The sequence below is a fragment of the Paraglaciecola polaris LMG 21857 genome (assembly GCF_000315055.1).
GTDB classification, from domain to species: domain Bacteria; phylum Pseudomonadota; class Gammaproteobacteria; order Enterobacterales; family Alteromonadaceae; genus Paraglaciecola; species Paraglaciecola polaris.
Genome location: NZ_BAER01000044.1, coordinates 115,343 through 230,685, shown reverse-complemented (window position 1 = coordinate 230,685; position 115,343 = coordinate 115,343). Strand labels below are relative to the sequence as shown.

The window sequence follows — 115,343 nt, the reverse complement described above, 5'->3', positions numbered from 1 at the left end:
CCAAAGTCATGTTTTGAGTCCAACGCATCAGCATCTTTTTGTAATTCATTAATTAGAAAATCCGTATTGAACACGTATATGCCCATTGAAGCGAGTGCCATTGATGGATCGCCTGGCAGTGTGCTTGGTACTGCGGGCTTTTCACGAAAGGTTATCACGCGTCCATTTTCATTCACTTGCATCACCCCAAACGCATTCGCCGCTTCGTTGACGGGTACTTCTATCCCGCCAATTGTTAAATCAGCGCCACTTTGTACGTGTTGCGCCAACATATCGGCATAATCCATTTTATAAATATGATCACCTGCCAATACCAAAACATATTTGGGTTTTTGTTCTTTGATAAAAGCGATGTTTTGAAATAACGCATCGGCGGTGCCTTGATACCAATTAGATGAACATTGTTGCGTTGCAGGTAATAATTCCACAAATTCACCCATGTCACGATTTAAGTGGCTCCAGCCTTGAGATAAGTGGCGCAACAGAGAATGTGCCTTATATTGGGTAACAATACCGATTTGCTTGATACCTGAATTAACACAATTGGAAAGCGAGAAGTCGATAACGCGAAATTTACCACCAAAATGTAAGGCTGGCTTGGATTGATCCTCTGTCAATTCACATAAGCGAGTGCCTTTCCCCCCTGCGAGCACCAGTGCCAATGTATCTTTAGTTAACTGACTGACATACCGAGATGTTGCGATGACCATGCATTAACCTCCATTCAATTAGGTAAAACAAACCTTCTATCGGGCAATGAAGTCAATCTTCATATGCCAATGCCCGCTCGTGGTTATTTACTGCAGTTGAACTTAAATTTGCGATAAAAAATCGCTTTTGAGAATAAAATATCTCTCTGAGAAAATAATATTAAAGTCAGTATATAGAAGATAAATTTATTTACCCGAGTTCAATCACTATTCAGCGCCATTTTTTAGCAACGACAATCCCCAATATAGCGCTATGTTATTGCTGTCACTTAATAATTTTTTAGCCTAAAGTAGCAGAGATTAATTATAAAAAAGGATTAGACTCAATTAAAGTTTGGCGTTGTAGTAAGGGCGTAATCATGAAAAAGGCAATAACCTGTTTTAGCATATTAGCGGTGTTAAGTTGTTCAACTTTCGCTGGACAGCATAATAAACATCGCGTGTCAGTTAAACAAATTAGCCATCAACTCAATCAACAATTTCCGTTCACTTTGGACTTTAAAGGTATAAAAGCGGCATTTGCCGAACCAAAACTTATTTTGGATGTGCTGGAACAAAATGTTTCTGTTGAAGTATCTATGCTCACGCAAAGTGATGGCAGTTGGGTAAAAGTACCCTGTAAGTTGACCGGACAGATAGTATTCGACCCCGTCGACAAACATCTGGTGTTAGACAACTTATTATTTGACGATCCCACTAATGCTCATCAGCTTTTCGGTGATTCAGCACCTTTGATATCGGCAATTAAGCGCACAATTGTTAATCATTTACCCGACTTAACATTGGTCGACTTCACTTTATCTAACACGCCTTTTAGTACTGCATCCACCCGTGGTTTATTGATCCAGTCTCGTCATGTGCAGCTTAGTTACTGATTAGCCTGTTTACTGGCAAATAGGTTGCGATTGTTACATTTGATATACCGAGAGAGTCAATATTTTGAACATTGAACGGATCATTAGACATAAAATTAGGCGCTGCTATCTCGTCTATTTCGTGATGACTCTAAGTTTACTGGCGATACCTTGGCTGTATACCTACTCAAGCGCTGAAAAGCGTGCGGCGGCACAACAATTCATACAAATTGCCAATCAACAATCTACCTTAGTGCGCAGCATTGCATTAAACCTTTACCGTTCTGGGAATCCAATAGCCGAGATTAAAACACAAACATTAAAACGCCAAACAATCGTTTTAATGAATCAATTTAATGATAATCACACCTACCTCGTTCACAGTGATTTACCGCGTACGGTTTATCAAGGCGGCAATAACTCCTTACATGACTTGTTTAGCGGGGATAAAACCAATATTGATACACTCACATCTACATTTTTTGCCTTTGCAAAACAGACTTTAGAATCGACCCAAGAGAGAAATGCACAGCAAGAGTCAGTGTTGCCTACTACCTATTTCGCGCTGACTGATCGCCTAGAAAAAGCCGAAGTGCAATTTCAGCAAAACTTAGCGCAAAGCAATCGTCATATGGTCAATGTGAGTATTTTTGCCAGCATCTTCAGCCTCATTGTCTTTATTATGACGATCATCGCCCTTATTTACCCGATTGAAAAATTGCTCCTTAGGATCATTGCTAAATTCGCTGACAACAGTAAACGAACGTACCAAGTGAACCGTGAAGCGCATTTGGCGATCAAAGCCAAATCACAGTTTTTATCGAATATGAGCCACGAGCTTCGTTCCCCTATTAGCGGTATGTTTGGCATGTTAGAACTTGCTCAACAAGAGCCTGATAGTGCAAAACAAAATGTCTATTTACAAAAAGCCCAGAGTGCGGGTCATCAATTATTGTCTTTAGTCGATGAAATTCTTGATATTTCGCGCATTGAGGCGAAAGTGCTGACGTTTGAAAACATAGACTTCGAACTGATTAAAGTATTGGATACGGTAATTGCCCCCATTACAGCCAGCGCAGAGAAAAAAGGCTTAGAGTTTTCGTTTTGCACGTCCACGTCGCTACCAGACTTTGTTAAGGGCGACCCTCTTCGACTATCTCAAGCGTTGCAAAATGTAGTCAATAACGCGATTAAATTTACCGAAAAAGGCGGGGTTTCGATCAATGTCAAACTGGACATAGTAAACCGAAAATATCAATTAAATATATTTGTCAGTGACACGGGTATCGGGATCGCTACAGAGGATCACAGTCGAGTTTTCGAGAAGTTTACTCAAGTAACTAAAGGGGAAAACAACAACGTCAGTGGAACGGGCTTAGGATTAACAATTGCTAAAGAATTTGCCGAAGGTCTGGGCGGAACACTTACGCTAAACAGTGCAATTGGCAAAGGCAGTACCTTTAAATTGTCTGTTCCCCTTGGAAAAAGTACCCAAAAAGCGCAGTTGACCTATGACGACGCCGCACATATCGCACAAGCCAAATTTGCGGTCATCGACGATTTAGAAACCAGCCGTTTGTATATCGCTAACATTCTACAAAATGACGGTTTCGAGGTTGACGTATTTGAATCTGCCTCCAAATTTCTATTGAAAAAAGATGCGGTACTGGATTACGCAGGACTAATTATCGACATTCATATGCCAGGTTTTAATGGTTATGAATTGGCTGAGACGATTCACGCTATGTTTGATAACAGTGCCCCACCCTTTATCTTTATCTCTGCGTCACCAGAGTCCATTAACCATACTCAGCTTAAATTTGTCGACATGTGGCAGGGATTTGCTAAACCCATGGACAAAAACCGCTTTATTGATTCGATTCGCATTCTGGCCCGCAAAAACATCTTAAAAACTGAAGCCTTTGTACCCGCTAGAGTTTTACTGGTTGAGGATGAGCCAATTAACGCAGAAGTAGTGAAAACCATGCTGGAACGTAATGGCCATACTGTAGAACTCGCCGATACAGGCACAATGGCGCTGCATCTTGCAACGACTAAAGAATTTAATCTTATTCTGATGGATATCAATTTACCGGATATGAGTGGTATCGAAACCACCCGTAGTATTAAGGCTCGAGGTGTGGAAACGGAAATAGTCGCACTGACGGGCAATGCGTACGAAGAGGATAAATTAAGGACCAAAGAAGCAGGAATGGCATATCACTTAGTCAAGCCTGTGATGTTTCACGAATTAAATAACGTCATCAAGTTAGCTCTGCGAGCGCCATCGTAAGCTAACAACAATGTAGATTAACGATTGTTTTATAGCCAGTTGGTTAGTTTAACCCCAATGCCTAATCGCTCGGTATGCTGGTTATAATAAATTAAGCTCTCTCCATAACCATTAAAATACTCTACGTAGCCCCGCAAGTGGCGCGTAATAGGGAAGGTCCAGCCGAGCTGAATGGCACCGCGGTTATCACTTCTAAAGTTATTACGCAGCAGTAGTTCCAAGCTGTGGTTGTCAGAAAAGCTCCAGAGTGCGCCAAGTTCTCCATACCCCATATAACGTTCAATAAAGGGATTATCGTCTCCCTCTGGATCGTCTAGGCTAACCTTGTCATCTTCAGGTATCCGCCACCAAGTACGTAACCCCCAGGTCACATTCGCATTTTGAGCAAAAACCACGCCTCCAATGATGCGATTCCAGCTGCGTGACAGCTCTCCAGTCTGGCCGTTGGACTGATGATTGAGTGAAATGTAAGTTTGGTCTATTGGTAGTCCGAGTATTGTCCAAGGGCGGCTATAATTAAAAATGATCTCAGGCTCGTAATTTGTTTCCCTAAAGGGGGCTGATATTTCACCGTTATAGGCTTGCCAATAACTCGCCACCGTAAATGCAACTTGTACATCTAAGCCGTCCCACATTAAATCCTCAACCGCTAGGTACTTTAACGAAATCTGAAATTTAGCTTCTGTATCTTGGTACTTCTCAGCTTTGGGATCACTGCCGTATGGCCGTTTACTGATGTTGGCAAATGTAACAGGTAATAAATAGTTGGGTTTGTGGGGCAATAATGCAAAGGGATTAAGTGACGCCCTATGTTCCAGTCGATCACGTTTACGTAATCGGTTATCGTTGTCTTGTGCGCAAATTAACCGTAACTCGCCCAGCGTAACGTCATCAGACGACAATTCCATTTGTTTGAGCAAACACTGCTCGATGGTTTTCTCTCCTGAACCTAATTGCTGCGCGGCACCTGCCGCCGTCGTAAACGCAAGTGCACAAGATAACGAATAATTTATGAGTGATTGCACATGAAATACCTGTGGTAAATTGAACGAATTAACAACATTTTTCATACGACCGCCGTCATGTCTTCTCGGCAAGAGATATACACTGATGGTTATTGTGCCATAAAAAAGGCACTCATATGAGTGCCTTAGCTGAAGAAATGTTACTGATCTTAAGGTTTAAAATACCGTAAAAACTCTTTGATCGCTTACTTGGTCACAGCAATTTTAACCGTGGCGGTAACGTGGGCTTCAATACGACGGTTTTTCTTATTCGCTTCACGGGTATTGGCTTTATCCAACAGTTTAGTTTCACCATAACCTACGGCTTCTAAACGCTCCCCGTTGATACCGTGCTGGTCAATCAAATATTGGCGCACTGCTTTAGCACGTTCAACTGACAACTGCATATTGTATTCGTCCGTACCCGGCGCCGAGGCATAACCTTCTATAACAGCATTTGTGGTACCGTAGCGGCGCATAAACGCGACGAATTCATCTACGCTTTCCACATCAATGTTGGTTAACAAACTTGAGTTGTTATCAAACAAAATCTTCAATGACATAGTCAATGACTCGTCAGTAAAAACACTACAACCTTTAACATCAACTTTATCGTTGATTGGTGTGTTAGCACATTGATCTTGACCATCAACCACGCCGTCATTGTCGCTGTCCATGGCTTTTAGTGTACAGCCGTCTACATCCACTGCTGTGCCGTAAGGCGTGTTTGGGCATAAATCACGTTGGTCAATGACACCATCATTATCTGAGTCTTTCGTTACACCTTTTGAAGCAGTTTTCCCAAAACTATAGGCTAAACCTAATTTAGCGCTGTACTCAGGGTTACCTTGCCCGAAGTCATAATATCCTGCTAGCTCAGTGACGACTTTCCATTTGTCGTTTATGTGCCAATGCGCACCCAAACCTAAATCCGCCATGCGATAGCTTTCATCTAAGCGTTGATTCTTCAAACCAGCAAAAATATAGTAGTTACTTTGTTCAATAAAATATAAAGCATCCACACCGATACGCTCACCTGTGATGTTGCCACTGCCACGTTCCGCGTCTAGGTCTAATTTGGCAAATTCAAATCGGAAACCCCAACTAGGATTCAGTTTCATGCCAATTTCTGCACCCCAGCCTAAACCACTATCATATGCGGTATTTGGCTCAAATTTTTCAGGGTACACAGAATAATGCTCAGCAAAAATAGCACCCCATATTTCTTTTTCATTTGCTTCTTGTGCATTGGCGTAAGCGCCAATAAACGCAAACGATATCGCAAGAGCTAGTGTGTGTGTTTTCATTTTTATATTCCTTTAAATCATTCTAATGTTTATGTTGTTTGCCCACGCTGAACGCTGAACGCAGAAAACAATAAAGTGAGCAATTTAATCAATAGACGATGCGTGTTTTAAAATAGTCACAGCGTCGCAATCTATTTTTTACCGGGTATAAATTTTTTAAATGGAACCAATACGCCAATCGCAATCCCGATTAATAGTGTGCTGAGGATAAGAAGCAAACGTGGCATCGCAAAATCCCAGAATAAGAAGCTGACGTGATCTAGCTGCATATTTTGCAGTACAAATATCCCGAACAAAACACCCAAGGTTAGGTAGATATATCGCTTTAAGTTCATAGATTAACTCCTATTATAAAATGCGCATTTCCACGCACGACCAGTGTATTTACATAACGTTGCTTTAATGAATAGACGTAAGGCGTATTGAAAAAGTCACAATTGATTTTGGACTAATGGAAAGTTTGATGTGGGGTGTTGCAGGCTAAATAACGGCGTCGGACTTTACTTTATCAAGGGCACGATAATACCGCATTTTAGTTGCACTTAGCGCTAAGCCCAATTGCAAACTTATTTCTTCAAATGAACATTCTAATACCGCTTTCATTACAACAATCTCTCGATCAACGGGGTCAAGATTGGCTAACATTTGCTCTGTCGCCCCAAGATCTAGCTCTTCTCCAGTTTCGGGTTCGTCTTGATTCAATAAGTGGCTAATGTCGTCCACGCGCTTCTTTTCTCGTAATACATCCATGGCGGTATTACGAGCAATAGTGACGACCCAAGGAAAGAATTTATCGTGTTCTTTTAGTTGCTCTAATTTATGCCAAGCGGTCATAAACGTGTCTTGTAAAACATCATCCACTAAAGACGGGTTGTATAAGACTTTCGCTGCAATATATGCTGCGATTTTAGCTTGGTATCGGCCATACAATTTAGCAAACGCCAACGATGCATCACCCCGGCGTTGCAAGGTACGTTTGACTAATTGAATATCCGTTAAATGCTGCAAATGATTCGGCCCATGCATTATTGCTAATGTATGGTTAGGCCATCTAGAAAGGATTTATTATCAATCACTTTAAGGCTCTCATCTTGGGTTCGAATAATCGTTACTACCGCAGTAATTTCCACCACATCCCCTTTAATGCCATCCTTGGTGGTCACGGTATCGCCGACCTTTACCGTGTCGGATATGTATAAGGAATAAATAATATTTTTCGAGGCTTCTCGGCTGCCTAAACCTAAAGAAATAGCCGTAGCAACACCCAGCGTGCCCAACGCTATCGCGATAATGGTATCCAGCAATACTGTGTTGATATCCAATTGATTGATGGTCAATGACAAGGTCAGAATCGCCACCAAGCCATAAGATGCTTTAGACAGGGGCCGGGCAAAATCGAAATCGGCCGCTTTGGCTGCATTGAAAATAGCATTTTTGATTAAGTTTGCAGCCGCGAGGCCAAAAAGTAGAATAAGAGTAGCGGCAATGATTTTAGGAATAAAACGCAGAAACTGATCCATTGTTTCGCCTAACTGAGATAAACCAAGAGAGTCCGCAGCGGTCACAATAAAAACCAGAAAGGTGATCCAAAACACTAACATAGCTAAGGTACTCGATACTGATACCTGGCTACCGAATTTGGATAACTGCTGATCGATCCCAGTTGCTTGGGCTAACTTATCTAAGCCAACTTTTTTAAGCACAGCGAAAACGGCAAACCTTAACACCCGCGATATAAAGTAACCGACCAACAATATGATAAATGCGGCAAATAAAGATGGCAGGAACGCGGCAATTTCCGCTAATAACGTGGTAAGCGAACTGGAAACCGCTTCAAACCAAATACTGATATTTTCTTTCATTGGGATTTAACCTTTTTCTTTAATAATTTTTTACTGTGACTCATCATCAAGGGTGCAAATAAGGTCAGTAGCATAGAAAACACGCCATGCACGCCATGCACGCCAAGGCGGACTATTTCTTTCGATTTATCTTGTTTAGTCACTTTTGCTGCCAGTGCTTCAGGCTCAGGAAGCACCTGATTGGCTAAGATATCCTCAGCAAGTTTTCGTTCAAGTTCTTGATAATATTCATTATTCACGTATTTACTCCTACTGGAAATAACCTGTTGGTGCTGGTATTCATCTAAGTGGGTATAATCTTGAGCTTATGTCCTTAGTTACTGGACGAACAAAACGTCTGAAAAGTCACATTACACCACTAATTTTTATCGGCGTTATCGGCACCGCGAATAGCAATAAAGAAAAACACATATTGTGTGACTTTATGGCCTGCAGACTCGTCAACCTTATGCACTGCTGGTCATATCTAAAACATGCCGGTGCTTGAATATATAATAATATTAGGAGCTTAGCTCTTAACACACGAGAAATAACATGACTGTAGATATATTGATTTGGTTGGGTATCGCGTTTTGTGTCACCCAGTCGGCTATTTTTTCTGGCTTAAATTTAGCGTTTTTCAGCTTGAGCCGCTTGCAATTAGATGTTGAAGCCAAACAAGGCAACACGAACGCATCGGTGATCCTGTCCATGCGAGAAGACTCTAATTTTTTGTTATCAACGATATTATGGGGCAACGTATCCATAAACGTTTTACTCACTTTACTGTCCGATTCTGTCCTAGCAGGCATGTATTCGTTTATGTTTTCCACTATCGTTATCACTTTTTTGGGTGAAATTTTTCCCCAAGCTTATTTTTCACGCAATGCATTACAAGTGGCATCTAAGCTCACGCCTATCATTCGATTCTACCAAGTACTGTTATTCATAGTCGCCAAACCAACGGCGTTGATTTTAGATGGCTGGTTAGGCCGTGAAGGTATCACCTATTTTCGTGAAAAAGAGTTAACCGCCATTATAAACGCGCACATAGATGCCGACGAAACCGATGTTGAGCACGTACAAGGTGTCGGTGCACTTAACTTTTTGCAGATCGATAACATCACAGTAAACGAAGAAGGCGAAGTGATTGATCCAAAAAGCATGCTGACCATGCCTTGTAAACTTGATTTACCCCTATTGCCGGAACAAGGAAGTGAAGGGTTTGCTGATTTTGTTAATGCGGTCAACGCATCAGGTCATAAATGGGTTTTGTTATTAGACGAGCAGCGTAACCCATTACTGATGTTGGACGCCGATGGGTTTATTCGCGCCACCTTAGTGGATAACATTCCTTGTGATGCTTATAAATTTTGTCATCGACCGCTTATCATTGAAGATAAAAACTGCACCTTGGGTGATGCGATGCAACGGCTGAAAATCACTCAAGATATTGATGTCAGTTCTGATGAAGTGCTGCATGCTGATGTCATAGTGGTGTGGTCTTCTGAATTACCCCGCCTTATTACCGGAGCTGATATTTTGGGTCGATTACTAAAAGGCATTGGCCGTCCGTCTACTGGGATAGTATTGGATACCGCCATGACACTAGAAACGAACACAGCGGTGTAATCGTTCTATCTCATAGTAAATGATGTTTGTTTGCACCAGGGTTAGGTTGAATTTTCCTAATCTAATCACTGGTTTAACTAACCGGCTGTTCCTCTCACCTTTTTAGCAACTAGGAATCAAGATACAATCGTCAACTATTCTCATTTTCATTCTCTATCTATATGAAATAAAAAGGTTTTTTGATTTATCTGTATTTATAAACTATACTCGCGGCATTCGGTGAAAGATAAGCCAAGTTTGCGCTTTATCGCGTTTATAAATAGGTGAAATTATGTTGCGCAGTAAAAAAGTCGTCTCTGCTTTAAATGAGGTATTAACGGGTGAGTTAACGTCAATTAACCAGTATTTTTTGCATGCTAGAATGTATAAAAATTGGGGATTGAATGCGCTGGACAAAAAGTGCTACAAAAAATCCATTAAGGACATGAAACAAGCTGATGCCATTATTGAGCGTGTCTTGTTTTTGCAAGGTTTACCGAACCTGCAAATGCTCGGTAAATTGCTTATCGGTGAAGAAACGGAAGAAATGTTGCAATGTGACATGACATTTCAACAACATCAGATCCCAGTATTAAAAAATGCCATCAGCTTATGTGAACAAGAACAGGATTACGTTTCCCGTGAGTTATTAGAAGACATTCTTGAATACGAAGAAGAGCATTTGGATTGGCTGGAAACTCAGCAATATCAAATTAAACATATGGGTTTACAAAATTATCTACAAGCCCAAGTTATTGAAGGGGAAGACTAATGCAAGGTAAAAGTAACGTTATATCAGGCTTGAATGCTCTACTCGCTTATGAATTAGCAGCGATGGATCAATACTTTGTGCATTCTCAAATGTATTTAGACTGGGGATTAAACAAACTTTACGAACGCATTAATCATGAATTCGATGATGAAAAAGGTCATGCCACTAAGCTTATCGAACGTATTTTGTTCCTCGAGGGCACACCTAATATGGTTGATCGCGATGGTTTGCTTATAGGTACAGATGTGCCTTCTATGCTAGAGAGTGACTTGCGGGTTGAATACGCAGTGGGTGATAAACTTAAAGAAGTTATTGCTGTTGCCGAATCTGAACAAGATTATGTGACCCGTGACATGCTTATGGTGTTATTAGATGATACTGAAATGGATCATGCTCATTGGTTAGAGCAGCAACTAGGGTTAATTAAGCGTATTGGGCTTTCTAACTACTTGCAGTCTCAAATGTAAACCCATGTTTGGTCATCACGATTATGAAACGCCTAGCCAGTTACTACCTAGGCGTTTTTTATGTGCGCTGTATTCATGCCAAACGGCCGGTGCTTAAGCGCCGGTTAAAAATGGGTTTGAAAATTAAAAAATAACCGTTTTTCGTCCAAGGTCGCTGGATTTACAAAAAGTAATACCAGTTGCCAACGCATATTTCGTTCACTGCATGCGCCTAAGAAAAACATATATTGGGCAAGGTTTATCTCCCCATCGTCCCTTGAGGTAGTTTTAATTAAAGCGGTTTGGCCCATGTACATATTGATGCCCTGAATGTAGCTTTGCTGCAGTTCGTATTGACTAGGGTAAGCCAATTCTATGTACAACTCTTCTTCCACTTCAGCGGCTTGCAGCAGGCGCGCGCTGAATTGCCGGTCTTGCAAAACCGCCACACAAGTTTGGGTGCCAACTAACTGACATTGTGCGCCCTGTTGAATTTTCACCTCTGGTGATGAATAAACGTAAGCAAAGGCGATCAAAATGGCCACCGCCACGACGGGCCATAAACGGGTAATAAGTAGACGATTCACAGATGGCTATTTTAATAACTTGATTTGCATCAAGTTTGCAACATAGAAACACGGCTTACAAGTGCGTTTGAGCCTATCTTTTTAGCCCTGTTTTGATTATTATACGCGGGTTTTTAGTATGCTAATTTTGTGTATGGGCATAGATGACACCTGTCAATGTACGCATACACAAAACAAACATGCGCTAAGACACACACGAGATACACATACATCCTTATTGAAGTGGAAGATTCATTAAAATGAGTGAAGCGATTCAAGTACACCCTGACTACAACTATAAAGTAGTACGTCAGTTTGCAGTTATGACGGTCGTCTGGGGCATAATTGGCATGTCATTAGGCGTGTTTATTGCGGCCCAATTATATTGGCCAGCCCTTAATTTCGACACACCTTGGTTAACGTTTTCACGTTTACGACCTTTACATACTAACGCGGTTATTTTTGCGTTTGGCGGGTGTGCATTGATGGCAACCTCATTTTATGTGGTTCAGCGTACCTCTCAGGTCCGTTTATTCAGTGACAAATTGGCATCATTTACCTTTTGGGGGTGGCAAGCTGTCATCCTGTCTGCGGTTATTACCCTACCAATGGGATTAACTTCGACAAAAGAGTATGCAGAATTAGAATGGCCAATCGATATCCTGCTTGCGCTGGTTTGGACCGCCTATATGATTAACTTTTTCGGCACTATGATTATCCGCAAGGTTTCTCATATTTATGTTGCCAACTGGTTCTTCGGGGCATTTATCTTGACCGTATTAGTCCTGCATATCGGTAACAGTATGGCTATTCCCGTCTCGTTATTTAAATCGTATTCGATTTATGCCGGTGCAGTAGATGCCATTATGCAATGGTGGTACGGGCATAATGCAGTAGGTTTCTTCCTCACCGCTGGTTTCTTGGGCATGATGTACTACTTCGTGCCTAAACAAGCGGGTCGCCCAGTTTATTCATACCGCTTATCGGTTGTTCATTTTTGGGCACTGATTTCGCTGTACATATGGGCAGGCCCTCACCATCTGCATTACACTGCACTGCCTGATTGGACTCAATCTGTTGGTATGGTGATGTCGATCATTTTGTTCGTTCCTTCATGGGGCGGCATGATAAACGGTATTATGACACTTTCCGGTGCTTGGCATAAATTACGCACCGACCCCGTTTTGCGCTTTCTTGTGGTGTCGTTGTCGTTCTATGGCATGTCGACCTTTGAAGGTCCGATGATGGCAATTAAAACCGTTAACGCCCTATCCCATTACACTGACTGGACAATTGGTCACGTGCACTCTGGTGCGTTAGGTTGGGTTGCTATGGTTTCCATTGGTTCGATTTATCACCTTATCCCGGTGTTGTTCAATAAACCTAAAATGCACAGTATTTATCTGATCAACGTTCACTTCTGGTTAGCGACAATCGGTGTGGTGTTATACATAGTTGCCATGTGGATGTCGGGTGTTTTACAAGGCCTAATGTGGCGCGCAGTCAATTCTGACGGCACCTTGACCTATAGTTTTGTTGAAGCTCTTGAAGCATCTAAACCTTTCTACTTTGTGCGCTTTGTTGGCGGTCTATTTGTGGTAGTTGGTATGTTTATCATGGCATATAACTGTTACATGACCATCCGTTCTAAGTCTGAAGACGAGCCTGCTCGTTCAGACGCCGAAGTACAGCCAGCGTAGGAGCAGATTAGATGAGAAATGCACACGAGTTAGTAGAAAAAAACGTTGGTTTATTAACTATTTTAATCTTGGTGGCCATCAGTTTGGGCGCCATGGTTGAGATCACACCGTTAATGTTTCAACAGCAAACAATGAAACCAGTTGATGGTCTTGAACCCTACACTGCCCTAGAAATGGAAGGGCGCGATATTTATATTCGTGAAGGTTGTGTGGGCTGCCATAGTCAAATGATCCGTCCATTTCGTGCCGAGACAGAGCGTTATGGCCATTATTCAGTTGCCGGTGAGTCTGTTTGGGAGCATCCATTCCTGTGGGGTTCAAAACGTACCGGTCCTGATTTGGCCCGCGTAGGTGGTCGTTATAGTGATGAATGGCACCGTGTTCATTTGAGAAATCCGCGTGACGTTGTACCTGAGTCCAACATGCCTGGTTTTCCTTGGTTGTTTGAAAACCAGTTGACAGGTGATCTCACCGCTAAAAAGCTAACCGTATTTCGTGGTTTTGGTGTGCCTTACACCGATGAAGATATAGCAGGTGCAAAAGCAGCGGTTGAAGGGAAATATGAGATTGATGCATTAGTTGCATATTTGCAGTCTCTTGGGACAGCGTTGAAATAATATGGATTACGCAATCACTGGAACCATATTTACCCTAATCGTATTTGCTGTATTTATAGGTATTGTTATTTGGGCCTACAGTAAAAAATCTAAGGTAGGCTTCGACGAAGCCGCCAATCTGATTTTTGCTGATGAGGACAAAAAAGAGAAGCGGGAGTCAGGCACACATGAGTAGCTTTTGGAGCATTTGGATCACAGTTATCACGCTGGGAACAATTATTGGTTGTTTTTTATTATTGCGTTGGTGCTTAAGCAACAAAACAGGTGTTGCTGAAGGCGATGATATGCATCATGAATTTGATGGTATTCTTGAAATAAACAATCAGCTACCACGTTGGTGGACGATTATGTTTTATGCCACCATTATTTGGGGCTTCTTGTATTTCTTACTTTACCCTGGATTAGGCAGTTTCGAAGGCTTGCTTGGATGGAAAAGTTCAAACCAAGACATTCGTTCACTGGCTGAGTCAGAAGCGGCGCGCATTGCGGCAAAAGAAAATGGCGATATCGTTCAGTACGACCGTGAATTAGACTTTGCTGAAGAACGCTTTGCCCCTATTTTTGCTGCTTATGCTAAACAACCGATTGAAACATTAGCCCAAGACCCAGAAGCGTTAAAAGTGGGTCAACGCTTGTTTAGTCAGAATTGTTCTCAGTGTCATGGTTCTGATGCCCGCGGTCAACGTGGCTTCCCTAACCTAACAGATAATGATTGGTTATACGGCGGCACGCCAGCCAAAATCACTGAAACCTTAACGCTTGGACGTCAAGCCGCTATGCCTGCACAACTCGATTCGTTTGGTGAGAAAGGTATTGAAGAAGTAGTAGCTTATGCCCTAAGCCTTAGCGGTCGTCAGGTTGACCCCGACTTAGCGGAAAAAGGTAAAGTCCGCTTTGCCATTTGTTCTGCTTGTCATGGCCCTGACGGAAAAGGTAATCAAGCGATAGGTGCGCCGAATTTAACCGATAATATTTGGTTATACGGCGGCAGTCATAAAGCCGTTACTGAAACCCTAACGTATGGCCGTAACGGTGTGATGCCCTCGTTCAAGAAAACCTTGGGGGATGAAAAAATCCACTTGGTTGCAGCATATGTTTACAGTTTATCGCAAGGTAAATAAAACCGTTTTCGGTTAGAATAGGCCTCGCTTGTGCGAGGCTTTTTTATATTCATCATTTATTTAAGGTTGTTATGTCCCCTATTTCAGAGCCATCAATTACTGAAAACAAAAAATGGTATAAGCAGTTTTGGCCGTGGTTTCTTATTACCATTCCAGTATGCTCTATGATCTTGAGTTTCAATATGCTGCGCTTTGCATTCGACGGGCAAGACGCCATGGTGGTTGATGATTATTATAAACAGGGCAAAGCGATTAATATTAGCCTTGAAAAAGTACAAAAAGCAAAAGATCTCATGATTGAAACTCAACTGACTGTGGACCAACAGCAGGTTAGTTTACGTTTTATCAGTGGTGCACCACAAAGTGGCGCAGCCCTGCGGTTAGCGTTTTATCATGTCACTCAAGCACCCAAAGATCAGGTCATAGATTTGTTCAGAGATGCCCAAGGCGTATATCGCGGTATAGCTGAACACGATTTGACGGGTAAGTGGCAGGTCGCCCTGACGCCCCATGATCAAACATGGAAGGTGCAACAAACCCTGTCCTTACCACAAACAGATAGCATAACCTTTAAGCCCTAATGACACAGATAGTTAACTGCTACCATTGCGGCTTGCCCGCGGTGAATGGCGATAAATATTGCACCATAATTTTAGATCACAATCGCATTATGTGTTGCCCTGGTTGCCAAGCGGTTGCCCAAGCAATCGTTGAAAATGGCTTAGATGATTATTACCGTTTTCGGACAGAGCCTAGTGTTAAGGCAGACGATAATCTTCAAGAGACCTTAGATCAATTAGCCATATTCGATGAACAGAGTATTCAGCAAGACTTTGTTATTCATCAGGGGGATGTCAGTGAAATACAATTAAGCTTGAGCGGTATTAGCTGCGCGGCCTGTGGTTGGCTGATCGAAAAGCAATTAAGCAAAGTAAAAGGCATTAAACAGGTATCAGTGAATGTTACCGCAAATCGCGCATTAGTTAGCTGGTACTCCGATGTCGTGACTCTCAGCCAAATCATGGCATCCATTGAGCGTATCGGTTATCACCCAAGTCCCTTTCAACAAGAACAACACGAAGCCTTGTTTCAACAGTCTCACAAAACACAACTTAAACGTATTGGGCTTGCCGGCTTGATGACCATGCAAGTTATGATGTTAGCGGTTGGTGTATATTTTGATTTGTTTGGTGATTTGGAGCGGGAAACCAGTTCATTTTTTAGTTGGGTGAGCCTGATATTAAGTACGCCTGTAGTGTTCTATTCTGGCGCCGGCTTTTACCATAGCGCCTATAAAGCATTAAAAGGCCGTACAGTGAATATGGATGTGCCCGTCTCTATCGCCCTGCTCGCCACCTACTTCTCTGGTGTATGGGCCACTGTATTCGAGCAAGGTCAGGTGTACTTTGAGTCCGTCTGTATGTTTATATTTTTACTTTTGGTCAGCCGATTCATCGAACATCAGGCGCGGCATAAAGCGGCACAAATTTCAGCAAACATGTTGCAATACATTCCCTTAACCGCAAATTTGCTGATTGAAGAACAACTGCAACCGACCTTAGCAAAATCTCTGCAACTCGATGATGTTATCTTGGTAAAAGCTGGGGAAACCGTTCCTATTGATGGCGTCGTTTTAAGCGGTAGCGCGCAAATCGATGAATCATTGTTAACTGGGGAGTTTTATCCCGTCGATAAAAACCCAGATGATTCCGTATACGGCGGTACCATAAATAAAAGCGGTACCCTGACGATACGGGTCACATCCGCATTTAAATATGCTTTGGTCAATCAAATCGCCCGTTTGCAAGAGCAAGCAATGGCTAACAAACCAAAGATTGCCACCATGGCCGACCAATTTTCTCAGTACTTTGTGATGGCTGTTTTATTCTTTTCGCTGGGTAGTTTTATCTTTTGGTGGTGGCAAGGTAATCCTGAGGCATTCTGGATTGCCATATCCGTACTTATCGCGACCTGCCCTTGTGCGCTTGGGCTGGCGACGCCATCAGCCTTGTCCTTTGCTATGGCAAATCTGAATAAACAAGGAGTGTTGCTCAAGCGCTCTGATGTACTCGAGCAATTGACTCAAATCGATCACGTCGTACTGGATAAAACCGGCACCCTGACACAGGGTAAAATATCTATCGCCGCCATGAATAACATTTCAGACTTAAGTGACGAAACGTTGCTGCGCTATGCCCATAGTGTTGAACAATTTTCAGAGCACCCCATTGCACGTGCGTTTAATAACAGTTTGGCTTTCCCCGATGTCACAGAATTCAGTTTTACTTTAGGCGAAGGCGTCAGTGGCAAGGTCAATCAAAAATGGGTTGAGCTTCTTGGTACTCACACGCTATCAAGCACAACGAATGCGGTACCAAGGGCGTTAACTGGTAGCAGTATAGTGATGCGCATTGGCGGGCAGTTTGTGTGTGGATTTACTCTAAGTGATACCTTGCGCCCTGATGCCAGTGACATGCTGCGCCGTTTGAGTCGCAAAGACATCAGTTTGCTCAGTGGTGATAACAAAACCAACGTACAGCAAATTGCTGATAGTTTGGGTATTTCAAATTGGTTAGCCGAGCAATCCCCCCGAGATAAATTGGCGTTTGTGCAAAATTTACAGTCGGAGCAGCACAGCGTGTTAATGATAGGCGACGGCATCAATGATGCACCCGTCTTAGCGCAAGCCGATGTTGCTGTTACATTAGGCGCTGGTGCTGACCTAGCCAAGTCTTCAGCAGATATTATCTTACTCAAAAACGCGCTGGGTAAATTGCCCAATTTATTCACCATCGCCCATCGATGTAAGCAAAAAATAAGGCAAAATATGGCGTGGGCCTTAGGCTACAATATATTGGTATTACCTTTGGCAGTAAGCGGCGTACTGACCCCGTGGATGGCCGTTATTGGCATGTCACTTAGCTCTATCATAGTGGTCATTAACTCGGTTCGATTACTTAAGTAAAACAGGCAAGGCATTTTTATGAGCATTATTTATATCTTGATCCCCTTAGCCATCATTATTGTTGCGCTCGCCATCGGAATTTTCTTTTGGGCGGTAAAAAGCAATCAGTTTGACGATCTTGAACGCCACGGCTACAGCATTTTATTCGATGACGACATAAAACCTAAAGCGCAAACTGACGAGTCTGACTCGGCAAAAAACAAACAAGCTATCATTGATGACAAGCCTTAGTATCGCGTCTGCTTTTTTGATTGGTTTAGCGGGCAGTGTGCATTGCTTTGGCATGTGTGGTGGTGTCGTCAGTGCCTTTAGCTTTGCTGTGCCCAAAGGCGCCAAGCAATGGCCTTACGTAGTGACCTACAATATTGGACGCATTTTTAGCTACACCCTGCTAGGGGCGTTCACGGGTTATCTTGGTAGCATGGTTGCGCGCAACGACTTACTGGCTAATTTGCCCATTTTACAAACCATTAGTGCTTTATTTTTAGTTGCAATGGCCTGTTATGTGGGCAATTGGTGGCGCGGTTTACACTATTTAGAGCGTGCAGGTGCCAAATTGTGGCGATTCATACGGCCTTTATCTAAATCATTATTACCCTTTAAAAATCCACTATATGCGCTACCTTACGGCGTAATTTGGGGTTGGCTGCCATGTGGCTTAGTGTATTCTACGCTGACTTGGAGTCTGGCCAGCGGCAGCGCGGCTAACGGTGCAATGATCATGTTGTTTTTTGGGCTAGGCACCCTGCCCGCGTTAATTGTAATGGCAGCGGGCGTCGAATCGCTTAAGACGTTATTGGCCAACCCTAAAACACGTCAAGTTGTCGCCTTATGTTTACTTGGATTCGCGTTTCACATGCTCTGGCGCGCATATAATTAACACACAGCACCATCTTGTCTTCCTTGGGGCGATACAAATCCCATACCTAGCCTGTTTTTCAGTCAATGTATGAAAATAACTTGCGTTAAATCAGTAAAATAGTAACTTGGATGGCAAATTTAACGTTAGTCTCATACACTCAAAGTGTCACATCAGCGACGGAGAATAATGATGAAATATCAAAAAATACTCGCAGTTATCGATCCTGAAGATGACCAGCAAAAATCGCTTTTGCGCGCCATTGAAATCGCCCATATTACCCAAGCAAAAATCACTGCCTTTTTGCCTATTTATGACCTTTCCTATGAAATGACCACTATGTTATCTACTGATGAGCGTGAAAATATGCGCTTCGCCGTGATTGAAGACAAAAGTGCGTGGTTAGCGGATTTGGTTGCCCCGATAGAAAAAGCAAGCGGCTTAAAGATCGATTTAAACGTGGAGTGGCATAATCGCGCCTGGGAAAGCATTATTTGTCGGGTGATCAAACATGATTACGATCTTATTGTTAAAGGTACGCAATTAAACGACACCTTAAAAGCAGTCATTTTTACCCCCACAGATTGGCATATTATGCGTAAAAGTCCTGTCCCGGTATTGTTAGTTAAAGATCATGACTGGCCCACTCAGGGTAAGGTACTTGCCGCTGTCAGCGTTGGGGTCGAAGATGATGATCACACTGCCTTAAACGACTGCGTCACCCGCACGGCTAAGGCTTTTGCTAAATTGCTGTCATCAGAAGTACATTTGGTCAATGCTTACCCCGGTACACCGGTTAACATTGCCATAGAGATCCCTGAATTTGATCCTCAGGTTTACAGCGATTCAGTTAAAGACCATCATAAACATGCCATGTCACGTCATGCCCAGAAGCATGATATTCCTGAGCGATGCAGCCACATTGAACAAGGGTTACCAGAGGACGTCATCCCCGCTTTAGCAGATAAGATAGATGCCGAACTGGTTATCCTAGGCACGGTGGGACGTCAGGGGATTTCAGGGGTGTTAATCGGTAATACTGCTGAGCATGTCATCGATAAATTAAACTGTGATGTGCTAGCCATTAAACCGGATGGCTACGAATCACCAGTGAGCTGTGCATAGCAGGTACTCTATTGATCAGAGGCGGACTGATAACAATTCGCCTCTGATTAAAATAGATACATTAGGGGGCGGTCAAACCACGATTGAGTGCTCCACGATAAGCACTCAATGCCGGCCCTAATGCCAACAACCCTGCTAGCCCTAAAGCCAATATAGTGTAATGAATTAATGCATCTGAATACCCCAGTGGGCTAATCAATAAGCCAAATTTCGTCTGCACAAAGTCTGTTAGTAACCATATCGCACCGTTTGTCATCAAATAACCCAAAATACACCCTGTTAATGCCAAACATAACGCCTCGCATTCAATCAACAATACGATTAAAAATGCATTCGCGCCAAGCGCTCTAAGCACCGCGATTTCCCTTTGCCTTTCGTGCATGGAGGCAAGCAGCATAGTTAACATACCTAACATAGCGGCCAGTAATATTAAACTTGAAACCAGGCTCAAACTACTCTCAATACCTTTCATTAGATTCCACAGTTCGGCTAAGGCCACCCCAGGTAAAATCGCTGACATAGGCGCCTGTCGGTCTGTATTGATACTGCGCTGTACTTGCAAGGTTGAAATCTTGCTAGTTAATCCTAGGTAGATGGCACTGAGCTGTATATTGTTATGAGCATCTTGATGACTAGCATGCTCGTCATGGGGTGAATGAGCATTATCTTCTGCATGCCCGTCAGCCTTCCCCGCCGTTTGGGTCGTAGCGTTTGATTTCTTGCTTGCGTGCTTATTAATAATCTGACGTTTAAAATTTGAGAAACCTTGCTTGTGCATAACATCAATTGATTCGATTGGCACAAACACACTTTGATCAATCGGTGTTCCGGTGACGTCCAAAATGCCCTGCACGGCAAATGGAAATTGACTGTGCTTGGTAAAACTGACCTTACCCGTGCCATGAGCCAACACCACGGCTTGTTCTGGTTGATACATCAGTTGCTGAGCGACTTTTGCGCCAAGTACCATGCCCTTAGGATTGTCGAATGCTTCCCCAGCGACAAAACGTAACGCTTGTTTATCAGCATAACGATAGTGCAAAAAATATGCTGGCGTTGTGCCAACCACAGGAAAGCCCTGATGAGAGTCGCCTAAGGAGATAGGGACCGCCCACTTAACCTGTTTCATATCTGCCAACTTCTGATATTCATGCCAGGTAATGTTGCTACTTGGACTACCAATGTGGAACACAGAATACAGCAGCAAATTCAACTGACTGGTGCGTGCACCCACGATGAGATCGACCCCAGAAACGGCCCGCTCAAAATTAGCGCGTACCTCAGTACGCAAGTGTTCAACACTGAATAACACGAACATACTGACAGCAATAGAAAAGACGGTTAATCCAACCATTAATTTTCGCGCTTTTAGACTGGCAAGGGTCAGTTTAGCTAACATGACTTACCTCTTGTTCGATGTGCCCACGATTCAACTCCTGCATATTAATCTGTGAATGAAAGGCACCAGCCAGTGATCGGTCATGACTAACGAATATAACAGACGCCTTGTGAGCTCGACTTTGTGTCAGTAGTAAATCAATAAAACGATCTCGATGCTCAGTATCAAGTGCCGAAGTGGGTTCATCGGCAATGATCAGCTGGGGTTGACAGATGAGTGCTCTGGCTACCGCTACGCGTTGCTGCTGCCCCACACTTAGCGTTGAAGCTTGCTTGTTGAGTAGTTGCTGATTTAATCCTAATGATGTGGTTAATTGCTCAAAATGCTCACTGGCATCGGTGTGGGGTTTTATGGCATTTGCACGATCGGTAAACCATTGACCCAGTTGAATATTTTCCTTCGCCGTTAAATAAGGTAGCAGATTGAATTGCTGAAATATAACACCTAACTTGCGAGCTCGAAATCGATCACGCTGACGTGACGACAATTGATTAAGTTCATGGTCGAGCACCGATAACCGACCATTATTGGCCACTAACACACCACACAGTAAATTGAGTAACGTTGATTTGCCGCTACCAGAATGACCTTGCAAAAATACATGCTCACCCTGTGCAACCTGCCAACGGGGTATTGTTAAGGTGGGTGTGTCTTGTTTTGGCCAGGTAAAACTGAGGTTTTCAATGTCAACGGCAAACGACATAACATTCCTGATAAATGAACTGAGACTATAGGGTAATCATTTTTGTGTTATCGGCAAGCGAATGTAGCTTAAATAAACCTAATAACTTCGCTATAATCCGCCGGTATTTTCTTTTCATTATCCACTAGTTGCCCTATTCATGAATCATGCTCTTAGTAATAAATCTGATACCACACTTAATACTGCATCGCCGACAGCGATAAATATCAAAAAGCTCACCAATAAATTGCGCCGTAAAACTGGCCAAGCGATAGCTGATTTCAATATGATCGAAGAAGGTGACAAGGTGATGGTTTGTTTATCCGGAGGGAAAGACAGCTATACCATGCTCGATATTTTGCTCCATATGCAAAAATCAGCGCCTATCCATTTTTCGATTATCGCGGTTAATTTAGACCAAAAACAACCTGGTTTTCCTGAACACGTGTTGCCTAACTATCTCAACGAGTTAGGCGTTGATTACACAATTATCGAGGAAGATACCTACTCGATTGTCATAGATAAAGTACCTGAGGGAAAAACGACCTGTTCATTATGCTCACGCCTTCGCCGGGGCATTTTATACACTAATGCGATTAAATTGGGTGTGACTAAGATAGCGCTTGGCCACCACAGAGACGATATGCTGGAAACCTTGTTTTTGAACATGTTTCATAATGGCCGTTTGAAATCGATGCCGCCTAAGTTAACCAGCGATGATGGCAAAAATGTGGTGATACGGCCCCTTGCCTATTGCCGTGAACAAGATATTGCCGACTATGCCCAGCACAAAGGGTTTCCAATTATTCCGTGCAATTTATGTGGGTCACAGGAAAACTTGCAACGTAAACACGTCAAGCAGATGTTGAATCAGTGGAATACACAGTTCCCAGGGCGCATCGAAACTATGTTTAAAGCGTTGCAAAATGTCGTTCCCTCTCACCTTGCCGATCCAAGCGCTTTCAATTTTACTGATCTGAGTCAACATCCGCTAGGTGAAAACGAGGGCGATATGGCATTTGATCCTTTGGAACTAGCCCCCGTAAAGCAAGATAACACCCAGTTCGTGGCCATTACCCAACTCGATTAGGAGTACACAGTGAAGATAGGAATAGCCCTTGGTAGCGGCGCAGCCCGCGGTTGGGCACATATCGGCGTCATACAAGCCCTTGAAGAACTCGGGATTAAGATTGATGTGGTCGCCGGTTGCTCTATTGGTGCTTACGTAGGTGCTGCCTATTCATCTAATAAGCTTGCACCATTAGAAGAATGGGTACGCAGTTTAACGGAGTGGCAAGTTTTCGCTTTAATGGGAGTGGGCTTATATCGAGGTGGTTTAGTTAGCGGTTTGAAAGTATTCAAAGCGCTACAAGATAATTTCAGTGAGGAAACCTTTGAAGAACTATGTAAACCCTTTGCTTGTGTCGCGACGGATTTATACAGTGGCCGAGAAATTAACTTTCTAACCGGTTCAGTGGTGGACGCGGTGCGCGCCTCGTGTGCCATACCTGGTTTATTCCCCCCAACGACGTTTAACGACCGTTGGCTGGTCGACGGTGGCGTGGTCAATCCCGTTCCCGTCAACTTGTGTCGCCATTTAGGTGCCGATATTGTATTTGCGGTAAACCTCAGTGCTGATTTTCGTCCCCAAGCGATGGACAACAATGAAAAAGAGCGGGAACGTAACCAACAGAAAATATCGGACGTATTCAGTAAAAGTCAAAGCCACTTATCAAAATGGTTTAAAGGTGATCGCAAAGAGAAAGACGATGATAAACCCGATGCTCAGGACGACGTTGACTTACACAGTGAAGTGGCTAAACCTCGTACAAGTAAGAGTCATCCACCGAGCATGATTGGTGTCATGGCCGGTTCGTTGGACATACTTCAAGCCCGCGTGACACGTTCGCGTTTAGCGGGTAATCCGCCCGATATTTTAATCGAACCACAACTACGAGATTTTGGCATGATGGAGTTTTATCGTGCTGGCGAACTCATTGAGGAAGGGCGCAATAGTGTTAAGCGGATCGCTGACCAAATTCGTTATCAACTCAGGCTCGACTGACATTATTCGCAGCCGTTTAAGCAGTGAGTTTTCGCTAGAATAACCATATACAATAAAAGTCAAAATAAGCGCATTGTTATTTTGACTAACCTTTTGTCAGTAGCCTATTAAACTACACATCCTATTACCTGGTGGTTTTAGCGGTTATGCGTAACGGTACGTAAGGTAACGACAAAGGCATTTCCTCACCTAACCAGCGCTTATCTAGCAGCAAACGGCCATTATCAATTTGTAAGCCGTTCTCTAGTTTGCGTGTCAATTTATGGTCAGAAAAGTGGATAACTAGTCCGTCTACCGATGGCATTAAAAACGCCAAAAAGCTGCCCATATCATCGAAAAATGTCTGATACTGACCAAACAGCAGAGCAAGCTCCTCAGAGCTGTATTCAGACTTTAACCACTGTGGTGTGGTTTCAAGCTGCACTGACATATCACACTGATTAGCGGGCTCTATGATTGTTAGAGCAACCTTGGCATTCGCAAGCTTCAGGGCTTTTTCACTGGGAACGGTAAAACGTTGCTCGGCAGAAATCGTTAATGGAATATCTTGCTTTTGAGTATGTATATACCCTGAGGTTATATGACACAGAGCTCCAGTACGCACATGTTTAAAACCAAACGCAAACTGCAGGGCGTTTGTGTCCTCAGCGCTTAACTTACGAACATGACTGTAAAAATTACTGTAATCCACATTTACCGATGGCTGAGTGGATTTAGAGACGGTATTCGGTTCTTCTTGTGCTACTGCTAAGCAGCTTTGCATAATACAAGCTGCTAATAACCACTTTTTCATAAATTCATGTGCTCTTTATTAACTCTCATCATACTCAGCAATTCGTCGATATAGTCTTGACCACGTTCAGAGTAGCTTTGTAACCCATGGACTAACGCTTTGGCAGTGATAGGTTTATCCTGTGCTCGAAGGTTCGCTCTGATATCGCGTAATTCTTGATACGCATAATGCCGGTTAAGGTTTCTGATGTAGGTTTTTACTGCGTGGGATAAATCTTTAAATTTAGCCACTTCATGCACTGTGCCTTCATTTCTGCGCTTAGGGACAAAACCACAGCCTTGCTTGAAACACCATAAACCAAAAAAATTGTACCCTTGACGGGCAAAACGAGACGTCCCCCACCCGGATTCATTTGCTGCTTGAATCAATACCAACTCAGCTGGGATCATATCAATACGCTTTAGTAATACGGGCATAGCTTGCTTATTCGACAAGTTTTTTTCGATTTTGTATTCACGACGTAGATTTTTTAAAAGCTTAACACTAAACGGACTCAGGTTAGTCTTATTTGCTAATTGCTCGGTCATACTGACAACCGCTTTGCGTTTAATCAGGGTAATATTGTTTTGGTGACGTATTTCAGGCAAAAGATAGGCAAAGAATGCCTGTTTTTTCTCGGTAACGTCATCATAATCATTGAAGTTAGGCACTTTTTTACTCGACGCATAATGAGGCGAAGCTTGAGGTTTACGCTCTAAGTCGTCGATTAGAATACGCAATTCTATTTCATTCAGCTGCAAGTTTGTGTCGGGCAACTGGGCATCAAAATAGTTATCCGCAACATACATGATGGCGAATAGCGTCAGTGCAGCGGCAAAATAGCGTAATGTTTGAAATTGATTATTTGAGTTAGGCATAGAAAACCGAATCTTTATTATCTGTGGTGCTAGTGGGTTGGCCAATTACTTCAACACCAAATAAAGTTCGGTACAACACGCCTTTAGTATGAAGGTACCAAGGTACTAGCCAAATTAGCGCAATCCCAAACGTAAATAACCCAGCTATGAATAATATAAACGACACGATATAAAATTGACTCAAAGGCAACCAATAACGATTGAACACACGCATGGATGTCAGTATAGCCTGACTAGGACGATATTTTTTTTCAACCAAAAGTAACAGTGTGAAACCGGTAGACATGGCTAAATAAATGCCCGGCAATATATACAACGCCAAGCCTAAATTAACCAAAGCCCCTAACATTAGAGCACAAAAAATAAGCATCGCCGAAGCAACCAAACGTTTCACTAAACCTAAAAATGTTGTTTGCAATCCGACACTATGACTGATACCCATCATCATTAATGCGGTGATAAGCGGCGTCGTGACCAAGGTAAATAACAAATTCAAACCGAAGCTCAGGGAAACAGAAGGACTTTGCAAGTCATCCGTGCTGACATAGTTACCAATTAACATCAGCAGCAATAAAATAACACCCAAGGTAAACAAGCCACCTTGTAGGATACTGTAAAAGTGACGTTTTGATAGCGCCCATCCTTCTTTTACGCAGCTACCTAAATTAAGCTGAGTTTCACCCATAAGTGACTTATTGATATCGCCGCCCTGTGTATATTTATTCTGTTGTTCCACACGTTACCCTTTATTAATAGCTAGATTAGCAACAAGATCTATCTTGATAATACCAGCGTAAAGTCAATTGTTCGCCGGCAGATTATTATGCTAGAACCAGTTTGGCAGCCAAAAGTAATAGTACTGCTCCCATCACTCTGTCGAACCAATGACTGTATTGGCTAATGAAGGTGCGCACTTTACGCGTACTGAGTAAATAAGACAAAAAGCAGAACCAAACACCGGTGGCAAAGGCCAGATATAAACCGTAAATAAGCTTGATGCTATTCGGTGTATCAGCAGAGACCGCAACGGCAAATACCGAAAGGAAAAATAATGTCGCTTTTGGATTCAAACCATTTGTTAAAAAGCCGACAGTAAAGGCCTTTTTATCACTGATCTGATTTACGTTACTGCCGTGTTGTGTTCTGTCTTTGTTATCAGGAGCAGAGCTACGTAGCGCGCCAATTGCGATGTAAATTAAATATGCAGCAGCAACATAACTAAAAATTTTAAATAACAGAGGATTAGTTTTGAGTAACAAGCCAATCCCTAACAGTGAGTAAGTAACGTGCAGCAATATTGCCGCACCCACTCCAATACTGGTGATCATGGCGCATCGACGACCATAATTAATACTGTGTTTTAACACAATCGCAAAGTCGGGGCCGGGACTGGCTACCGCTAACAGATGTACTGCCGCTATGGTCAAAAACTCCCCCCAGTAAAGGCTTAAATCCACGTCATGCTTCCTTTTGATATTGTGCTAAATATTGCGCTACGACAGAACTTGCCAAACCATAATGCGTTTCTAAAAAATAACTATGGCCATCACTTGGCGCGAGATTAAGCTCCACCGTGTGAGCACCATAACGATCCGCTATTTGCACCAATCCAGCAGCCGGATAGACGTTACCCGACGTACCAATGGAGATAAACACATCGGCTTCACGTACGGCTAGTTCAATTTCATCCATAAAAAAGGGCATTTCACCAAACCAAACGATATCAGGACGAATGGCTTGGCTAGGCTGGCAACATACACACCTAGAGGCGCCATTAAAGTTTTCGCGCATATTAAAACTGCGTTGACTATGACAGCAGCGAGCCTTAAGCAATTCACCATGCATATGTAGCACATTTTGACTACCCGCACGTTCATGTAAATCATCCACATTTTGAGTCACTATCAATACGTTTCCATGATGGGATTGCTCAAACTCAGCCAAGGCATCATGCGCTGCGTTTGGCTTGACTGCTGGGCTTTGCAGCTGTTCACGACGCAGATTATAAAAACGATAAACTAATTCAGGATCCCGCGTGAAAGCTTCAGGCGTTGCTACGTCCTGTACTGAATGATCTTCCCACAAGCCGTTATTGTCGCGAAAGGTACGCAGTCCAGATTCAGCTGATATACCGGCCCCTGTCAGGACAACTACATTTTGATACGATCTAGCTAAACTCAGCACAAATTCCTCATCATTTCACTCAATCGACCCACAGCAAGTAATACTGCATAACCGGGTAATATACCTAACGGCCAATGCTAGCACTGTCTTTAGGGATATAATAGTTTGAGATGATTGCAAATTACTTAACGCTTGCGCTATTGACCAGCAATTAACAAAGCATTGATGCTAGCTGATGATTACACGGCAATACCCACTTCGCCCATTAAAGTCGTCTATCAGTGATGACTTCTAAGATACTTTCTAGCCCAGAGTTCCTTTATCTAAGGTAATTGGTATAAGCTATATGCCTATTTTGATTCAGCGATATCTCTATTTTGGCAAAAATTCCGTTTATTAAACGCATAGAACAGCAATATCAAGGACTCTCCCCTAACGCCCGTTTAATTGCTGATCATCTGCAACACACGCCGCTTGACGTCTTAAGTTGTTCTGTGGCGGAAATCGCTCAAAAAACCCATACCTCAAAAGCCACCGTCAGTCGGTTTTTCCGACAGTTAGGCTACGACTCCCATCACGATGCAAAACAGGAGTTAAATGCCTTTCGCGCTAATGGATATCCTATGTATATGGAGTCGAATCAAGGTGGGGCATTAAATCGGGAAATTCAGCGTATTGAGCAAACCTGGAGCAATATAGACCAAGACCAATTGAATGGACTGATCACATCGATTTGCGAATCGTCACGGATTACGATAATTGGTTTTCGTAATAGCTACCCTGTCGCCCTGCACTTTCGCCAGCAATTATTACAAATTCGCAGCAAAGTACGCCTTTTGCCGCAACCTGGGCAAACCTTAAGTGAAGAATTGCGTGACATCAGTGATGATGAGTTAGTCATTTTGATTGGTTTTAGACGCAGACCAAAGATATTCAAACCCCTGCTGGACAAACTTCAGCATCATAATGTGGCCTTATTCGCCGATCCTTCTGGCCAGATTTATGCTGAACAAGTGAAACAACTTATCATCTGTCAATTGGGTCAAGAACAAGCACTAGACAGTTATGCAGCCCCTATGAGTGTTATTTCGATTATCTGCAATCAGGTATTTACCTTGTTAGACAAATCAGCAGATCAACGTATTAGCGAGATTTCATCCCTTTATGAGCAACTAGACGAGCTCGAATAACAAGCGCATTTGCGCTGTTCTCGGTTTCTACCCTTGTCATTCTCCGTACCCTAAATTTTACAATCCAATGAGCAATATCCGGTTAGATATTTGGCCGTTTACCTTGAAAAAATAGTTATCACACCAAGTACTATTGTTCAGCTGCAATTTTTCTCTGTTTCTTTCACTCATCTAGTGCAAATAGGAAAGCGGGAACAGGGTTAATGCATACCTAAAAACGGTATATTTTTAGCAAATATTCAATGAGCCTAATCACCTTAAAAAGGAACACTGTATGTTGCCACGATCTCAATCAAAATCGACTCGCGCCGCTAACACGGCTTCAACCTCCTCCTCGGCAAAAAAGTGGGTATTGATAGCCAATGGTGCACAAGCCACTGTATGTGAATATCAACATATATTTGAATCTCTGCAGGTTGTCGAACAGCTTAGTCACACCCATGAAGCTTCAAGAGATTTAGTCACCACAGAACGTGGACGTGCTGTGAACTCAGCCAGCGGCGGCCGTAGCGCTTTCGAACGTCCAACGGATCCACATGATCACGAAAAGCACATTTTTGCTACTGAGATAGTGAGTTTTTTGCAAAAAAACACTGATAATTTCCTTAGCCTTATCATCATTGCATCCCCTAAAACCCTTGGGGAGTTACGTCATTTACTACCTAAAACCTTAATCCATAAAGTAATAGCTGAAGTAGATAAAGATCTGACCAATGTTCGAACCCATGCGTTACCAAATACGTTACGTAAACTCTTGGTTGATGAACTCTATCCTGGCACATCTCACTAAGGAAACCCCATGCAAACTTCTCAACCCGCTCACAAAGATTTGTTATACAAAGAGCAAACCTCTCTGGCCCTTGAAAACTTTCAGATCAGTGGCCTACCCATGCCAAGTACGTTTATTCATGCCTTGGCACTACTAAAAGCTTGTGCTGCTAAGGCAAATGCCGAACACGCTGGGCTCGACAGTGAAATAGCGATCGATATACAACGCGCAGCCATGGAAGTGGCAGAAGGTCAGCACGATAATGCGTTTATGGTCGATGTGTTTCAAACGGGATCCGGTACCAGTACGAATATGAACGCCAATGAAGTAATTGCCACCCTGGCCGGTCATAAATTAGGCCGACCGGTTCATCCTAACGACCATGTGAATATGGGACAAAGCTCTAACGACGTTATTCCCAGTGCGATTCACGTCAGTGCAACTATCGCTATAAGCCAAGAACTCGTTCCCGCGCTACAAAGTTTAATGTCGGCGATTGATGCCAAAAGCTTGGTATACCGTGATACCGTGAAAACGGGGCGCACCCATCTTATGGACGCCATGCCCATTACCCTTGGTCAAGAATTAAGCGGCTGGAGCAAGCAAATCCAACAGGCTATCAGTCGACTAGTCGAAGTATTGCCACGTATATCTACATTAGCATTAGGTGGCACTGCGGTAGGCACGGGCATTAATACTCATCCCGATTTTGCTGCGGCGGCGTGTCAAAACCTCAGTCAGTTAACTGGGCTACGATTTGTACCCGCTGATAACTACTTTGCTGCGATAAGCAGCCAAGATACAGCGGTAGAGGTCAGTGGTCATCTAAATACATTGGCGGTCAGTCTTATGAAGATATGCAATGATTTACGCTGGATGAACAGCGGACCGCTAACGGGCCTTGGAGAAATATCACTGCAGAAATTGCAAGCCGGTAGCAGCATAATGCCGGGTAAAGTCAATCCTGTGATCCCTGAAGCTGTCGCCATGGTTTGCGCACAGGTGATGGGCTATCATCAAAGTATTACCATCGCAGGTCAATCTGGTAATTTTCAGCTTAATACCATGTTGCCACTCATAGGGTATAACCTACTCAGTAGTTTGACTCTGTTAACCAATGGCATTAACGCTCTTACCCACAAAGCTATTGTCACTATGCAGGCTAATTCCCAAAAGATGGCTAAATCGTTAAGTATGAATCCAATATTAGTCACAGCCCTTAACAATAGAGTCGGTTACGAGAAAGGTGCACTCATCGCTAAAGCCGCTTATGAGCAAGAACGTCCTGTGGTTGATGTGGCTGCAGAAATGACCGATATTCCACTGGATGAATTACGCGACTTGCTCGATCCAAAGTCAATGACATAGCATCAGTGATAATACAGACGGGAATCGATATTAGTTACATTGAAACAAGATCAAGGTTTTGATCAGGGAGTTATCCTGATCTTGTTTCATTAAAAATAAAATAAAACGTACCCGACGTTATAACCTTTATCGCTGATTATAAAACGATATTTATTAAATACTTGTTAAATCCGAATATATACTGAACATAATCAATGTTTCTCTTGACTAAACACTGAAACATTTGTTTCATGTAAGACCATCTGGTCAACTTTATAAGAAACATGAGTCACACCGCTAAACATTTTACCAGTCACACACCTTACGTATGGCAAGTAGACAATAAAACAGCAGACGACGTTACATCAAGCAACTTACCGTTGTCAGGAATGACACTGGCGGTAAAGGATTTGTTTCATATAAAGGGGCTGCCCACCACAGCGGGTAATCCCGATTGGTTGGCCAGCCATCCGATTGCTGAGCATACGTCTCCTGTCGTTGATAAACTGTTACAACAAGGTGCAGCATTAGTCGGTAAAACCATTACCGATGAGCTGGCATATAGTTTAAATGGGCAAAATATTCATTACGGCACGCCTTTCAATGTTTCCAGCCCGGAGCGTCTACCCGGTGGCTCATCGAGTGGTTCTGCCGTGGCAGTGCGAGAAGGCAGCGCTGTGATAGGTCTTGGCACAGATACTGGCGGCTCAATACGTGTTCCGGCTAGTTACAATGGTTTATTCGGCTTGCGCCCGACTCATGGGCGGATTAGCTGTGAGCACATGGTCGGTTTGGCTCCCAGTTTTGATACCGTCGGCTGGATGACTCGAGACTTAGACAGTCTATGTGCGGTAGCGGATGTGCTTTTTACGGATAGTTTCAGTAACGGTTTACCTAATATACAGCTTAAGAAACCACGCATTAGTTTGTCGCCTGAATTAATGGCTCAATGCGAGTATTCGCAAGTCCTTGACGCGGCCTATCACGCGATGGTGAATGAGCCATGTCCCTTAACATCGGGCTTATCAGACACACTATTAAGTCAAGCAAGTGAAACGTTTCGCATATTGCAAGGGTACGAAATTTGGCAAACTCACGGTCAATGGATCACCGAGCATCAACCTAAATTCGCGGTGGATATACAACAACGATTCACTTGGTGCGCCACTATTAACCTACGTCAGTATCAGCAGGCACTCGTTCAGCAACAAATTTTTATTGCACATATTAATGATCTGTTTACCCAGTGCGATATGATATTTTTACCCACAACACCTGGTCCTGCTCCATTTTTGAACACCCCAGGTGACGAATTAACAACTTATCGGAATACCCTGATGAGGCTGACCTGTATCGCAGGTTTATGTGGCCTGCCTCAGTTACATGTTCCCTTAGCAATTAACCCCCATGCACCTATGGGATTTTCATTAATTGGCCAAAAAAATCATGACAAACAATTAATTGGAATCGCCCGCATGTTATTAGAGAAATCCTTATGAGCAATTCACCACGACCGGTTGGCTTTACCGCCCCTCATTATGCGGCTAGCCAAGTAGGTCAAAATGTATTACAGCATGGCGGAACCGCCATCGAAGCAATGGTCGCGGCAGCCGCATCAATTTCTGTGGTATACCCACATATGAACAGCTTAGGAGGCGACGGCTTTTGGTTGATTAGTGAGCCAGGTAAAGCCCCAGTGGCAATTGATGCTAGCGGCACCGCATGCGCTAAAGCCGACCTTGCTTATTACGCACAACATTCTGCGATCCCTTCTCGTGGCCCAAAAGCCGCATTAACCATGGCTGGTGCTGTGGCAGGTTGGCAAAAAGCATTAGAGGTAAGCCATACATGGCAAAGCGGAATCCCCTTAAGTGAACTGCTCGCCCCGGCGATTGGTCAAGCACAATGGGGTATTGAGGTCACGCAAAGCCTACAAGATGCCAGTGAAAAAACATTTGATGATTTGTCTACGATTCCACATTTCGAGCAATTTCTAATAAAAGGTAAAAGCCTCCAAAAAGGCAAAATACTCAAACTGCCAGCTATTGCTAAAACGCTCACTACGCTCGCCGAAAATGGGCTTAACGATTTTTATAACGGCGAAATAGCGCAAGCGTTAGCTGAAGATTTACAAGCCGCAGGCTCTCCCATTACCCTTGAAGACATCAAAGCGTATGAAGCTAAGATGGTGACGCCGCTTTCAGTCAACACCTCAGTGGGTAAACTGTATAATCTACCCGCGCCGACCCAAGGTATTGCCTCACTATTGATACTGGCGTTATTTGACAAAGTGCAGCACCTAGCCACAAACGAAGCCGAGTTTGTACATTTATTGGTTGAATGCACTAAACAAGCCTTCATTAAACGCAATCAGTATGTGGCGGATCAAAGCCGGTTGAGTATCGAGTTGCAAAGCTTACTCTCTGTCGAATCAATTGATGCCATGCTAACCAATATTAGTTTAGAGCAAGCTCTGCCGTGGCCACATCAGGCTAAACCGGGGGACACCATCTGGATGGGTGCCTGTGACAGCGAAGGCAGAATGGTCAGTTACATTCAAAGCATTTACTGGGAATTTGGTAGTGGCGTGGTATCTCCACAAACCGGTATCGTGTGGAATAACCGTGGTACGTCTTTCTCATTGCAAGCCGGCCATCAACAGCAACTTGCACCTGGCATGAAGCCATTTCACACTTTGAATCCAGCGTTTGCCGAGCTAAAAGATGGTCGTCGTTTAAGCTATGGCACTATGGGCGGAGAAGGCCAACCACAAACGCAAGCGGCACTATTTGCACGCTACATTTACCAACAAAAATCATTGCCAGAATCAATTCGCTTGGGTCGTTGGTTATTAGGCCGAACGTGGGGCGATGAAAGTCACAACCTCAAAATTGAGCGAGACCTAGCCGAGGACATTCAACACGATCTCGCCAGCAAAGGGCACGACATTGCACTTGTCGATTCGTGTAATGAGTTAATGGGGCATGCCGGTGCAGTGGTAATGCGCGCCGATGATACCGTTTCAGCAGCGACGGATCCTCGCAGCGACGGTAACGCCTTTGCGGCTCACACCTTCAAGTAAACGACATAAATATTGATTACCAGTACACAAGCCAAATGGTTAAATAACGAAAGCAAATGAGAAAATTATGGAATTAGTGTTAAACAATCTGCCGACTATCGCCGCGTTAATCGGCACCGGCGTTTTCGCCGGCCTTCTGGCAGGTTTATTAGGTGTGGGAGGCGGTATTGTCATCGTACCCGTGTTGTTTTTTTTGTTTCAATCTTTCGGTGTTAGCCCACAGAGCGCTATGTATATCGCCACTGGCACGTCATTAGCGACCATTATTCCGACCTCGATCAGCTCCATTCGCTCCCATCGCAAAAAGGGCAATGTAGATGCAGAGTTGCTCAAGCAATGGGGTTTGTTGATTCTGATAGGTGTACTAATTGGTAGCTGGTTAGTAACAAAAGTGGATGGTCGTTACCTGACGACTTTATTTGGTATTGTGGCGACGTTATCCGCCCTCAACATGTTGTTTAGAAGCGGTAAATCTGCATTAGCTGAGAGTTTGCCTGGCCGGGTTGGCCAGTCCATGATCGCTGGATGCATTGGCTTTTTCAGTTCCATGGTCGGTATTGGCGGCGGTACTTTATCTGTGCCAATTTTAACAGCATTTAACTACCCTGCCCATAAAGCTGTGGGTACTGCCGCAGCAATTGGCTTGATCATTTCCTTACCAGCGGCCTTGTATTTGTTGATATTTGGTCAAACCCCGGTCGACGCGCCGCTAGGCACCTATGGGTACATTAATCTTGTTGGTTTTGTCTGCATTGTGCCACTTACCGTTTTCTTTGCCCCTATTGGTGCTGGTATTGCCGCAAAGCTTGATGCCAATATGTTGAAAAAGATTTTCGCTGTCGTTTTATTAATAACCGGTACACGTATGTTAGCCCAGTTGTTTATCTGACAGCATTTTTCAATACAGATTTAGTCTATTCCCTTTAATTTTTACCTTGGAGCACAACTCATAGTGAAACACCTTACGCCTCCTCCCCGTCTACTTATGGGTCCCGGACCCATTAACTGTTATCCTCGGGTGTTAAGCGCCATGTCTACCCAATTGATAGGTCAATATGATCCCGTTATGACGGGTTATATGAATGAAGTAATGAGCTTGTATCGCGATGTTTTTCGCACTAACAACAAAGCCACGTTACTCATCGACGGTACGTCCAGAGCTGGCATAGAAGCCGTTTTAGTATCCTGTATTGAACCTGGTGATAAAGTATTAGTGCCTGTATTTGGTCGTTTTGGTCATCTACTCAAAGAAATTGCTGAGCGCGCAGGCGCTGATGTGCATTGTATTGAAGCGACTTGGGGGGAAGTGTTCGAACCTCAACAAATTGAAGATGCGATCAAACAGGTCCAACCCAAAGTCCTTGCCCTAGTACAAGGAGACACATCCACGACTATGTTGCAGCCATTGGATCAGATTGGCGATATCTGTCGTCGCCATGATGTCATTTTCTATTCTGATGCCACTGCATCTATCGGCGGTAATCCGTTTGAAACGGATAAATGGCAACTTGATGCCGTGTCGGTAGGTTTACAGAAATGTTTAGGCGGACCCAGCGGCAGTGCGCCTATTACGCTCAGTGAGCGTTATGTGGATTTAGTGCGTTCTCGCCAACATGTGGAAGCCGGCATAAAAGCTGACCATCATAGCGCGGGCAGTGGTAGCCGGATCCGCTCTAATTACTTCGATATTCCTATGATCCTTGATTATTGGGGAGAAGAGCGGCTAAATCATCACACTGAAGCCACCTCTATGCTCTATTGCGCTCGGGAGTGTGCCATCAATCTACTTGAAGAAGGGGTAACTGAATCTATTGCTCGCCATGAGTTACATGGCAAAGCAATGTTAGCCGGTATTCAAGGGATGAACCTTCAACCATTCGGTGATTTAACCCACAAAATGAATAATGTTGTGGGTGTACACATACCGAGTGGCGTAGACGGCGAACACATACGTCATCAATTACTTCATGATTTCAATATTGAAATTGGCACCAGTTTCGGTCCCCTGCACGGTAAAATTTGGCGTATTGGCACTATGGGCTACAACGCCCGTCAAGACACGGTATTACATACCTTACAATCGCTAGAAACCTTACTTCGTCGAGGGGGGCACAAGCTGCATCCTGGGCAAGCAATCGACTGTGCATTCAATGTTTATAGCGGGAAAGGTTAATGACCACATTTGCGCCTTACGCGATTCAAACCTATGAGCGTTGCGATGTGTTAGCGCACATTAGCCAAGATACCGACTGTATTGATCGACGATACTTAACCCCCGAGCACTTGCAGGTTAACCGCCAGGTTGCCCTATGGATGCAACAAGCTGGTATGCACACTTGGCAGGACGCTGCAGCCAATCAATGGGGACGTTATGCGAGTGCAAATCCGGATGCAAAAACATTGGTTATCGGCAGTCATTTGGATACGGTTCCCAATAGTGGAAAGTACGACGGGATCCTGGGTGTGCTAGCGCCGCTAAGTTTGATTCAATATATACATGACCATCATATTGCTCTGCCATTTCATTTGGAACTGGTTGGTTTTGGTGATGAAGAAGGCACTCGCTTTGGCGCAACATTACTCGGAAGTTGCGCCGTTGCTGGAACGTGGAACGAAAAATGGAACACATTAACAGATGAAAACGGCGTCTCATTAACTCAAGCATTCCTCGATGCAGGCCTTGATATTGACGCAATACATAGCGCAGGGCGTAACAATAAAAACGTCGATGATTTTTTCGAATTTCATATCGAACAAGGCCCTGTGCTTGAAGAACACGATTTATCGGTAGGCGTGGTAAATGGTATTGCCGGCGCGAAACGCTTCGCCATTACATTAAAAGGTTTAGCTGGTCATGCTGGTACGGTGCCTATGCCTATGCGTCAAGATGCCTTAGCTGCCGCCAGTGAAATGATCCTCGTCATCGAGCGACTCGCCATAGAAAAAGGCATTGTTGCCACTGTGGGTCAACTTAAATGTCTCTCTGGTGCGGTCAATGTCATTTCTGGTGCCACGACCTTTAGCCTTGATATTCGCAGTATCGACGATACCTTACGCGATGAAACTCTCAGCCTTATTATGGAGCAATTGCACAGTATCGCGGCTAAGAGACGTATCCATATGGATATCGCGGCGACCCATCAAGCGCTGGCAGTAAAATGCGACGATGAATTACAACGCCAACTATTAACCGCCTGTGAAAAAAACAAAATGCCGCCTTTTACACTCAGTTCTGGTGCTGGACACGATACCATGGCGTTGGCAAAAATATGCCCAGTCGCTATGTTGTTTATGCGCTGTGAAAAAGGTTTGAGCCATCACCCAGGTGAGGCCGTCGATGTAAATGACATTGAAGCTGCGCTCAAGGTGATGTTTGCCTTTATCGAGGATTACGCCGAATAGTAGTAAAGCGGTCATTTAGCTAAAAGTAATGACCGCTCGTTTTTGCTCGCACTATTTCAGCTGATTTCGAGGATAATGATAAGGGTAAATACAACGCGCTAGTTGCTAAATGCTGCCTTCTTTTTCGATCACTAGAATACGCGCTTCACCAATGGGACTGGCGACATGCTCAGTGCCTTCTGTGGCATAGAAAATATCGCCCTGATTGAGCAAGTCCGTATACACTACACTATTGATTTTATATTGTATTTCTACCATACCGTCGAGTACAACAAAGACTTCCTCACCTTCATTCTCGTGCCATCTGTACGGCTCATTTGTCCAATGTAACTTAGTAGTAATACCATTCATATTCGCTATTTTCATAGCCCCCCAAGGAAGGGAGGAGGTAAATTTTTTACTTCTTATAATTTCCATATATTCCTCTATATAATACTGCTCTGGCGCTTTACTGTGGTCTATTTATGGTAAATTTCTGTGCTGCAGTGATACTAAAATAGTCACCTGCCCCCCCACCGCGCAAAACGGGCTCTGCAGCAGCTGTGTTATAAACGCCATCGTCAATAAAAGCTGTATCAATATGTACACCCACAACTTCACCCAATACCATCCATGTATCGACCAATTCTCCGTTCGCGCCAGTCAATTGGATAATTTGACTTTTGCGGCACTCAAATACAGCAGGACTCAAGGCAACGTGGGGTACATCAATTACTTTGGATTGACCGAGTGTTAATCCCGCGGATTCAAACTCGCTTTCATTACGTGGCAGTGCAGCACTGGTTAAATTCATCTTATCGACTAAAGATGCGCTAACTAGGTTCCAGCAAAACTCACCAGTTTGTTGAATATTTTCCACCGTGTCTTTGTAACCGATACTGGCAAAGCCAATAATCGGTGGATGATAGTTAAAGGCATTAAAAAAGCTGTAAGGCGCTAGATTCAACACCCCCTCTGAACTTTTGCTGGAGATCCAACCAATAGGACGCGGAGCAATCAGTGCGTTGAATGGATCATGCTTGAGGCCGTGCCCTTGGTTGGGCTGGTAAAAGTGACTCTGATTTGGCATTGAACTTCCCTAAAACAGCTAAAAACCGACTTCAATAGGATAAAGCCATATCACGGAATAAATCCATATCTTATTATTTTATATGGTATTTTTAAAAAAGTAAGGGTTTAATTCCCGAAAATTGACCAACCTGTGCGCTGCACAAGCATTTCCAATGCCTCTGTACCTAATTTGCTATTACCTATTTTATCCAAACCCGGAGACCAGACAGCTATCGATGCTTTACCCGGTGCAATCGCTAAAATACCACCACCGACACCGCTTTTACCCGGTAAGCCCACACGATAGGCAAACTCACCTGAGCCGTCATAATGTCCGCACATCAACATCAGTGAGTTGATACGCCTGGCTCTATGCTCCGGCACAACACGCACACCCGTGCAATGGTTGGTGCCGTTGGAGACTAGAAACATCCCCGCCTTGGCCAATTGTTCTGTTGACATGGATATTGAGCAGTGATGAAAGTACGTGCCAAGAACGCTATCGACCGGGTTGTCTAAGCGTTTAAAGGATGCCATGAAATGGGCCAGTGAGGCATTTCTACTACCTGTCTTCATCTCTGACTGGGCAACTTTTTCATCGATTGAAATACTGTCGTCGTTGGCGACAAAACGCACAAAATGCAGGATTTCCGCAAGCGTTTCTTTTGGTGCATTGTGACCCATAACGGCATCTGCAACTGCGATTGCACCGGCATTGATAAAGGGGTTTCGGGGGATCCCACCTTCGTGTTCCAGTTGTACGATTGAATTAAAAGGATCACCCGATGGCTCCCGCCCCACCCTTGTCCACAAAGTATCCCCCATTTTGCCAAGGGCAATTGTTAAGGTGAAAACTTTGGAAATACTTTGGATAGAAAATAGGGTTTCAGCACAACCGGCATTAAACACTTGCCCATCTTGTGTGACGACGGTAAGAGCGAATTGGTTAGGATCAACACAGGCCAATTGAGGAATGTAATTTGCGACCTTACCACGCTCTGTTCGGGCTCGCATTTCATGGTAAATACTATCAACTATTTCTTGCACAATCAGCCCTTAATAAATGTCAATTCTTTCCCGAACACGTGCGCTTTATCTTGCATAACAAGCCAAAGGTGCGTGTTTCACAGGACTCGCGACCGGTTTAGCTTAGAATTACGCTAAGGTACGGCACTGCATAGATACTTTTTTGTGCGTGCTTCTATCTAGGGTTTCAGATAAATCCTGTACACGATAATTCTCGCTGACGCTGTTATCCATTGGTTGAACTATTCCTTCGTTAGCTGAAAACTTATTCAAGGGTAGCCACTGACTTCCCACCTCGCTAAAACCTAAGCGCTGATGGAATTTTGCGGAGGGTAAATTAGGCGGTTCAACATTATATTCGCATACCACCTGTTCTATCCCTTGTTGTTTAGAAAACGCAAAAAGGTCGTAATATAACCCTTGTCCAAGCTGCTTACCTTGATACTCGTGACTGAGCACAATTCGGTCGATATACATAAAGTTAGCGTGATGTTTTTTAAACCAGTCATAATTATCATTGATGTACTGACTATCAGGCCCCATCACCAGTAAAAACCCAGCAATGACACCGTCTATCTCAATAACTCTATGGTACGCCGCTAATGAATGCAGCTTGCTCAGCGCCGCAAAATCCATTTGACTGGTATGGGCTACCTCAGCCTGATTAAGCTCAACAATACGCATAAAGTCACTGACGGTGGCATTTCTGATCTCAATATCACTCATAACGTTTCCACTTATTAGGTTCAAATTTACGTATTATCCATTAAGTCGACGAAATGTGGCATGGGGTGAGTCACCTTCCAACATAATGTGATTATTGATCCCCCTGATAACATCATCAGCATGGTGATTGACGTAAATCACCGAGGTTTTATCACTTAATGCAATACGTTCAATGACAGACAGGATACGCAAACGATTAATTTCGTCCAGTCCATTGCACGGCTCATCCAAAATCAGTAACGGTGGATGCTTAACCATGGCTCGAATGATTAGTGCTAAACGTTGGTCGCCGAAAGATAATTGCTGAAACGGAGTGCGTTCATGCTCAGCTAAATCTATCAATGCTAGCCATTGTCGCGCTAAGGTGGATTGTTGTTTTGTCGGCTGCTGATACAAACCTATGCTGTCGTAAAATCCCGAAAGTATCACATGCAGTAAACTACAGTTTACGCGATAAGAAAGGTGAAAAGCGTTGGAAAGAAATCCAATATTTTGCTTGATATCCCAAATACTTTCACCACTTCCGCGCTTAAATCTAAACACGTAAATATCATTCACATAGCATTGAGGGTGATCACCCGAAATTAATTGCAATAGACAGGTTTTACCTGAACCATTAGGACCACTTAGTTGCCAATGCTGACCACATTCTATTTCCCAGTAAAGGTCTTTGATGACAAAACCTTGCGGATACTTTATTTCCACCCCATTGAGTTTAACTAACGTTTCTCCTGTCTCGAAGTGGTTACGCGTAACGCAGGGCTCAATTGCGGGCAACACCAAATCGGTCTGTTGCAAGCTTAATAATCGTCTCAAATCTTGAATGAGTCCTCTCTCATCTGCTAGTAAGACCGACTGAAGTTGTCCCTGGGAAACCAAACCATAATGCGTCACAAAAGGAGGGATTTCAGACCATCGATTAAGTACAAACACCATGGATATATCTTTTTGCAATTCGCTCAACAATAGATTTAAGTTGTGGTGCATTCTATTGTCTAAACCATCAAACGGCTCGTCTAAAATGAGCAATTGGGGTTGTGATAATAGCGCCTTGATCAAAAGCAATTTTCGCGTTTCACCCGTTGATAGATCGACAAAATTGCGGGTTAACAACCCTGAAAAATCAAACAACTCAATTAGCCTTTGATAAAAAGCTAATTGAGTTGAATTTTTATTGTTGTTACCTTGCCATAAAATTTCATGCACCTTGCTCGGTACAGGGACTATATCTAGAATATCAGCCGAATCTTTTTTCCTCTCCTGCTCTATTAAGCGCTGCTGGCTTTCATAAGAAACTAACGCTATCCGCGTAAATGTAGAATTTATGTTACCTTGATTAATTTCTGCATAACCAGCAAGCAATGCGACTAAGGCTGACTTACCCGCGCCATTTTTACCAACAATCACCCAATGCTGGCCTGATGTTATTGACCAAGTAATGTTATCTAAACAAAACCCTGAAGGGAATTCGGCATTAACGCTCATTAAATCAATACTCATGTATGTCCTTCGTTAACTTCTTTGTTAAATAAAACGGTGTTAATAATGCGACAAGCGTTCAACTTAATTTGTTTAACACCTCTAGTACGGTTGATAGTTGCTTCGCGCTAATATCTTTTACCGATTCATCAAAGGTATTTTTGCAACTCAAGAACGCATACTTATATATGTCCCGCCCAGTAAACGTTAGTTTGACTAAACTCACACGTGCATCACGATTGTTTTTTTCCTTTTCAACCAAATGAATTTTTTCCATTGGCGTCAACAAACGGGTCACACCTGATGCAGTCAAGTTAACAGCATCGGCCAACTCAGTGCGGCTCATCACCTGATTCTGTGCGTAATTTAAGTAATGCAGAACCATAAACTCACTCAAACTTATACCGTGTACCGCCAGCGCACGGTCTGCTTTTTTGCTGAGTTTACCAACGGTACCAGACAGTGAAAACAGTAGCTCTAACGATGGGGGAAGTTGGCCCATTGTGATTTTCTCCAATTAACTAGATGTTGATTATTAGTGATCCTGAGCACTTTACATCAAGCGCACAAACAAAACAAATGCTTGATCACTCAAGCATTACTCATGCATTAATCACAATTAGCTCAACAATAAAAAGTACACAGATTGACCTAATCACTCTAGAATCTTCAGTATTCATAAAGGGTGCAGAGGTAGTTGGTGCCTGCTTACTTTTTATTTTTTTGGCTATAAATATTGATGATGAATATAAAAATAAATATTTCAGGGTGGTTAATCCTAGCTATTATCTTAAAAAGCATTGAATAAAAAATGAAAATAAGGGCTTGTGTCTAACAGATTCATAAGCGGTGCATGATAATTTTTGGCACAATACACGCTCCGTTATAATTGATTTTGGTAGGTTCATGTTTCAACATTTTGTGATCACTCGTTTTAATCTGCGTAAAAAAGATTGGCAAACGTCTAAAAGTAACACGCAGGTATTAACCGACACCTGGATGGAGAATCGCTTAGCTCTCTTCGAAAACTATTGCTTCTCCTCTTTAGCGGCGCAAACAGAACAGAATTTTACTTGGCTGGTTTTTTTCGATAATACGACCCCTGATAAATTCCGCTCGGTAATTGCGAGATTAGAACTTACCTTTAGCCAATTCACCCCAATTTATATTGACGGAATGGACGCGTTTCTTACCCAATCTCAAGCGCAAATAAATCAGCGTTTGTGGGAACCCTACGTCATCACGTCGCGTTTGGACAATGACGATAGTTTGCATCAAGACTACATTAAGGAAGTGCAGAGCCATTTCGCTGAACAAGCCTTTATGGGCATAGATTTTGTCGATGGTTATACCCTGCAAGTGGAACCACAAGTGTGTTTTGCTAAGCGCTCTCACGTGCACAACCCGTTTCTCAGCCTGATTGAGCAAAAAGGACACATTAAAACCGTGTGGTATTTAGAACGACATGGCCAATGGAGTGAGGTGAAAGAACTTAAGACGGTACGCAATAAACGTATGTGGATGTCGGTTATTCATATGGAAAACAAGGTAAATACGTTTTTGGGCTTTGATAATGTCCCTTGGTCAGCAATTAACGCATTTCACCTTAATTCCGAGGTAGAGCAAGCGTTGGCAAACAAGCGTGTACCCTTTGATGTGTGGCAATCAAAAAGCCTGAAAAACAAATTAAAAACCATGTGGAAGGTTAACTTCAAACTTATTAAACGCCGTTTAGTTCGCTAGTAGAGTGACGTTTTGTGATTTAAGTCGTCGCTTTAACATGGAGAACAGTAAGTTTTCGCTTACCGAATGAATTCATACGCAGGGTACAGGCGGTGCCTGCGTATGAATGAATATACTAACGCGCCAAAACAGACGTTAAAGCGTTTACGCAGTAATCCACATTCTTTTTATTACAGCCGTATCCCATTAATCCGATACGCCATACTTTACCAGCTAACTCCCCTAGCCCAGCGCCTATTTCTAAGCCGTACTCATTGAGCAATTGGCTACGGACCTGTGCATCATCGACGCCCTGGGGAATACTCACCATGTTCAATTGCGGCAAGCGATAAGCTTGATCAACAACAAACTCCAAGCCAATCTTTTCTAGGCCAACTTTTAATGCTACATGCATTTCTTGGTGGCGAAGAAATGCAGATGAAAGACCTTCATTATGTAAAATACGCAGTGATTCGTGCAAAGCATACAAGCTATTAACCGGCGCAGTATGGTGATAGGCCCGTTTTCCGCCTTGACCCCAATAGCCCATCACCAGCTCCATATCTAGAAACCAACTTTGAACTTTGCTTTTACGACTCTTAATGACCTCAACAGCTTCTTGACTAAAAGACACTGGCGACAAGCCAGGTACACATGATAAACACTTTTGGGTACCCGAGTATATTGCATCGATTTGCCAACCATCCACATCAAGCTCAATGCCCCCTAGAGACGTCACTGCATCCACTATTGTTAGGCAATCATAACGTTTCGCCAGAGCACAAATCGCTTTAGCATCATTGCGTACCCCGGTAGAGGTTTCAGCATGCACAAAAGCGACGGCTTTGGCATCGGGTGTGGCTTTTAAGGCATCTTCCAGTTTATTTAAATCAGTTTGTTTGCCCCATGTATCTTGCACCATAACGGCTGTTGCACCACAGCGTTCTACATTTTGCTGCATGCGACCGCCAAATACGCCATTTTGGCAGACAATAACTTTGTCACCTGGCTCAAGTAGATTAACAAACACGGATTCCATACCTGCCGAGCCGGGCGCAGAAATAGGCATAGTTAATTGATTATCGGTTTTAAAAGCATATTGCAGCAGTTGTTTTATTTCGTCCATCAATTGAATAAATGCTGGATCTAAGTGGCCCAGTGTAGGACGTGAAAGTGCATTCAATATGCGTGGATCAACATCTGACGGCCCTGGGCCCATCAATGTTCTAACAGGGGGAATAAAAGTTTGAAATTGCGCTAACATGAATATCCTAATCCTTATATTGATTAATGTAAGACACATACTACCTTGATCTAACTTTGCAACAAGAGCTGGATATTCGACATAAATAAAATGAATAGGAAATTGAGTTAACCGTCATTCCAATGAATAGCAAATTTTCCACTGAAATGGCAAGTCAGAGGTATAAAAAACGCGTTAATTTTTTACCCTAATCTCTAAGGTGCAAACAGTGACAGAGTGAGTGTTATTTTGGAAGGTGTGGAGAGATTAAAATTGTGTCAATAAATTCGTAAATGTTCGTAACTAATCTACACTTCAATTGTACATTGGATATAGTTAGCGTAAGGCTCTAACGAGCCAAACCCTTCTGCTTGGATCTGTTGCTATGATCCAAGCTTTTTTTTGTCTACCGATGACCCGTTTCCCGCAATTAACTTCTCTCACATTCAGCGTATTACGCTTGTTGTGGTGTTAGATCACGTAAAAAACGTTTAGCGTTGTCCACATAATGTTGGCCCGATGCTTCCAACATTTTGTTTTGCTCATCAGGAATAGCTTTTATTACCTTTGCCGGGGATCCCATAACCAGAGAGCCGTCTGGGATAACCATATTTTCAGTCACTAAACTGTTGGCACCAATAACACAATGCTTGCCTATTTTAGCGCCATTTAGAACCACACTGTTTATCCCAATTAAAGTAAAGTCACCAATCTCACAGCCGTGCAACATCACTTTATGCCCGATAGTAACGCCTTTACCTACGGTCAGGGGGACATCAAAATCGGTATGCAATACACTGCCATCCTGTACATTACTCCCCACGCCTATAGTAATAACATCACAATCGCCGCGAAGTACTGCGTTAAACCACACACTACTATTGTCGGCCAGTATCACTTTACCCATTACGTGGCTGCCAGGGGCAATAAAAACGTTTTTACCCACGCTCACACGGTCGTCGCCTAATGAATACAACATGCTAATTCCTTGTGTTAAATTTTACGCATTAAACCTTCTTGCATACTCGATGCAACCAGCTTGCCTTGACGGTTGAAAAATTGCCCCCTCACCAGGCCCCGAGCCCCTCCGCTAAAGGGACTTTCAGCGCAGTATAATAACCAGTCATCAAAATCGAACGGATGATGAAACCATACCGCGTGATCTATGGTGGCCATAATCAAATTTTTGTCTCTTACAGACACACCGTGTGGTTGAGTCGCCGTGGACAGAAAATGGTAATCAGATGCATAGGACAGCATAGCTTGATTGAGATGAACGTTACCATGCAGCGTCTCTTCAGCTTTCATCCATATATAGCGTTTTGGTTCATGTCGTCCTGGATTAGCCGGGTCAATTTGTTGTACCGAGCGCATATCCAATGGTTTGTGGTAACCAATGGCTTCGCGCATCCGAGTCGACATATTCTCAGAAGCAACGTCATCAAACATAGTATCTCGCGGTAACGATTCAGGTGCAGGTACATCAGGCATGACAGCAAACTGATGTTCTAATCCTGGCTCTGGTTGTTGAAACGAAGCCGTCATGTAAAAAATACTGCGCCCATTTTGAATTGCTTTTACCCGACGGGTTGAAAAACTGCGTCCGTCACGCACGGTTTGCACGTCAAATACTACGGGCTTTTTAGCATCCCCGGGTAATAAAAAATAAGCATGAAAAGAATGGGCTACTCGCCCTTCCGGTAGGGTTAACTGTGCTGCTGCGATGGCTTGCCCCATCACTTGGCCGCCAAATAACGCTCGGAAACCGAGATCCCAACTTTGACCGCGAAACAACCCATCTTCTATTTTTTCTAAGGTTAATAAATCTACTAGTTTTATATCGGTCATAATCTCTCAAAGGTATTAATCTATGTAATGCTATTGGATGTTAGTCGTATTTGCGACCCGCACTTCATTCGGGTTTCTTGGATAAAATTTATCAGGTAAATGCGCTTGATGCTCGAAAAACCGCGTATCTTTGTATGGTAGTTTCATAAAACCTGACATACCTACCCCTTTTATTGTTGGAACTAAATGAATAATTCTACTCAGTAACGCCTTAAACTCATCAACCGCTGAATGATCTAATAACGTATAATAACTATGGATTTTCAGATGATTTGGCAAGGCCTCAAATATAATACAGCCAGTATGATGGATAGTGTTTAGTTGATGAATTATCGACATTAACTCACTAGGCAAGGTCAATAGTTCGTCTGGGTCAGCACCATCCTCAAAATAAGAATGCATACGACTTTCATCTTCCTGAATTGATATTTTATTGAGTTCATAGGGAATATGCATATCAGCTGCGGGGATAAACGGCGAGTCATCATTATCTCGCTCTATATGCAGAGTATCCCTAGCGTTGAACATACAACTTTTGAACACACCAACACGGTGAATCGAGCGAGCTAAAGTGACAATATTATTAACTGTTGCATCAAAGGAGCCCTTTAAGCCGGGGTCATAAATATTCAGACTTGAATCGATATATACACCTTGCGGGGTCCAGCGTACAGCTAAGCCTCCTACTACTGGGTATTTCCCGAGTCGACTGACCTCTGAAATGAATGCCTTTTCAGTTTCGCCCATACCTTGTAGGTAATTTTTATAATAGCGCTCGAACTGCTCGTCGTTGAGATAACGTAGTTCTTCTGTGCTCTGATCCGCTTCGGCCCGTAAAAAAGACTTACGGGAGCTGTACACGACTGTATCGATCTCACGTGCCTTCTGATGACACCAACCTGGTATTAACGGTGCTGCAAGATGAGGGTCTTGTTGACTGAAAACCAAATTACGCAGGTAATGAATGTTATTCAGTAAATAGTCTCCGCCCTTAGCACGGACTTGTCCATCCTCGCTAAGCATAGCGGTCAGAATTTCACCGAGCATTTTAGGCAGTCCCAAAGCGTTAGGCCGAATAACTTGTGCACCGAATCGGCTCGACTGACCCGAAGCCAATGCATATAACGTACTCGCGAGTCCTTGTTCGTCAAAGCGTGGTGAAGACAGGTTGCCGTTTAATTGCTCAGGCCCGATAAAATATACGTCACCTAATCGAGCGTTGGTTTGCTGCATATCACTGGACATTAAATCCATGACATCATTTGCCAAGTAATTCCCCTGCTCATCAAGTTGGGCAAAGACTGACGAGCCCCAATCGATTAAGCCAATTTCTTCAGTGTGCGGATCAAATACAATATTTGAAGGCTTAATATCACCGTGTACTATGGGTTTAGTCTGACCGTTTTCGGTAAAGGCACGCAAAGTTTGTAAAATATCACTTAACTGAACGGCAATTTTCACTACCAGCCGGGGCGAAAGTGGACCATATTCCAAGGATATTTTTTCTAAGTCTTTGCCTTTTGCTCGCTGCATCACAAGTATGGATTGCTTTTTAATACGTTGATATTCAATCAATGCAGGCACATGTGGATGCACCACGTGACTTAGCATATAAGCTTCTTCTTCAAGTCTGTCTTGCACATGTTGCGGTAAATTAGCCCGGGAGAACTTAAATACGTATTGCTTAGTCTTGTCTAATTGCGGCGTACCAGCAAAGGCAAATCCAAAGGCCCCTTTGCCAATCAACTCGATATCCCGATAGCCTAAACGTTCAAGTTGTTCGGTACACAACTTAAACCACGCTTTTAGCTTTTGTGCATCCTTGTGGGATAACAAATAGATGGATTGTTCATCCGGGATATAAAAATGTTTGAGATCAGTTTGAGGAACCATATCTACGATTGCTACCTAAAATTTGGACATTACGCTTCTTCCACCAGCCACTTAACCAGATTTGTCGCTTTTTTATTTTGCGCCATCAATGGGGTTAATTCACTCAAACATGCCCGGAGCTGGTCATCAAGTTGCCATGGCGCATTGATGATCGCCATACCCGAGCCATACATACCTGCAAATGTCTCTGGATCTTGCACGGCCAGCTCTACTTGCAATAAGTTTTTAAACCCTGCATTGCTAAGCGCTTCGAGCATGTTTTGGCTTTTATGATGTTTAGATGCGGCTCTTTCAAAGCTGTCGTTTGACTCATTTTCACGCTTAGCTAACAAAGGATACCAAATTGCGTAAATCCCTGAAGACCAACGTTTATAGGCTTTAGTGAGCGCATCAACAACATGGTGATAATCATCTGGAGTTTCATAAGAAGGATCGACTAATACCAAACCGCGCTTTAAATCAGGCGGGGTCATAGCAATTAAACCTTCGTAGCCGTCTCGGTGATGTACCGCTACGTTATGCCCTCGTATCTGACGCTTGAGGTTGATCACTTCTTGGTTGTTCCATTCCATCAAGTGCAATTTGTCTTGGTCACGCATTAACAAACGGGAAATTTCTGGAGATCCTGGATACTGGTGATTTTTTAAATAGCTCGATGTTAATTCTTGATAAGCCAAAAGGGCCGGCTCTGCTCCAGCGTAATCGGCTAGACGCGTAATACCTTGTTTGAATTCATAGGTTTTTTGCGCTTGTTCAGACGACAGATCATATAAACCCGCACCACTGTGGGTATCGATATAGGTAAAACCTTTATCTTTACATTTTAACTTATCGATGATCAACATCTGACAAATATGCTTTAACACATCTGCGTGATTACCTGCATGGTAGCCGTGGCGATAACTAAACAACTGGTGGACTCCTTGGATTCATCAAAAACGGAAACGGCTTGATTAGCCTATAATCGGCTAGTTTACCTGTACCTCTGGGGGATAAGCAAAAACAGATCAAAAATAAACCCGCAAAATGCGGGCGTATATAGTCGTCAATTAAACTGGCAACCAGTGCCTATGGCTCATCAATGGCCTAGCGTAAATTGCTGAGCATCGTCATTGGCTGTTCGAGATAAGATTTCCACAGATTATTAAAGCGCACCATAGTTGCCCCGTCTATAATGCGGTGGTCCCCCGACCAACTTACATGCATAATATTGACTGGAACCACTTGATCCTTATCATCATAACGCGGCAAGCGCTGGATCTTACCCAATGCAACAATCGCGGCCTCTGGATGATTAATCACAGGAGTGGCAACTGTCCCACCTAGCACACCAATATTCGAAATACTCACCGTTCCACCAGTCAGATCAGTTGCTTTTAAACGTCCCTGCCTAGCCTGTTCGATAAGCTCACTGGCACGGGTCGCTATCTCAAATATCGACATATCCTGTACGCCCTTGATATTGGGGACCATTAAACCTAATTTACCGTCTACCGCCATGCCAATGTTGTGATCATGGAAATACGTCAACTCAGTGCAATCGTCATTCACTTGACTATTAATGGTAGGAAACGCTTTTAACGCCATAGACAGCGCCTTGATAAAAAACGGCATAAAACTCAATTTAACGCCTTGCTCAGCAAAATCCTCTTTCAGCTGTGCACGCAGCGCCATTAATGCATCCATTTGGATTTCTTCGCTGACCGTAAAATGTGGGATAGTCGATACACTGTGGACCATCTGCTTTGCCATAGCCGCTTTCATGCCACTGATACGCTCCACGGTCGTCGCTCCCTGACCAGTGGCTCGAGCAACTTTCTGATTAACGCTAGCATCCGTAGCAATCTCACCAGTTGTATGACTAGAGCTCGTTTCTGACGCCAAATCGCATTTTAGAATACGTCCCTTTTCACCAGAGCCTTGCACCTTAGATAAATCAATATCCTTTTCTCTGGCGACACGGCGCACCGCTGGGCTGGCCAATACTTTGTGTTTGTTGGCAGTAAAATCATTGGATTTTTCGTTCACCTTACCCACGTCATTTTGACTCACGTTACTATCGGTATTACCAGCCCCCCCCCCGTCTTTGTCGACTCCGGCGTTATCCTCACCGGCAATATGCATGGTAAAAAGGGCAGAATGCACCTTGGCAATATCCCCTTGTTGATAACACAAGCTGACTATCGTACCGCTGTGTTTAGCAGGGATTTCCACTAAGGCTTTGTCAGTCATGACCTCGACCACGGGTTGGTCTTCCTCAATAGTATCGCCCTCATTAACAAGCCACTTAACCAATTCGCACTCAACAATCCCCTCACCAATATCAGGTAAAATAAAGGTTTCGAGCACAGTCGCACCAACTGACTGGTTGTTTGATGGCTCTGAAGCTACGGCTTTTTTGTTGCCGGTTTCAGTATCAACGTTAATCTGGGCGCTGTTTTCGCTCTTTTCTGCTGCGCTTGGCTCACCTTCTATTTCCATTGCAAATAGTGGCTGGTGCACCTTGGCGACTTCTCCGGCTTTATAATAAAGCTTTTTCACTTGACCGCTATACATAGCAGGAATTTGTACCGTCGCTTTGTCTGTCATGACTTCAGCCACAGGTTGATCTTCAACTATCGTGTCTCCTTCCGATACCAACCATTCCAGTAGTTCACATTCCACGATACCTTCACCAATATCTGGCAAAATAAAATCTTTCATTGCAACTTTTCCTCGATATTGATGATTAGAAGTTTACGCAGCGTTTAATGGCTTCGTAGGTCTTGAGATGATCTGGCATATATTCTTTTTCATGTGCCAGCGGATAAGGCGTGTCCAAGCCACATACACGGGTAATGGGAGATTCCAAATATAAAAAACAACGTTCCTGTACCGTGGCAGATATCTCACTTGCAAACCCACCGGTTTGCGGCGCTTCATGATTAACCAGTAGTCGACCGGTTTTTTTAACCGACGCACATACTGTTTCAGCATCCCAGGGTAAAATGCTGCGCAGATCGATGATTTCACAAGAAATACCATCTTTTTCAGCCATGGCAGCGGCTTTTTCAATCACTTCAATCTGCGCGCCCCATGCGAGTAACGTAATGTGATCTCCTTCTTTGACCACTTCAGCTTTGCCTAACGGCAATTCATAATCTTCCTCTGGTACCTCACCTACTGACGCCCGGTACAAACGTTTAGGCTCCATAAATAACACAGGGTTGTCGTCACGAATTGACGCCAGCAGTAAACCTTTCGCCTGGTAAGGATTACGCGGAATCACTACCTTCATACCAGGTATATGTGCAAAAAAGGCTTCTGGTGACTGAGAGTGATAAAGACCACCAGCAATTCCACCACCGTAAGGTGTGCGGATGGTCAACGTACCACAGGTGAATTGCCCTCCAGAACGATAACGAAACTTGGCGGTCTCATTCACAATCTGGTCAAAAGCAGGAAAAATGTAGTCACCAAATTGAATTTCAGCCACAGGGACTGAGCCATGGGACGCCAGCCCATTGGCAAAGCCAATGATCCCCTGCTCTGTTAAGGGAGTATTGAAACAGCGGGCTTTACCAAATTTCTGTTGTAAATTACTGGTTGCTCTAAATACGCCACCGAAATGCCCCACATCTTCACCAAACACCATGACCTTTTCATCATCTGTCATCGCGGTAATCAACGCACTGTTGATGGCTTGCAACATATTCATTTTAGTCATGGCGGATCCTCCCTGATGTTTTTGGGTACGCGTCAGGGTACTGACTAATATGTTGTTTCAATTGACTTAACTGCACCTGTAGATGCCATGGAGGCGTGTCGTAGACATCATTCACCAGATCGTCAATGTCACATATATCCACTTGTTCTGCTTTTTTCATCGCGGCTAATACCTCTTGACGCGTTTTCTCGATGAAATCCTTATGTTGGGCCTCATCTAACCAATTTTTGCTTTTCATCCAATTTTCAAAACGTTGAACGGGGTCTTTTTCTCGCCATTTTTGCTCTTCCTCTTTTGATCGATAGCCCGTTGGGTCATCAGAAGTGGAGTGTGCTGCAAGACGATAGGTCATCGCTTCTATTAATACCGGACAGTGCTCAGCAAGGGCTATCTCTCTGGCCTTCTGGGTGGCCAGATACACAGCCAATACATCATTGCCGTCTACCCTTATGGTTTTAATCCCGTAGCCAAGACCTCTAGAAGCAATCCCGTCACCGGAGAACTGTTCGCTAGCAGGGGTTGATATGGCATAGCCGTTATTGCGACAGAAGAAAATAACTGGGCAACTTAGCACCGAAGCCATATTCAGTCCGGCATGAAAATCACCTTCAGACGCGGCACCCTCGCCAAAATAACAAATGGTCAAGGCGTCATTTCCAGCCATCTTCTGGCCATAAGCATAACCGGCTGCTTGGGGGATTTGGGTACCTAACGGTGACGAAATCGTCATGAAGTTTAACGCTTTGTCGCCATAATGGATCGGCATTTGTCGACCTTTATTCGGATCAAGCTTATTGCTAAACATCTGATTCATGAATTGTTCTGTGCGGTAACCACGATAAGCCAGAGTCCCTTGCTCTCGGTATTGGGACATGATCATGTCATGCTCACTAAGAGCAGCAGCACTGCCGACGGTTGAGGCCTCTTCGCCGCTGCAGGCCAAGTAAAAGCTTATTCGACCTTGGCGCTGCGCACCGACCATGCGTTCATCAAGCACACGAATATAGTGCATAGTTTGGAAGATTTTTTGTGCGGTAGCCTTGCTTATATCTGGCATGTCGGCATTATCGTGCACCGAACCGTCGGGTCGTAAAATTTGTAACATTGGAATGTCTACAGTGCCTTTATCGATGATATTGACCCTATGACTAATTCCAACATCGCAGAGATGATTTCTATCTTTCACCATGAACCCTCTTAAACGTACTTTAACACCGTCATTATTGACCATGTTTAAAAATTGTTATTCGAGTGTTAATGCTAGTGCAATTTATAGGATAAGACGTTTCCAAATTAGGAATAAATTTAACAAAAGAAAGAATACCCAACCTAATTAATCAAAGAAAACATGATGTTCATCCGCCTTTTTATTAGTAGCTTGTATTACATTGCTCAAAGACAAGTTAAGCCATCCTATTGGTATAGGCTAACGAATGAGATGGGTGGACACTAAGTGTCTGTATCCGTTAATTGATCGAGCGGTATAGACGTGTTGGTAACAAGAATAATCGCGCCGCTTCTGTTTGGATAGTTCACGAAGCGGCGGATAAAAGAAATGTCACTTTGGCTTAGGCGTATAAGCGTTTGCGCTTAACCTCAATACTGTCGATGTACCCGTGCCAAGTGGCATAACCGATGATAGGCATCAACAGTATAAAACCCAAAAATTGCGTGGCAAAACCTATCAATACTGCGATTAAAATAATACTGGCCCAAAACAACATGGGCAACTTATTGCTCCACACAGTGTTCATGCTTGTTAATACCGCAGTGGCTAAGTCAACTTTACGCTCCATAAGAATAGGCTGAGTGAAGGCACTGAGAAAAAAGACTAACAGAGTGAACCCCGCGCCTATTACCCCACCTAAGGCTAAAAAGGGTAATAGGTTTTGGTAATTTTCATCTAAATAAGGAGGATACAAAGCGTGGATCAATGAGGCAACACGCAGCCAAAATATCATCAATACCATTAATAAAATGCCCAAACCCCACTCGTTAACGGCATTACGTTTAACCGCTTTGATACTGTGCCACAAAGACGGTTTATGGCCTTTTTCCAGTTCCCAACTGATATCGTAAAGACCAGCGGCTAAAAACGGGCCTATCAACATAAAGCACACTATGGCAGGCATAATAACAAGATGCCAACCAGTCAGTTTGACTAAATAAGTAATGAGCCAAGGAATTGCGGCAAATACAATGCCAAAAAATAGCGTCAATATGGGGGCGCGCATGGCGTCTTGCACACCTAATTTTAACCAATTTATCGGATCTGACATAGAAAGCTCCCGACAAGGAATAACTCTGGCGATCTGGCTATCCGTAATGGCATTTTGCGGGGCATTTTTAAACGACTGTGACATAAGCGAGGAACTCCAAACAAAATTAAAATTTATCGTCTGTTTTGTCTACTGCTCTTTAAGACTAATCCTATATATCAAACTTGTCAGGTAAAAAATGGTTCTTACATCCAGTTCCGTTACCTGCCAGCTGAGCTTTTCCAAGGGTATTGAGTCATTACCGGATGTCAGCTTCATGCCCGTCGACAACCCAGTGTGTCGGCCAATACTGAAAATAATGGATAAACGTAGAATTATGCTTAACATCCCCTAGCCCACTGTATTACTCTTGCCGGTACCTTCCGTTAGTTACCTTATCCCATGCGCACTTTTAATAAATCAAAAAAACTCGATAACGTCTGTTATGACATTCGCGGCCCTATTTTAGCGCAAGCGCAAAAAATGGAAGATGAAGGCCATAGCATATTAAAGCTCAATATAGGTAACCCCGCGCCGTTTGGATTCGAAGCGCCGGACGACATACTAAAAGACGTGATCCATCATTTGCCTAAATCTCAGGGCTATTCAGATTCAAAGGGTATTTACCCCGCTCGTGTTGCTGTCATGCAGTATTACCAGCAACACAATATCAAGCATGTCGAAGTAAATGACATATACATAGGTAATGGCGTAAGTGAGCTTATCGTCATGGCGATGCAAGCCCTACTAGACGACGGTGATGAAGTCTTGCTGCCGAGCCCAGATTATCCACTTTGGACCGCCTCAGTGAGTCTATCGTCAGGGAAACCAGTGCATTATCGTTGCGATGAAAATGCAAGCTGGGAGCCCGATATACAAGACATCAGGCAAAAGATCACGCCTAAAACCAAAGCTATCGTCTTGATTAATCCCAATAACCCGACTGGCGCTGTGTATAGCAAAGCATTATTGCTTAACGTCATTGATATAGCCCGTGAACACGGTTTGATGGTCTTCAGTGATGAAATTTACGACAAAATTCTATACCAAGGCGCACAACATCAATGCATTGCAGCTTTAGCTGAGGATATATTCTTCGTTACCCTTGGGGGCTTATCAAAGAACTACCGAGTCGCGGGTTTCCGTGCTGGTTGGCTCGTCGTCAGCGGGCACAAAGCTCTTGCCACCAATTACATAGATGGCCTGAACATGTTGTCATCTATGCGCATGTGCGCCAATGTGCCGAGTCAACACGCCATACAAACCGCACTTGGTGGTTACCAAAGCATTAACGATCTTATTGCTGACGGTGGACGCTTGAAACAACAACGTGATTTAGCTTCCAGCATGCTAAATCAGATTGACGGACTTGAATGTGTGGTGCCAAACGGTGCTATGTACTGTTTTGTTAAGGTTGACGCTGAAAAATTCAATATTCACAGCGATGAGCAAATGATTTTAGATTTGCTGCGCAGTGAAAAAGTATTGCTGGTACACGGTAATGCCTTCAATTTACGCCAAGGGTGCTATTTCCGATTGGTATTTTTACCCCATGTTGATGTATTACGTCCGGCAATTGAACGAATTGCTAATTTCTTTAAACATTATCGTCAGGCTGATTAATTTATTATGAGTACCCCACAGAAAAGTCATTTTTTCGCCCATTTATCGCGTATGAAACTCATCAACCGCTGGCCGCTAATGCGCAACGTACGAACAGAGAACGTGCAAGAACACAGTTTACAGGTTGCCATGGTTGCGCATTCTCTAGCGCTTATACGCAACAAGTATTTCAATGGCACGGTTAACCCGTACAAAATTGCCACCCAGGCGATGTTCCACGATGTATCAGAGGTATTGACGGGGGATTTACCCACCCCAGTGAAATACTACAATCCGGCGATTCAAGCAGAATACAAAAAAATTGAAAAAATAGCCGAACAAAAATTGATTGATATGGCTCCGATTGATTTTAAAGAGGATTACGCTGCGCTAATACAACATGAAGGGCAAGACGAGAGTGAAGCATTTATCATCAAGGCTGCTGATGTGATTTGCGCCTACCTTAAAACGTTGGAAGAACTTTCCGCTGGCAACCAAGAGTTTGGCCTGGCCAAAAAGCGGTTAGATAAAATACTAAAAGACTACCATTCTGAAGAGGTAGACTATTTTATGCGCGCCTATATGCCTAGCTTTAGCCTTAGTCTGGATGAAATCACCCAAGAGGAGCCAGAGCTTTAGCCATTCCAACCGAGCGGTTTTATTTACTCAATAAAATTCATTAACACATTATTAATTTACTGAATATCCATACCGTTCAGTTCACCTATTATAGCTGGCCAATTTACTATCGGATATCAAGCTATGAAAGCCATATCGCTTATATTTTGCGCCAGTCTATTAGGCATATCGTTTGTTACTAAAGCAGAACAATTTAACGTGTTGCTCTTCACTAAAACAGCTGGTTGGCATCACAAATCAATAAACGGCGCGGTACAAGCCATAGAGCAATTAGGCGACAGACATCATTTCGTAGTGGATTGGCAAGAAGATGCAACGCTAATTAACGATGATAATCTAAAGAAATATCATGTTGTTATGTTTTTACTCACGTCCGGAGATGTGTTAAACCCTGAGCAACAATCAGCCCTTAAACGCTTTGTTCAATCCGGTAAAGGGTTTGTGGGTATCCACAGTGCCGCAGACACCGAAAAAGACTGGCCTTGGTTTAATCGCCTTGTGGGTCATGTATTCACCATCCACCCACAAATACAAACGGCCCAATTAAATGTAATATCCCGAGAATTCCCGGGGTTGGCGTATTTCCCTGATGCGCAGCTATGGACCGATGAATGGTACGAATTCGGACCTGCCCGTGTAAATGGCTTAAATTACATATTGTCAGTTGATGAAAATAGCTATGATTATCACGCTCAGTGGGCAGACAATATTGCCAAGGGTATGGGCGAATTTCATCCAATCGCCTGGTATCATCACTTCGACGGTGGACGCGCTTTTTACACCGCGCTAGGGCATAAACCTATTACCTATCAGAATAATGCATTTTTACAGCACATATATGGTGGTATATATTGGGCAGCAACAGGTGAAGGAATTTCACTTACTAAATAACGCTCTAAGGTAAACAAGCCCATGCAACAAAGCTCGATGTGGTCGGCACGACATTTTTCTCAACAAGTCCAGCGGGATGGCGATCAACGTTCCCCTTTCCAACGGGACAAGGCCCGTATTCTGCATTCGGCGGCCTTTAGGCGATTACAAGCCAAAACACAGGTTTTAGGTGTTGGAATGAGCGACTTTTATCGAACACGCCTTACTCACTCTTTAGAGGCATCGCAAATCGGCCAAGGAATTGCGGCCCATCTGCGCCGAAAACATCCCCAACTAACAGAAACACTTGGCTTAAATGACACTTTGATTGAAGCATTATGTTTAGCCCACGATATAGGCCATCCGCCTTTTGGTCATGGAGGCGAAACTGCTTTGCATTACATGATGCGAGACCACGGTGGGTTTGAAGGAAATGGGCAGACATTTAGGATTGTGACTAAACTCGAGCCCTATACACCATGCCACGGAATGAATCTTAGCCGTCGTACTTTACTTGGACTGGTCAAATACCCTAACTTCATTGCGCCTTTGACCCCGTACCCCCCCAACTACAGCAGACAATAGCCAGCCATCCCAACACACATCACACCGTAAAATTAAGGCGGCGGATTGGGTGCCTCCAAAGGGTTTGTATGAATGTGATAAGAGTATGTTCGACTGGTTAATACAACCTCTATCAGCTGAGGATCAAGCCTTATTTTGTCAAATAGAACCCAGCACCTCAGCGCTAAAACACCATAAGACGAGATTCAAATCGTTTGATTGTTCAATCATGGAGCTGGCAGATGATATCGCTTACGGCATACATGATTTAGAAGATGCCATCGTCATGGGGATCGTTAATTTGCAGCAATTTGAAGAGCAAATAGTCGAGCCAATAGAAGCGCTTAGCGAAACATGGCTAGCTGGGCATATTTCCATGTTGGCCAAAAAGTTGTTCAGCAAACATCACCATGAACGTAAAGATGCCATTGGCGCCTTGGTGAATAGTTTTATTACTCATATTGATATTCAAAAATGTACTGCTGACTTCCATCATGATTTACTCAAATATAACGCCGTCTTCCCTGCGGAATTCGAACAAGCCCTCTCTATTTTTAAGCAGTTTGTATATCAACGGGTGATCTGTAAGCCGGAAATTCAATTACTTGGTTATAAAGGTCAACAAGTGGTTATGGCGTTATTTGAAACCTTTGCATCAGATCCTGAGCGCTTGTTACCAGAGAATACCCGTGAACGTTGGCGAAAAGCAGAAAGTGAGCACAATGGGATGCGAATTATCAGTGATTATATCGCAGGCATGACAGATGAATTTGCTTCACGACTGTACGCCAACCTCTTTATACCAAAGAGTGGAGCCAGTCCAGATAGCATCGGACTTTAGCCAACAATTAAAAAACAATTGAAATTTTTGCTCTTAATTCGTTGTCCTTAGTAGTAATCAGTAAGGTATTTAACAAAATTAAGGCCAGCATGTTAATCAACGTACTCAAAACGAGCGACGCAAACGAAAAGCAAGTCACTGACGAAACGGTATATAACCAACGTCGTGACATCCTTAAATCCATGGGATTCATAGGGGCATCAGCCCTGCTCACCAGTAACTCCGCTCAAGCAGGGTTTTTCAGCAGCGATGACAAAGAAACCTTTAAAACCCGTGCCCTTGATTATGCACCCGCTAATCAGCTGCATAGCGAAGCGTTAACGCCTGAAGAAAAAATCATAACCCACAATAACTTTTATGAGTTTGGCACGGGTAAATCAGATCCAGTAGAGAACGCCCAACAGTTTGATGTTAATCCCTGGAGTCTGCGAGTTGAGGGATTAGCCGAAGATCCGTTTACGTTAGACTATGACGAGTTGTTTAAACAGTTCCCCCTTGAGGAGCGTATATATCGCATGCGCTGCGTTGAGGCTTGGTCCATGGTCGTGCCTTGGATCGGGTTTTCATTAGCGGCATTGCTTAAAAAGGCGAAACCCTTGAGCTCGGCAAAATATGTCGCATTTGAAACCTTATACGATCCAAAGCAAATGCCAGGGCAAAAAAGTCGTTTTGCTGGTGGCGGTATCGAATACCCCTACGTTGAAGGACTGCGTATTGATGAAGCAATGCATCCTCTTACACTGCTTTCTGTTGGCCTTTACGGTAAAACGTTACCGCCACAAAACGGTGCTCCTATTCGCTTAGTGGTTCCGTGGAAATATGGCTTCAAAAGTATTAAATCTATTACCCGTATTCGCCTGACCGATAAACGCCCGCCGACGACTTGGAATATTCTAGCGGCAAGTGAGTATGGTTTTTACGCCAATGTGAATCCTACCGTTGATCATCCACGTTGGAGTCAAGCAAGCGAGCGACGTATTAGCTCAGCCGGATTATTCTCACGTAACCGAATTGATACCAAGATGTTTAATGGTTACGACCAAGTTGCCTCTTTATATCAGGGCATGGACTTAAGAAAACACTTTTAATGTCAGTCGCTTATTCTTTTAAACTTAAACCTGCACATCTTCCTTGGTTAAAATTGAGCATTCATTTAGGGGCATTAATCCCCTTAGTGTTGACATATTATCAGGCATTCAGTGACCAATTAGGCGGTGATCCAGTCACGGCATTACTTCATTTTACTGGCTTAGGTGCATTTAAATTACTCCTGTTGTCACTGACTATCACTCCTCTTGCACGCACATTTAAACAAGGCTTGCTCATCAATGTACGACGACTGCTGGGTTTGTACAGTTTCGCCTATGCTTTCGCACATCTGGTGAGTTATGTTTTATTCGATTTGCAACTCGATTGGACATTACTGTTAAGTGAAATAATTAAGCGTCCCTACATAACGGTCGGTTTTGCAGCCTGGTTAATATTGTTCAGCCTCACTTTAACCTCGACTAAAAAAGCCCAACGTAGTTTAGGCCGGCGATGGCAAACCCTGCACAATTTTGTGTATTTGGCAGTGAGTCTAGTGGCATTGCACTTTTTATGGTCAGTTAAGTCAGGTTTAGCTGAGCCCCTGATTTATATGGTAATGAGTGCAGCTTTGCTGTTATACCGGCGAGATAAATTACAGCGACTAGTGACAAAGCGGATAAAAAATGGACAAAAATTAAAAAAATAACTTGCATGTGTTTTTATACAGTACTATTGTATTTGCAATCACTGTATAAATAAACAGGTAAAGACAAATGGCCAGCGTACATGCAATCACGACGTCTAAAATGAGTCACTTCGATAGTGTTTCGGTTTTTAATCAACAACGCTTACAGGCAATTCATAGTAGCGTAGCGCCAGCTAAGTGGTCTTATCTAATTGCTGATAATATTACCTTTACCCAGCCTTACAAACATTGCATCAAATTGCGAAAGCCCGCGCCTGAGCAGATGCTTATTTGGCTAGAAAAGTTAATTACCGCTGGTCAGTGTGCCAATATATTTGTTGAGCAGTTAACACTAGACGAAATGAGCCAGGTACGACTGACTCAGCTTTGTGTGATGCACAATGTGAATCTGGTTAGCGTAATGACCCATAGTCATACACGTGTGATTAAGGGTCCTTGGCTTAACGATTAATACTTAGTTTCTTTGACGATCCATTTTGGATGATGACGTCAGCTAAGCGTGTAATCGCGCAAAAATGAAAGCTTGATGAAGATCATGCCCGTTCTTTTATAGCCAACAGTGTATAATTCACCTATTAGTAGTGCATCTTTGCAGTAGGAAAGGCAATATTTATTGCTTATTTTAATACATGAATAAATCACTTTGCTTTTGTAATAGCGGACTTAGCTTCAGCCAATGCTGCCAACCTTATTTACAGGGGACTGCTCTTCCTGAGACACCTGAGCAACTTATGCGCTCTCGCTATAGTGCCTACGCAACTAAGCACTTTAAATACGTTCTAGATACCTATGCGCTCGTCAGGCGTAGCACTATAACCTTGCAAGACTTATCTCAAGGTAGCGATGAAACTCAGTGGCTAGGTTTAGATGTTATCAAAACACATTCAGATGAAGCCCATGAAGCAGCAGAGGTTGAATTTATTGCATATTACCGTGTGTGCAATATTATCTACAAAATGCATGAGCGCTCTACATTCTGTCGTGAAGAAAATACATGGCGCTATGATAAGGGCCTACTATTTGAAGACGGCGGGGTATACAAACCACAACGGAATGCGCTGTGCTTATGCGGTAGTGGCAAAAAATTTAAAAAGTGCTGCTTATAAAAGCGACATGGATAATGCGTCAACCAAGGGATACTTAACTTGACGCATATGGGCTTACGGCCTAAGTACACCCGCTTTCACTCAATTAGCAACTACTTCTCATTGTCTTTCAACCACTCGTTCAGCAGCTTTATTTGCCCACACTTATAGGCTGCGTAAGTTATGCGTAACGCATTAGATAGCAATTCACTGTCTGACCAGCCAGTCTTAGCCGATAATTCTTTGTAGCTTTCCATTCCTTGCTGCGACACATAGCCGCGAACCTGTTGCTTTCCAAGTTCTTTCTGCCGCTCTCTGAATCTGCGTTGCTTCTCTGCATTGGCAACCATTTTTGGATTTTTCATTACTGTGTCATTTTTCGCATGTAGAAAAGGGGGTAAATTCATGGTTATCATCCATTACTATGACAAAGATGTAAAATAATTCACTGTTCAGAGTTGTTTAGCGTACAAGTGTTCGCTAAATTACATCCTTTAAAATATTAGACTCGGAATACTATGACAATTAATCAAGGCAGTTTTACAAAAGAAGAATTATTAGCCTGCAGTCGAGGTGAGTTATTTGGCCCTGGTAACAGCCAACTACCGGCTCCAAACATGCTTATGATGGATCGCATTATCAATATATCTGAAGAAGGCGGAGAGTATGGCAAAGGTATCATAGTAGCAGAATTGGATATTTCCCCTGATTTATGGTTTTTTGATTGTCATTTTCCTGGCGATCCTGTGATGCCAGGTTGTTTAGGTTTAGACGCAATGTGGCAACTAGTGGGCTTCTTTTTAGGTTGGTGTGGCGGTCCTGGTAAAGGGCGAGCATTGGGTGTGGGAGAAGTTAAGTTTTCTGGTCAAATACTGCCTACGGCTAAAAAAGTCACCTATCGAATCAATATGAAACGAGTTATTAAGCGTAAGTTATTTATGGGTATTGGTGACGGTGAAGTGTCTGTTGATGGACGTGTAATCTATCAAGCTAAAGATCTCAAAGTTGGCTTGTTCCAAGACACCAGTAATTTTTAGATTCATCGAGTCGTTTTAGGTAACCAATATTTACCGACAAAAATAACGAAGCCCCGTAAGGGGCTATATTTACCTAGAGTTTGAGACCGAAATTTCGATCCCCCATGGCTTCTCGCCATCCTCCTAACCATTCTGAACGAGCCGTTGAAGCTTGGAATGGACATATTTCTTTAGATCTACCGGAAATGCCAGCGTGATACCCTTTTGAATGCGCTCTGGAAAGTTTGTCTCTCTTTTGTCTCTTCATTTAATCGAGTTTCCTTTATTACTTAGCTATGACCGTGCTTGAATTAAGCACGTGTATAGAGATAGTAGATCAGGCTTTTTGGTTCAATTATCTTTCTATACTAAGTGCATTAAATTAACCTAACATTATGATTTTACTTAACTAAATTCTATAAACAATATTCGAATATACAGCTCATTTTTTATTGTGTTTTGTAATATAAGAAGTATGTCGATCAAAAAAGCCCGCAATTAGCGGGCTTCAGGCAGGTGTGATTTATTACACTACTTATGTACGCGCCTGCGTATTGCCACCATCATCAAAACGACCAGAGAAAGAATACCAAACCCAGCTCCTTTACGGTCCGTGTTGACGACTTCAACATCATCGGGCGTAGTGTCTCCGCAATCATCTATTGTGCCACCAGGAATAGGTTGCAAGCGAACACTGATAATTTTATCGATAATCACCTCATCACCATTACTGTCGATAACGTTTTCACCTGAAATATTCTGTGCCGCAACACGCACCAGTGCAGACGCCGCAATCACACCATCATCATTGATACTTCCAGCATCAACCAAAGTATATGGAGCGTTGCATTGAATTAAATCATTCAAATTAGTGAATTCAGACGTATTCGTGTCATATAAAAAAGCTTGGCTGCGCCGCGCCGAGACACCGGTTTCTACTTCACCTTTACCCACCACTAGGCCAGAGTTATTGATGGCTTTTGCGACGCTAGAGGAACCTAAGAAGAAATCTTCCGGGAAGGTCGTCTCGTTTGTATTGATATCGTAAACAAAAAACTTAGAACGTGATATGCCATTAACCTGTTTCACGCCGGAGCCAACCACTAAGCCATTATTATTAATGTCTGTGGCCGTACTTGAGGTAAACGTTTGATCATCCGTAATACCGGTGACGGTATCACCATCAAAAACGGCAGCAAAGGTACGTATAAAGACAGTATCGCGATATTGATCTTGAGACTCCCCTACCGCTACACCGTTGTCGTTGATTGCCAACGCTTTACTTTCAAAATTTCTAATATCATCAGCTTCAGGGGTATATAACAAGCCAAGCTCTTTAGTGCTGATAATTTGGCCTTGGTTGTCTAGTTGCCAAATTGTTCCTCGTCGCTGAAAGCTCAACTCTAGTGCTTTCCCACTACTTGTACCGGTTGACGTTGCTATATTAATACGCCGTAAACACACTTCAGCGGGCTCATCACCACGCACATCATCATCGTTACAGTTATCTACTGCCAGCTGTAACGTAGTTGAATTTAGTTCGGCCGTACTGTAACCCACCACTTGATTGTTGTTATTTATATCGTACGCAGCGCTCAAGCCACCCGCTGTATCATCAATAGGAGGTAACTCAATGGTCGTATTATTCACTGTGGCAAATGCCCGGCTGTAAAAATCGTTCACCACATAGGTGATATCAGTGCCCGCTTCTTGCGTATAATCAAGGGTGTAGAAAACATCGAAGCTGCTACCAACTGTCGTACCTGCATCGTTCAATCCACGTACAAGGGTATCGTTACTGAAGGTATACTCATTTGTGTCCGTATCATTGACATCAAAGCCGGGTATAAAATCACTGCCATTGTTTGTCTCTAGATAAGCGTGACGATTAGCAATTTGCTGATTGGTTAAGCCTTCACGATTACCCGCAATCAATCTATATAAAAATGTATAATCTGCGTCGTTATAATTGCCAATTTTAGCCGCTTCTATATCCGTCAAACCATCGATAAGTGTTTGTGATTCAAAATTCAATAACGACGCGTCGATAGGCGGATTAAAAGGCGTAGCAACGTTGACGGAAATCTCGCCACTCGCATTGATATCAGAGGGGAATACATTCAAACCTTTATTGTTCGCTTCAAGCTCAACCACATTGTATTGAGCGGCATTAGCCATTGATATTGCCAATGCAGAAAATGCGAATGCTGCCAATCTAGTTTTATTCATTTAAAATCCTGATTTCTTTTGTGTGTTGTTATTCAGTTAACGCTTCCAGTTCATCCCATCTTGCATATGCCTCGCTGAGGCGACTTTCGGCATCAGCGAGCTGAGCTAAAGTCTTTGATGTAGAATCGCTGTCTTGCTTAAAAAAATCGCCGTCACTTATTTGCGATTGTATTTGCGCCACTTCATTTTCTAATTTGTCGATAGAAACCGGCAGTTTTTCCAGTTCAAGTTGTTGCTTATACGACAATTTTTTACTTTGCTTACTCTGAGGCTTGGTCTTAGGACTCTCACTTTGTCGAGAAGTTTCAGTCTTAGCTTTATTGGCTTGTTTGGATACGGCATTTGCTGCATACCATTGATAGATATCAGCATAACCACCAACAAATTCTTTGATTTTTCCCTCACCTTCAAAGAACAGACTTGAGGTCACAACGTTGTCCACGAATTCCCTATCATGGCTGACCAGTATAAGAGTTCCTTTATAATTACCCAGTATGTCTTCCAGTAACTCTAACGTCTCTACGTCCAGATCATTGGTCGGCTCATCGAGAATAAGTAAGTTATTTGGTTTAAGCATGAGTTTTGCCAATAACAAACGGTTCTTTTCCCCTCCAGATAAAGAACTGACGGGTACGTTTACTCTTTCAGGGGTAAACAAATAATCCTGTAGATAACTAATAACATGTTTACTGTTACCGTTAATCTCTACTTCGCGCTTACCATCTGCGATGGCATCAATTACTTTAAGAGACACATCAAGTTGAGAACGATGTTGGTCAAAATACGCTAACTCAATTTTGGTTCCACAATGCACGGAACCAGACGACGGTTCTAATTGCTCAAGCAATAGCTTAATTAATGTACTCTTGCCGCAACCGTTCGGGCCGATGAGCGCAATTTTGTCGCCACGGAAAATAGTGAAATCTAAATGGTCGACAATATTTTTATTGTCTATTTGATAACTAAGGTTCTCGGCTTCAAAAATAATCTTGCCTGAGTTCTGGCCTTGCCCAACTGTAACTATCGCACGGCCTTGTACTTCACGGCGTTCACTGCGCTCATTCCGCAAGGCTTTCAGGGCGCGAACACGTCCCTCATTACGAGTACGACGGGCTTTAACACCTTGTCTTATCCACGTCTCTTCCTGACTTAATTTTTTGTCGAATAGTGCATTTTGCGTTTCTTCCACTTCTAAGTCATGGGCCTTTTTATCCAAATATTCTTGGTAGTTTCCTGGATAGCTAACAAGCTGGCCACGGTCTAAGTCTACAATGCGGGTGGCAACGTTACGAATAAATGCTCTATCGTGGCTGACAAATACCACTGCGCCTTGATAATCAAGTACCGTGTTTTCTAACCATTTGATCATACTGATGTCTAAATGGTTAGTTGGCTCATCTAATAATAAAATATCAGGTTGGTTGGCTAACGCTCTCGCCAAGGCTGCTTTACGACGCCAGCCACCGGATAATGAAGACAATTGTTGATCAGGATCGAGCTTAAGCTGGGTTAACACCTGCATGATTTTCTGTTCAAATTGCCAAGCATTATGATGATCAAGTTGCTGCTGCAGTTTCTCAAGCTTGTCCATTTGCGCTTCGCTGTAGTCCGTTGCGATAACGTGAGTCTGGTGGAAGTAAGCTTTTAAAATCTCCCCCACTTCGGCCATACCCTCGGCAACATAGTCAAATAAACTACAATCGACACTCTGGGGGGGATCTTGTGGTAATCGTGATATTTTAACTTGATTACCCACTAATCTCTGACCATCGTCAAGTTTCAATTCATTGGCAATAATTTTTAGTAACGTAGACTTGCCACAACCATTTCGGCCGACAAGACAAACCCGTTCACCAGGATGGATCACTAATTCAACACCGCTTAATAGTGGCGGGTGACCAAAGATAATACTGGCATTTTTAAGCTGTAATAAACTCAAGACAAAAACTCTCTTAATTGTTGTTCGTTGAAAGGCCACCCGAGCTCTTGCTCTGAGTCTTGGCGTTTCAGTACTGGGATCCGTGCACCATATAAATGGTATAATTCGGTCGACGTTTTGACATCAACCTTGGTATACAAAGCGTTTGGTGCAACGTGATTGAAAATAACTTCAGCATCGTCACACAGGCAACATTCTTTGCCTGAATAAAATAAAATGGCTGAATTAGACATTGAGTGTTAATACCCAACATCCGTGTATCTTAGGATTACGTTTAAAGTCTTCAGGCAGGGTTTTCTGAGTAATATTCTCGATACTCAAGCCTAACTTCCCTAATCCTTCTTCATCTAATTTAAACTGACGGAGATTATTGGAAAACATAATTTCGCCACCTGGACGTAAACACGTAACCGCATTGCTCGATAATGCAACGTGATCACGCTGTACGTCCCATGTTGTATCCATACGTTTTGAGTTTGAAAACGACGGAGGATCAATAAAAATAAAATCGTACTTATTGTTATGTCTCTCTAACCATGTCAAACAATCCGCCTGAATAAACTCATAGGGCCCTTTTAGGTTGTTCAACGCAAAATTCTCTTTTGCCCAATCAATATACGTATTCGACATATCAACTGTGGTAACAGATTTCGCTTTACCTATAGCCGCGTGAACGGAAACACTGCCCGTGTAGGCAAAAAGGTTTAATACGTCTTTATCTTTTACCCTTTGCTGAACCAACTGACGAGTAAGGCGATGGTCTAAAAACAAACCCGTATCCAAATAATCAGTTAAATTCAGTTTAAACTTGGCTCCGTTTTCAAAAACCTCGAGGGTTTTCTGTTTTTGAGAGACTTTTTCGTATTGGCTTTTACCTTTTTGCTGCGTTCTAACCTTCATCACTATCTGTTCTGATGGCACATCGACACATTGCGGCAAAGCGACAATCACTTCATGTAAGCGACGTTTAGCTTTTGCTGCTGGCACATCTTTCGGTGCGGAATACTCTTGAACCACCAACCAGTCACCATATCGATCAATTGCGACGTTATATTCTGGCAAATCGGCATCGTAAATACGGTAACAATTTGTATTTTCGGTCTTAAGCCATTTGTTTAAGCGCTTTAAGTTCTTAGCAAGGCGGTTAGCAAAGTCATTATTGCTCAGGGACACTTCCCGAGTGATACAGTTCTTTTCGTCTAAAGCAAAATTAACAAGTTGGCATTCTAGCTTGCCATTCATCAACTTATATTCCTTGTGAGCAAACATTTTCATGCTGCGCAGCAAGTCACGGTTTGACGTGAGTAATGACAAATTCCAACCTTTGAAGTGTTCTTTGAGATTTGCTCCCCATGCTTGGAACACTGGAAGCAATGCGGTGATTTCACTCAAGCGTTCACCATAAGGAGGATTACTAACGATATAACCGGCTGATTGTCCTTTAACTGGTGTGACCTTACATGCGTCAATAGTATTGAATTGAATCGCTGAAAAGACGCCCGCTGCATCGGCATTTTCTTTGGCAATAGACACCACACCGTGATCAATATCACTGGCGCAAATCACCGTATCCGACTCAATTATTTGAGACTCCGCATCGGTCAATAAAGACTGCCATAATGTTGCATCGTGCTGCAGCCAGCGGTTGAATCCCCAGTTCTGGCGTTTCAATGCAGGGGCAATATTGGCAGCCATAAGTGCCGCTTCGATAGCAATGGTACCTGCACCACACATAGGGTCTAGCAAAGGTACTGTTTTATTATTCGCCCAACCACTGCGTACTAACATGGCACATGCAATATGTTCTTTTACCGGTGCTAATCCAGTTTTTGTACGGTAGTGACGTTGATGCAAGCTTTGGCCCGATAAATCGAGATACACAGTTAACTTGTCACTCCACATCCGCCCTTGCAAACGAATATCAGGGGCAATTTTACTCACTGACGGACGCGATTCAAACAACACATTGAATTGGTCAACAACCGCATCCTTAATTTTTAACGCGCCGAACTGGCTGTTATTAATACAGTGGCTAGCGCCAATAAAATCAACAACGAACGTACTGTCAACGCTGAAATGTGAGGTCCAGTTTACGCTGCTGGTAATTTGGTATACATCTTCAGCACTGTCCACATGCCCTTCTGCAACTTTAAGTAAAACCCGATTGGCTAAACGCGACCATAGACAAATTTTATAAGCCTGCTCGATTTCACCGCTAAACAACACCTGACCGGGCTTGGTTTTCACGGATAATTGCGGACATAGCGCAGATATTTCTTGGGCAAGAAGCTCATCGAGCCCCTTAGACGTAGTGACTAAAAATTCAAACATATACCAACTCAGTTAATTCTTCGGGCGCGATTATACGGTAATAACAGACTTATCACATGGCTAAATGCATAAAAATCTGATTGTTAATCAGAAGATAAAAATAAATGTGGCGGAGAGTTTTAGTGTGGGAAGGAAACGTTTAAGCACGTTTATATACTGGGATATCAGCAAGGTAAGGGATTAAACGGTCGTTCATGACTTTAATTATGTCAAACTGCGACAACGTTTTGTTATGGCTAACAGCAAATTCATCAGAAATGAGCATACAGGTTGCACTGGTACCGTCTTGCTCTATCACTACCACCTGCCCTAAGGCCGCGCTATCGTCATGGGCAGCTTCAAGCATCGCAAGCTGACAATGTACACCATTTGTTGCCTGCGATTTATACAGCCAACTTTTCATACAAACTGGCTTATGAAACTTTAATGCAGCTGTCGCATTTAACAATACCTGTACCAACTGCCCCTCAGTGAGCGTTACGCCGCTGCTATCTAAATTCTCCGCTAACGCAACATAGTGCTCAGTATCTTCAAGGCTAAATAATTGTTTTTCGCTAGGTAAATTAATTAAATTCTTCAACGCAAAAGGCACCACAAACGTTAGCGTGTCACCTAAATCAAGACGCAGTTCGTTGTCGTGTGAATACCAAAACCAATTTGTATTTGGAAGCAGCATAATTCCATAGCCTATTGAGAATTTAATCCTTAATAAAAACTAGCATAAAAGGCAGTGAAATCATGCACTTTTCGTAATACTTAAAGGTGATAAAAGACCACGATCACGCATTGATCATTATAACGAATCTACGATCTCTTTTATTAATTTCGGACCTTGGTAGATCAGCGCAGAATAGACTTGAATTAAAGGCGATCCGGCCTCGATCCGCTCTTTCGCGGCGCGGGGTGAATCAATCCCCCCTACACCAATAACAGGCGCACGCCCAGCGAGCTGACTACACAATGATGCAACGATCCGCTGACTCTTGTCAGTGAGTACTGACCCACTCAGACCGCCAGCTTCATCAGCATGTTGCAAACCTTTAACGGCATCGCGATCAAGCGTGGTGTTGGTCGCGATCACACCGTCGATCGAGGAGGTTAAAAAAGAATCAACCATCGAGCTTAGTTCAGAATCCTCCAGATCAGGAGCGATCTTGATTAGAATGGGGACACGCTTCTTATGCTCAATCTCAAGCTTGCCCTGCTCCAATTTTAAACCCTTTAAAAGCTGTGTAAGAGCATCACCATATTGCAAGTTCCTTAAGCCTGGAGTGTTAGGAGATGAGATGTTAATCGTGACGTAACTGGCGTGCTGATAAACCTTGCGTAAACAGATTAAATAGTCATTCAACGCTTGGTCTTCTGGAGTCGATTTATTTTTGCCTATATTGATCCCAAGTACCCCCGTGTAACGAGCTTTTTTCACTTGCCCCACGAGATAATCAACCCCTTTATTATTAAACCCCATACGGTTAATAATCGCCCGCCCTTTTGGTAAACGAAACATTCTCGGTTTGTCATTGCCAGCCTGAGGTTTAGGGGTCACTGTACCGACTTCAATAAAACCAAATCCCATCGCTGCGAATGCATCAATGCACTCAGCATTTTTATCTAGTCCTGCCGCTAAACCGACTGGATTTTTAAAATGTAAACCTAAGCACTCTACTGGTTTATCAGCAATTCGCTGTTTGTAGGCCAAATTCAAAAATGTATGTTGTGTGCGCTTAAGCCAATTAATTGTAAAGTCGTGGCTCCACTCCGCATCTTGAGTGAATAGAAATTTTTGTAAAATGGCGTACATGGTATATTTTTTCCTCAGACAAAAAAAAGCCCCAGTTGATCACCAGGGCATTAAGACGGTACGTTTAATATTAAGCGTTAGCGTTTATGCTAAGCAACATTAATTCACGTAATGCGACTGAAAACTTCGCAAATTCATGAGTACTACTGGTTTTGAATTCTGACATCATACTATACCAGCGCTCTAATAGAGCCTGATTATGTTCCATCCATGTACCAAGAATCATTTCAGCATCGTCACTTTTTGGTGCGCCAGTCAGCAATACGATTGCTAATGCCCTTTGTTGCCAATCAAGTTCTTCACGATATGAAGCGCGCGCAAGTGCTTGCCAGTGATTAGAAACCGTCTGATTGTTTATCTGTTCTAAGAACCAGTGCAACTCAAGACGCGAACCAAGTCGGAAGTATAAACTGGCAACCAATTTAATACTGCGTCCTTCTGCCTTAGCAATTTGTGCTAAGTCTAAGCACGGGAACAAATTACTTAAGCTGGCGACCTTGTAGGCAATATCCTCAGGCACACCATCTTTCTTAAGGCGTGCACAATTTGCTTCAAGTTCTTTGTATTCACCTTCAACAAGATAGTCTTTAAGGTTTTTAAACAAATCAGCAAAGGTTGAGGCATAGCTGTCGATGGCGTCTTGAATTCCCATGGATTTTACGCCGTGACGTAAATACCAACGCGAAGCTCTGCGTAAAGTACGGCGCATACTTTCTAACATTGAAAGTTGCGTTTGGGCACTGACTTTATTGTCCAATGCTTCAACTTCAGCCCAAAGACCTTCCATGCCGAATATGCCTTTGACAACACAATAAGCATTGGCTATCTCATCAATCGTCGCCCCTGTTTCTTCTTGCATACGAAAGACAAAATTCATACCCATGTCATTGATCAAGTTATTGGTCAACTTAGTGGCAATAATTTCGCTGCGCAATGGATGTTGTTCCATTTGCTCGGCGTAACGTTTTTGCAGCACTTCCGGAAAAGCACTCACGAGTAATTTTCGATGATAAGGATTATCAGTCAGCTCAGGTATGTTAAAACGTTCTTTCAACATCATTTTTCCGTACGCGATAAGCACAGATAATTCAGGACGAGTCAGACCTTGTGACACAGCTAAACGGTCAGAAATCTCATCGTCAGTTGGAATAAATTCCAGTTCTCGATTTAAGTTACCTTCTTTTTCCAAATTATGGATAAAGCGCAATTGCTCTTTTAACTGACTGCCGCCGCTTAGTTGTGTAATCGAAATCGATTCTGTTTGGCGATAACAATCTTGGATCACTAAATCGCCCACATCGTCGGTCATTTCAAATAGCAAATTATTGCGTTGCTTGAGGGTTAAATCACCAGCACTGACCAAGGCGTTGAGTAAGATCTTAATGTTTACTTCGTTATCTGAACAGTCAACGCCACCCACATTATCTATAAAGTCGGTGTTCACTCGCCCGCCATTGCGGGCAAACTCAATTCGTCCAAGCTGGGTTAAACCTAAATTTCCCCCTTCGCCAATAATTTTGGCTTTCACTTGTGAACCATTTACACGGGTATCATCATTTGCGCGATCCCCGACTTGCGAATGGCTTTCTTTGGTACTTTTCACATACGTACCGATACCGCCGTTCCAAAGTAAATCGACTTCCATCTGCAATACATTATGGATCAACTCGTTTGGTGTCATGGTGAGCTGTTTTGTGCCCAGCCATTTTTTCATTTCGAGCGTTAACTTAATTGACTTAGACGCACGGCTAAAGATATCACCGCCGCTAGATATCAGCGATTTGTCATAGTCGTTCCAACCTAGAGAAGGATTATCGAACAAACGTTTACGTTCGGCATAACTGGCTTGCACGTCAGGCGCTGGGTCAAAGAAAATATGTAGGTGGTTAAACGCACAAATCAACTTAGTATGCTGGGATAACAACATACCGTTACCAAATACATCACCGGCCATATCGCCCACTGCCACACAGGTAAAATCAGTTGTTTGACAATCCACGCCCATTTCACGGAAATGACGTTTCACCGACTCCCAACCACCTCGAGCAGTAATGCCCATTTTCTTGTGGTCGTAACCAATACTGCCGCCAGAGGCAAACGCATCGCCTAACCAGAAATTAAATTCTTCAGAGATACCATTTGCGATATCGGAAAACGTAGCGGTGCCTTTGTCGGCCGCCACAACTAAATACGCATCATCTTCGTCAAGACGCACAACATCACGAGGATATACAATTTTTCCATCCACTATATTGTCAGTGATGTCGAGCAAGCTGCGGATAAAAATTTTATAGCAAGCTTGGCCTTCTTTTTGAAAAGCTTCCCGGCCTTGGTTAACTGGCAAATTCTTACACACAAATCCGCCTTTAGCGCCGACAGGCACAATAACGGTGTTTTTAACTTGTTGTGCTTTGACCAAACCCAGAATTTCGGTACGGAAATCTTCTTGTCTATCTGACCAGCGTAAGCCACCTCTCGCAACTTTGCCGCCGCGAAGATGCACCCCTTCTATGCGCGGTGAATAAACAAAAATCTCAAATTTTGGCCGCGGCAATGGCATATCAGGAATAAGCTCAGGCAACATTTTAAACGATGCATATGATTTCTCATTGCCTTGGGCGTCACTTTGATAAAAATTAGTACGAGTGGTTGCTAAGATAAGATCCAAGTAGCGACGGATAATACGGTCGTCATCGAGATTCGACACGTTATCCAGATGCTTTTTCACTTCATTTAATAATGTGTCTTCACGCTTGGCCGAGCGGCGTACTTTTGGATTGTAGCGCTGATTAAATAATGACGCCAAAATCTTAGCGATATCAGGATAATGGGCTAACGTGTTAGCAATATAATCTTTACTGAATGAACTACCGATTTGACGCATATATTTAGCGTAAGCACGCAAAATAGTGACCGTTCGACCTGGTAAACCAGCCCCCAATACCAAGCGGTTAAAGGCATCGTCTTCTAATTCATTTGACCAAACCTTTGCAAACGCATCTTGGAAAAGTGTTTGGGCGCGCTCTAAATCCATGCGATTACTGGTACTGTGTAACATGGAAAATTCCATGATCCAATTGACGTCACCATTGCTTGATTTAACCCGATACGGGCTTTCGTCAATCACGCGAAGACCAAAATTTTCCAGCATGGGCAATACAGCAGATAAATGAATCGGCTCATTTTTGTGGAACAATTTTAGTTTCACAACTTCGCTGTCATTCGCTTCTTCTTGAGGCCGATAAAACAACATATCTAGAGTATGTTCAGCGCTGAGTAACTCAATTTTTTCCAAATCAACTAAGGCAGCACTGGGTAAGTTTTGTTCTTTATAACTTGGTGGAAAAGCATCTTCGTATTTTTTCTCAAGCACCTTACCAGCGGCTTCGCCATAGGTCGCTCGAATTGTCGCCGTTAATTTATCATTCCAACTTTTAGTCAGTTCGATAATATTCTTTTCAATTTCCTTCACGTTATATTCCGAATTGTTGTCTTTCACTCTGACAATATACTGGGTTCTGGCATACACTGATTCTGAGAAGTAAGTCGTAAACTCCACGTCCTCTTGGCTATTAAACGATTTTTGCAGTAATGCTTGGGTATCTTTACGCAATTGCGTGTTGTAACGCTCTCGAGGCACGTAAACCATGCAAGAAATGAAACGTCCAAAAACATCTTTACGTACAAATAAGCGTGAAATTCCACGTTCTTGCATTTGAAAAATACCCAATGCAATTTGCGCTAACTCATCTTCGCTGCCTTGCAACAACTCATCCCTAGGATAAGTTTCAATAATATTCAAAAACGCTTTATAACCGTGAGAGTCTTTTTCAAAACCGGATTTTTGACAAATGCTGTCAATTTTAGTCTGCAAGACAGGCACTTGCGTAGCACTACTATTATAAAAAGACGCGGAATAAAGACCGATAAAACGCTCCTCACCAACGACATTCCCCTGCTCATCAAAACGTTTGATGCCGATGTAATCTAAATACGCTGGGCGATGCACCCGAGAGCGACTATTGGTTTTAGTTAACAACAGAGGATGGTTACTTAATGCTTCTTCACGGGCAGAGCCTGGAATATTTGACAACACCCGTTCACGTTCGCTGGCCGAGTTCTTCATTAAACCTAGGCTGGAGTCATTATCAGCCAACCATCGATAGTCACCTTTGACTGCCTTAGCGCTATAAGAGCGATAGCCCATAATGGTAAAGTTATGATCGTTTAACCAAGTTAAAAATTTAATCGTTTGTGCTTTTTGCGCTGCTGATGCAGGTGACGGATTATCTGGAAACCCCTTAATAATGTCGTTGAGTTTGTCACTCATCGCACTCCAATCCTGCACGGCTAATGATACTTCGTTCACCACTGACATTAATTCGCTAGCCAGACTGTCCAACGTCTTCTTCGTCGTTTGACGGTCTACTTCGATTAAGAAAATCGTTTCCTTAGTCGCATTTTTTACGTTCTTTTTCGCCTCCACAAACCCGTTGAATTTATGCTGCTCGTCACGTTGCAACGCAATCGGACTGTGCAGTAATAAATGCGCGGTTACCCCAACACGATTTAATGCCATGCGCACCGAGTCAACAAGAAATGGCATATCCTCAACTAAAATTTCAACTATGGTGTGGGTTGACTGCCAACCATGTTTACCTACCTCTGGATTAAATACACGGATAATTGGCTTACTGGCATCAAAGTTTAAAAACTTATTCCACAGGCTGAGGGTTGCTCCGTACAAATCACTATCACTGCGATTATCGAGGTCCTCTGTTGAAATATTGTTGAACAAAATACGAGAAAAATTTTTGACCAAGTCTACTTGGGATTTATCTACCTTTTTCTCAATAAGTTTGACTACGTTTTCTAACAAAACTGAATGCTGGTGTGTTGCAACCGTCATGTGTTTACCTATTCCTTACTCTTTTGGAAGTAACAGTGGTATTGAATCGACGCATTAACAATTTGTTACAATGCCAGTACCGTCGACGATAAATAATGAGATTAGACAATAGGCTGACATATATACAGTTTTTCGTCTATGTAGGACTATTCTCGCTAAAATAGACGACCATTAAAAGCCCTAAATTTACGCCAAATTTACATTTGAAATAGTTATCTGAATTTCGCACATAAAAAAAGGCCATACGGCCTTTTTTATGCAAAATTTTAAATAATTATGCGGAATTATTTTTGCTTACGCCAGAATACACTCGCCAAAGCTGGTAACACTATAATGGCTCCCATCATGTTCACTATAAACATGAAGGTTAATAAAATCCCCATATCCATTTGGAACTTCAGTGATGAAAATACCCATGTGCTCACACCAACGGCTAACGTAGCACCGGTAAACAATACGGCACTTCCTCGCTCTTTTAGCGCTTCGAAGTATGCTTGGCGTACTGCCATACCCGCTTTCAGTTTATGATTCATGGTAGACAAAATATAAATACCATAATCAACACCAATACCAACACCGAGTGCAATAACAGGCAAAGTCGAAACCGTTAAACCAATTTGCAAGTACGTCATTAGCGCTTGGGCCAACACAGATACCACATATAAAGGAATAACCACAGCCAATGTAGCGCGCAATGACTTAAAGCTGATGAGACATAATAAAATCACCGCCCCAAACACATACAACATCATCGGATTTTGCGATTCATCTACGGCTTCATTTTGAGCCGCCATCACACCAATAGGCCCTGACGCAAGTTTAAACTGCAACTCAGGTGTTTCAAAATCTACACGATATTCTTTTACCGCTTCTACCACGCGATTAATCGTCTCAGCTTTGTGATCCTTCATAAACAAGATGATAGGCATCACAGAACAGTCACCGTTTAATAAACCAGAAGAGGTATCGACCCGAGCGATATCTTGTACTAACGTTTGTTGGTTTCTAGGCAACACTCGCCACTTAGCATTACCTTCGTTGTAACCAGCATTAATAATTTTAGCCACGGACGCTAAACTTACCGCAGATTGCACACCTTCAATGTTTGCCATGCGCCACTGCAATTCATCAATCGAATTCATCACATCATAAGAGGTACAAGCATCTTTGGTCGTCTCGACTAGGATTGACATATAGTCGGTACTGATCTCGTATTTATCTGTAATCAAAAACGTATCTTGGTTATAGCGAGAGGACTCATGAAGCGCGGGTGCACCTGCGTGCAAATCGCCAATTTTCATTTTCTGTGCCTGCACCCAACCGAAACCAAACAATACAGCTGTTACGACTAAAATAACGATTGCAACTTTTGGGCTAGAGCATGCTGCAATCCAATCCCAAAACTTATCGGCACGATTTTCTTTACCAGCGAACTTTTGTTTGTATTTATCGTTAAATTTAACAAACGACATTAAAACAGGCAGTAACAATAAGTTGGTCAGAATGATCACTGCCACACCCATACTGGCTGTAATCGCTAGTTCTCGGATGATGCCAATATCGATCACCAGTAGGGTCATAAAACCTATGGTGTCAGATAATAAGGCAACACCACCGGGAATTAACAAAGTCGTAAAGGCCATTTTGGCAGCGTTAAAAGACGTGCTGCCTTTGGTGACCTCTTTGCCCACGGAGTTTATCATTTGCACACCATGGCTAATGCCAATGGCGAACACTAAGAACGGCACCAGAATAGACATAGGGTCTAAACCAAAACCAAGTAATGTTAACAATCCCATTTGCCAGATAACGGCAATGATCGAACATAACAGGGGCAAAAGCGTTAGCATCAGGGATTTACAGAAGAAATAGACCAATACTGCTGTTATCGCGATAGCAATGGCGAAGAAGACTAAAACATCTTTGGCGCCGTCAGCAACATCGCCAATCATTTTTGCGAAGCCAATGATATGAATGCTGATATCGTCAGTTTCAAATTGCACGCGAAGTTGAGTTTCAAGTTCATCAGCAAGGGCTAACGTATCAAGCTTTTCACCAGTCTCTGGATCTAAGTCCAATAGTTTGGCGTTGACCATGGCGCATTGATAATCGTCAGAGACTAAACTACCGACAATGCCCGCCTTTTCAATGTTGGACGAAACCTTGTCTAAACCCCGTTGCTCAGAAGAATTGAAATCGGCAGGTATAACTGGCCCACCGGCAAAGCCCCCTTCTACTATCTCAGTAAAACGTGTGGATGATGAAAATAATGATTTAACCAATGAACGGTCAACACCATTGATAAAGAACAATTGGTCATGAACATCTTTTAATGTATCAAAGAAGTTTTGATTGAAAATATCACCGTGTGTATCACACACCGAAACCAAAATGCTGTTCGCACCACCAAAATCATTCACATGCTTCATATAATTCTGCATGTACTCATGATTGAGGGGAATATTCTTGGTAAATCCCGCATCTAAACGAAGTTGTGACGATTGATAACCTAAAAAGACTGTTGCCGTTAAAAATACCAATAAGACAGCGATGCGGTTTTTGAAAATCAAGGATTCTAAAAATTTAATTATATTACTCATGAACGGCTACCGTGCTTGCTGCAAATGTTTAATGCCGTCAACCGACACTGCGATAATTTGATTGTTATAAAACACTCCATTAATAAGAGTTTGCCCATCGCTTTGCTGTTCATAGCTGACATCATCACCTTGAACGGTTACCACTGCGCCATTATTGCCCAACAAAACGGTTCGCGATGCGTCCACAGAAACAACTGCATTCATAGATGCTTTGCTGCCGGCATCCAATGCTTTCCATTCTTGCTCGTCATTATTAAAGATAAACACATTGCCGCGAAGGCCAGTCGCAATTAAATCACCGGATTGCGCTTTTACAATATTGAAAAAAGAGCCGTGATAATCGATGTCCATGCGTTTCCATGTACGACCTTTATCGGAACTCATCGCCAGTAAACCTGCTTCACCGGCTAAATAAATGTCATTACCTGAAATGGATACGCTGTTTAAATGCGGTAATATTGCGGCGAGTTCTTCTTTATAAAACGCCTCATCTTCCAGACGAAGTTCATTCAGATAATCTTGATCGTCTTGGTTTACAAACTCTGCATGTAATTCGCTCTGCCAGGTTTTTCCACCATCGACCGTGCGCAGAAACGCCCCATAAGCGCCAATCGCGATACCTTCATTTTTATTAAAAAACGCAACATCTAATAATGGTCGTTCTTGTTCAGGGGCATAGTATTGTACTTCCCAATCAAGGCCATTGTTTGCAGTATGTAAAATAACAAAATCGTGACCCACAGCCCAACCTTGTTGACCAACGAAATACACACCCGTTAATGTTGACGTTGAAGGCACATCAACTTGCTGCCATTTTTGTCCGTCAGTTGAGCGAATAATATGCCCCCGCTCACCGACAGCAATAAGTTGCTCTCCACTTTGGGTAATATCAAGTAATAAAGACTGATCAACTAACGGGGCTTGAAAACTGTTCTGGGCGGCTTGAACAGTGGATAAGGGTGCAAGTAAAACGGCAATCACTGCACTTGCAAGGGATAATTTCATAGTAATTGGGTTCCATCAAAATGAAAACGGTTGGCAATGGCCAACCGTTTTTTTACTCGATTAGCGTCTACCGGCTCGGCGCATCGCCTCGGGGGTAAATTCGCGATCTTTTAAATCTGCATTAAACTCGTACATTTTCTCTTCGTTATCTAGTCCTAACGCTAAGTAACGACGAGAGTTCAAGTCATGATAAACATCTAGCGTTGACCATTGTGTGGGTACTTCATAATAATTAATACCATGAGAGATACCTACTCGGTACAATTCGTTGCGATTGTCGTACATATCCGCAACTTGAATTTGCCAGCTATCTTCATCTATAAAAAATACGCGTTTTTGATAGATATGACGGAATTCAGGCTTAAGCGTTGCTTCTACTACCCATACACGATGCTTTTCAAAGCGCGTTAAGTCTGGGTTGATGTGACCAGGTTGAAGAATATCTTCATATTTCACTTTATCGCTGTGTAGGTGGTAGTTGTTGTAGGCCACATACAATTCTTTTTTGCCTTTTAGCTCCCAGTTATAACGATCTGGGGCACCATTGAACATGTCAAAATCATCTGAGGTACGTAAACCATCAGACGCTGTACCTGGGGCATCGTAAGCAACATTCGGAGCACGACGAACACGGCGTTGACCGGTATTGTAAGTCCATGCTTGACGAGGTTCGCGTATTTGGTCCATCGTTTCATGCACCAACAAAGCTGTGCCTGCTAAGCGCGCAGGTGACGTAACACTCTGCTTGAATTTAGAAATGACATTTTCTTCAAGTAGTTTTTCACGGGTTGCATCTTTAGCTGAATACTTCTGCATCAACTCTTCTTCAAAACCGATTACGTTATAATCACCAGAAGCCGTAGGCGCTGCTTGACCCGCATAACGTTTAACGCTTTCACCGCGATAACGTAATATGTGGTTCCAAATAGTTTCTACCCCATTCTGTGGAATAGGAAATGGAATACCAATAGCCGCATTTTTAACGCCATTGCCATCTTGCACTAACTCAGCCATCACCGCATTTTTCGCAGTTTCATCGTAGACGAACTGTGGTAATGAAGCTGAACGACGAGTTTGGTATATCGGCATTTTGTACGTATCAGGGTAAGCTTTAAACAGCTCTTTTTGCCCATCAGTTAAAAACTCTGCGTACTCTTGGTAGTTTTTAGCCGTAATATTAAACAGCACTTTATCATCGGCAAACGGATCAGGATGATGGTCTCCGACTTTATAACCTGCTGGAACTTCAGTTATGCCGCCAGTCCATGCAGGTATACTACCGTCTGCATTTCCCGCTTTCACTGCGCCAACGGGCGTCAGTTCAGCGCCTAATTTAGCCGCTTCAGCTTCGGATACTTTGGCTTGTATCAAGCCGGAATTGAATGTTAACGCCATTGCAGACGCGATGAGAGCAAATTTTCTAATCATAATATGGCTCCTTAGATAGAATACTTGATGTTAAAAGAAACGAAATCACGGTCTGAAAGGGCATTAGTTGTGCCTTGGCCACCCCAGAACGTATTGTACGATGCCGTAGCCGACCATTTGCTTAGGTAATCAAATGTCAAAGAAGCACTGGCTGATTTTCTATCTTCAATAAATAAGAACAAAGGATCCGGGGTAATACCATTTACATCATGAGCAAACGTTGCTCTAGCTTGTAAATTGATACCAGCGAAAACGTTGTTGAATGACGCATTAGCCAGCAAGCGATATCCCCATGCACTAGACGTCGGGAATGGGTTTGTTTCAGGACCATTAGATAGCCCAACATGTAAACCTTCACGAGTATTGCCATCTGCCGTTGGTTCTAGAGACGGCGTACGCACCGAACCTGGACCATTCAAGCGGATTACACTTGGATCAGGGAAGTCTTGAATACTCACATACCCGACTTCACCTAACACCACTAAATTATCTGTGCCCAGTGCAGGGCCAAAAATATGAGTGGCCGTGACTTGCATTTGTAACGTGTCCGACTCCAGATAACCCTTGGCCGTTTCACCTGGACCTGTGGTAAAACCTTGGTAGCCGTCAAGCTGAGAAATTCCCGCTAAATCAGGACGTAACCCGGCAATAGCTAACTGTTGTGGCATGGCTGCATACAACAATTCAACATCGTCTAATTGTAATGGCTCATCAACACGATAGGCTATTTCACCCGCAAGTGCCGTTGTACCCACATTGGTATTGAAGCTAAATCCATAAAGCTTTAGATCTTCAGGATACACAAACCCTGTTTTTGTAAAGGCTTTAAGATCGGTTACGTTTTCTTTAGTGATTTCAGTAGTGGCTAACATAGCCAAATCAGCACCAATACTCTGTGCAGTGAAATCAGACGTTAAACCTGCGATTAGCGGTCGCTGGCTATGATAGTTAATCAGATAAAAGTTAAATTCAGTTTCATTTAAGTCTTCGGCATAATAACCAATCTTAATACCGTATTGACCTTGGTCGTCGGCATCAGTATGAGCACGATCACTGAAACCCCGTACTGCTACTTTGGTTGGGTAGGCTAAATAAGCTTGCCCAATAAGCGAACCATCAGCCCCAGCTCTTAGTGCGTCTCCTAACCCATTTAAATTGCTTAACAAGAAGTCTAAATCGATATCAGGATTACCACTGAAGCCCAATTGAATATTTTGCGCTTGACCACCTTCACCGGCAAAGTCATTGGTCGAGAAATAGCTGCCCGCTTGTGGTAAACGGCTACGTTCCCACTCGTATTGGTAGTACATGGATAAACTGAGGTTTTCGGTCAATCCAAATTGTGCGAACACCATACCCACAGGAATAAAGACTTCTTTGAGCTCTGCTCCTGGTGCCTGAGCACGGGATACATCCACCGGGTTAGTTGAGTTAATACCATGCTGGATAAACGTGCTTTCACCCCAACTGACCACTTGGTTACCCACGCGGAACGTAACTGGCATATCGCCAAGATAGAAGTCAGTGTAAAAATACGCATCTAATAAACGTACATCTGAACATAACTCATCACTGGCGGTTGACGATGCGCAAGGGTCTTGCGTGGTACCAGTAATCGGATTTTGCCAATCACGTGAGCTGTCTTTCATTTCAAAATCATAAAAATACATGCCGCGCATGAATACGCCCATGTTTTTATATTGAATGTCTAACTCATGCACACCTTTGAATAACGTTGAAAAAGGATTGCCTTTTTCATAGTTCAGCGTACTAAGGTCGCCGTTAGTTGAATAACCGCCTGTACCTAATTCCCATACATCAGCAGAACTATAGATTGGATTCGTCGCTGGGTTGTAACCCGACCAATCAAATTGCACACCGTTACTGTTACCTACACGCGAGAAGTCGCGCTCTTCGACACGAATACTGGTGCCAAAAGAAAAATTTGAGTCAAAGGTCACAGACCAATCGCCATAACTCCAACTGGCGGCTTGCGCTGACATCAATGCTGCGCCCATAAGCCCCACTATGCCTAATGCTATAGGCGACTTTTTAAATCCGAAGACTTCACGATTCATCCTTACCTCCCTTGAAGTTAGCAACATGCACTAACATACCATTCAATTAAACCACTCAAATTTTACAAAATGATTACATCAAACCGCGCCGATAGCAAGTACAAATCGTACCAGTATTCTTGGATACAAATCGTTTACTTTCAGTGACTTGAGAAAAGGCCAGTATAAAAAATAACCCGTTCAGACTATTTTTTCTAAACGACTAATCTTATTAGTATCAGTGATGATCAACCGGAAACGGCCGTGTATTCCGTTATGTTGAATAAAAGGACGTAGATTTTTAGCGGGTAACTGCACGCGTTTACCGTTATCGGCGAGGACGATAACGGTTTGCGTACTAGTGAGGTAAAGGGGTTCACAGCGCTCATAACTGAGCGCTAAACGGAAATATAAAGTTTGCATTAGTGTGACGTGTAATTAAGACTCTTGCTGACTTTTTCAATTAAATCTTTACTCAAATCTTGGCAATCCGCAATACGTGCTAATTGATAGCGCATCAGTTCTCGGCGCTTTTCATCAAATTTCTGCCATTGCGTTAACGGCGTAATAATACGTGCCGCCACTTGTGGATTGACGCTATTAAGTTTAAGTATGTAGTCAGCTAAAAATTTATAGCCGCTACCGTCAACAGCATGAAAACCCAGCACATTATAAAATGCAAAGCTGCCTAATACAGAACGCACTCGGTTAGGATTATCTAAGCTAAATTTGTCATGACTTAACAATAAGGGCAAGCGCACAAGTATGTCACTGCGCTCCATATTGGCATGTAAAGCAAACCACTTATCAAGCACTAAAGGATCATGACGCCAGCGGGTCTCAAACTGTTCCATCAATTGGTCAAATTGCTTAAGCTCACCAAATTGAGCCGCTTTTAATACACCCAAGCAATCAGTCATATTGTCTGCTTGGGCAAACTGCGCTAACAATATATCGCTAGATTGCGGTGCACCCGCTTGCACCAAATAGCTCAAACTTAAATTACGCAACCGACGACTATCTACATCATCAGCAACATAACGATAAGGTACAACGGCTTGTTTATGGTAAAGCGTCGACCATTGGTCCGATAACGTAGTCGCAATTAAATTGCGCACACTGCGCTGGGCATGGTAGAGCGCCTCAACTTGGATCTCATCCACTTGCTGGCTCAGAGTTTCAAAACTTGGAAGACTCAACATTGCCCCGGCCAGTGCTGGATTCACGTCAGCAATGTCGAATATCCCCTGCACAGCTTGAAGCATGCTATCGAGTAATTCGTCGTCCGGTGTATCTGGCGAGATTGCTAAATTATGGATGCAGCGGCTGTATAAACGTTGGCTGGCATCCCAACGAGCAAAGTCATCACCTGAATATAGAATGATGTTACTGAGTTGCTGATGGCTATAAGCATAATCAACTTTGATTGGCGCACTAAAGTCATGCAGTAACGAGGGTGTTGGCTTCGCCTGCAAACCCGTAACCGTGATCCGATGGACGCGGGATGTCAACTCAATCATTTTAGCACTGAGTTCTGGCACCGAATCATCAGAAATACTGTTGCCTTTCTCATCTAACAATTCGAACTTAAATGGAATATGTAAGTTCTGTTTAACTTTTTGATCTGCGGTAGGCGGTGTATTCTGAGTAAAATCAATGTGGTAAACACCTGTTTTTGCATCAAAACTGTCGGTTACCTTAACTTTAGGCGTCCCTGACTGACTATACCAACGTCTAAATTGGCTTAAATCAACTTGTGTCGCATCCTGCATAGCTTGCACAAAATCATCACAGGTAACGGCTTGTCCGTCGAAACGCGAAAAGTATAAATCCATACCTTGCCTGAATCCAGCGGCGCCGAGCAAGGTATGCATCATGCGAATGACTTCTGCACCTTTATCGTACACGGTAACGGTATAGAAATTGTTCATTTCTATTACTTCTTCTGGACGAATAGGATGGGCCATAGCGCTGGCATCTTCAGCGAACTGATGCTCCCTAATTATTTGTACATTTTTAATCCGATTGAACACAGGCGACGACATATCTGCACTAAATTGCTGATCACGAAAAACCGTTAAGCCTTCTTTCAAACTAAGCTGAAACCAATCTCGGCAAGTCACCCGGTTGCCCGTCCAGTTATGAAAATACTCGTGCCCTATCACAGCTTCAATATTGAAAAAGTCATCATCCGTGGCTGATTCCGCATCGGCTAACACAAATTTGCTATTAAAAACGTTCAGGCCCTTGTTTTCCATGGCCCCCATGTTGAAAAAGTCCACCGCAACAATCATATAAATGTCGAGATCGTATTCTAGGCCAAAAACCTGCTCATCCCATGCCATGGCTTTTTTTAGCGAGGCTAATGCGTGATGTCCTTTATCAAGGGCACCTTTATCAACGTACAATTCAAGGGCAACACTGCGCCCACTTTGCGTGACAAAACGGTCGGTAAGTAAATCAAAATTCCCTGCGACCAAAGCAAACAAATAACTGGGTTTCTTGAATGGATCTTGCCATTTGACCCAGTGGCGACCGTCGTCTAGTTCACCTTTGTCGATCTGATTGCCATTGGATAACATATGTGGGTAACGTGTTTTATCCGCAAAAATCGTCACATCGTATTTGGCCAGCACATCAGGGCGGTCGAGAAAATAGGTGATTTTACGAAAGCCCTCAGCTTCACACTGGGTGCAATAAGCCCCGCCTGAAAAATATAAACCTTCTAAGGTTTTATTCTCCTGGGGATTAATGCGCGTTTCAATACACAGCTCAAAATCGTTTTGGTTGATATTTAAGGTTAGATGCTCATCACTCTGATGATAATCCGTCACGGGCTCGCCGTTGATAGTCACGCTGATGAGCTGCAGATTTTCACCATCGAGCACCAACGGAGACTGATGTTGCCCATTACGAGTGAAACGGGACGTACTGATCACCCGGGTCTGCGTTACGTCTAAATGGAATGCCATATCAACATGGTCTATTAAAAAATCGGGGGCGCGATAATCACTGCGTTTTTTCGCAACTGGAGATAAAACCGACATAGAGTCCTCTTAATGTGAGCTACAAAGTGTGTATGACGTCATCTAATCTAACTGCCGGCGCTAATTGCACTAATGAGCTATTCAAATGACGTCACTTGGATATTTTACCTATTCGATTGAGCAGGTTGTGTGGCGGCAATTTCTTCATCACCGATCTCAACTGCGACATCCGGAATAGGAATACGCAAAATTTTAACCCCTAGATAAGCGTAAATAATCGCTAAAACTGGGTTAATCAAGTTGAAAAACGTATAGATAAAATAGTCAAACGGGTGAACCAGCAGCACACCTTGCATATATGCACCACAGGTATTCCAAGGAATAAGTGGTGAAGTAATCGTGCCACCGTCCTCTAAACTGCGTGACAGATTTAACTGATGTAATCCACGTTTGGCATATTCTTCTTTGTACATACGACCCGGCATCACAATCGAAATATATTGATCTGCGGTGATGATGTTGGTGCCAATACAGGTAAAAATAGTCCGGCTTATCATGCTGCCAGCTGTTTTTGCACCACGCAAAAACAACGCCACAATCGCTTTCAATAATCCCGTTCGCTCTAACACGGCACCAAAACTCATAGCACAAATGATCAACCAAATAGTATTTAGCATACTCGACATACCGCCGCGACTCAGCAGCGCATTCAGATTTTCATCCGCGGTACTAAACACCACACCATCGAACATAGATGTCCATACAACAGCAACCACACCCAATGACCCTTGCTGATTATCATCCAGCATGTTTTGGATAACATCAGGCTGGAACAACACTGCCCAAATGCCACCAAGTAAGGCGCCAATGGCAACCGCTGGAAACGCTGGCATCTTTTTTATGGCTAAGGTTAATAACGCAACAAGTGGAACCAGCATAATCCAATTGATATTAAACTCTTGCGCGAGCAAGGTCTGCATTTGCGCAATGTTACTGGACGTATCTTGCTGGGCACCAGAAAAGCCAATGATGGTGAACAAGATTAAGGCGATGACAAAACTTGGCACGGTAGTCCATAACATATAACGGATATGTTCAAATAATTCGGTACCCGCAACAGCAGGCGCCAGATTAGTTGTTTCCGATAAAGGTGATATCTTGTCGCCAAAATAGGCACCAGAAATAACCGCTCCGGCAGTAATAGCATCTGACATGCCCATACCTGATGCGACGCCCATTAAGGCCACCCCCACCGTCGCAGCGGTTGTCCAAGAACTGCCGATACTCATAGCCACAATGGCACAAATTAAACAGGTCGCCGCGTAGAAAAAGGATGGGTTCAATAACTCCAATCCATAATATATCAGTGTCGGTACTGTGCCTGACAACATCCATGTACCAATAAGTGCCCCAACCGCCAACAAAATCAAGATAGCTCCAAGGGATATAGAAATCCCCTTCACTATGCCTTTTTCGATTTCAGCCCAGCTATAGCCATTTTTTAAACCAATAACCGCCGCCACGCCCATAGAAAACAGTAAGGCTATTTGGTTAGGTCCAAACGATGAATTATCAGAAAACAGATAAACTGAGGTACTCAATAAGGTGACCAATACGACTAATGGGATCAATGCGTCCAGTAACGTCGGCTCTTTCTTTTGTTTTAGCGTTGCATTTTCCATGACTAGATATCCAAAATATTAAGTGAACGGACGAACATGAATAAGATAATAACCGGACACACAAATTTCAGATACCAAGGCCAAATTTTCCAAAACAAGCTGTGCTCGGCTTGCTCATTACCTTGTTTGATTTCAGCGAGAATTTGATCCCGTTTCCATACCCAACCGACAAATATACTGAGGGCTAAACCAAGCAGCGGTTGACTATATTCAGTAGTAATAGAAATAACCAGACCAAATAACTGCTCAAAATTAACAATAATAATACTGCTCATCACGAAAATGATCAGCGCGAGCATCCAAACCGCTTTTTTGCGCGGTAACCCCTTGCTCTCCACCACGTAGGCAACGGGTACTTCTAGCATAGAAATAGAAGAAGTTAATGCTGCAATGACCATAAGTGCAAAAAATGCAAAGGCCACTACATACCCCACCATCCCCATGGTGTTGAATAATGCAGGTAGTACTGTGAAAATAAGGCTATCTCCAGCAATGAGTTGACCACTTTCGGAGAATATCTGTACACCATTATTCAGTGCCACATACATGGCTGGAATAATTAACATACCGGCTAAGATAGCGACGCCAATATCTACTAGTGCCACAGACGCACCTAATACTGGTAAATTTTCATTTTTACTGACGTAAGAGCCATACACCAACATGGTTCCAACCCCTAACGACATCGAGAAAAACGCCTGCCCCATAGCACTGATCAGTAAACCAGCATCCCAGATAGCACTAAAATCAGGTACCAAATAGGCTTTCCAGCCCGCTAGCGCGCCATCTAACGTGGCAACATAACCGATGAGTAATAAAATGATGAGTATCAAGGTAGGCATTAAGCGCACAGACCAACGTTCTATACCGTTGCTTACGCCACCCACCACGATGGACGCGGTAAGCGCGATAAATACACCACAAAAAAGGAGGCTGCGTAACATGGATGAACCGGTAAGCCATTGAGAAGCGCTGTCCCAGCCAATGATTTGGGTAAAAGACTCAAAGAAATAACTGATCATCCAACCGGCAACAATCGCATAAAACGCCAGAATCATAGAAACAGTGACAAACCCCCACACACCCGTGGCACGACCTAAATTACTATTGGATATTTTGCCTAAAGCATCCACCATATTGGCCCGCGTTGCACGGCCAATAATTAATTCGGCCATTAATACCGGATAGGCTAATACGAACGCCAATAAAACATAAACCAGCACAAATGCTGCGCCACCATTACTGGCTACCTGGGTAGGAAAGCCCCATATATTACCAAGCCCAACCGCTGACCCTGCTGCGGCCAATACAAAACCAATTCGAGACGAAAACTCTCCGCGTGCACTCATCAATCACCTTTATCTTTATTTTAGTTTTTATGAGGTTTGTTATTTCATCAACTCTCAGAATTGAGAATCCTTTTTGAGTAGGTTGATGCATCTTATATTTAGTTAGTTTATCGGTTTGAACAGCACCACGCTATTAGAAAAGTCTTATCAACAAAAAAGGGCTAGATTATATCCAGCCCTTTTTTGCGTAATCAATGTTATTTGGAGTGAATTGCGTACTTACCCGTACCTAACAAATCGTAGGTTATATTCGCGGCCTCGTCTAAAAAAGGATCAATTTCAGGTTGATCTTCTGGTAGGTCATCAATACTTTTGACGGCCTCGAGTCCTTGGCGAGCGAGACGCTCATTGGCACGTTTCAAACGTTTAGCGTCACGTTCTTCACGCTCTTTAATGCGCACGGATTCCACTAGCGAAAGCGTTTTATCGTTTTCCTTGCTCTTGTACTGTGCGATATCTTCAAAAATATAGCCAAACTCAGGGTCCGATTTAACCCGCTTCTCATGCAATTCGCTGAGTTGTTTTGCCGCTTGTGACGTATCACCGAAAGTCGAATACGTCGCTCGTTTTATGCTGTCCCACGGAAGTGCATTTTCTTCTTGGCTTTCGCCCCAATCTTTAGGATCGATAGCTGAAGGAAATAAAACATCTGGGACCACACCTTGATGCTGGGTACTGCCACCATCGATACGATAGAACTTAGCAATCGTAAACTGCACACTGCCCAATGGGTTTTCATATAAATCGTATATTCGACCTAAACCACGATGTTGTTGTACAGTGCCTTTGCCAAACGTTTGCTCACCTAAGATCAATGCACGACTATAATCTTGCATCGCTGCGGCAAAAATTTCAGAGGCCGAAGCGCTGTATCGGTCAACCAACACAGTTAAGGGACCGTCGTAATAAGTTACGCCATCCACGTCCTGTTCTACGCGGATACGCCCTGCTCCATCACGGATCTGAACCACTGGGCCTTTATCAATAAACAAACCAGACAGTAATGTTGCTTCAGTTAATGAACCGCCGCCGTTACCACGTAAATCAACAATGACGCCTTCCACTTTTTGTTCTTTTAAGCTTTCTAATTCTTTACGAACATCATTACTTAACTTGTTGTAAAACGAAGGAATGGTAATCACTCCAAGCTTTTCACCTTGGTGTGGACCACTCTCAGGTACGTACACTTCAGATTTAGCCGCTCTGTCTTCTAACTTTATCTTGTCTCGGGTCAAACTAACCACTTCAGGCACGGTACTTTCAGAATCACCTTTTTGAATCTGTAAGCGCACCACACTGCCCTTGGGACCTTTAATAAGCTCAACCACTTCATCTAAACGCCAACCAATTACGTCAACAAAATCATCGTCATCTTGGGCAACGCCGACAATTTTATCTTCTGGTTTTATCTTTTTCGAAAGATCAGCTGGGCCGCCCGGTACCACACTGCGAATAGTAGTGAAATCATCTTCACTGAGTAAAACAGCACCGATACCTTCAAACGACAAGTTCATTTCCATTTGGAAACGTTCGGCATTGCGCGGAGATAAATAACTGGTATGCGCTTCAATACTGCGCGCAAACGAGTTCATCAATGTTTGAAATACGTCTTCACTGGTTGTTTGCTTTAAACGCTTAATCGCGCGTTCGTAACGCTTGGTGAGTAACTCTTGTATTTTAGGCCATTCTTTATCGGCTAATTTTAGGTTCAACGCATCATATTTAACGCGTTGACGCCATAGCTCATCGAGCTCAGCGGTATTTTTAGGCCAAGCTGCATCTTCGCGATCGAACGTGAAGGTGTCACCTGCTTTTTCAAAATCAAACTCTTTATCCAATAAGGTTAAAGCGTATTCATATCGTTCAATTCGACGTTGCATGTTTAACTGGAAAATCTGATAGGCAATATCTAAGTCACCCATTTCGATAGCTTCATCAAAATGATCTTGCTCAGTTTTAAATTTTTGCACATCAGCGTCCAAAAACACGTTTCGGTTACTATCCAGAGAACGCATATAGCGATCGTATACTTTCTCTGATAACGCATCATCTAACGTAATCGACTTATAATGCGAACGTAAAAAATTAGACGAAATGCGCTTCACCGACACCGCATGTTGCGACTCCTGTTTAAGAACAGGAATTTCGTCGACGCTTTCTGCATGGTTAACAGCAAGGGCTACTGTGCTGAACGCAAAAAGGGCTGAAACAGCGGTAACGCGAATTGAATTGATCATTAAACTACCTCTTAGAACGGGCCAACCTCAAGTTATCTACTTGAACCTTAACCACCATACCTGTATCAAGTTGAACTTGAACGCCATCTTTGCTGACATCAGTAATTGTAGCAGGCATAGGTGACTTACCTATTTTGACGGTAACTGAAGTACCCGCAACAATTTGCTCAGCTGAGAGTTTTTCAGGTGGTGGCAACTTAGCTTTTGGCTTCACATTATCCTGATTAGTTCCCTTGGGCGAGGATTTAAATGCAGGCACCGACTTAGATTTGTAACTTTTCTTTGCGCTTGGCTTGGCGGCGGCATTCTGCGCTTTGCGCTTTTCTGCCACTTTAGCCTTGCTCTCTTCTAGTTGAGTTTGAGCATGATCAGCGTGTTCTTTTTCGATAGGTGCATCGTCCTTCCCATCCAAATCGACTCTGAACGCGCCCTCTTTCACGCTATGCAAATAACGCCAGCTATTTGTATAGTGTCTAAGAGATGAACGTAATAAAGTTTTACTGACACGCTCTTCTTCTTTTAAGCGTTCAGCTAAATCTTGGAAAATTCCAATTTTTAATGGTTTTGCATCACCGGTCACGCTAAAGCATGCTGGAAATGATTCGCTTAAAAAATTGATGACTTCTTTACTGTTTGAAAACTTTTGAGGATTATCCATTAAATATTCTAGTTAGTGTTTAGTTAGCGGGGTTCTTGACGTTCATCATCCCAAGTTGACAATAGTTGGTCAACCCAGTCGAATAAATCATCATCGTCTATGTCAAGTAAATGACTATCGTTACGCCAGTTTTCCCATATATATTGGATCATATTTTCTAAACTGACGGTGTCAATATCTTCATCTGCTCTGTCATACAACATATGCAACAGAGCATTAAAGCGATCCATCGCTTCTTCGGCATTATCCTCCCAAAACTCCATATCGTCTAGGGTAGCGAGTGTCACATGAATATCTATCGAACTTTTCATGCAATTGCATCCTGCAATATATTGACCAAGTTTTGTAGGCCGGTCATATCTTCTTGATCAAACCTTCCCGTATGGGGGCTATCAAGATCCATCACGCCGAGTAATTTTCCGTTTTTAAAAACGGGTAATACGGCTTCAGAATTCGACTCAGCATCACACGCAATGTGACCAGCAAACTCATGTACATCATAAATACATTGAGCGAGTCCGGTTTCAGCCGCGGTGCCACATACGCCGCGTCCTAAAGGAATTCGAATACAGGCAGGCTTGCCTTGGAACGGCCCTAACACCAATTCTTGCTCTTTCAACAAATAGAAACCCGCCCAATTTAATGTAGGTAAGCGCATATATAAAAGTGCACTCACGTTAGCTAAATTTGCGATCAGATCTTTTTCACCGGCCATTAAGGCCTGTGCTTGTTGGGCAACTTCTTTGTATAAGTCAGTTTTACTTAACGTCACGTTATAAATACCAATATATCGAGTTAAATGGATAGCTAGGGCTGAATATGGCGCTCAAGTTAACTGGATCAAGTTCAAATATAAAGAAAATTACCGATATTTTTACGATTAACAGGAAATTTAACCAATTTGACTACTTTAAGTACGAATCATCCCTAAACACGATTATTAAATCCAAGGGATCTGTTGCTATACAGAGACGTCTGTTACGCATTAAAAAGGCGCCTAAGCGCCTTATTTAAAAACATCTATGAATTACTCAGCTTTGTAGCTGTCATGGCAGCCTTTGCATGAACGTAAAACACCACCGATAGCTGCTTTGTAGGCACTTTCGTCACCGTTCATGGCCACAGCCTTTAATCCTTGTGACGCTTCAGTCAATGCATCAATTTTAGTGGCAAAATCAGCACGATTTTGCCAAATTTTTGGTAACGCGGCTGTATCCACATCAAATGCTCTTGTATCTAACGCGAAGTAATCATCCATCATTAAGGACAGTTGCTCGATACGTGTCGCATTGGTTTCAATCGTTTGCGTGTCCATAGGAATCGCGCCTTTCGCCATCGCCCCTAGTGCACCTACGTTGCTGCGTACTAGTTGCAACAAAGCCTGCCTAAATTGTATCGCACTCTTAGCTTGTTTCTCTGAGTTAGCTTCCTGAGCGGTAACGCCACCAGTAAGTAAAATAGTGCTAGCCAAAGCACTTACTAATAATTTGTTCATAGTCCCTCGCGATTATCGGTGTCTAAGTTTAAAACGTGGTTTTTGGTGAACAATGTCGTCATAAAAGATAACAATGTTCGTCATAAGCCTGCCTGAATGGTATCGCCCACACTAGGCGCCTAACGCCTCTTAACAATAGACTCAAATGGATAACATAGGTCTTTGAAATATTTAACGTTAATGCAACAAAGGCAGCGCCAACAGGCTAGCAAATTAGGTTATAAATTACACGTGAATTTACACAATATAACCAACTAAACACTCAGTGAACGCAACAAGTTAAACAAAAAAAAGCCGCTATTAAGCGGCTTTGAATAACATACTTACAATTTAATTCGTCAGGTCTTCAAAGAATTTTTTAACACCATCGAAAAAGCCGCTCTCTTTAGGGCGATTTTTCGCTGTGTCTTTACCTTTGCCCATGGACTCTTCAAGCTCTTCGAGTAACTCTTTCTGACGGTTGTTTAAATTCACCGGGGTTTCAATAACCACTTTGCAGATTAAGTCACCTACGCTACCACTGCGCACAGATTTAACGCCTTTGTTACGTAAGCGGAACATTTTACCCGTTTGTGTCTCAGGGGTCACTTTGAGCTTGACCTTACCTTCTAGGGTAGGCACTTCAATTTCACCGCCTATGGCTGCGCGAGTAAAACTTAAAGGCACTTCGCAGTATAGGTTGTTGCCATCACGCTCAAATATTTTATGTTGCTTAACATGAACTTGTACGTATAAATCCCCTGCTGGAGCACCATTTTCTCCCGCCTCACCTTCGTTTGACAGGCGAATACGGTCGCCGGTGTCCACACCCGCGGGTACTTTGACAGACAAGGTCTTGGTTTTTTCAACACGACCTTGGCCATGACATTCACGACATGGGTCAGAAATGATTTTACCTTTACCTGAACAGGTTGGACACGCTTGCTGCACGGCAAAAAAGCCCTGACGCATCTGAACTTGCCCTTGCCCATGACAGGTAGTACATGTCTTCGCACTGGAGCCTTTTTTCGCGCCTGTGCCGTCACAGGGTTCACACTCTGCTAATGTCGGCACACGAATTTCAACACTCTTACCACGTACCGCTTCCTCAAGACTTAACTCAAGGTTGTAGCGTAAGTCTGAACCACGACTCGCACGTGATTGACGGCCGCCACGGCCACCGCCAAAAATATCGCCAAATACATCGCCGAAAATGTCGCCAAAATCACCTGCTCCTTGACCGCCGCCATGTCCTCGATTCGGATCAACGCCAGCATGACCATATTGATCATATGCGGCACGTTTTTGCGAGTCGGTTAGAATTTCATAGGCTTCTTGCACCTCTTTGAATTTCTCTTCCATAGCTTTGTCACCCTGAGTTCTATCCGGGTGGTATTTCATAGCAAGGCGCTTGTAAGCCTTTTTTATATCGCGCTCAGCAGCCGACTTATCGACACCTAGCACTTCATAATAATCTCGCTTCGACATATAGCTTGTTTATCCTGATATTTGTCGTCAGTCACACTGACTACCTATTCTTCTATTACAATCTCGCCACCTGGTTTCGCGTCATGGTCATCAATGCCAACGACACACCGGGTTTTGAAACAAACGCGGGCGCTATGAAATAGATCCATGCGCCCGAGCTTGCCCTTGCGTCATCACGACGTTCGGGCTGATGTAGTCAACAAAAATTACTTTTTGTCGTCTTTTACTTCTTCAAACTCGGCATCAACAACGTCATCATCTTGCTTAGCAGATGCTTCGCTGTCTTGTCCTTCCGCAGCGCCAGCAGCTTGCTGTGCTTGAGCCACTTCCATTAATTTCGCTGATGCTTGAATTAGCTCTTGGGTTTTCGCTTCCATTGCTTCTTTATCGCCAGACTTAACGGCTTCTTCAAGTGCAACAACTGCCGCTTCGATCTCAGCTTTATCTTCGTCTGACAAGGCGTCACCGGCTTCTTCCACTTGCTTACGTGTACCGTGAATTAGGCCGTCAGCTTGGTTGCGAGCCTGAACCATTTCTTCGAACTTTTTATCTTCTTCTTTGTTCGCTTCAGCGTCTTGTACCATTTTTTCAACTTCGTCATCACTCAAGCCAGAAGAAGCTTTAATGGTGATTTTCTGCTCTTTATCCGTATCTTTATCTTTAGCAGATACGTGCAAAATACCATCCGCATCGATGTCGAAAGTCACTTCAATTTGTGGTGCGCCGCGCTGTGCAGGACGAATACCTTCAAGGTTGAATTGACCAAGTGATTTGTTACCTGCAGCTTGCTTACGCTCACCTTGCAGTACATGTACCGTAACCGCTGCTTGATTATCTTCAGCAGTAGAGAAGGTTTGTGACTTTTTGGTAGGTACCGTTGTGTTTTTCTCGATCAAGGCCGTCATTACGCCGCCCATTGTTTCGATACCAAGAGACAAAGGAGTTACGTCAAGCAGCAATACGTCTTTCACATCACCTGACAATACTCCACCTTGAATTGCAGCACCTACAGCGACAGCTTCATCAGGGTTAACGTCTTTTCTTGGCTCTTTACCGAAGAATTCCGTTACGTATTTTTGTACCAATGGCATACGTGTTTGACCACCAACAAGAATGATATCGTTGATGTCACCTACTGATAAGTCAGCATCCGCGAGTGCTTGTTTTAATGGCCCTAATGTTGCTTTAACCATTTTTTCAACAAGTGACTCAAGTTTTGCACGAGTAAGCTTGATGGTTAAGTGCTTAGGACCTGACGCATCAGCCGTGATGTACGGTAAATTAACTTCAGTTTGTTGTGCAGAAGACAATTCGATTTTTGCTTTCTCACCGGCTTCTTTAAGACGCTGCATCGCAAGAGGATCTTTACGTAAATCCATGCCTGAGTCTTTCTTAAACTCTTCAACCAAATAGTTAATAACTTGGTTATCAAAATCTTCACCACCTAGGTGAGTATCACCATTGGTCGCCAATACTTCGAATGTATGCTCGCCGTCAGCTTCGTCGATTTCAATGATAGAGATATCGAACGTACCACCACCTAAATCGTAAACCGCTACAACGCTGTCGCCTTTTTTCTTGTCCATGCCGTATGCAAGTGCTGCGGCAGTTGGCTCATTGATAATACGTTTAACTTCAAGACCCGCGATACGACCAGCATCTTTAGTCGCTTGACGTTGTGAATCGTTAAAGTATGCAGGTACGGTAATAACCGCAGCTGTTACTTCTTCGCCAAGATAATCTTCGGCGGTTTTTTTCATTTTTTTCAAAATTTCAGCAGAAATTTGCGGTGGCGCTAATTTCTGATCTTTCGCTTCAACCCACGCATCACCGTTATCCGCTTTGATAATTTTGAACGGCATGATGTCAATATCACGCTGAACTTCTTTATCTTCAAAGCGACGGCCGATTAAACGCTTGATAGCGAATACGGTATTTTGAGGATTGGTTATCGCTTGACGTTTTGCTGGTTGACCAACTAACGTTTCACCGTCTTGGGTGTATGCGATAATCGAGGGAGTTGTACGATCCCCTTCTGCGTTTTCAATTACTTTTGCTTTATCACCGTCAAGTACTGCAACACATGAGTTTGTTGTACCTAAGTCGATTCCAATGATTCTACCCATTAGTTTTTCTCCAAAAATTTGTTCAATTAAAGCCTGTACACTTTGTGGGGTTATTTAATTTTTTTTCAATTAGCTAACTGAAAAAACACCCCATTTTTGTGAATTATTTTCATATTTGCTTACGAATTAAGCTTGTGTATCCACACCGCCTTCAGGGGCGCGTGAAACCATGACCATAGCGGGACGTAATAAACGCCCGTTTAACTCGTAACCTTTTTGCATCACTGCCATAACCGTATTGGCTGGCAATTCTGCGTTTTCTTGCATCGACATAGCCTGATGCTGTTCAGGATTAAAAGACTCGCCCTGTGGGTCGATGACTTTCATTCCGAATTTTTCAATGCTGCTAACAAATGATTTAAGGGTGATTTCCACACCTTCAACCACCGGTTTAAGTGTTTCATTTTCTTTATCAGCTACTTGCAGCGCTCGCTCAAGGTTATCCGCAACGGGTAATAACTCAGAAGCAAATTTTTCAAGGGCAAACTTTCGCGCTTTATCGACTTCGCCTTCAGCACGCTTACGGACATTGTCTGCCTCAGCTATGGCGCGCATAACAGAGTCTTTCTGTGCCGCTAATGTAGCTTCCGATGCTGCTAAGGCCGCTTCAAGCTCAAGAATGCGTGTTTGTTCAACACTTAATTCTTCCACTAAAGCTTCAACTTGTTCAGCGTCAGCGTGGATGGCTTCTTCATTAATTGGCTGGGCCTCATCTTTTTGAGCTTGATCTTCGTTACTCATTCTTTACTCCGTTCTTTGGTGTCACATTAAAGCTAATTTCAATTGCAGCTATTAATGGGGTTGCTTTAAAGCTCTTCAAGGGCCTTTTTTTGTTGTTTTAAAAAAATTGTGTCTAAATTTTGCAGTTTATCAGCCAAGATCGGCTCAATCCCCCCTTTTACCCAAAGGATGTTCAAGATAAAGTACTGATATAAAAATAAATTTGAGTATCTATGTTTAGCGTACTGAGCTTAATGGCCATTGTGGTCGCCTATCTGCTGATCTTATTTATATTAGCGTTTTGGGGTGACAAACGAGTCAACGCCAATCAGCAACATCCCTACATATACAGTCTCGCCTTAGGCGTTCACTGCACTTCTTGGGCTTTTTTCGGTACTACCACCCAAGCAGCCCATTACGGTTGGGCGTTTATTCCCACATACATAGGCGTCATTTTTGTCTTTTTATTTGCACATCCTGTTATCCGCCGCGTTGCCAATGTATGCCACCAGCACAATATCAGCTCCCTAGCGGACTTTATTAGTCTGCGCTATGACAAATCTCACTTCCTTGCGGCGTTGGTGACTCTGTTGTGTTTTATTGGTGTCGTACCTTATATCGCGCTGCAGCTCGATGCTGTAACCGGTGGTATCCGCGTCGTCACGGGGACAGATAATTTATGGTCCGACAGCGTAGGGTTCTATGTTGCCTTATTAATGGCCTTATTTGCTATTTTATTCGGTACACGCTCCCTTAATTTAACTGATAAACACCCTGGTTTAATGCTCACTGTCGCCTTTGAGTCCGTAGTCAAACTCGCCGCATTAGTCATAGTGGGTTTGTTTGTTTGTTACAGTTTGTTTGACGGGGTATTTGACTTATTGGGCAAGGCCCAATTGGATACCCGCGCTCAGCAAACAATTAGCGCAGACTCTGGCATCTGGGTATACGCTAGCCAAATGCTTCTCGGGGTATGCTCCATGTTTTGTCTGCCTCGCCAATTTCATATCAACTTTATCGAAAATAACGGTGATAAAGAAATCAGTACGGCGCGCTGGCTTTTTCCTCTTTATTTACTTGGTATGACCGCATTTGTACTGCCAATTGCGTTGGCCGGACATATGTTATTTCCCAGCGGGCTTGTCAGCACAGATACATACGCATTGGCGCTACCTGTGGCATCAGGCAATATGTGGATCACCATTATTGCCTTTATTGGCGGCTTAGCTGCCGCAACCAGCATGATAATTGTCGCTACACTTGCAATGGGCGTAATGATTTCCAATAACTTAGCCACTCCACTGTGGTTGACCTTACAACTACGTACCCAGCAGCGTCACAGATTAAAGCCCGCTAGCATCCTATTTATCCGCCGGGCAACGGTATTAGTCGTGTTGGGCGTTGCATATTTTTACCATGTGAATATCAGCCAATCTACATCCTTGGTGCAAAGTGGTGTTATTGCCATTGCGCTGTTGTCGCAAACTTTTCCTATTTTAATATTAGGGTTATATTGGAAACGCGGTACAGCTTTAGCGGCGCAACTGGCATTAGTGTGCGGGGCGTTATGCTGGGTGTACTGGCTGCTCTGGCCAAGCATTACTGCCAGTTATTATTTCAACTCCCCCCCCAGCGACTTACAATTAGCCCAAGGGTTTGTGTATAGCTTAGGGGCCAATATCGCCTGTTTTGTATTGGTGTCATTAATGCAGCGCTTGCGTAATCAACCTGCTTCTGGCGACGCTGTCACCCACAATACTCAAGCGTTTGGCCATGCGGTCAAAATATCCAATTTGTTGGCCATAACAGAAAAGGTATGGGGTGCGGAGCGTCATCAGGCACTGTTGACTAAAATATCACCCAATCAATTATCAGGTTATGCCAGCCCTAAACTACTGACGAGTGTAGAAAGCGAGTTGGCCAGCCAAGTCGGCAGTGCCAGTGCTAGAATATTGCTCTCAGCCATTGGCGAAAAACGTGATGTAGAATTATCTGAACTAGTAGAGCTGGTAGAAGAAGCCAGTCAAACCTTCCAATTTAACCACGAGCTCCTGCAATCATCCGTAGAGAATATTCAACAAGGGATCGTCGTTCTTGACCGGGACTTAAAATTACTTGCTTGGAATCAACGATATATCCAACTGTTTAATTATCCCAGAGGATTTGTACAGGTCGGTATGTCAATTTATCAAATATTAGAATTTAACGCGAAACGCGGGCTTTTTAGTCATAACGCGGATACCGGACACAAAGACATTCATGCTGAAATAAGCAAACGTGTCGATTTTATGCAGTCAGGTAGCCAATATAAATATGTGCGTCACCAAGAAAACGGTCAGGTAATTGAATTAAATGGCAGCCCTTTGCCCGGCGGAGGGTTCGTTACCACCTATAGTGACATTACCGAATACATTAATATTCAGCACCAATTAGAGCAAGCCAAAAGTAATTTGGAAACACGAGTAGAAGAGCGCACTGAGCAATTACAAACGGCCAATAGCGAACTCGAAAAAGCCCGTCGTGATGCCGAAAATGCCAATGAAAGTAAGACCAAATTCCTGGCCGCTGCTGGGCATGATTTAATGCAACCTTTTAATGCTGCGTCACTTTTCGCCGCCATGTTAAAACAAAAAGCCCCCAAGGGTGAAATGGCGCAAATAAGTGCAAATTTGGTCGACTCTTTAAGTAACGCTGAATCCCTGTTAACCATGTTACTCGATATGACGCGGTTGGAATCGGGTGCGCTCACCGCGCATATTCAAACGTTTCCTTTAAGTCATATATTACGGCCCATGATCAATGAGTTTTCTGTCTTAGCCGAACAAAAAATGTTACGCGTAACCTATGTAGACACTGATTTGATGGTGACATCCGATCCAAAACTGCTAAGACGTATAATTCAAAACTTACTGTCAAATGCCATTCGTTACACAGTAAAAGGACGTATTTTAGTGGGCGTTAAGCGCCAACAAGGACAAGCTCGAATTTGTGTTATTGATACCGGTGCGGGTATTGCCAAAGATAAACAGCAAGAAATTTTTCTCGAGTTTCATCAACTGGATAATAATCCTAGCGAAGGTTTGGGCTTAGGCTTGACGATTGTTGAGCGCATCAGTACCTTGCTTGGGCACCCTGTTACGCTTTATTCAACACTGGGAAAAGGAACCTGGTTTGATGTAGCGGTACCAATAGATAAAAAACCCTATGCCCAAGCTGAAATAGCAACGAGTATAAGTAAAGATGCGAGTTTCCCTTTGCTGAATAAACGTGTGTTGATTGTGGATAACGAGCCGCAAATTCTCGACGCACTGCAGCGTCTGTTAGCTGATTGGGGAGCAACCGTTATTGCCGCTGCCGATTGTCAAAGCGCGCTGGCGTTGCTCAAGCAACCGGTGGATTTAATGATCCTTGATTATCAATTGGATCACGGTGAAACAGGTATCGATGTGGCCCATGCCATTAGGCAAAACTTTCCGCTGAATGTTAATCAATCATCTATGGGAAAAGAGCCAAATTCTACGCTTGAAACAAACCGTATCCCTCCTTCACTACCTGGTATTTTAAACTCAGCTCGCCAAGATGAAGATATCCGTCAGTTAGCCATTGATGCACAGCTACACTATTTACCCAAACCCTTGAAACCCATTGCCTTAAAACGCTTAATAAAACAGCTATTACCGGTAAAATAGGCAAACTATCAAAGGTATTATTGCTTTTATTAAGCAACCTGTGGTCAGATCACATTCACTACAGCTTATTCGTTGCTACAAGGACTTCACGTGAGCGACCCTATTATTCCCTTAGTGGCAGTGGGACTTATTTCCATTGCCTGTCAGTATTTTGCCTATAAAGTAAAACTTCCAGCCATTTTACCCCTACTGGTGGTGGGAATTTTAGTTGGCCCTGTATACGGGGTAATCGATGCCGATTCTCTGTTTGGCGATTTACTTTTTCCTATTGTGTCTTTATCCGTCGCCATTATCTTATTCGAGGGCTCGCTAACGCTGCGTTTTGGCGATCTTGCAGGACACGGTTCTATGGTGCGTAACCTTTGCACCGTTGGCACCTTAGTCACTTGGCTAGTCACGGCACCTGTTGCACATTACGCCTTAGGCATATCTTGGCAATTGGCTTTTTTATTCGGCGCGATAGTGACGGTCACCGGCCCCACAGTTATTGTGCCAATGCTACGAACGGTGCGCCCCAGTAGCAAGGTGTCAAATATACTGCGCTGGGAAGGGATCGTTATCGACCCCATTGGCGCACTGCTTGCGGTACTGGTATTTGAATACATTATTTCCACACAAGATGCCCTAAGCCATACCTTATATGCATTTGGCCTGACCCTGAGTGTCGGTTTGGGCATCGGGGCAGCAACTGGTTACTTGCTCGGTTTGGTACTTCGTAATAGCTGGCTTCCTCATTATTTGGAAAATACCGCGGTACTGACGCTGATGTTAGGCGCGTTCGCTGGCTCAAACTTAATTGCCCACGAGTCAGGGTTGCTCACGGTAACCATCATTGGTATGTGGTTGGCGAATATGAAAAATGTAGACGTAGAGGACATTCTGGAATTCAAAGAAACGTTAAGCGTATTATTGATTTCTGGCTTGTTCATTTTGCTCGCTTCGCGTATCGATATACATTCTATGCTGAGCGTTGGTTGGGGCTCCATTTTAGTGTTGGTGGCATTGATATTTATCGCCCGGCCAGTCGGCGTATTTTTGTCTTCTTTAGGCACTGGACTAAATTGGCGTGAAATCGCCTTACTCAGTTGGATTGCCCCTAGAGGGATAGTCGCAGCGGCCGTATCCGCGCTTTTTTCATTGAAACTTGAAGCCCTTGATTACGCCCAAGCTGAGCTCTTGGTCCCCATGGTATTTTTAGTGATCATCACCACAGTAGTGCTGCAAAGTTTAACGTCGGTCACGGTTGCCAAAAAACTCAATATGCGCGCCCCTGCCCCTCATGGCTTTCTTATTTTTGGTGGCGGGTTATTTAGCCGTCTATTTGCCAAAGAGCTTATGACTCACGATGTGCAAGTTCGTGTTACCGATACCAACTGGAACAATATGCGCTTGGCGCGTATGGAGAGTATCCCCACCTATTTCGGTAATCCTATGTCAGAACATGCCGCCCGTACTTTAGATTTATCCATGTTTGGTAAAGTGTTGGTTATGTCACCCTATCGCCAATTAAACCCGATGGTGACCTACCATTTTGAACATGAAATGGGCAAAGGCACTGTGTTGGGCCTTAGTAACAATGAGCAACAGCAGCGTCCAAGTCATCAGGTGTCAGAATCTTATGTTAAAAAATTGGGCTTGTTCAGTGATGATGCCACTTACGGTAAATTAGCAGGCTTGGTTGCTAAGGGTGCGACCATTAAGACGACCCGCTTGTCAGATTCATTTACCTACGATGATTACAAAGAGCAGTACAAAGAAAGGGCGATCAAACTGTGCGCCATTGACACCCACAATCACGTTCAGATGTTTACCACATCCAACAACGTCAAACCTAAAGCAGAATGGAAAATTGTCAGTTTAGTCAACCCAGAAAAAGGGCATGAAAAGCCAGACGATTCAGCATCCATTAGCGACGAATCAAAACTGCCAGGTTAAGCATCTTACTAGGTTAAATTTGTGCGACTGGGCGGTCCAGTTGCACTGGCTTGACAATCTTTCATACATTACTGACATTAACCGTCAGTAATGCGTTAAAAAGCGAAGCAAATAGTGTTGCTCTATTTACTCGACTTTAAGCATTTGCTTGAACAAAACACCGGCTTGGGTGCGATTATTAAAGCCCAATTTGTGAAGTACCGCTGAGACATGCTGCTTAATCGTTGACTCACTCACTCCTAGCTCGTAAGCAATTTGTTTATTTAACAAGCCATCTGCCATTAACTGCAACACTTTCAATTGATGGGGCGTTAACTGGGTCAGTTTGGCGGCAAACGCTTGTTCTTCACTGCCCTCAATTTTTTGTACCTGATCAATTAATTCCGCTGGCAGCCATTGCTCTCCTTCAAGAATTTGTTGTACTGCGCTGGCAATCACAGGAAGCGGCGTCGATTTAGGGATATACCCACATGCACCAAAATCCATGGCTTTTCTCACCATAGTGGGGCTTTCGTCACCAGATACGATTGCTACCAGCACATCGGGAAAATGGCTGCGCAGCATGGCCAACCCTGTCAGGCCGTCATTGCCTGGCATATTCAGATCTAAAAAAATCAATTCAACATCATTATGTCGATGCAATAAATCAATGGTTTCCTGGTATGAGGCTGATTCAAGAATATCATTACCCAGCACGCTCTGTATGGCTTGCTTCATGGCGCTGCGAAACAAAGGATGATCATCAGCTACAATGGCTTTTACTTGCATGTACAGTACTCATTTATAACGCGGTTGAAATCTAACGATTGATGCTAGATAGTTGATATTTAATAACATTATCTATTGCGACTATCAGTTAATTAAAATTTACTGTCAAGGGATTGTAGTAAATACTACGAGCGTCAGCAGAATTTAGACAAAGGGGTGTAAATATACCAATTGAAGCTGATAAATGCAGACAAGAAAAAAGGCAGTATTCACTGCCAAACATGATTTAGAACCTGCCAATTTCATGCTGCTTTTTGAGAGCATGTTGGCATTGTTATTATTATTTATTTTAGCTGTATATTTAGACAGTAAGTTATTGATGTCTGAGCACTGCTGATTAAGCACAGTGCTCATTTATAGTAGCCAAGTTAAGGTCGAACCAAGGACAGTGCCAGGGTCAATGCCAGAGTCAATTAAAAACGGTAACCCACAGTCAAACTAACCGTGCGGGGGTCGCCATAATAGCCTATTAAGGTGTTGTCTCCCCCCGTACCTGCGGTATAACCCGTTGGATCTTCTGGGTTTTCAACTACAAATTGATATCCACCCACTACGTATTCCTCGTCAGTGAGGTTTTTAGCATGTAGACCACCATACCAAGTGCCATCTTCGCTCTGCCACGACACGCTTAAGTTAACTAAACCATAACCATCTTGGGTAATTAAACTATTGGATGTCTCAGTAATTGTGTAATCGTCACGGTAGTAATAATTCGCATTGAAAATAAAGTCCCCCATGTCTGTGCTAAGCAGATAATTAGCCGCAATGTTTGCCGTGTATTCAGGAGTATTGGCGATAGCGAAAGTATCCGCCACGTCGACTCTTCCTTCTAAGGTTTCTTGGAATACTTCTTCAAACTCTGCATCGATATACCCTAGGGCTAAATCAAAGGTGAGTTCATCTGTTGCAGCATAGGTGATTTCCGCTTCAACCCCTTTGGCTTTGGACTTACCCACATTACCCAATATTTGCTGTAAATCTTCTGGGGACGTGACAGGCAACACCGAGATGTATTGGCGATCGTTATGTTCAAGGGCGAACAAAGTCACGTTTGCACGTAGGTTATCGTTCCAGTCACTTTTGATCCCCACTTCTACCGAATCAACCACTTCAGGATCCACTGCGGGCTCATTAATCGTTGCTCTTGGGTTATAGGTACCCGATTTAAAGCCTTGTGAGTAACTGGCGAATAACATCACATCAGTATTCATTTGATATTCAATGCCCACGCGCGGGGTAAAACGAGACCAACTTTCTTTCGCGGGCGCATCAAGTATGCCATCACCGTCTGAATCAGTACCCAATACTTGTGGTACTAACTCGGCTTCGGGGCGAACGTAGCCTGGGATCCAATTTGATTCAGGGTAAACGTTTGCGAAAACAAGGCCATTCCGTACCGTCGCTTGTTTTTCTTCATCTGTGTAACGCGCGCCTAAAGTAAGCGATAATTGCTCGGTCACATCGATTGAAGATTGTACATATGCCGCAATACTTTCACTGTTATTGCACCCTGAGACTTCACGCGTTAACCCCGGAGTTCCGAACGCGGCACGCCCAAGAAAGCCCAGAATTGCTTCAAATTGACCACAAGACTCTCCGTCATAATAGTAAATACCGCCCACTGCATTAAAACCATCACCGGTATAGGCCAGTTGTAATTCATGGGTATCGTTTTCATCTTCATAGATAGCCGGAACATCAAATATATCAATCGCGGTATTATCAAAATCAATGTTAGTCGGAGAGTAACTTTCGCGATGAGCGCCTATGTATTTCAAGCTAATAGCATCATTTACGTCCCAATTCGCCGTTAAACTATAACCTTCAAGCTCGACGTTATTCTCGGTTGGTAAACTGGTATATGAATCAAATACACTGTTTGGAACGGGTGCATCGGTCAGACGGCTAGGCAATAAACGAAAGCCACCTTTTGCGTTTGAGTCATCTTCAGTTTTGTCCCAACTCAAACGAAAAAACAAATCATCCGTTGGGGTAAATTCCACGGTGATACGGGCCGCGGTCAAGTCTTTGTTGTAATTTTCTAAATCTTGGCCATCTAATGCAGACTGTAAATATTCACCGTAACCGTCACGGGTTAAATCTGCGATACCAAAGCCGATATAGAGTTTGTCTTCAATCAATGGCAGTTGACCGGTGAGCTTGATATCACGTTGCGAATAGCTACCCACAGTACCTTGGATATTCAAGGTTGGGTCGCCGCTCATCGGCTTGGTAACGTATTTAATTGCGCCACCTATGGTATTTTTGCCGTACAAGGTACCTTGTGGGCCGCGCAACACTTCTATTCGTTCTACATCAAGTAAATCCAGTACCGCCCCTTGAGGACGTGCAACATAAACATCATCAATGTATATCCCTACCCCTGGTTCGTAACCCCAAAGTGGGTCTTGCTGGCCTACCCCACGTATAAATGCGGTTAGCGTCGAATTCGTACCACGACTATTTTGTAAGGTAGTATTTGGCGAAAACTGCTGAATTTCAGTCAGTACCGAAATACCTTTTTCATCGAGCTCAACTGCCCCTAAAGATGTCACCGAAATCGGTACTTCTTGCAGGCTTTCAACGGTTTTACGGGCGGTAACTTCAATACGCTCTAGGCCCTTCTTTTCAGCTTGCACACTGTTATTTGCTTCTTGTGCAAACAAAGCGGGTTGATAACACAGTACTGATGCAACAGCGCCAGCGATAATCGATTGGGTAAATCTATGTGTGTTCATAGTGTGTCCTTGAATAGCAGTTTTTAGTTTTGTCGAGGTCTGCTTGCTGCGGTCGTAAATACCTTAATCGAGTTTTGAATTGACGTCCTTAGTACCATAGTACTATGGGCAATCGAATCGCACTGATTCAGACTCCAGTCATCACTTTACTTGTTTGCTTGCGGTCACAAGTTTTCATTTAAAGGAAGATAACATGCTCAGTTTATTTGGTTTAATCGGCGGGTTATTGCTGTTAATAGTCTTAACTATTCGCGGTATGAATCTGTTTATTGCCGCCCCCCTATGTGCGCTTATTGTCGCGCTCACAAGCGGTATACCGGTGTTTATCGGTGAGATTAATTTTGTCAGCAATTATATGCAGGGCTTCTCTGGATTCATTGCATCCTGGTTTTTCATGTTCTTACTTGGCTCTTTGTTCGGTAAATTTATGGAGGACACGGGTGCAGCTGACGCGGTAGCTCGCTTTATCATTTCTAAATTAGGCCGCAGCCAAGCCGTTGCAGCGGTCGTTTTGGCTTGTGCCATCCTAACGTATGGTGGCGTCAGCCTTTTTGTGGTGGCATTTTCGGTTTATCCCATGGCTCTTAGTTTATTTAAAGACGCTAATTTACCGCGCCGCTTTATTCCAGCTGCACTGGCGTTTGGCTCGGTAACTTTTACCATGACATCTGCTGGCTCTCCTGAAATCCAAAATTGGATCCCCATTAAGTATCTAGGTACTTCGCCTTTTGCAGGCTGGGAAGTGAGTCTGATCGTCGCTATCTTTATGGCCACCTTTGGTTTTTGGTGGATGCGCCGCATGATCAATAAAGCGTTAGCCAATGGCGAAACGTTTGAGCCCTGGGCTCAAGATCCAAAAGTGACCAACCGAGACCTGCCTAGTCCAATAACCGGATTGATCCCGTTACTAGTGGTACTCATTCTCTCTTTTTCGCTGCATGATAGCCTAGGTCACCTCGCGCTAATCATTGCCCTTAGTGGTGGCGTGTTAACGCTTATGGTCATCAATTACCGTTATTTTTTAAACATGCAAGATGCCATTAGCGCTGGTACGACAGGCGCCCTAGTTGCTATTGGGAATACCGCAGCCGTAGTCGGGTTTGGCAGTATTGCCAAGTCAACCGAGGCCTTTCAAACGGCAGTTGAAGTCATGACACATATCCCTGGCAATGAGTTAGTTGGTGCTGCCATTGCCATCAGTGTTATCGCTGGCTTGACTGGCTCAGCCTCAGGTGGGCAAGTCATTGCCCTGCCCCTATTAGCCCCGCATTATATCGACCAAGGTGTTAATCCTGAAGAGTTACATAGGGTGGTCTCCATCTCATCAGGCGCGCTAGACTCACTGCCCCACAATGGTTACGTGGTTACCGTCATTCGTGCTATTTGTAACGAGACACACCAGCGGGCATATTGGTCGGTAGGTGCACTCACTGTTGTTGTACCATTATGTGGCCTGACGTTGGCAATCGCCTTATTTAATCTCTTTTAATGGAAATCAATTTCATGCAGTTACGTCGTCTATTAACCCGCACATCTTTAATATTGCTTAGTCTCTTGACCTGTTATCAAGCAACGGCAACAACTGATTTGTTAGTAGAAAAAAAGCGTTTCGAATTAGATGCTTTCACCACTTTTGGCGGTAAAACCATCAAGCAGCTACAAGTAGGATGGGAAAGTTACGGTAAATTGAATAACGCGAAGGACAACGTCATTCTGATTACCCACTATTTTAGCGCCAGCTCTCACGCAGCAGGTAAATATACGCCTAACGATACAACTCCCGGATATTGGGACGCGATTATCGGCCCAGGTAAAGCCATTGATACCAACAAGTATTTTGTATTAAGTGTAGACACGCTGGCGAACTTAAACGCGTTTGATCCTAACGTGATAACCACAGGTCCAGCTTCAATCAACCCGGATACTGGTAAAGCCTATGGCTTAACTTTCCCCGTGGTGACCATACGCGATTTTGTCAATGTACAAAAAGCCTTGCTTGCGAATCTAGGGATCACAAAGCTGCATGCTGTGATCGGTGCGTCTATGGGCTCTATGCAGGCTCTTGATTGGGCCACAGCTTATCCTGACTGGGTACCTCGCATGATATCCGTGATTGGTTCAGGGCAAAGTGATGCCTGGACCACTGCACTGCTCGAGCAATGGGCCATTCCAATCCGGTTAGATAAAAATTGGGCAAACGGTGACTATTATGATGGTGAACGTCCGTTGCAAGGCTTAACCGCGGCGTTAATGTTTATTACCCAAGATGCACTCACACCTGCATTTTTTAACACCACAGGTGAGTCGATGCAGTACTCTGCAATGGAAGAAGGCCCGCTAAACGATATCAACAAAAGTCACAGCATTGTTACTTGGCTACATGACCGAGCAGAAAATCGCTCAAAATTAATGGACGCCAATCATTTATTGTATTTGGTACGTGCATCACAATTATACATGGCAGGCCACAGTGACAATTTGCGAGAAGCGTTAGCCCAAGTAAAAGCAAAAACCTTATTTTTACCCTCTAGCAATGACTTATTACTCATGCCCTACCTAGCTAAAGATTCTTCTGACACCCTGCAAGCATTGGGGAATAACACCCACTACCAAGAGCTCTCGGGTAATTTAGGTCATTTAAACGGTGTGCTTGGGATAAGTCAGTCTGCGAAACAAATCAGCTCATTTTTACAAGAATAAAAGGCAACATTATGACGTTTTCAACCACATTACTTGGGAAAACCTACACCTGTGCGGCGTTGACATTGTTATTAAGTGCCACTCAAACCCAGTTGTTCGCCAAAGAAGTCGCAAACAAGGACTCTTTGCAGGTGCAGTACAATGTAGATTTAACCTACATTAGCCTTTCAGGACTATCAAGTGGTGGTTACATGGCCACCCAATTTGAGCTGGCATACTCAGATTGGGTATCCGGTGTGGGGATTATTGCTGCTGGCCCCTATTATTGTGCGCAAAATAGTATTCAAACCGCACTAAGCCAATGTGTTAACCAGCTTAAAAGCCCGATTAGTTTGGATGTGCTCAGTGACAAGGCTATTCAATGGCAAGAAGCCGGCAAATTACCTTCATTGAGCAATTTGCAGCAACATAAAGTTTGGTTGCTCAGTGGTGCACTTGATACCAAGGTACTGCCACAAATTAATCAAGCCTTATATACCCAATATCAACAATGGGTAAAACCAGAAAATCTAACTTATGTTACCGATAAGCCCTTTGCGCATCTCTTTCCCACGTTAAATTCAGGGACCGAGTGTGATGTTTCTGAAGCGCCTTTTATTGGCAATTGTGCTTACGACGCAGCTGGCGCGATGCTGACTTTTATTCAGGGGGATTTAACCCCTAGAAACAAGACCCAAAGCGGCCGATTGATCGAAATTGACCAGCATAAACTAGGGGGGAAACCAGCCGAAACCTTGGCAAAAAACGGATACCTGTATGTTCCGCAATCTTGCCAACAAGGCGAGTCTTGCACCGTGCATGTTAGTTTTCATGGCTGCAATCAAAATGCCAGTGCTGTAGGTGATAAGTATGCAACACAAACTGGGCTTAATAACTGGGCCGATACCAATAACATGCTGGTACTTTACCCGCAAACCAAAAGCTCCATGATGATGCCCCTCAATCCCCAAGGTTGCTGGGACTGGTGGGGTTATACAGGGGAAGATTATGCCAATCAAAACGGGCCACAAATTAAGGCCGTGAAACACATCATTCAAGCACTAGCAAAACGAGAGATACACCATGACTAATCCCGAGCATTTTTCAAAACGCACCATACTTATTACTGGCGGCGCCAGTGGCATTGGATTGGGCCTAGCGCAGCAACTTGGATCAAATGGGCATAAAATAATCATCGCTGATATGAATTTAAACGCGGCGAAAAGTACCGTTGCCGATCTTGGTGCCCAAGGGATCAGTGCCCGAGCGGTATTATTAGACGTAACAGATACCCTGCAAGTCGCCGCGCTAGCCGAAACTTTGGCACCTGATAGCGTTGATGTACTGATCAATAACGCAGGTATTCAGCATGTAGCCAAGCTTGAGGATTTCCCAGCGGATAAGTGGCAGCAATTAATCAATATCATGCTGGTGGCACCTGCCATGTTAACCCAAGCGTTTCTACCCAGCATGCGCAGCAAAAATTATGGCCGCATCATTAACATCGGCTCTGTTCACTCTCTCATCGCTTCACCATTCAAATCCGCTTATGTGGCGGCTAAGCACGGCCTACTTGGCTTTTCAAAAACAATTGCATTAGAAACCGGTGACTGCGATGTAACAATTAATACCCTGTGCCCTGCCTATGTGAAAACTCCATTAGTGGAAAAGCAAATAGCGGCACAAGCTAAGGAACACGGTATGAGTGAAGAAGATGTGGTCAACAAAATTATGCTCGAACCCATGCCCAAAAAATCCTTTATCGACATCGACGAACTCGCCAGCAGCGCAACGTTTTTAATGAGTAACAGCGCACGTAATATAACGGCCCAAACAATTGTGATCGATGGAGGCTGGACCGCACGTTAGTAACGTGCACGGTTGAATTAGCTTAACGTTCTAAAAGCATCTGCATATTGATGTAACCATAAAGGCCTAGTCGCTGTCAGGCCTTTATGGTTACTCGAATTTGTTGTTACTGAATAACCGATACACATTTTGCTCACATTAATCGGTCCCAGCTTTATCCAAAATTCATTAATAAATGCCGAACACAATCGCATTACTTTTTACACAAACGGTACTTATTATCGATCGCGAACAGAAAGATAAAAGAACAAAAATTGGTTTGACCTCTGATGAGTTGATCTTACCGTCGCGATAATGTAAATTAATTGTTAATTAAATAGACTAGGCATTAGCATGAAACCCATACGTATCTGTTTAACTTTTATTTTGCTCTGCAACACTTCATTTATGGCAACCGCGTCCGAATACACCAAAACTAAGTACCCTATAGTATTGGTACACGGTTTATTTGGCTTTGACGATGTATTCGGTATCGATTACTTCTATCGCATCCCAAATTCACTGTCAAAAGATGGGGCAAAAGTATTCATTGCTGCTGTATCCGCAGCGAATAGCTCAGAAGTTCGCGGTGAGCAACTTCTTACCCAAGTTGAAGATATTTTAGCCTTGACCGGCGCGGCTAAAGTGAATTTAATTGGCCATAGTCATGGCAGCCCTACCTCACGCTACGTGGCTTCAGTGAGACCTGAGCTTGTGGCATCGGTCACCAGTGTAGGAGGCGTAAATTGGGGAACCCCAGTAGCTGACTTATTACGCGACTCATTGCCCGAAAATAGTATACCTGAATCCGTATTAGCGTCAGTGGGCAACAGTCTTGCTGGCCTGATAGAGCTACTTTCTGGCAATAGTGAATTACCACAAAGCGCGATTGCCTCATTAGACTCCTTGAGTACCCCAGGCTCATTAGCATTTAATAACGCCTATCCTGAGGGCATACCTGAAACGTATTGCGGCCAAGGCGATATATACGCCAATAACGGCGTTGCTTATTTTTCATGGAGTGGTGCTAGGCCTTTTACCAATGTTTTTGACCCCGTAGATGGGCCGCTTTCAATTGTCAGCCTGTTATTCAGTGAACCTAATGATGGTCTAGTATCGTCATGCAGCAGTCACTTGGGCTACGTGATAAAAGACAACTATAAAATGAATCATCTGGACGAGGTCAATCAAACCTTGGGTATTCATCACATCTTCGAAACCGACCCTATCACCCTCTATCGAAAACATGCGAACAGATTGAAAAAAATGGGAATGTAGAAAATTGCCTAAAGCACGAATCATTGGACTGCTTATTTTAGCACTCGGCGGTATGGCATTCGCCTACCGCTGGTATCCAGCAGAAATAGACAGAGTGCAAATAATATCCTTCCATCAAACCCTCGATAATTCGCTAGATAATCCAGTGCGAAACGACGTTGACACGCATCTCCCTTTCCAAAAAGCATCAAATAGAAAGGCGGAAAAAGCAGATTGGCTTAATGAGCAACTAAAAGACCGGTTAGATTCCTATATCGTTTCTTATCAAGATGATGAAAAAAAGATGTGGCAAGAGTTCCAGCATCAATGCCGCATGTTTGCAGATTGCCAAGGGTTAACCGCCCTGTTAATGCGCTATATAGACTATAAAAAGGCTTTAATTAATATAGACGGCCCCTCGCCTAATGACATCAACGCCTTCGCCAAGCGAATGGATGAGTTGCAGGGCGTACGCGAACAGTTTTTCACCTCCCGAGAATACCAATTACTTTTTTCCCATGAAGTTGAATGGGATAAGGCGGCCTTACATCGTTTACACATAAAAATGGATCCGACTCTAGATTTATCCCAGAGAAGCGCTTTGCTCGAGGCGCACATTGCAGGGTTACCTGAATCAGTAAAATCTGCCTTTGAACCGTCGTTACAGTTGCAGAAATTAGCCCGACTGCGTCATCAACGTGTTCACATTGATGAAAAAGATGAGGGCTCGCAAAGTTATAATACGTTTGCAGCACAATTCGGTGAACCCGCCGCTGAGCGATTAATTACCTTGAAAAAGCAACGCAATCAATGGCAAAAACGTGTGCTTGAATATGAGCTGAAACGGGCAAGCCTCAAGCGCCAATATAGTGATGAAAGATTGCGAAAAGAAATTCAGATATTACGAAGCCAATCCTTTACCAGTAATGAGATCAAACGTATCAAGGTCATTTCTCTTACACGCCCAATTCCCTTGGCCACCAGAACTGATTAGGCTCTTGCAACGCCTTCTGCAAACGCCATCAGACTTGCCATTAATGATGCTATGGTCACAGGTAAAACGCTGACGAGATAGATTGTTGGTTTAGCATGTTGGTTTTCTGAGTGAATGGGGTCTATCCACAATCACTATTGGTATACCGGAGCACTGTAGCCGGACGGAAAAATAAAATCCAAAATTTTAGCTTACCGGTGATTAGATCACTTTATCTCGCCTGTGTTGTTGCAAACGTCTGCTCAATAGTTAACTATTTATATCTATTAAAACAAGCTATTAAGAATAATGATGTCATCCGTTACCCTAAACTTCACCCTCGAAAAAGAAACGAAAAACAGCGTTCGCTATAAAGAAGTACCAGAAGAAGGCAAAGCGCCTGTTTTAGGGTCCATTTATGTACAAAAATGGTACGCAGGCTCTTCAAAAAACATCCAGATAACCGTCGAGAAAAAAGATTAATGTCTCGCTATTATCGCATATTAAGATGCATTCAAGCTTTGCATATCATCCATAAAATGCATTAACGCTCTTGCTTCAATTTTTTTGATTTTTGCTTGCTGTGACTCGCTCAACATGTGGTACATACTGGCAGCCCCAAAATCCCCAAAGATAATATTGCCCTCATCATCGAACAAGGTGTTGTGGGCATACAAATCGCCGTGGCATACCTGATTCAGGTGTAAATGCTCAAACACGTTTTGCATTTGGGTAATAATTTTTTCAATTTTGTCTAAAGGTAATATAAAACCACCAGGAAATGTGTCTCGCGTGCAACTATCAAGTGATGGCGGAAAACCTAAATTACGATAATGACGGGGGATCAGCGCCATTATCAGAGCTAAGCAATCTGGCTCCGTCACTTGAGCCAATGGCCTTACCAAGTTTTCATGTTCACCGACTTTAAGGCAAACCTGCAATTCATCTTTAGGGTACCCATCACTGGTCACCTGCCCTTTAAACACTTTTATCGCGACCTCTGCTGGGTACTCGTTTTGCGCCTCATGCCAGGTCGCCTTTGAAATAACACCTGATGCGCCTTGGCCTAAAACTTCGTGTAAAACAAAACTTGAAGACGCCAAATGAGGTACGGTTTCTATGTGTAAGTCTGCCGCTGAAAATGGATTACCGGCAAACGCAAACCAGGCGAGTTTAGGTAAATCTAGCAATTGTTCTGGGCAAGTTGTTAAATTATTTGCTGAAATGCGCAGCAACTCAAGATTATGTAACTTGCTCATGTTATTCGGTAAACAGCTTAATTTATTGCCAGCAAGCGCCAGTTTTTGCATGCTAGGCCGCTCACCTAGTGAGTCTGGCAGCGATTCTATTTGGTTATCCGTTAAAATTAACCAGCGCAGCTTGATGGGTAATGATTGCTCTGGCACCAGCCTTATTTTATTGGCTTTAAAACCGACCATTTCCAAGTTTTCGCATTGCCCCAACACTTCTGGCAAAATTTCAAATTGATTGTTGGAAGCAAAGATAATTTTAAGCTTGCTTAGCTGCGCCAGCTCAACAGGTAAGGTACGTAAAGCATTGCCTGACAGGTCCAGTACCTCAAGGCTATCGGATAAGGTCAAGATCTCCATGGGAAACTCAGTGATATCTTCA

101 protein-coding genes and 1 pseudogene (2 of these 102 running past the window's edge) are annotated in these 115,343 nt (G+C 43.3%); 44 read left to right on the top strand and 58 right to left on the bottom strand.

Translation table 11 applies throughout. The features are described from left to right. Nucleotides 1-710, bottom strand: partial view of a glucose-1-phosphate adenylyltransferase gene (gene glgC, locus GPLA_RS09285; RefSeq protein ID WP_007104627.1) — the 5' portion only. The gene continues 607 nt to the left of window position 1, outside the view; 710 of the gene's 1,317 nt are visible here — the first part of the coding sequence; it begins with the start codon at nucleotides 708-710; its stop codon lies beyond the left edge, outside the window. Between the two features lie 359 nt (nucleotides 711-1,069). Between glgC and GPLA_RS09280 the strand changes: the two genes are divergently transcribed. Then, the gene (locus tag GPLA_RS09280) at nucleotides 1,070-1,585 is read left to right on the top strand and encodes a hypothetical protein (protein WP_007104626.1); all 516 of its coding nucleotides are present in this window, start codon (nucleotides 1,070-1,072) and stop codon (nucleotides 1,583-1,585) included. 124 nt (nucleotides 1,586-1,709) lie between these two features. Beyond that, the gene (locus GPLA_RS09275) at nucleotides 1,710-3,857 is read left to right on the top strand and encodes a response regulator (RefSeq protein ID WP_007104625.1); all 2,148 of its coding nucleotides are present in this window, start codon (nucleotides 1,710-1,712) and stop codon (nucleotides 3,855-3,857) included. Between the two features lie 29 nt (nucleotides 3,858-3,886). On the opposite strand, the gene GPLA_RS09270 is transcribed toward GPLA_RS09275, so the two are convergent. The 6 genes from GPLA_RS09270 to GPLA_RS09245 all read right to left on the bottom strand — a co-directional run bounded on the left by GPLA_RS09270 (nucleotide 3,887) and on the right by GPLA_RS09245 (nucleotide 8,269). After that, nucleotides 3,887-4,777: a phospholipase A gene (locus GPLA_RS09270; protein WP_040514314.1), complete on the bottom strand. Its 891-nt coding sequence runs from the start codon at nucleotides 4,775-4,777 to the stop codon at nucleotides 3,887-3,889. 290 nt (nucleotides 4,778-5,067) lie between these two features. Next, on the bottom strand, nucleotides 5,068-6,168 hold the full coding sequence (locus GPLA_RS09265) for an OmpA family protein (RefSeq protein WP_007104623.1): 1,101 nt from the start codon (nucleotides 6,166-6,168) through the stop codon (nucleotides 5,068-5,070). A 131-nt stretch (nucleotides 6,169-6,299) separates the two neighbouring features. Beyond that, complete coding sequence (locus GPLA_RS09260) at nucleotides 6,300-6,503, bottom strand: DUF1049 domain-containing protein (protein WP_007104622.1); 204 nt, start codon at nucleotides 6,501-6,503, stop codon at nucleotides 6,300-6,302. Between the two features lie 145 nt (nucleotides 6,504-6,648). Next, a complete protein-coding gene (locus tag GPLA_RS09255; protein WP_040514312.1) occupies nucleotides 6,649-7,176 on the bottom strand; it encodes an RNA polymerase sigma factor in 528 nt (175 codons plus the stop codon). Between the two features lie 23 nt (nucleotides 7,177-7,199). Then, nucleotides 7,200-8,030, bottom strand: a complete 831-nt coding sequence (locus tag GPLA_RS09250) for a mechanosensitive ion channel family protein (protein ID WP_007104620.1) — start codon at nucleotides 8,028-8,030, stop codon at nucleotides 7,200-7,202. After that, nucleotides 8,027-8,269, bottom strand: a complete 243-nt coding sequence (locus GPLA_RS09245; RefSeq protein ID WP_007104619.1) for a hypothetical protein — start codon at nucleotides 8,267-8,269, stop codon at nucleotides 8,027-8,029. Before GPLA_RS09245 ends, GPLA_RS09250 begins: the two co-directional genes overlap by 4 nt. A 295-nt stretch (nucleotides 8,270-8,564) precedes the next feature. Here GPLA_RS09245 and GPLA_RS09240 point away from each other — a divergent pair, with 295 nt between their 5' ends. From GPLA_RS09240 to bfr (GPLA_RS09230), 3 genes are all read left to right on the top strand, one after another. Continuing rightward, complete coding sequence (locus GPLA_RS09240) at nucleotides 8,565-9,641, top strand: DUF21 domain-containing protein (RefSeq protein ID WP_007104618.1); 1,077 nt, start codon at nucleotides 8,565-8,567, stop codon at nucleotides 9,639-9,641. 271 nt (nucleotides 9,642-9,912) lie between these two features. Beyond that, nucleotides 9,913-10,392 (top strand): bacterioferritin, encoded by a 480-nt coding sequence (bfr, locus tag GPLA_RS09235; protein WP_007104617.1) that lies wholly within the window; start codon nucleotides 9,913-9,915, stop codon nucleotides 10,390-10,392. Continuing rightward, complete coding sequence (bfr, locus tag GPLA_RS09230) at nucleotides 10,392-10,859, top strand: bacterioferritin (protein WP_007104616.1); 468 nt, start codon at nucleotides 10,392-10,394, stop codon at nucleotides 10,857-10,859. Before bfr (GPLA_RS09235) ends, bfr (GPLA_RS09230) begins: the two co-directional genes overlap by 1 nt. Nucleotides 10,860-10,963: 104 nt before the next feature. Here the strand turns inward: bfr (GPLA_RS09230) and GPLA_RS09225 are convergent, their stop codons facing one another. Then, nucleotides 10,964-11,425: a hypothetical protein gene (locus GPLA_RS09225; RefSeq protein ID WP_226993077.1), complete on the bottom strand. Its 462-nt coding sequence runs from the start codon at nucleotides 11,423-11,425 to the stop codon at nucleotides 10,964-10,966. A gap of 239 nt (nucleotides 11,426-11,664) precedes the next feature. Between GPLA_RS09225 and ccoN the strand changes: the two genes are divergently transcribed. The 9 genes from ccoN (at nucleotide 11,665) to uspE (ending at nucleotide 19,791) form a co-directional block, all read left to right on the top strand. Beyond that, a complete protein-coding gene (ccoN, locus tag GPLA_RS09220; protein ID WP_007104613.1) occupies nucleotides 11,665-13,104 on the top strand; it encodes a cytochrome-c oxidase, cbb3-type subunit I in 1,440 nt (479 codons plus the stop codon). 11 nt (nucleotides 13,105-13,115) lie between these two features. Continuing rightward, entirely contained in the window at nucleotides 13,116-13,721 is a 606-nt protein-coding gene (ccoO, locus tag GPLA_RS09215; RefSeq protein ID WP_007104612.1) for a cytochrome-c oxidase, cbb3-type subunit II, read from the top strand. A 1-nt stretch (nucleotide 13,722) separates the two neighbouring features. After that, a complete protein-coding gene (locus GPLA_RS09210; RefSeq protein ID WP_007104611.1) occupies nucleotides 13,723-13,896 on the top strand; it encodes a CcoQ/FixQ family Cbb3-type cytochrome c oxidase assembly chaperone in 174 nt (57 codons plus the stop codon). After that, complete coding sequence (gene ccoP, locus GPLA_RS09205; protein ID WP_007104610.1) at nucleotides 13,889-14,842, top strand: cytochrome-c oxidase, cbb3-type subunit III; 954 nt, start codon at nucleotides 13,889-13,891, stop codon at nucleotides 14,840-14,842. The genes GPLA_RS09210 and ccoP overlap by 8 nt, the downstream gene beginning before the upstream one ends. Nucleotides 14,843-14,913: 71 nt before the next feature. Next, nucleotides 14,914-15,423: a FixH family protein gene (locus GPLA_RS09200; RefSeq protein ID WP_007104609.1), complete on the top strand. Its 510-nt coding sequence runs from the start codon at nucleotides 14,914-14,916 to the stop codon at nucleotides 15,421-15,423. Then, nucleotides 15,423-17,807 carry a heavy metal translocating P-type ATPase gene (locus tag GPLA_RS09195; protein ID WP_040514276.1) on the top strand — a complete coding sequence of 795 codons (2,385 nt, stop codon included), beginning with the start codon at nucleotides 15,423-15,425 and terminating at the stop codon, nucleotides 17,805-17,807. The genes GPLA_RS09200 and GPLA_RS09195 overlap by 1 nt, the downstream gene beginning before the upstream one ends. Before the next feature lie 18 nt (nucleotides 17,808-17,825). Beyond that, a complete protein-coding gene (gene ccoS / locus GPLA_RS09190) occupies nucleotides 17,826-18,038 on the top strand; it encodes a cbb3-type cytochrome oxidase assembly protein CcoS (protein ID WP_007104607.1) in 213 nt (70 codons plus the stop codon). After that, on the top strand, nucleotides 18,025-18,687 hold the full coding sequence (locus tag GPLA_RS09185) for a sulfite exporter TauE/SafE family protein (RefSeq protein ID WP_007104606.1): 663 nt from the start codon (nucleotides 18,025-18,027) through the stop codon (nucleotides 18,685-18,687). Before ccoS ends, GPLA_RS09185 begins: the two co-directional genes overlap by 14 nt. A 168-nt stretch (nucleotides 18,688-18,855) precedes the next feature. Next, a complete protein-coding gene (uspE, locus tag GPLA_RS09180) occupies nucleotides 18,856-19,791 on the top strand; it encodes a universal stress protein UspE (protein ID WP_007104605.1) in 936 nt (311 codons plus the stop codon). Between the two features lie 61 nt (nucleotides 19,792-19,852). Here the strand turns inward: uspE and GPLA_RS09175 are convergent, their stop codons facing one another. After that, the gene (locus tag GPLA_RS09175; protein WP_007104604.1) at nucleotides 19,853-21,190 is read right to left on the bottom strand and encodes an ABC transporter permease; all 1,338 of its coding nucleotides are present in this window, start codon (nucleotides 21,188-21,190) and stop codon (nucleotides 19,853-19,855) included. Further along, entirely contained in the window at nucleotides 21,180-21,893 is a 714-nt protein-coding gene (locus GPLA_RS09170; protein WP_007104603.1) for an ABC transporter ATP-binding protein, read from the bottom strand. The genes GPLA_RS09175 and GPLA_RS09170 overlap by 11 nt, the downstream gene beginning before the upstream one ends. A 139-nt stretch (nucleotides 21,894-22,032) precedes the next feature. Here GPLA_RS09170 and ttcA point away from each other — a divergent pair, with 139 nt between their 5' ends. Then, a complete protein-coding gene (gene ttcA / locus GPLA_RS09165; protein WP_007104602.1) occupies nucleotides 22,033-22,962 on the top strand; it encodes a tRNA 2-thiocytidine(32) synthetase TtcA in 930 nt (309 codons plus the stop codon). A 9-nt stretch (nucleotides 22,963-22,971) separates the two neighbouring features. Beyond that, complete coding sequence (gene rssA / locus GPLA_RS09160; RefSeq protein ID WP_007104601.1) at nucleotides 22,972-23,937, top strand: patatin-like phospholipase RssA; 966 nt, start codon at nucleotides 22,972-22,974, stop codon at nucleotides 23,935-23,937. A gap of 124 nt (nucleotides 23,938-24,061) precedes the next feature. Here rssA and GPLA_RS09155 read toward each other — a convergent pair whose 3' ends face one another. From GPLA_RS09155 to cobB, 5 genes are all read right to left on the bottom strand, one after another. Beyond that, nucleotides 24,062-24,730, bottom strand: a complete 669-nt coding sequence (locus tag GPLA_RS09155) for a DUF2987 domain-containing protein (protein WP_007104600.1) — start codon at nucleotides 24,728-24,730, stop codon at nucleotides 24,062-24,064. Continuing rightward, the gene (locus tag GPLA_RS09150) at nucleotides 24,727-25,587 is read right to left on the bottom strand and encodes a glucosaminidase domain-containing protein (RefSeq protein WP_007104599.1); all 861 of its coding nucleotides are present in this window, start codon (nucleotides 25,585-25,587) and stop codon (nucleotides 24,727-24,729) included. Before GPLA_RS09150 ends, GPLA_RS09155 begins: the two co-directional genes overlap by 4 nt. Then, entirely contained in the window at nucleotides 25,580-26,323 is a 744-nt protein-coding gene (locus GPLA_RS09145; protein WP_007104598.1) for a DUF975 family protein, read from the bottom strand. The genes GPLA_RS09150 and GPLA_RS09145 overlap by 8 nt, the downstream gene beginning before the upstream one ends. Nucleotides 26,324-26,408: 85 nt before the next feature. Beyond that, nucleotides 26,409-27,044 carry a LysE family translocator gene (locus GPLA_RS09140; protein ID WP_007104597.1) on the bottom strand — a complete coding sequence of 212 codons (636 nt, stop codon included), beginning with the start codon at nucleotides 27,042-27,044 and terminating at the stop codon, nucleotides 26,409-26,411. Nucleotide 27,045: 1 nt separating this feature from the next. Beyond that, the gene (gene cobB, locus GPLA_RS09135; RefSeq protein ID WP_007104596.1) at nucleotides 27,046-27,771 is read right to left on the bottom strand and encodes a Sir2 family NAD+-dependent deacetylase; all 726 of its coding nucleotides are present in this window, start codon (nucleotides 27,769-27,771) and stop codon (nucleotides 27,046-27,048) included. A 317-nt stretch (nucleotides 27,772-28,088) separates the two neighbouring features. On the opposite strand from cobB, the gene GPLA_RS09130 reads away from it, so the two are divergent. From GPLA_RS09130 to GPLA_RS09095, 8 genes are all read left to right on the top strand, one after another. Beyond that, complete coding sequence (locus GPLA_RS09130) at nucleotides 28,089-28,901, top strand: MurR/RpiR family transcriptional regulator (protein WP_007104595.1); 813 nt, start codon at nucleotides 28,089-28,091, stop codon at nucleotides 28,899-28,901. Nucleotides 28,902-29,175: 274 nt separating this feature from the next. Next, on the top strand, nucleotides 29,176-29,691 hold the full coding sequence (locus GPLA_RS22925; RefSeq protein WP_007104594.1) for a host attachment protein: 516 nt from the start codon (nucleotides 29,176-29,178) through the stop codon (nucleotides 29,689-29,691). Nucleotides 29,692-29,700: 9 nt separating this feature from the next. After that, nucleotides 29,701-31,038: a lyase family protein gene (locus tag GPLA_RS09120; RefSeq protein WP_007104593.1), complete on the top strand. Its 1,338-nt coding sequence runs from the start codon at nucleotides 29,701-29,703 to the stop codon at nucleotides 31,036-31,038. A gap of 263 nt (nucleotides 31,039-31,301) precedes the next feature. After that, nucleotides 31,302-32,516 carry an amidase gene (locus GPLA_RS09115; RefSeq protein ID WP_007104592.1) on the top strand — a complete coding sequence of 405 codons (1,215 nt, stop codon included), beginning with the start codon at nucleotides 31,302-31,304 and terminating at the stop codon, nucleotides 32,514-32,516. Then, the gene (locus GPLA_RS09110; protein ID WP_007104591.1) at nucleotides 32,513-34,099 is read left to right on the top strand and encodes a gamma-glutamyltransferase family protein; all 1,587 of its coding nucleotides are present in this window, start codon (nucleotides 32,513-32,515) and stop codon (nucleotides 34,097-34,099) included. The genes GPLA_RS09115 and GPLA_RS09110 overlap by 4 nt, the downstream gene beginning before the upstream one ends. 67 nt (nucleotides 34,100-34,166) lie before the next feature. Further along, a complete protein-coding gene (locus tag GPLA_RS09105; protein ID WP_007104590.1) occupies nucleotides 34,167-34,988 on the top strand; it encodes a sulfite exporter TauE/SafE family protein in 822 nt (273 codons plus the stop codon). Nucleotides 34,989-35,084: 96 nt separating this feature from the next. Then, the gene (locus tag GPLA_RS09100) at nucleotides 35,085-36,272 is read left to right on the top strand and encodes a pyridoxal-phosphate-dependent aminotransferase family protein (protein WP_193362940.1); all 1,188 of its coding nucleotides are present in this window, start codon (nucleotides 35,085-35,087) and stop codon (nucleotides 36,270-36,272) included. Next, complete coding sequence (locus tag GPLA_RS09095) at nucleotides 36,272-37,501, top strand: allantoate amidohydrolase (protein ID WP_007104588.1); 1,230 nt, start codon at nucleotides 36,272-36,274, stop codon at nucleotides 37,499-37,501. The genes GPLA_RS09100 and GPLA_RS09095 overlap by 1 nt, the downstream gene beginning before the upstream one ends. Before the next feature lie 105 nt (nucleotides 37,502-37,606). Here the strand turns inward: GPLA_RS09095 and GPLA_RS09090 are convergent, their stop codons facing one another. The 6 genes from GPLA_RS09090 to GPLA_RS09065 form a co-directional block, all read right to left on the bottom strand. After that, complete coding sequence (locus GPLA_RS09090) at nucleotides 37,607-37,918, bottom strand: cupin domain-containing protein (protein ID WP_007104587.1); 312 nt, start codon at nucleotides 37,916-37,918, stop codon at nucleotides 37,607-37,609. 31 nt (nucleotides 37,919-37,949) lie between these two features. Further along, nucleotides 37,950-38,570, bottom strand: a complete 621-nt coding sequence (locus tag GPLA_RS09085; RefSeq protein WP_007104586.1) for a flavin reductase family protein — start codon at nucleotides 38,568-38,570, stop codon at nucleotides 37,950-37,952. Between the two features lie 107 nt (nucleotides 38,571-38,677). Further along, nucleotides 38,678-39,598, bottom strand: coding sequence for a glutaminase (locus tag GPLA_RS09080; RefSeq protein ID WP_007104585.1), 921 nt, complete (start codon nucleotides 39,596-39,598; stop codon nucleotides 38,678-38,680). A gap of 108 nt (nucleotides 39,599-39,706) precedes the next feature. Beyond that, nucleotides 39,707-40,303, bottom strand: a complete 597-nt coding sequence (locus tag GPLA_RS09075; RefSeq protein ID WP_007104584.1) for a GNAT family N-acetyltransferase — start codon at nucleotides 40,301-40,303, stop codon at nucleotides 39,707-39,709. 33 nt (nucleotides 40,304-40,336) lie between these two features. Continuing rightward, nucleotides 40,337-41,803, bottom strand: coding sequence for an ATP-binding cassette domain-containing protein (locus tag GPLA_RS09070; protein ID WP_007104583.1), 1,467 nt, complete (start codon nucleotides 41,801-41,803; stop codon nucleotides 40,337-40,339). A 58-nt stretch (nucleotides 41,804-41,861) separates the two neighbouring features. Further along, nucleotides 41,862-42,284: a MarR family winged helix-turn-helix transcriptional regulator gene (locus GPLA_RS09065; RefSeq protein WP_007104582.1), complete on the bottom strand. Its 423-nt coding sequence runs from the start codon at nucleotides 42,282-42,284 to the stop codon at nucleotides 41,862-41,864. A gap of 23 nt (nucleotides 42,285-42,307) precedes the next feature. Between GPLA_RS09065 and GPLA_RS09060 the strand changes: the two genes are divergently transcribed. Together GPLA_RS09060 and GPLA_RS09055 are read left to right on the top strand one after the other, a co-directional pair. Beyond that, a complete protein-coding gene (locus GPLA_RS09060) occupies nucleotides 42,308-42,586 on the top strand; it encodes a hypothetical protein (RefSeq protein WP_007104581.1) in 279 nt (92 codons plus the stop codon). Nucleotides 42,587-42,688: 102 nt separating this feature from the next. After that, a complete protein-coding gene (locus GPLA_RS09055) occupies nucleotides 42,689-43,525 on the top strand; it encodes a glycosyltransferase (RefSeq protein ID WP_007104580.1) in 837 nt (278 codons plus the stop codon). A 115-nt stretch (nucleotides 43,526-43,640) separates the two neighbouring features. On the opposite strand, the gene GPLA_RS09050 is transcribed toward GPLA_RS09055, so the two are convergent. The 9 genes from GPLA_RS09050 to GPLA_RS09010 form a co-directional block, all read right to left on the bottom strand. Further along, nucleotides 43,641-44,768 carry a pyridoxal-phosphate-dependent aminotransferase family protein gene (locus tag GPLA_RS09050; RefSeq protein ID WP_007104579.1) on the bottom strand — a complete coding sequence of 376 codons (1,128 nt, stop codon included), beginning with the start codon at nucleotides 44,766-44,768 and terminating at the stop codon, nucleotides 43,641-43,643. Between the two features lie 433 nt (nucleotides 44,769-45,201). Then, complete coding sequence (locus GPLA_RS09045; protein WP_007104578.1) at nucleotides 45,202-45,726, bottom strand: gamma carbonic anhydrase family protein; 525 nt, start codon at nucleotides 45,724-45,726, stop codon at nucleotides 45,202-45,204. Nucleotides 45,727-45,740: 14 nt separating this feature from the next. Beyond that, entirely contained in the window at nucleotides 45,741-46,595 is an 855-nt protein-coding gene (locus tag GPLA_RS09040) for an acyl-CoA thioesterase domain-containing protein (protein ID WP_007104577.1), read from the bottom strand. A gap of 30 nt (nucleotides 46,596-46,625) precedes the next feature. Then, the gene (locus tag GPLA_RS09035) at nucleotides 46,626-48,488 is read right to left on the bottom strand and encodes a protein kinase domain-containing protein (RefSeq protein WP_007104576.1); all 1,863 of its coding nucleotides are present in this window, start codon (nucleotides 48,486-48,488) and stop codon (nucleotides 46,626-46,628) included. A gap of 29 nt (nucleotides 48,489-48,517) precedes the next feature. Continuing rightward, entirely contained in the window at nucleotides 48,518-49,399 is an 882-nt protein-coding gene (locus tag GPLA_RS09030; RefSeq protein ID WP_007104575.1) for a 23S rRNA (adenine(2030)-N(6))-methyltransferase RlmJ, read from the bottom strand. A gap of 175 nt (nucleotides 49,400-49,574) precedes the next feature. After that, nucleotides 49,575-51,191 carry a dihydrolipoyllysine-residue acetyltransferase gene (locus tag GPLA_RS09025; protein WP_007104574.1) on the bottom strand — a complete coding sequence of 539 codons (1,617 nt, stop codon included), beginning with the start codon at nucleotides 51,189-51,191 and terminating at the stop codon, nucleotides 49,575-49,577. A gap of 25 nt (nucleotides 51,192-51,216) precedes the next feature. Next, nucleotides 51,217-52,194, bottom strand: a complete 978-nt coding sequence (locus GPLA_RS09020) for an alpha-ketoacid dehydrogenase subunit beta (RefSeq protein WP_007104573.1) — start codon at nucleotides 52,192-52,194, stop codon at nucleotides 51,217-51,219. Further along, nucleotides 52,187-53,383 (bottom strand): thiamine pyrophosphate-dependent dehydrogenase E1 component subunit alpha, encoded by a 1,197-nt coding sequence (locus GPLA_RS09015; RefSeq protein WP_040514274.1) that lies wholly within the window; start codon nucleotides 53,381-53,383, stop codon nucleotides 52,187-52,189. The genes GPLA_RS09020 and GPLA_RS09015 overlap by 8 nt, the downstream gene beginning before the upstream one ends. 379 nt (nucleotides 53,384-53,762) lie before the next feature. Further along, the gene (locus tag GPLA_RS09010) at nucleotides 53,763-54,557 is read right to left on the bottom strand and encodes a DUF2189 domain-containing protein (protein ID WP_007104571.1); all 795 of its coding nucleotides are present in this window, start codon (nucleotides 54,555-54,557) and stop codon (nucleotides 53,763-53,765) included. Between the two features lie 297 nt (nucleotides 54,558-54,854). On the opposite strand from GPLA_RS09010, the gene GPLA_RS09005 reads away from it, so the two are divergent. The 8 genes and pseudogenes from GPLA_RS09005 (at nucleotide 54,855) to GPLA_RS08970 (ending at nucleotide 61,809) form a co-directional block, all read left to right on the top strand. Then, nucleotides 54,855-56,075, top strand: coding sequence for a pyridoxal phosphate-dependent aminotransferase (locus tag GPLA_RS09005; protein WP_007104570.1), 1,221 nt, complete (start codon nucleotides 54,855-54,857; stop codon nucleotides 56,073-56,075). A 6-nt stretch (nucleotides 56,076-56,081) separates the two neighbouring features. After that, a complete protein-coding gene (yfbR, locus tag GPLA_RS09000; protein WP_007104569.1) occupies nucleotides 56,082-56,693 on the top strand; it encodes a 5'-deoxynucleotidase in 612 nt (203 codons plus the stop codon). A gap of 123 nt (nucleotides 56,694-56,816) precedes the next feature. Beyond that, nucleotides 56,817-57,584, top strand: coding sequence for a ThuA domain-containing protein (locus GPLA_RS08995; protein ID WP_007104568.1), 768 nt, complete (start codon nucleotides 56,817-56,819; stop codon nucleotides 57,582-57,584). Nucleotides 57,585-57,605: 21 nt separating this feature from the next. Beyond that, nucleotides 57,606-58,968 (top strand): annotated as a pseudogene (locus tag GPLA_RS08990) (anti-phage deoxyguanosine triphosphatase). An 89-nt stretch (nucleotides 58,969-59,057) separates the two neighbouring features. After that, nucleotides 59,058-60,056, top strand: a complete 999-nt coding sequence (gene msrP, locus GPLA_RS08985; RefSeq protein ID WP_007104567.1) for a protein-methionine-sulfoxide reductase catalytic subunit MsrP — start codon at nucleotides 59,058-59,060, stop codon at nucleotides 60,054-60,056. Next, nucleotides 60,056-60,703 carry a protein-methionine-sulfoxide reductase heme-binding subunit MsrQ gene (msrQ, locus tag GPLA_RS08980; RefSeq protein ID WP_007104566.1) on the top strand — a complete coding sequence of 216 codons (648 nt, stop codon included), beginning with the start codon at nucleotides 60,056-60,058 and terminating at the stop codon, nucleotides 60,701-60,703. Before msrP ends, msrQ begins: the two co-directional genes overlap by 1 nt. A 67-nt stretch (nucleotides 60,704-60,770) precedes the next feature. Continuing rightward, the gene (locus GPLA_RS08975; RefSeq protein WP_007104565.1) at nucleotides 60,771-61,154 is read left to right on the top strand and encodes a hypothetical protein; all 384 of its coding nucleotides are present in this window, start codon (nucleotides 60,771-60,773) and stop codon (nucleotides 61,152-61,154) included. Between the two features lie 178 nt (nucleotides 61,155-61,332). Then, on the top strand, nucleotides 61,333-61,809 hold the full coding sequence (locus GPLA_RS08970; RefSeq protein WP_007104564.1) for a YchJ family protein: 477 nt from the start codon (nucleotides 61,333-61,335) through the stop codon (nucleotides 61,807-61,809). Nucleotides 61,810-61,901: 92 nt separating this feature from the next. Here the strand turns inward: GPLA_RS08970 and GPLA_RS08965 are convergent, their stop codons facing one another. After that, the gene (locus GPLA_RS08965; RefSeq protein ID WP_083882028.1) at nucleotides 61,902-62,138 is read right to left on the bottom strand and encodes a hypothetical protein; all 237 of its coding nucleotides are present in this window, start codon (nucleotides 62,136-62,138) and stop codon (nucleotides 61,902-61,904) included. 168 nt (nucleotides 62,139-62,306) lie between these two features. Here GPLA_RS08965 and fabA point away from each other — a divergent pair, with 168 nt between their 5' ends. Further along, on the top strand, nucleotides 62,307-62,825 hold the full coding sequence (gene fabA, locus GPLA_RS08960; protein WP_007104562.1) for a 3-hydroxyacyl-[acyl-carrier-protein] dehydratase FabA: 519 nt from the start codon (nucleotides 62,307-62,309) through the stop codon (nucleotides 62,823-62,825). 73 nt (nucleotides 62,826-62,898) lie between these two features. On the opposite strand, the gene rmf is transcribed toward fabA, so the two are convergent. The 24 genes from rmf to grpE form a co-directional block, all read right to left on the bottom strand. Continuing rightward, nucleotides 62,899-63,072 carry a ribosome modulation factor gene (rmf, locus tag GPLA_RS08955; protein ID WP_040514273.1) on the bottom strand — a complete coding sequence of 58 codons (174 nt, stop codon included), beginning with the start codon at nucleotides 63,070-63,072 and terminating at the stop codon, nucleotides 62,899-62,901. A 263-nt stretch (nucleotides 63,073-63,335) separates the two neighbouring features. Beyond that, nucleotides 63,336-65,033, bottom strand: a complete 1,698-nt coding sequence (locus GPLA_RS08950; RefSeq protein WP_007104561.1) for a DUF3466 family protein — start codon at nucleotides 65,031-65,033, stop codon at nucleotides 63,336-63,338. A gap of 28 nt (nucleotides 65,034-65,061) precedes the next feature. Further along, entirely contained in the window at nucleotides 65,062-66,972 is a 1,911-nt protein-coding gene (gene uup / locus GPLA_RS08945; RefSeq protein WP_007104560.1) for an ATP-binding cassette ATPase Uup, read from the bottom strand. Next, nucleotides 66,969-67,205, bottom strand: coding sequence for a glutaredoxin family protein (locus GPLA_RS08940; RefSeq protein WP_007104559.1), 237 nt, complete (start codon nucleotides 67,203-67,205; stop codon nucleotides 66,969-66,971). The genes uup and GPLA_RS08940 overlap by 4 nt, the downstream gene beginning before the upstream one ends. After that, nucleotides 67,198-69,303 carry a bifunctional 23S rRNA (guanine(2069)-N(7))-methyltransferase RlmK/23S rRNA (guanine(2445)-N(2))-methyltransferase RlmL gene (gene rlmKL / locus GPLA_RS08935; protein ID WP_007104558.1) on the bottom strand — a complete coding sequence of 702 codons (2,106 nt, stop codon included), beginning with the start codon at nucleotides 69,301-69,303 and terminating at the stop codon, nucleotides 67,198-67,200. The genes GPLA_RS08940 and rlmKL overlap by 8 nt, the downstream gene beginning before the upstream one ends. Before the next feature lie 139 nt (nucleotides 69,304-69,442). Next, a complete protein-coding gene (locus GPLA_RS08930; protein ID WP_007104557.1) occupies nucleotides 69,443-69,979 on the bottom strand; it encodes a cell division protein ZapC domain-containing protein in 537 nt (178 codons plus the stop codon). A gap of 117 nt (nucleotides 69,980-70,096) precedes the next feature. Further along, the gene (pyrD, locus tag GPLA_RS08925; protein WP_007104556.1) at nucleotides 70,097-71,104 is read right to left on the bottom strand and encodes a quinone-dependent dihydroorotate dehydrogenase; all 1,008 of its coding nucleotides are present in this window, start codon (nucleotides 71,102-71,104) and stop codon (nucleotides 70,097-70,099) included. 70 nt (nucleotides 71,105-71,174) lie between these two features. Then, nucleotides 71,175-76,013, bottom strand: coding sequence for an NAD-glutamate dehydrogenase (locus GPLA_RS08920; RefSeq protein ID WP_007104555.1), 4,839 nt, complete (start codon nucleotides 76,011-76,013; stop codon nucleotides 71,175-71,177). 284 nt (nucleotides 76,014-76,297) lie between these two features. Continuing rightward, nucleotides 76,298-78,613, bottom strand: a complete 2,316-nt coding sequence (locus GPLA_RS08915) for an efflux RND transporter permease subunit (protein WP_007104554.1) — start codon at nucleotides 78,611-78,613, stop codon at nucleotides 76,298-76,300. A gap of 6 nt (nucleotides 78,614-78,619) precedes the next feature. Next, nucleotides 78,620-79,618 carry a YCF48-related protein gene (locus GPLA_RS08910; RefSeq protein WP_007104553.1) on the bottom strand — a complete coding sequence of 333 codons (999 nt, stop codon included), beginning with the start codon at nucleotides 79,616-79,618 and terminating at the stop codon, nucleotides 78,620-78,622. A gap of 60 nt (nucleotides 79,619-79,678) precedes the next feature. Then, a complete protein-coding gene (locus tag GPLA_RS08905) occupies nucleotides 79,679-81,046 on the bottom strand; it encodes a DUF1329 domain-containing protein (protein ID WP_007104552.1) in 1,368 nt (455 codons plus the stop codon). Nucleotides 81,047-81,057: 11 nt separating this feature from the next. Then, nucleotides 81,058-83,124: a DUF1302 domain-containing protein gene (locus GPLA_RS08900; protein ID WP_007104551.1), complete on the bottom strand. Its 2,067-nt coding sequence runs from the start codon at nucleotides 83,122-83,124 to the stop codon at nucleotides 81,058-81,060. A 180-nt stretch (nucleotides 83,125-83,304) separates the two neighbouring features. Beyond that, on the bottom strand, nucleotides 83,305-83,526 hold the full coding sequence (locus GPLA_RS08895) for a DUF2835 family protein (RefSeq protein ID WP_007104550.1): 222 nt from the start codon (nucleotides 83,524-83,526) through the stop codon (nucleotides 83,305-83,307). Next, the gene (gene pepN, locus GPLA_RS08890) at nucleotides 83,526-86,150 is read right to left on the bottom strand and encodes an aminopeptidase N (protein ID WP_007104549.1); all 2,625 of its coding nucleotides are present in this window, start codon (nucleotides 86,148-86,150) and stop codon (nucleotides 83,526-83,528) included. The genes GPLA_RS08895 and pepN overlap by 1 nt, the downstream gene beginning before the upstream one ends. Before the next feature lie 104 nt (nucleotides 86,151-86,254). Beyond that, nucleotides 86,255-87,772, bottom strand: coding sequence for a Na+/H+ antiporter NhaC (gene nhaC, locus GPLA_RS08885; RefSeq protein ID WP_007104548.1), 1,518 nt, complete (start codon nucleotides 87,770-87,772; stop codon nucleotides 86,255-86,257). Nucleotides 87,773-87,774: 2 nt separating this feature from the next. Next, nucleotides 87,775-89,121, bottom strand: a complete 1,347-nt coding sequence (locus GPLA_RS08880) for a sodium-dependent transporter (RefSeq protein WP_007104547.1) — start codon at nucleotides 89,119-89,121, stop codon at nucleotides 87,775-87,777. A 197-nt stretch (nucleotides 89,122-89,318) separates the two neighbouring features. Continuing rightward, nucleotides 89,319-91,358, bottom strand: coding sequence for a carboxy terminal-processing peptidase (prc, locus tag GPLA_RS08875; RefSeq protein WP_007104546.1), 2,040 nt, complete (start codon nucleotides 91,356-91,358; stop codon nucleotides 89,319-89,321). Between the two features lie 4 nt (nucleotides 91,359-91,362). Further along, nucleotides 91,363-92,016 (bottom strand): RNA chaperone ProQ, encoded by a 654-nt coding sequence (proQ, locus tag GPLA_RS08870; RefSeq protein WP_007104545.1) that lies wholly within the window; start codon nucleotides 92,014-92,016, stop codon nucleotides 91,363-91,365. Between the two features lie 23 nt (nucleotides 92,017-92,039). Beyond that, entirely contained in the window at nucleotides 92,040-92,327 is a 288-nt protein-coding gene (locus GPLA_RS08865) for a hypothetical protein (RefSeq protein WP_007104544.1), read from the bottom strand. After that, nucleotides 92,324-92,788, bottom strand: coding sequence for a GAF domain-containing protein (locus tag GPLA_RS08860; RefSeq protein ID WP_007104543.1), 465 nt, complete (start codon nucleotides 92,786-92,788; stop codon nucleotides 92,324-92,326). Before GPLA_RS08860 ends, GPLA_RS08865 begins: the two co-directional genes overlap by 4 nt. 255 nt (nucleotides 92,789-93,043) lie before the next feature. Further along, on the bottom strand, nucleotides 93,044-93,511 hold the full coding sequence (locus GPLA_RS08855; protein WP_007104542.1) for a c-type cytochrome: 468 nt from the start codon (nucleotides 93,509-93,511) through the stop codon (nucleotides 93,044-93,046). Nucleotides 93,512-93,841: 330 nt separating this feature from the next. Continuing rightward, nucleotides 93,842-94,978 (bottom strand): molecular chaperone DnaJ, encoded by a 1,137-nt coding sequence (gene dnaJ, locus GPLA_RS08850; protein WP_007104541.1) that lies wholly within the window; start codon nucleotides 94,976-94,978, stop codon nucleotides 93,842-93,844. Between the two features lie 206 nt (nucleotides 94,979-95,184). Next, complete coding sequence (dnaK, locus tag GPLA_RS08845) at nucleotides 95,185-97,104, bottom strand: molecular chaperone DnaK (RefSeq protein WP_007104539.1); 1,920 nt, start codon at nucleotides 97,102-97,104, stop codon at nucleotides 95,185-95,187. A 126-nt stretch (nucleotides 97,105-97,230) separates the two neighbouring features. Further along, complete coding sequence (grpE, locus tag GPLA_RS08840; RefSeq protein WP_007104538.1) at nucleotides 97,231-97,845, bottom strand: nucleotide exchange factor GrpE; 615 nt, start codon at nucleotides 97,843-97,845, stop codon at nucleotides 97,231-97,233. 212 nt (nucleotides 97,846-98,057) lie between these two features. Here grpE and GPLA_RS08835 point away from each other — a divergent pair, with 212 nt between their 5' ends. Beyond that, nucleotides 98,058-101,513: a PAS domain-containing hybrid sensor histidine kinase/response regulator gene (locus GPLA_RS08835; protein WP_007104537.1), complete on the top strand. Its 3,456-nt coding sequence runs from the start codon at nucleotides 98,058-98,060 to the stop codon at nucleotides 101,511-101,513. A gap of 90 nt (nucleotides 101,514-101,603) precedes the next feature. Next, the gene (locus GPLA_RS08830; RefSeq protein WP_007104536.1) at nucleotides 101,604-103,448 is read left to right on the top strand and encodes a cation:proton antiporter; all 1,845 of its coding nucleotides are present in this window, start codon (nucleotides 101,604-101,606) and stop codon (nucleotides 103,446-103,448) included. Between the two features lie 126 nt (nucleotides 103,449-103,574). On the opposite strand, the gene GPLA_RS08825 is transcribed toward GPLA_RS08830, so the two are convergent. Together GPLA_RS08825 and GPLA_RS08820 are read right to left on the bottom strand one after the other, a co-directional pair. Continuing rightward, nucleotides 103,575-104,216, bottom strand: coding sequence for a response regulator (locus GPLA_RS08825; RefSeq protein ID WP_007104535.1), 642 nt, complete (start codon nucleotides 104,214-104,216; stop codon nucleotides 103,575-103,577). Nucleotides 104,217-104,629: 413 nt separating this feature from the next. Next, nucleotides 104,630-106,954: a TonB-dependent receptor gene (locus GPLA_RS08820; protein WP_007104533.1), complete on the bottom strand. Its 2,325-nt coding sequence runs from the start codon at nucleotides 106,952-106,954 to the stop codon at nucleotides 104,630-104,632. Between the two features lie 193 nt (nucleotides 106,955-107,147). On the opposite strand from GPLA_RS08820, the gene GPLA_RS08815 reads away from it, so the two are divergent. The 7 genes from GPLA_RS08815 to GPLA_RS23695 all read left to right on the top strand — a co-directional run bounded on the left by GPLA_RS08815 (nucleotide 107,148) and on the right by GPLA_RS23695 (nucleotide 114,194). Next, entirely contained in the window at nucleotides 107,148-108,443 is a 1,296-nt protein-coding gene (locus tag GPLA_RS08815; RefSeq protein ID WP_007104532.1) for a GntP family permease, read from the top strand. A 14-nt stretch (nucleotides 108,444-108,457) separates the two neighbouring features. Beyond that, complete coding sequence (locus GPLA_RS08810) at nucleotides 108,458-109,654, top strand: E22 family MetX-like putative esterase (protein WP_007104531.1); 1,197 nt, start codon at nucleotides 108,458-108,460, stop codon at nucleotides 109,652-109,654. 11 nt (nucleotides 109,655-109,665) lie between these two features. Continuing rightward, nucleotides 109,666-110,724, top strand: a complete 1,059-nt coding sequence (locus GPLA_RS08805; protein WP_007104530.1) for an extracellular catalytic domain type 2 short-chain-length polyhydroxyalkanoate depolymerase — start codon at nucleotides 109,666-109,668, stop codon at nucleotides 110,722-110,724. Then, on the top strand, nucleotides 110,717-111,502 hold the full coding sequence (locus GPLA_RS08800) for a 3-hydroxybutyrate dehydrogenase (protein ID WP_007104529.1): 786 nt from the start codon (nucleotides 110,717-110,719) through the stop codon (nucleotides 111,500-111,502). Before GPLA_RS08805 ends, GPLA_RS08800 begins: the two co-directional genes overlap by 8 nt. A gap of 333 nt (nucleotides 111,503-111,835) precedes the next feature. Then, entirely contained in the window at nucleotides 111,836-112,759 is a 924-nt protein-coding gene (locus GPLA_RS08795; protein ID WP_007104527.1) for a lipase family alpha/beta hydrolase, read from the top strand. A gap of 4 nt (nucleotides 112,760-112,763) precedes the next feature. Continuing rightward, nucleotides 112,764-113,732, top strand: a complete 969-nt coding sequence (locus GPLA_RS08790) for a lipase chaperone family protein (protein WP_007104526.1) — start codon at nucleotides 112,764-112,766, stop codon at nucleotides 113,730-113,732. Nucleotides 113,733-114,023: 291 nt separating this feature from the next. Further along, nucleotides 114,024-114,194 carry a hypothetical protein gene (locus GPLA_RS23695; RefSeq protein ID WP_007104524.1) on the top strand — a complete coding sequence of 57 codons (171 nt, stop codon included), beginning with the start codon at nucleotides 114,024-114,026 and terminating at the stop codon, nucleotides 114,192-114,194. Between the two features lie 20 nt (nucleotides 114,195-114,214). Here GPLA_RS23695 and GPLA_RS08785 read toward each other — a convergent pair whose 3' ends face one another. Next, nucleotides 114,215-115,343: the 3' portion of a leucine-rich repeat-containing protein kinase family protein gene (locus tag GPLA_RS08785; protein WP_007104523.1), read on the bottom strand. It continues 62 nt past the right edge of the window; the window shows 1,129 of its 1,191 coding nt (coding positions 63-1,191); its start codon lies beyond the right edge, outside the window; its stop codon occupies nucleotides 114,215-114,217.

Coding starts and splice junctions, on each gene's coding strand:
- GPLA_RS09280 (WP_007104626.1), top strand. CDS start 1,070: ATGAAAAAGGCAATAACCTGTTTTAGCATATTAGCGGTGTTAAGTTGT.
- GPLA_RS09275 (WP_007104625.1), top strand. CDS start 1,710: ATGACTCTAAGTTTACTGGCGATACCTTGGCTGTATACCTACTCAAGC.
- GPLA_RS09265 (WP_007104623.1), bottom strand. CDS start 6,168: ATGAAAACACACACACTAGCTCTTGCGATATCGTTTGCGTTTATTGGC.
- GPLA_RS09260 (WP_007104622.1), bottom strand. CDS start 6,503: ATGAACTTAAAGCGATATATCTACCTAACCTTGGGTGTTTTGTTCGGG.
- GPLA_RS09250 (WP_007104620.1), bottom strand. CDS start 8,030: ATGAAAGAAAATATCAGTATTTGGTTTGAAGCGGTTTCCAGTTCGCTT.
- GPLA_RS09240 (WP_007104618.1), top strand. CDS start 8,565: ATGACTGTAGATATATTGATTTGGTTGGGTATCGCGTTTTGTGTCACC.
- bfr (WP_007104617.1), top strand. CDS start 9,913: ATGTTGCGCAGTAAAAAAGTCGTCTCTGCTTTAAATGAGGTATTAACG.
- bfr (WP_007104616.1), top strand. CDS start 10,392: ATGCAAGGTAAAAGTAACGTTATATCAGGCTTGAATGCTCTACTCGCT.
- ccoN (WP_007104613.1), top strand. CDS start 11,665: ATGAGTGAAGCGATTCAAGTACACCCTGACTACAACTATAAAGTAGTA.
- ccoO (WP_007104612.1), top strand. CDS start 13,116: ATGAGAAATGCACACGAGTTAGTAGAAAAAAACGTTGGTTTATTAACT.
- GPLA_RS09210 (WP_007104611.1), top strand. CDS start 13,723: ATGGATTACGCAATCACTGGAACCATATTTACCCTAATCGTATTTGCT.
- ccoP (WP_007104610.1), top strand. CDS start 13,889: ATGAGTAGCTTTTGGAGCATTTGGATCACAGTTATCACGCTGGGAACA.
- GPLA_RS09200 (WP_007104609.1), top strand. CDS start 14,914: ATGTCCCCTATTTCAGAGCCATCAATTACTGAAAACAAAAAATGGTAT.
- GPLA_RS09195 (WP_040514276.1), top strand. CDS start 15,423: ATGACACAGATAGTTAACTGCTACCATTGCGGCTTGCCCGCGGTGAAT.
- ccoS (WP_007104607.1), top strand. CDS start 17,826: ATGAGCATTATTTATATCTTGATCCCCTTAGCCATCATTATTGTTGCG.
- GPLA_RS09185 (WP_007104606.1), top strand. CDS start 18,025: ATGACAAGCCTTAGTATCGCGTCTGCTTTTTTGATTGGTTTAGCGGGC.
- uspE (WP_007104605.1), top strand. CDS start 18,856: ATGATGAAATATCAAAAAATACTCGCAGTTATCGATCCTGAAGATGAC.
- GPLA_RS09175 (WP_007104604.1), bottom strand. CDS start 21,190: ATGTTAGCTAAACTGACCCTTGCCAGTCTAAAAGCGCGAAAATTAATG.
- GPLA_RS09170 (WP_007104603.1), bottom strand. CDS start 21,893: ATGTCGTTTGCCGTTGACATTGAAAACCTCAGTTTTACCTGGCCAAAA.
- ttcA (WP_007104602.1), top strand. CDS start 22,033: ATGAATCATGCTCTTAGTAATAAATCTGATACCACACTTAATACTGCA.
- GPLA_RS09155 (WP_007104600.1), bottom strand. CDS start 24,730: ATGAAAAAGTGGTTATTAGCAGCTTGTATTATGCAAAGCTGCTTAGCA.
- GPLA_RS09150 (WP_007104599.1), bottom strand. CDS start 25,587: ATGCCTAACTCAAATAATCAATTTCAAACATTACGCTATTTTGCCGCT.
- GPLA_RS22925 (WP_007104594.1), top strand. CDS start 29,176: ATGTTGCCACGATCTCAATCAAAATCGACTCGCGCCGCTAACACGGCT.
- GPLA_RS09120 (WP_007104593.1), top strand. CDS start 29,701: ATGCAAACTTCTCAACCCGCTCACAAAGATTTGTTATACAAAGAGCAA.
- GPLA_RS09115 (WP_007104592.1), top strand. CDS start 31,302: ATGAGTCACACCGCTAAACATTTTACCAGTCACACACCTTACGTATGG.
- GPLA_RS09110 (WP_007104591.1), top strand. CDS start 32,513: ATGAGCAATTCACCACGACCGGTTGGCTTTACCGCCCCTCATTATGCG.
- GPLA_RS09105 (WP_007104590.1), top strand. CDS start 34,167: ATGGAATTAGTGTTAAACAATCTGCCGACTATCGCCGCGTTAATCGGC.
- GPLA_RS09100 (WP_193362940.1), top strand. CDS start 35,085: ATGGGTCCCGGACCCATTAACTGTTATCCTCGGGTGTTAAGCGCCATG.
- GPLA_RS09095 (WP_007104588.1), top strand. CDS start 36,272: ATGACCACATTTGCGCCTTACGCGATTCAAACCTATGAGCGTTGCGAT.
- GPLA_RS09090 (WP_007104587.1), bottom strand. CDS start 37,918: ATGGAAATTATAAGAAGTAAAAAATTTACCTCCTCCCTTCCTTGGGGG.
- GPLA_RS09085 (WP_007104586.1), bottom strand. CDS start 38,570: ATGCCAAATCAGAGTCACTTTTACCAGCCCAACCAAGGGCACGGCCTC.
- GPLA_RS09075 (WP_007104584.1), bottom strand. CDS start 40,303: ATGAGTGATATTGAGATCAGAAATGCCACCGTCAGTGACTTTATGCGT.
- GPLA_RS09070 (WP_007104583.1), bottom strand. CDS start 41,803: ATGAGTATTGATTTAATGAGCGTTAATGCCGAATTCCCTTCAGGGTTT.
- GPLA_RS09065 (WP_007104582.1), bottom strand. CDS start 42,284: ATGGGCCAACTTCCCCCATCGTTAGAGCTACTGTTTTCACTGTCTGGT.
- GPLA_RS09060 (WP_007104581.1), top strand. CDS start 42,308: ATGTTGATTATTAGTGATCCTGAGCACTTTACATCAAGCGCACAAACA.
- GPLA_RS09055 (WP_007104580.1), top strand. CDS start 42,689: ATGTTTCAACATTTTGTGATCACTCGTTTTAATCTGCGTAAAAAAGAT.
- GPLA_RS09050 (WP_007104579.1), bottom strand. CDS start 44,768: ATGTTAGCGCAATTTCAAACTTTTATTCCCCCTGTTAGAACATTGATG.
- GPLA_RS09045 (WP_007104578.1), bottom strand. CDS start 45,726: ATGTTGTATTCATTAGGCGACGACCGTGTGAGCGTGGGTAAAAACGTT.
- GPLA_RS09040 (WP_007104577.1), bottom strand. CDS start 46,595: ATGACCGATATAAAACTAGTAGATTTATTAACCTTAGAAAAAATAGAA.
- GPLA_RS09035 (WP_007104576.1), bottom strand. CDS start 48,488: ATGGTTCCTCAAACTGATCTCAAACATTTTTATATCCCGGATGAACAA.
- GPLA_RS09025 (WP_007104574.1), bottom strand. CDS start 51,191: ATGAAAGATTTTATTTTGCCAGATATTGGTGAAGGTATCGTGGAATGT.
- GPLA_RS09020 (WP_007104573.1), bottom strand. CDS start 52,194: ATGACTAAAATGAATATGTTGCAAGCCATCAACAGTGCGTTGATTACC.
- GPLA_RS09015 (WP_040514274.1), bottom strand. CDS start 53,383: ATGGTGAAAGATAGAAATCATCTCTGCGATGTTGGAATTAGTCATAGG.
- GPLA_RS09010 (WP_007104571.1), bottom strand. CDS start 54,557: ATGTCACAGTCGTTTAAAAATGCCCCGCAAAATGCCATTACGGATAGC.
- GPLA_RS09005 (WP_007104570.1), top strand. CDS start 54,855: ATGCGCACTTTTAATAAATCAAAAAAACTCGATAACGTCTGTTATGAC.
- yfbR (WP_007104569.1), top strand. CDS start 56,082: ATGAGTACCCCACAGAAAAGTCATTTTTTCGCCCATTTATCGCGTATG.
- GPLA_RS08995 (WP_007104568.1), top strand. CDS start 56,817: ATGAAAGCCATATCGCTTATATTTTGCGCCAGTCTATTAGGCATATCG.
- msrP (WP_007104567.1), top strand. CDS start 59,058: ATGTTAATCAACGTACTCAAAACGAGCGACGCAAACGAAAAGCAAGTC.
- msrQ (WP_007104566.1), top strand. CDS start 60,056: ATGTCAGTCGCTTATTCTTTTAAACTTAAACCTGCACATCTTCCTTGG.
- GPLA_RS08975 (WP_007104565.1), top strand. CDS start 60,771: ATGGCCAGCGTACATGCAATCACGACGTCTAAAATGAGTCACTTCGAT.
- GPLA_RS08970 (WP_007104564.1), top strand. CDS start 61,333: ATGAATAAATCACTTTGCTTTTGTAATAGCGGACTTAGCTTCAGCCAA.
- GPLA_RS08965 (WP_083882028.1), bottom strand. CDS start 62,138: ATGGTTGCCAATGCAGAGAAGCAACGCAGATTCAGAGAGCGGCAGAAA.
- fabA (WP_007104562.1), top strand. CDS start 62,307: ATGACAATTAATCAAGGCAGTTTTACAAAAGAAGAATTATTAGCCTGC.
- rmf (WP_040514273.1), bottom strand. CDS start 63,072: ATGAAGAGACAAAAGAGAGACAAACTTTCCAGAGCGCATTCAAAAGGG.
- GPLA_RS08950 (WP_007104561.1), bottom strand. CDS start 65,033: ATGAATAAAACTAGATTGGCAGCATTCGCATTTTCTGCATTGGCAATA.
- GPLA_RS08940 (WP_007104559.1), bottom strand. CDS start 67,205: ATGTCTAATTCAGCCATTTTATTTTATTCAGGCAAAGAATGTTGCCTG.
- rlmKL (WP_007104558.1), bottom strand. CDS start 69,303: ATGTTTGAATTTTTAGTCACTACGTCTAAGGGGCTCGATGAGCTTCTT.
- GPLA_RS08930 (WP_007104557.1), bottom strand. CDS start 69,979: ATGCTGCTTCCAAATACAAATTGGTTTTGGTATTCACACGACAACGAA.
- pyrD (WP_007104556.1), bottom strand. CDS start 71,104: ATGTACGCCATTTTACAAAAATTTCTATTCACTCAAGATGCGGAGTGG.
- GPLA_RS08920 (WP_007104555.1), bottom strand. CDS start 76,013: ATGACGGTTGCAACACACCAGCATTCAGTTTTGTTAGAAAACGTAGTC.
- GPLA_RS08915 (WP_007104554.1), bottom strand. CDS start 78,613: ATGAGTAATATAATTAAATTTTTAGAATCCTTGATTTTCAAAAACCGC.
- GPLA_RS08910 (WP_007104553.1), bottom strand. CDS start 79,618: ATGAAATTATCCCTTGCAAGTGCAGTGATTGCCGTTTTACTTGCACCC.
- GPLA_RS08905 (WP_007104552.1), bottom strand. CDS start 81,046: ATGATTAGAAAATTTGCTCTCATCGCGTCTGCAATGGCGTTAACATTC.
- GPLA_RS08900 (WP_007104551.1), bottom strand. CDS start 83,124: ATGAATCGTGAAGTCTTCGGATTTAAAAAGTCGCCTATAGCATTAGGC.
- GPLA_RS08895 (WP_007104550.1), bottom strand. CDS start 83,526: ATGCAAACTTTATATTTCCGTTTAGCGCTCAGTTATGAGCGCTGTGAA.
- pepN (WP_007104549.1), bottom strand. CDS start 86,150: ATGTCGGTTTTATCTCCAGTTGCGAAAAAACGCAGTGATTATCGCGCC.
- nhaC (WP_007104548.1), bottom strand. CDS start 87,772: ATGGAAAATGCAACGCTAAAACAAAAGAAAGAGCCGACGTTACTGGAC.
- GPLA_RS08880 (WP_007104547.1), bottom strand. CDS start 89,121: ATGAGTGCACGCGGAGAGTTTTCGTCTCGAATTGGTTTTGTATTGGCC.
- prc (WP_007104546.1), bottom strand. CDS start 91,358: ATGATCAATTCAATTCGCGTTACCGCTGTTTCAGCCCTTTTTGCGTTC.
- proQ (WP_007104545.1), bottom strand. CDS start 92,016: ATGGATAATCCTCAAAAGTTTTCAAACAGTAAAGAAGTCATCAATTTT.
- GPLA_RS08865 (WP_007104544.1), bottom strand. CDS start 92,327: ATGAAAAGTTCGATAGATATTCATGTGACACTCGCTACCCTAGACGAT.
- GPLA_RS08855 (WP_007104542.1), bottom strand. CDS start 93,511: ATGAACAAATTATTAGTAAGTGCTTTGGCTAGCACTATTTTACTTACT.
- dnaJ (WP_007104541.1), bottom strand. CDS start 94,978: ATGTCGAAGCGAGATTATTATGAAGTGCTAGGTGTCGATAAGTCGGCT.
- dnaK (WP_007104539.1), bottom strand. CDS start 97,104: ATGGGTAGAATCATTGGAATCGACTTAGGTACAACAAACTCATGTGTT.
- grpE (WP_007104538.1), bottom strand. CDS start 97,845: ATGAGTAACGAAGATCAAGCTCAAAAAGATGAGGCCCAGCCAATTAAT.
- GPLA_RS08835 (WP_007104537.1), top strand. CDS start 98,058: ATGTTTAGCGTACTGAGCTTAATGGCCATTGTGGTCGCCTATCTGCTG.
- GPLA_RS08825 (WP_007104535.1), bottom strand. CDS start 104,216: ATGCAAGTAAAAGCCATTGTAGCTGATGATCATCCTTTGTTTCGCAGC.
- GPLA_RS08820 (WP_007104533.1), bottom strand. CDS start 106,954: ATGAACACACATAGATTTACCCAATCGATTATCGCTGGCGCTGTTGCA.
- GPLA_RS08815 (WP_007104532.1), top strand. CDS start 107,148: ATGCTCAGTTTATTTGGTTTAATCGGCGGGTTATTGCTGTTAATAGTC.
- GPLA_RS08810 (WP_007104531.1), top strand. CDS start 108,458: ATGCAGTTACGTCGTCTATTAACCCGCACATCTTTAATATTGCTTAGT.
- GPLA_RS08805 (WP_007104530.1), top strand. CDS start 109,666: ATGACGTTTTCAACCACATTACTTGGGAAAACCTACACCTGTGCGGCG.
- GPLA_RS08800 (WP_007104529.1), top strand. CDS start 110,717: ATGACTAATCCCGAGCATTTTTCAAAACGCACCATACTTATTACTGGC.
- GPLA_RS08795 (WP_007104527.1), top strand. CDS start 111,836: ATGAAACCCATACGTATCTGTTTAACTTTTATTTTGCTCTGCAACACT.
- GPLA_RS23695 (WP_007104524.1), top strand. CDS start 114,024: ATGTCATCCGTTACCCTAAACTTCACCCTCGAAAAAGAAACGAAAAAC.